Source organism: Variovorax sp. 05N34 (genome assembly GCF_056397405.1).
In genome coordinates, this window is sequence record NZ_JBFTNI010000007.1 from 337,924 (window position 1) to 423,919 (window position 85,996).

Here is an 85,996-nt window from a genome sequence, read left to right on the forward strand (position 1 = left end):
GTCGCTTCTCCATGGCCCTCGAATGACCCCGCTGGATCTTTTCAATCACGTTCTCAACTTCGCCGCTCCGGCTTTTGCGGTCGGCTTTTTGTGTGCGCTTCTCGGCCGGTTCGCCATGCGTCGGTCAGGCAAGCCTCTCGCCTTGTGGGTCCAGGGCGGGATCAATTTCGTCGTTGGGTTCGCAGTCCTCCTGGCCGGACTGATCGTCTTCGGCCAGGACGGCAGGATGGCGACCTATGCCGCATTGGTGGTTGCGTGCGGCACCAGCCAGTGGCTCGTCTCCGGAGCTTGGCGGCGCTAGGTCGCAGTGCCGGGCAGCACGCTAGGCGGCGGAGGCGGCACCGCTGCCATCGGGGAGGGGGGTGCCGGCATCCCTGACGGTACCCCGGGGTAGRCGGCCATCGGCATGCCCGCTGCGCGAAGGCCATCCAGGATCGCGAAGAGCACGTCGCTGCGCGCGCCGCCCGCAAGACGCGGGCTCTGCACATAGGCCACCGCCTGGAAGATCATGAAGCCCACCTCGATGCCTTCGAGCGTGACACTCGGTGCCGGGGTGGCGAGCACTGCGGGATGGTTCGCGAACGCGGCCAACATCACTTCGCGTGCGCGGGACGCATCCGTGGTCAGGGGCATCGGAAGACGAATCAGCACCCGGCCTTCGGCGTTCGAGAGCGTCATGTTGCGCACGGTCTTGGTGATGAATTCGGAATTCGGAACGATCATCGTCGAGCGGTCGCCCAGCTGGATTTCCGTCGCACGCACGTTGATGCGGCGGATGTCTCCCTCGGCGTTGCCCAGGACCACCCAGTCGCCGACCTTGACCGGGCGTTCGGCGAGCAGGATCAATCCCGAAATGAAGTTCTGCACGATTGCCTGCAAACCAAAGCCGATACCCACCGACAGTGCGCTGGCCACCCACGCAATGCGCTCGATTCCGACGCCGAGCGCCGACATCGCGAAGGCGATCACGATGATCCCGCCCACGTACCCCAATAGCGTGGTAATCGAGCTCTGCATGCCGGGCTCGAGCGCGGTGGTCGGCAGGAATCGTTTGTCGAGCCAGTTCTTGACAATGCGCAAGGCGATGAAGCCGGCGACGAGCACCGCAACGGCGGCGAAGATGGCGCCGGGCACCAACTGGATTTCGCCAACCTTGACGCCAGTGCCGTACTTGCCGCTGCGTTGGAACACCTCGCCGGGGCTCGTGCCCAAGGGCGTGGCCAGCGCGATGATCATGTAGAAGAACAGCGCGACGCGGCTCAGGCCCGATAGTGCGACCGCGGCTTGATCCAGAGTGCTCGGAGCCAGCCCGAAGCTCAGGTGCAGCCGTTGGCCGAAGCTGCTGCGCGACGACACAACGGCCATGAAGAAGTCGTCCGCGAACTTGAAGAGCACATAAAAGGCCGCCACCACGATGCCCGACCAGTTGAGCTGGCTGGCCAGAAAGCTCGCCATTGCGACATAGCCGATTGCCACCAGAACCCAGATCACGACCAGGATCAGCGTGACCATCCCCAAGAGCACACCGACCCAGAGCGGCCGCTCCAGCGCGTCCGTTGAGGGCGAAGGAGGGGCGTGAGGCTCCTGAGGTGCCGGACCGGGGGCGGCCGTGTCCCCAAGCGCTTCGGAGGCCGGCGCCACCTCGCGCGGGCCGCGCAGCCGCAACAGCATCGCCCCGATGATCCCGGTGAGCGCCAGGGCCGTGACGACGTGCGCGGCCACCACGGCGGCAAAACTGGCTTCGACCAAGGCGTTGATCTGCGTCGGCAACCACACCAATACGGCCACCAGCGCCATCAGCCAGGGGAAAGGCGCGAGGCGAGACGCCATCGCATTGGGGATGGGCGGCAGCCGCCACGAGGGCCGGCCGTTGGCCAGCAAAGCCCGCCCCAGACCCACGACAAAGGCGATGAATACGCTCGACTGCACCATCGCCTGGCCCAGCTTGCGCGTCTTCTCGCCCCATATCTGGTGCAGCTCGAGGGTAGTGAAGACTCCATGCGCCGCCACGCCAACCAGAACGACGTTGGCGGTGACGATCGCGATCACGAGCAGCGAGCGTCGCAGCCTTCCGGCAGGAAGAACGCGCGCGGCAATCCGCGTGAGCACGGTCTCCGCGAGCCAGTTGCCGGGCAGCGCAAGGAGCAGCGCAAGAATCAAGCTCACGAGCACGGCCGAGGCATGGGCGGGCTGTTTCGCAACCTCCACGCCTTGTTCAATCTCGCTTCCGAGTTCGCGCAGCCGGTCGACGTCGCCGGACCACGCCTCGGACATGTCGCCCCAGAATTCCCTTCCGAGCGGAGAAGGAGCGCGTTCGGTCAACTGGGCTTCGAACATGGCCCTGCGCTTGGCGAGAAGGTCGCTGGCGCGTTGCTGGGCGTCAACGGTCACGAGCCGTGCCAAGCGGATGTCGGCGTCCAGCGCGTTGCGTTCCTTGGTCAAGGTGGCGCGGCGACGGGTGATGTCGGGGTTCTCCGCTGGCGCTCCGGCGGGCGGCGGGTTGCCAAGTTCGCCGAGACGCGCGTTCAGATCGTTCAGGTCGCCGGTTCGCGAGGAGATGACTTTCTCCGCGGCGGCGCTGATTCCATTGAGCTCGGTGATGATGCTGGCGACATCTTCAGAGTGCTCGACATCTCCCGGCAGACTGTCGAGCCGGGCGCGGAGGGCCGCGACGCTCGGGGCGACTTCAGTGGCGTCGTTGTCCTGCGCAAGTGCCGCACTTGCCGCCATTGCCGTGCAGCAAAGCATGGCGGCAAGCAAAAGGGCCGCGAGACGTGAGAGCCAGCTCATGTCTTCATCATAGAAGGCGCACAGCCGGCGGACCCGACGAGTTGCGACCCGAGGGTCAGTCTGCCGGGCTGAACCTGTCGATCCGATCGGTGATGATTCCGTCGGTGTCCAGTGCGATCAAACGCTGGGCCGCCCATTCGTCATTGACCGTGTAGCTCAACGCGCGCATACCCGCCGCGTGAACCTGCGCCACCGTCGTCGCGTCCCACAGCGCATAGTTGCAGACGATAGCGGAGCAGCGCAGTTGCAAGGCCGCGTCGAGCCAGCCTTCCGACAGGGTGCCCAGCAGCAGACCGCGCGGGAGCTCGGGACGCGTCGTCAGGGCTCCCCGAAGTGCATCGGGCTGAAATGACGTGAGGAAGGGCGGGGCAAGAGTCGCGTCGGTCCACAGCGCGGCCGCGTGCCGCGCCACGGCTTCGCCAGTGGGCCGCTCCAGGCCGGGAGTCGGCTTGATTTCGATGTTGAGCGCATGCCGGTTCGCCACGCAAAAACGGATCAGCCCCTCGAGGCTGGCCAGCGGTTCGCCAGCGTAGCGGCGCGAATGCCATGCCCCGGCATCCAGTTGGGACAGTGCCGACCAGGGCTGGTCGCCCGCAATGCCCTGGCCGTTGCTCGTGCGTTCGAGCGTGCTGTCGTGCAGGAGGAAGGGCACACCATCAGCACTGAGCTTGGCGTCGCATTCGAACATGCGAAATCCGTATTCGGCGCCCAGCCGGAACGCGGCCATCGTGTTCTCGGGCGCGAGCTTGCCTGCGCCGCGGTGCGCGATCCAGCGCGGATAGGGCCAGCGTTTCATGCTTGGCGCTGCGCTCATCCTGCGCGCTTTCCGGAGCCGGCGTCGAACCAATGAAGCTTGTCCTGTCGGGCGGCAATCTTCACGGTGTCGCCCGCGGCGGGTGGGGTCTGGCTTTCGTCGGCCCGCATGACCAGCTGTTCTTCGCCGAGCCGGCCGTAGATCAGACGTTCGGCGCCGAGCATTTCCACGTACTCGACCTGCACCGACCATCCGCTTGCGTCGAGCGTCAGGTGCTCCGGCCGAATGCCGAGGATCATGCCGGTTCGCACGCCGGGTGCGTCCTTCAGCAAGTTCATCGGAGGTGAGCCCATGAAGCTTGCGACGAAAGTCGTGGCGGGTCGCGAGTAGACGTCCTCGGGCGTGCCGAACTGATCCATCACGCCGCCGTTCATCACGATGATCCGCTGGGCGAGCGTCATGGCCTCGACCTGGTCGTGGGTCACGAAAAGAGAAGTGATGCCGAGTTCGCGATGCAGCTTCTGGATTTCCAGGCGGGTCTGCGCGCGCAGTTTGGCGTCAAGGTTCGACAGCGGCTCGTCGAACAGAAACACGCGTGGCTGCCGAACGATCGCGCGCCCCATGGCAACGCGTTGACGCTGCCCCCCGGACAGCTCGCGCGGCTTGCGCGCCAGAAGATGCCCCAGTTCCAGGATCTTGGCGGCCTTGTCAACGCGCGTCTTGATCTCGGGCACCGGCACCTTGGCGATCTTCAGGCCGTAGGCCATGTTGTCGAACACTGACATGTGCGGATAGAGCGCGTAGTTCTGGAACACCATCGCGATGTCGCGCTCGGCCGGTTCGAGATTGTTCACCACCTTGTCGCCGATGCGGATCTCGCCGGCGCTGACCTCCTCCAGCCCTGCGACCATGCGCAGCAGCGTGGACTTGCCACAGCCCGAAGGCCCGACGATGACGATGAATTCGTGGTCTGCGACTTCGGCACTGACGCCGTGGATGACCTGGTTCGCCTTGGGCCCATGCCCATAGCGCTTGATAACGTTGCGAAACGAGAGAGCTGCCATGTTCTGTTCTTGTCTTTTCGGTCTTTCCGATTACTTCTCGGTATCCACGAGGCCCTTGACGAACCACTTCTGCATGAGCACGACAACGAGGGCGGGCGGCACCATCGCGAGGATGGCCGTTGCCATCACAACGTTCCACTCGTTCTGCGAATCGCCGCCGGCGATCAGGCGCTTGATGCCGACGACCACCGGGTACATGTCTTCACCAGTGGTCGCAAGCAGGGGCCAGAGATACTGGTTCCAGCCGTAGATGAACTGGATCACGAACAGCGCGGCAATGGACGTCTTCGACAGCGGCAGCAGCACGTCCCAGAAAAAGCGCATTGGGCTGGCGCCGTCCATGCGCGACGCCTCGGTGAGTTCGTCCGGCACCGTCATGAAAAACTGGCGGAAGAGAAACGTCGCCGTGGCCGACGCGATCAGCGGAACAGTCAACCCGGCATAGGTGTTGAGCATGTGCAGATCCGATAGCACCTGATAAGTGGGCAGGATGCGCACCTCCACCGGCAGCATCAGCGTCACGAAGATCATCCAGAAGCAGAACCGCCGAAACGGAAACTTGAAGTAGACGATCGCAAAGGCCGACAGCAGCGAGATCGTGATCTTTCCGATCGCGATGACCAGTGCGGTAACGAGGCTGACCCACATCATGTGCGCGACAGGCGCATTGGAGCCGGCACTGGTCTCGCGTCCGAAGAGCGCCGATTTGTAGCTTTCCAGCATGTGGCTTCCAGGCAGAAGCGGCATGGGAGCCTGCACGATTTCCTGCGCCGTGTGCGTCGAGGCCACGAACGCCAGGTAAATCGGAAAGGCGATGATGAAGACGCCGAGCACCATCACCACTTGGGCAAGGATGCCGTGAGTACCACGTTTTTCGACCATGGTCAGTACTGCACTTTCTTTTCGACGTAGCGAAACTGGATGACGGTCAGCACGACCACGATCAGCATCAGGATCACCGATTGCGCGGCCGACCCGCCGAGGTCCATGGCCTTGAAGCCGTCGTAGTAGACCTTGTAGACGAGGATCGCCGTGTCCCGGCCCGGGCCGCCCTGGGTCGCCGTATCGACGATGGCGAAGGTGTCGAAGAAGGCATAGACGACGTTGATCACCAGCAGGAAGAAGGTCGTCGGGGACAGCAGCGGAAACTGCACGGTCCAAAAGCGGCGCCAAGGACGCGCACCGTCGATAGCGGCCGCCTCGATGAGCGATTTGGGAATCGACTGAAGGCCCGCCAGGAAGAACAGGAAGTTGTACGAAATCTGCTTCCAGACTGACGCGAGAACAATCAGCGCCATTGCATGGCCCGAGTTGAGCAGATGGTTCCAGTCGAACCCAATCTTCCCGAGCGCATAAGAGACCACGCCCAGTGACGGCGAGAACATGAAAACCCACACCACCGCCGCAACCGACGGCGCGACAGCGTAAGGCAGGATCAGCATGGTCTTGTAGAACATGCCGCCGTGAATGATGCGGTCCGCAAAGACGGCCAGCGCGAGCGACAGGCTCAGCCCGATGCCCGCGACCAGCACCGAGAACACGGCCGTGGTCTTGAACGACTCGACGTAGCTCGGATCGGCAAACAGGTGGCGAAAGTTGTCGAAGCCGACGAACTCTATGGATGTCCCGAATGCATCCTGCTGCTGGAGCGACTGCATGATCGCCTGTGCCGCCGGCCAAAAAAAGAATACGAGGATCACTACCATCTGCGGTGCCATCAGCAGCCACGGCAGCCATCGGGATCGGAAAACAACCCGTTTTTCCATGCAACCTCAAAAAAGAAAAACCCGCCGACTCGGATGAAGCGGGCGGGGCGGAGTCTACTTCGCCATCGGCCGGTGGCCGGCGCCCCCCGCGCCAGGCGGGGAGCGGGGCTTCAGCTCTTGTTGGCCTTCTGGAAGCGTTCGATCTGCTCGTTGCCGCGCTTGACGATCTCGTCCAGCGCTTCCTTGGCAGTCTTCTTGCCGTTCCAGACCTGTTCGAGTTCCTCGTCCTCGATGGCGCGCACCTGCACATAGTTGCCCAGGCGAATGCCGCGGCTCTTGTCCGTCACCTTGCGGATCATCTGCGTCACGGCAACGTCCGTGCCCGGGTTTTCCTTGTAGAAGCCTGACTTCTCGGTGAGTTGGTAGGCGGCCGTCGTGATCGGAAGATAGCCCGTGCGCTTGTGGCTGGCGGACTGCACTTCAGGCTGCGAGATGAAGGTGAAGAACTTCGCGACGCCCTTGTATTCGGCGGGCTTCTTGCCCGACATCACCCAGAGGCTGGCGCCGCCGATCACGGTGTTCTGCGGTGCGCCCGGAACGTCCGGGTAATAGGGCAGCGGGGCCAACCCATAGGCGAACTTGGCGTTCTTGGCGACGTTGCCGTAGAAGCCCGACGACGTGTTGATCATGGCGCACTCGCCCGACACGAAGCTCGCCTCGGGCACGTTGCCGCGTCCCTTGTAGACGAAGAGGCCCTGCTTGGCCATATTGGCGAGGTTCTCGATGTGGCGCACGTGCAGCGGCGAGTCGATCTTCATGCGCGCGTCGAGACCGGCGAGCCCGTTGCTCTTGGTCGCGAACTCGACGTTGTGCCAGGCCGAGAAGCTCTCGAGCTGCGTCCAGCCTTGCCATGCCGTGGTGAAAGGGCACTTGTGGCCTGCTGCCTTCAGCTTGGCGGCCGCGGCGATGACTTCGGGCCACGTGGCGGGGGCCTTGTCGGTCGGGAGGCCGGCTGCCTTGAAGGCATCCTTGTTCCAGTAGAAGATGGTGGTCGAACTGTTGAACGGGAAGCTCAGCATCTGTCCGTTGGGCGCCGTGTAATAGCCGGCGACCGCGGAGATGTAGCCGCTCGGGTCGAACTTCTCGCCCGCATCTTTCATGACTTGCCCGACGGGAATGATGGCGCCCTTGCTGGCCATCATCGTCGCGGTGCCCACTTCGAACACCTGCAGGATGTGCGGCGCATTGCCGGCCCGGAAGGCGGCGATCGACGCGGTCATCGATTCATCGTAGGTGCCCTTGAACACCGGCACCACTTTGTATTCCTTCTGGCTCTCGTTGAATTGCTTGGCCAGATCATTGACCCATTCGTTGTTGACGGCGGTCATGGAATGCCACCATTGGATTTCGGTTTGCGCGAACGCGGGTGTGAACAGCGTTGCGGCAAGCGCCGAGGCCAAGGCGAGCGTTTTGAATCGCATGAAGACTCCTGAGGGAAACTGAAAGAAATGAACGCGCGAATGCTAGATCGCGCGTATGACACGACAAGGTCACATATTTTTCGTGCGCCGGGAGTGTGCCTCAACGGGGGAAACCCTTTTGGTGCGCCGCGACCCCGACGCCTGCGTGTTGCAGCGCACCATGCTAGGATCGTTTTCCCATTTTTCGGCTCCGCTCTCTGACTCGCCGACTCGCGCTGACTGACTCGCGGTTTCCCCATGAGCAAGACCTCCCTGGACAAAAGCAAGATCAAGTTCCTCCTGCTCGAAGGCATCCATCCTTCGGCGGTTGAAGTGCTTCACGCGGCGGGCTACACCAATGTCGAAACAGTGTCCGGCGCATTGCCCGACGCCGAACTCAAGGCCCGCGTTGCCGACGTGCACTTTCTCGGTATCCGATCGCGCACCCAATTGACGGCCGAAGTATTTGCCCAGGCGCACAAGCTGGTCGCGGTCGGCTGCTTCTGCATCGGGACCAATCAAGTCGATCTCGATGCGGCGCGCGAACACGGCGTGGCTGTTTTCAACGCTCCCTTCTCGAACACGCGCTCGGTTGCCGAACTGGTTCTGGCGGAAGCCATCCTTTTGCTGCGGGGCGTGCCCGAGAAAAGCGCCGTCGCGCACCGTGGCGGCTGGCTCAAGTCGGCTGAGAACGCTTTCGAGATTCGTGGCAAGACGCTCGGCATCGTGGGTTACGGCTCCATCGGCGCTCAACTTTCGGTTCTCGCCGAAGCGTTGGGAATGAACGTCGCCTTCTTCGACGTCGTGACAAAGCTGCCCCTCGGCAATGCGCGCCAGGTGCGTGAACTGAAGGACCTGCTCGCGCAAAGCGACATCGTCAGCCTTCACGTGCCGGAAACGCAGGCCACCCAATGGATGATCGGCGCCGCCGAAATCGCAGCGATGAAGCCTGGCGCCATCCTGATCAATGCCTCACGAGGCACAGTGGTCCAGATCGATGCGCTGGCTGCTGCCCTGACGGACAAGAAGCTGCTGGGCGCGGCCATCGATGTGTTCCCGGTCGAGCCGCGAAGCAACAAGGACGAGTTCCAGTCGCCGCTTCGTGGCCTCGATAACGTGATCCTTACGCCTCACATCGGCGGGTCGACCATGGAAGCACAGGCCAACATCGGCCTCGAAGTGGCTGAAAAGCTCGTCAAGTACAGCGACAACGGCACTTCCACTTCGTCCGTGAATTTTCCCGAGGTGGCGCTGCCTGCGCATCTCGGCAAGCATCGCCTGCTGCACATCCACCGCAACGTGCCGGGGGTGCTGTCCGAGATCAACCGGATTTTTTCCGAGAACAACATCAACATCGCGTCGCAGTTCCTGCAAACGAACGAGAAGGTCGGCTACGTGGTGACCGACATCGACGCGGCTTCGTCCGATCTTGCACTCGAAAAACTCGCGAAGGTTCCCGGCACGATCCGGAGCCGGGTGCTCTTCTGACATGTCTGCGAGCCCTTCGGGGCTGCCTTAAAATTCACGCCCCTGGTTCATGGGGCGCGCGGCGCCCGACCGAGGCCACTCCCCGATGAATGCTCCGACCGCGTTGACGGCGTTGTTGTCGCAGGCCGCAGAGCCCGCGCGATTGCGTGAGATCCCCTACAACTACACCAGCTTCTCCGACAGGGAGATCGTGATTCGCCTGCTCGGCGAAAGAGGTTGGGAACTGCTGCAAACCCTTCGATCCGAGCGACGCACCGGCCGGTCGGCCCGTATGCTCTATGAGGTGCTCGGCGACATATGGGTCGTCCAGCGCAATCCCTACTTGGTCGATGACCTGCTGGACAACCCGCGCCGACGCGGCCAGCTGGTGGACGCGCTCAATCATCGGCTCGCCGAAGTCCAGAAGCGGCGCACGCCCGACGCCGATGCACAGCGCGACTCGCTGGTAGGCGAATTGACCGCTCTGGTCGCCAAGGCGATCTCGGCGTTCGACACCATGTTCCGCGATGTCGCCGCGCTGCGGCGCAAGGCGACGCGCACGCTTCGCCGGCTCACTGCCAAGGACAACATCAAGTTCGACGGGCTGTCTCGCGTTTCGCACGTGACCGACGCCACCGACTGGCGCGTCGAATATCCCTTCGTCGTGCTCACGCCTGACACCGAAGCCGAAATGGCGGCCCTGGTCAAGGGCTGCATCGAGCTTGGCCTGACCATCATTCCGCGCGGAGGCGGCACCGGCTATACGGGCGGCGCGATTCCGCTGACCTGGAACAGCGTCGTCATCAACACCGAGAAGCTCGAGGCGATGACCGAGGTCGAGATGGCCTCGCTGCCGGGGCTGGATGCGCCGGTTCCGACCATCTGGACCGAAGCTGGCGTCGTCACGCAGCGCGTGGCCGATGCGGCCGAGCGCGCGGGCTTCGTGTTCGCGGTCGACCCCACTTCTGCCGAAGCGTCGTGCGTCGGCGGCAATGTCGCGATGAATGCAGGCGGCAAAAAGGCCGTGCTCTGGGGCACGGCGCTGGACAATCTCGCCTCGTGGCGCATGGTGACGCCGCAGGCCGAATGGCTCGAAGTCACGCGTGTCGGCCATAACCTCGGCAAGATTCACGATGCCGAAAGCGCAGTCTTCGAACTGCAGTACTTTGCGGCCGACGGAAAGACAGCGCTGCGCGCCGAGCGCCTCGAAATCGCCGGCAAGACCTTCCGCAAGGAAGGCCTCGGCAAGGACGTGACCGACAAATTTCTTTCGGGTCTGCCGGGCATTCAGAAAGAGGGCTGCGATGGCCTGATCACCAGCTGCCGCTGGATCGTGCATCGCATGCCGGCGCACACCCGGACGGTATGCCTCGAGTTCTTTGGCAACGCCAAGGACGCGGTGCCCAGCATCGTCGAGATCAAGGACTTCATGTTCGCGGAACAGAAACGCTCCGGCGTGCTGTTGGCGGGCCTGGAGCATCTGGACGACCGCTATCTGAAGGCAGTGGGCTATGCCACCAAATCGAAGCGCCACGGCGGACTGCCGAAGATGGTGCTGTTTGGCGACATCGCCGGCGACGACGCCGATGCGGTGGCACGCGTGACGTCCGAAGTGGTGCGCATCGCCAATTCGCGCAGCGGCGAAGGCTTCATTGCCATCAGCCCGGAGGCCCGCAAGAAGTTCTGGCTCGACCGCAAGCGCACCGCCGCGATCAGCCGTCACACCAACGCCTTCAAGATCAATGAAGACGTCGTCATCCCGCTGCCGCGCATGGCCGAATACACCGACGGCATCGAGCGCATCAACATCGAGTTGTCGCTGCGAAACAAGATTTCGTTGGCCGATGAGCTCGAAGCCTTCCTGGCGCGCGGCAATCTTCCGTTGGGCAAGAGCGACGACGCCAACGACATCCCCTCGGCCGAGATGCTCGAAGACCGGGTGGCCCAGGCATTGGCGCTCGTGCGCGAAGTCCGGGCGCTTTGGCAGCAGTGGCTCGACGACGTCGAACCGCTCTTCCCCCAATTGCAGGACCACTCGCTGCGCGCGAGTTGGAAGACGCAATTGCGTGCGCCGCTCGCAGAGATCTTCGCCGGCGGCGAGTTCGCGCCGATCCTCGCGGAGTGCAGTGCGATCCACAAGCGCGTGCTCAAGGGGCGTGTCTGGGTTGCGCTTCACATGCATGCGGGCGACGGCAATGTGCACACCAACATCCCCGTCAACAGCGACAACTACGAGATGCTGCAGACGGCGCACCAGGCGGTCGCGCGGATCATGGTGCTGGCGCGCAGCCTCGACGGCGTGATCTCGGGCGAGCATGGAATCGGCATCACCAAGCTTGAATTCCTGAGCGAAGACGAGCTTCAGCCTTTTGCCGACTACAAGCGCAGGGTCGATCCCGAAGGCCGCTTCAACAAGGGCAAGCTGCTGCGCGACAACGCGAATTTCGCGCAAGGCGGTCGCTCATTGCCGGCCGATTTGACCAATGCCTATACGCCGAGCTTCGGTCTCATGGGGCATGAGTCGATCATCATGCAGCAGAGCGACATTGGCGCCATCGCCGACAGCGTCAAGGATTGCCTCCGCTGCGGCAAGTGCAAGCCGGTGTGCGCGACCCACGTACCGCGTGCCAACCTGCTGTATTCGCCGCGCAACAAAATCCTCGCCACATCACTGCTGGTCGAAGCATTCCTGTACGAGGAGCAAACCCGACGCGGCGTGAGCATCAAGCATTGGGAAGAGTTCGAGGACGTGGCCGACCATTGCACGGTCTGCCACAAGTGCCTCACGCCTTGTCCGGTGAAGATCGACTTCGGCGACGTGTCGATGAACATGCGCAATCTCTTGCGCAAGATGGGCCAGAAGTCGTTCCGGCCCGGCAATGCGGCGGCGATGTTCTTCCTCAACGCGACCAATCCGCAGACCATCAAGATGATGCGCACGGGCATGGTCGACATCGGCTTCAAGGTGCAACGCCTGGCCAACGACCTGCTGCGCGGGCTGGCGAAGAAGCAGACGGCCGCACCGCCCGCCTCGCTGGGAGCGGCACCGGCCAAGGAGCAGGTGATCCATTTCATCAACAAGAAGATGCCGGGTGGATTGCCCAAGAAGACGGCGCGTGCCTTGCTCGACATTGAAGATGCCGAGTACGTCCCGATCATTCGCAACCCGAGTGCGACCACGCCGGAAACCGAGGCGGTGTTCTACTTTCCGGGTTGCGGATCCGAGCGGCTCTTCTCGCAGGTGGGGCTGGCGACGCAAGCGATGCTGTGGCATGCGGGCGTGCAGACGGTTCTGCCGCCAGGCTATCTCTGCTGTGGCTATCCGCAGCGCGGCAGCGGCCAGTTCGACAAGGCCGAGAAGATGATCACGGACAACCGCGTTCTCTTTCACCGTGTCGCCAACACGCTGAACTACCTCGACATCAAGACCGTGGTTGTGAGTTGCGGCACCTGCTATGACCAGTTGCAGGGCTACCAGTTCGACAAGATCTTCCCGGGGTGCCGCATCGTCGACATCCATGAGTACTTGCTTGAAAAGGGCATCACTCTGGGAGACGCTGGCGGGGGCGGCTATCTCTATCACGACCCCTGCCATACGCCGATGAAGCTGCAGGACCCAATGAAGACCGTGAAGGCACTCGTCGGCAACAACGTGCTCAAGAACGACCGCTGCTGTGGCGAGTCCGGCACGCTGGGCGTATCGCGGCCGGACATCTCGACGCAAATCCGTTTCCGCAAGGAAGAAGAGCTCAAGAAGGGCGAGGCCGAGTTGCGCGACTCGGGCAAGGTCGCGCCGCAAGGCAACGTCAAGATCCTGACGAGTTGCCCGAGCTGCCTCCAGGGCCTGAGCCGCTACGGCAATGACCTGAACAACGGCTTGCTCGAAGCCGACTACATCGTGGTCGAGATGGCGAACAAGATCCTGGGCGAACACTGGATGCCCGACTACGTGGCCGCGGCCAACCAGGGCGGCATCGAGCGCGTGCTGGTGTGACGGCGATCCGGGTCAAGGGCTGCCCCCTGTGCGATGAGTCCGGCGGACGGCTGGTCTTCGATGCACCGCTATTTCGGGTGATCCATGCGATCGAAGAGGGCTTTCCGGCTTTCTATCGTGTCGTGTGGAAGGATCATGTGGCTGAATTGTCCGATCTGTCGGCTGCCGATCGCGCGCACTGCATGGAGGCCGTTGCCATCGTCGAGCAAAGCCTGCGCAGCGCACTGGCACCGGCCAAGATCAATCTCGCGGCGCTCGGCAACATGGTGCCGCACCTTCATTGGCATGTGATCGCGCGTTTCGACTGGGACAGCCGCTTTCCAGCGCCGATGTGGGCACAGGCACAAAGAGCGCGCGACTTGCACCAAGAGGCCGACGTCAAGGCTCGCTTGCCGGCAGCCGAGCGCGACATGATCGAGCGTCTCTCAAAAAGGAGTTTCTGATGGCAGGTTTGCAGGCAGTCGCACCCACACCGGAATCGATCACCGTGCACAACCGGTCGCACGTGCTGGAAATCGGCTTCTCCGACGGCAAGCTCTTCAAGATCCCGTTTGAGCTGATGCGGATCTATTCGCCGTCGGCCGAAGTGCAAGGCCACGGTCCGGGCCAGGAGATCCTCCAGACCGGCAAGCGCAACGTCGACCTGCTGGATCTGCAGCCGGTCGGCAACTACGCGGTACAGCCGACGTTCAGCGACGGCCACAGCACCGGCATCTTCACCTGGGACCTGCTGTACGAACTCGGTGCACGCCAGCAAGAGAGGTGGGCCGAGTACGAGCGTCGCTTGGCAGCGGCGGGTGTCGATCGCGATGCGCCCATGCCCGACAAGGGCGGCCACGCCTGCGGCAGCCATTGAGTCATTCAGTGACGAATGCCCGGTGGCCCTGCGGGGTCGTCGCCTCGGTACTAACGCTTCCGTCTTAACATCGCGTGCATGAGCTCGCACGAAGTGCGCAGCACGAAGGTTTTCAATGAGCACCACCCATTTCGGATTCGAATCGATCGACGAGAGCGACAAGGCACGCCGCGTGCGCGGTGTGTTCGACTCTGTCGCCTCGCGCTACGACCTCATGAACGACCTCATGTCCATGGGGCTTCATCGAGCCTGGAAGGCCTACACGATCATGGTCGCGAACGTGGGCGAGGGCTCCAAGGTGCTCGACATCGCAGGCGGTACCGGAGACCTCGCACTCGCCTTCGCCAAGAAGGTTGGCGTCACCGGCGAAGTGGTCCACACCGACATCAACGAAGCCATGCTGCGCACCGGACGCGATCGGTTGCTCGATGCGGGCGTCGCGTTGCCGACGATGGTTTGCGATGCCGAGAAGCTGCCCTTTGCAGACGACCATTTCGATGTGGTGACCGTGGCCTTCGGCTTGCGCAACATGACGCACAAGGACCTCGCCATCAAGGAAATGAACCGCGTGCTGAAGCCTCGCGGCAAGTTGCTGGTGCTTGAATTCTCCAAGGTCGCGAAGCCGCTGCAGAAGGCCTACGACTGGTATTCGTTCAGCGTGCTGCCCCTGCTTGGCAAGGTTGTAGCCGGTGATGACGCCAGCTATCGCTATCTGGCCGAGTCCATCCGCATGCATCCCGGCCAGGACGAACTCAAGACCCTCATGAAGGAGGGCGGTTTCGGGCATGTGGACTATCACAACATGACTGGCGGTGTTGTGGCCCTGCATGTTGGAATCAAGTGTTGAAGCTGTTTGCCTAGAGGAGACGTTATGAAGAAATTTTGGTCCGTCATGTTCGTGTGCGCACTGGCCATCGTGAGCATCGATGCCGACGCGGCACGCATGGGCGGCGGAAAGTCGTTCGGCAGACAGTCGAACAACGTCACCCAGCGCCAGGCGACACCGCCGGCAGCGCCGGTCACACCGGGCGCGCCGGCACAGAGCGCGAACAACGCCGCGGCCAAGCCCGCAGCCGCGGCACCTGCCGCTGCACCCAAGCGTCCCTGGGCGGGCATGCTCGGCGGACTGGCTGCAGGCCTGGGCCTCGCTTGGCTTGCGCATTCGTTGGGGCTCGGCGCCGCGTTCGGCAACATCCTGCTGATCGGTCTTCTTGTGCTGGCTGCCGTGGTTGTGTGGCGCATCTTTTCCGCGCGTTCGCGCACGGCGCCCGCATCGCGCACCGGCGGCTTCGCTTTCCAGGGCGCAGGCAGTCCGGCCGATGCGACCGCACCGGCGCAGTACAGCCCCAACAACGTGGGCAACGATGCTTCTGCGCGTCCTTGGGAGCGCAACCAGGCGGCCTTCGACGCTTCTCCGGCGCAGCTCGATCACTCGGCAGAGCGCAGCGGCGGGTCGTCGATGGCTGGCGCTGYGGCGGCAGGCGGCAGCATGATCGGCTCTGCTCTCGCCGGCTCGCAGACCTGGGGTGTTCCCGCAGGCTTCGATGCTGACGGTTTCCTCAACGCTGCCAAGCGCAATTTCGTGACGCTGCAGGACGCATGGGACCGTGCCGACATTACCATGCTGCGCTCGATGATGACCGACGGCATGGTGGGCGAAATCCGCCAGCAATTGGCCGAACGCGAAGCGCATACGGGCGGGCAGCCGAACAAGACCGAAGTCGTGATGCTCGATGCCAAGCTGCTGGGCATCGAGGAACTGCCCGACGCCTACCTGGCCAGCGTCGAGTTCTCCGGAATGATCCGCGAGGACATGTCCTCGGGCCCGAGCCCGTTCCGCGAAGTCTGGAACATGACCAAGCCAACGAGCGGCACAAGCGGCTGGCTGGTCGCTGGCGTTCAGGCATTGCAGTAGCCTCGGGCAGGCCCGTTCGCGAAACACGGGGCGAGCAAAAGAACACCGCGGAACCGGCTTAGCCGGGCTGCTGGTGTTGCCCCCGGTAGGGGGTGGGCGGCTACATGAAGTGAGCAAGCCTGGGGGCGAGCCGATAATACCGACATGGTTACACCATCGTCCCCATTTTCATTTGTCGAGGATCTTTTCAATCGCGTGGGCGAGCGGTTGCAACCGCCCGCTTGGGCGGTCCATGAGATCCAGCACCGAACGGTGCTGTTCCTGAACCACGTCCTGCAGCAGGAGCCCGAAGCCCAGCAGCGGCTGACGCGTCAGCAGGGGCGCGTGGCGCTTTTCGAGTGGCGCTTCGTGACGATGAAGTTCGTTGTCACCCCGGCCGGTCTGCTCGACCTTGCGCCCGAAGAAGCCGCGCCCGAACTCACGCTGACCATGACGGAAGAGTCTCCTTTCGGCCTTGCCCAGGCTGCTTTCCGCGGTGAGAAGCCCGCCGTTCGCATCGAGGGCGACGTGCAGTTGGCCGCTGAGGTCAATTGGCTGGTTGATCATGTGCGCTGGGACGTGGAGGACGATCTTGCGCGCGTCATCGGCGACGTGCCGGCGCACACGATAGCGTCCAGCGCTCGTCGCGTGGTTGAAGGCTTGCGGCGCTTTGTCGGCGAACGCTCCGGCAAGGCCGGCGGCCCCGCAGGCGCCGAATGAGGCGTTTTTATCGCGGCATCTTTATCGTCTGGGTCGCACTTCGCTACGGCCTGGACGAACTTGTCCTGACGAGCTTCCAGAAGCCCTGGCTTCGCGTGGTAGCCCGGGTTATGTCGGTCGGCCGGAACCTCGAAGCGCCGCGCGGCCAGCGCCTGCGCGAGGCGTTGGAACGGCTGGGGCCGATCTTCGTCAAGTTCGGCCAGGTCCTTTCGACGCGGCGCGACCTGCTGCCTCCCGACATTGCGGACGAGCTTGCGTGGCTTCAGGATCGAGTACCGCCGTTTCCGTCGAAGGTGGCCATTGCAACGATCGAGCGCGCGTTCCGCCGACCTGTGGGCGACATCTTCGTGGAGTTCGACGAGACACCAGTGGCGAGCGCGTCCATTGCCCAGGTGCACTTCGCGACCGTTCGTGCCACCAACGGAGACGTGCGCGAAGCGGCCGTGAAGGTGCTGCGCCCCGGCATGCGCGACGTCATCGAAAAGGACCTCGCGCTGATGGCCATGATGGCCGGTTGGGTCGAGGGACTCTCCGCGGACGGAAAACGCCTGAAGCCTCGCGAGGTGGTCGCGGAGTTCGACAAGTACCTGCACGACGAGCTCGATCTTGTGCGCGAAGCGGCCAATGCGGCCCAACTGCGCCGCAACATGGAGAAGCTGAAACTGGTGCTGATCCCGGAGATGTTCTGGGATTTCTGCCATCCCGAAGTGATCGTGATGGAACGCATGAAGGGTGTTCCGATTGCGCAGCTCGACCGCTTGCGCGTCGCCGGAGTCGATATCCCCAAGCTGGCCCGCGACGGTGTGACGATCTTCTTCACACAGGTCTTTCGCGACGGCTTCTTCCACGCCGACATGCACCCGGGCAACATCCAGGTGAGCCTGGAGCCGGCGACCTTCGGGCGCTACATATCGCTCGACTTCGGCATCATCGGAACACTGACGGAGTCCGACAAGGAATACCTTGCACAGAACTTCGTTGCGTTTTTCCGCCGCGACTACAAGCGTGTCGCTGAACTCCATCTGGAAAGCGGCTGGGTTCCCGTGGGCACGCGCATCGACGAGCTCGAAGCGGCCATTCGCACGGTGTGCGAGCCTTACTTCGACCGGCCGCTCAAGGAAATCTCCCTTGGCATGGTGCTGATGCGCCTCTTTCAGACCTCGCGCCGCTTCCACGTCGAAATCCAGCCCCAGCTCGTTCTGCTGCAAAAAACGCTGCTCAACATCGAAGGCTTGGGCCGGCAGCTCGACCCCGAACTCGATCTCTGGAACACAGCCAAGCCATTCCTCGAGAAATGGATGAGCGAGCAGATCGGCCCTCGCAAGCTCTTCGAGCAGTTGCGCGCCGAGGCCCCGCGGTACGCTAAATTACTGCCCCAGTTGCCTCGGTTGATGCACGATTTCCTGGAAAATCGCCCCCCAGACCACCGCCGCGAACTGCTGGAACTGCTGGCCGCCCAGAAGCGCACCAATCGGTTGCTGCAGGCCATCATCTATGGCGGCATAGGTTTTGTATTGGGTTTGATCGCGATGCAGGTGCTGGTGCGCGTGCGTCTTTTCTGACGGGAGAAATGTGCCGTGCTGTTGACCTTGGTCATCGTCTATCTGTTGATCACGATCGCGATCGGGCTCTATGCAGCCAAGCGCGTCAAGAACACCACTGACTTCGCGATTGCAGGGCGGCATCTGCCGCTCTACATGATCGTGACCACGACCTTTGCGACCTGGTTCGGCTCGGAGACCGTGCTTGGCATCCCTGCGAAGTTCATCGAGGGTGGATTGAACGGCGTAATCGAAGACCCGTTCGGAGCCGGTACTTGCCTCATCCTTGTCGGGCTCTTCTTCGCCGGCAAGCTCTACCGCATGACGCTGCTCACCATCAGCGACTACTACCGCGAACGCTATGGCCGCGTCGTCGAGGTTGCCTGTTCGCTGATCATCATGCTGAGCTACCTGGGGTGGGTGTCCGCGCAGGTCACGGCGTTGGGGCTGGTGTTCAACGTGCTGTCCGCCGGCGCGATCCCCGTTGCGCTCGGCATGGTGATCGGTGTGGTTTCGATCCTGGCCTATACGCTCTTCGGCGGCATGTGGTCGGTCGCGGTGACAGACTTCATCCAGATGATCATCCTGGTCCTGGGGCTTGCGGTGATCGCGATGTTCGCGGGCCACATGGCCGGGGGCGCAGACAAGGTGGTCGAGTTTGCAGTCAGCAAGGACCTCTTCAAGTTCTGGCCCGAACCGAATCTGAAGGACATGATCTTCTTCTTTGCCGCGGCCGTCACCATGATGCTGGGCTCGATCCCGCAGCAGGACGTGTTCCAGCGCGTCATGTCGGCCAACAGCGTCAAGTCCGCAACACGCGGGCCTGTGATCGGCGGCGTGGCGTACATCCTTTTTGCATTTGTCCCGATGTTCCTCGTGGCAAGCGCTCTCCTCATCATGCCGGAGGAGACCGCCACGCTTTTGAAGCAAGACCCACAGAAGGTGCTGCCGACGCTTGTGCTCGAGAAGATGCCTTTCGTGATGCAGGTGCTGTTCTTCGGCGCCTTGCTCTCGGCCATCAAGTCCACTGCTTCGGCGACGCTGCTCGCGCCGAGCGTGACGTTCACCGAAAACATCTGGCGTCAGTTCCGGCCCGCGGGCAGCGATCGATCCAACCTCATGACGATGCGGATCACCGTGCTGATATTCAGCGCGGCCGTGTTGCTCTATGCAATCCGCATGCAGGGAACGCCCATCTATGAACTGGTCTCCGGCGCCTACCAGGTGCCGCTGGTCGGGGCCTTCGTTCCGCTGGTGTGCGGCCTCTACTGGCAGCGCGCGACCACTCAAGGGGCCGTGGCTTCAGTAGTGCTGGGGATTGGCGTCTGGCTGGTGTTCCTGGCCATGCCATGGGGCCAGGAATTCCCGGCCCAGTTGGCGGGCCTGCTTGCTTCTTTCGGCGGCATGGTCGTGGGCTCGCTGGCGCCGCAGTGGGTGTCCAATAGCCGGACGCCCCACCGCCCGCTTGCCACCGGACCCGCCTGATACGCGCGCGGTCCGGGGGGAGGGCGGCCCCTATAATCGTGGGCTTTGCGAGCGGCCGCCGGTCGCTCTTTTCGTCTCTATCCATGCCTATCTACGCCTACAAGTGCAGCGCCTGCGGCTTTGCCAAGGACGTGCTGCAGAAAATGTCCGATGCGCCTCTCTCGGAGTGTCCGGCTTGCGGTGCGAGCGCGTTCAGCAAGCAACTGACTGCCGCTGGCTTCCAGCTCAAGGGCTCGGGCTGGTATGTGACCGACTTCCGCGACGGCGGCAAGAAGGCGGGGGGCGACAAAGGCTCCGACAAGAGCAGCGACAAGAGTGCCGAAAAGGGCACTGACGCCGGTTCACCCGCCGATACCAGCGCCAAGCCGGCCGATGCGCCGGCAGCGGCCACCGCTCCTTCGCCTGTTGCGGCGCCAGCGCCTGCGGCTTCACCCGCGCCCAAAGCAGACTGACCGCCACGCCATGCTCGCGCTGCGCAAATGGTTGCTGTCCGGCTTGCTGGTCATCGTTCCGCTGGCCATCACGCTCGGCGTGCTGAACTGGATCATCGGCACGCTCGACCAGACGCTGTGGCTGCTGCCTGAAGATTGGCAAAAGTATCTCAACGACCACAAGGTCCGCGGCCTGGGCGTTCTGCTCACGCTCGGCATCCTCTTGTCCGTTGGCGCGATCGCGAGCAATTTCGTCGGCAAGCGGCTGCTCGGCTGGGGCGATGCGGTGGTCCGCCGAATCCCTGTGGTGCGGTCGATCTATTCCAGCGTCAAGCAGGTTTCGGACACGTTGTTTTCTGAAAACGGCAATGCGTTTCGCACCGCCGTCCTCATCCAATGGCCACGTCCGGACGTGTGGACGATCGCGTTCGTCACAGGCACTCCCGGACAGGAAGTCGTCGGCCATCTCGGCGGCGGTGACTACCTGGGCGTGTACGTGCCAACGACGCCCAACCCGACGGGCGGCTATTTCGTGATGCTCAAGCGCAGCGACTGCATCGAACTCAGGATGAGCGTGGACGACGCGCTCAAGTACATCGTGTCGATGGGGGTTGTCGTTCCTGGCGGCCCCGCGGCGATTGCGATCAAATAAAACGCGCCACCGGCGCCGGGAATCATCTATGGCCATGCGTACAACCTATTGCGGTCTCGTGACCGAAGCCCTGCTGGGCCAAACCGTCACCCTTTGCGGCTGGGTCAATCGCCGACGTGACCATGGTGGCGTAATCTTCATCGATTTGCGCGACCGTGAAGGGTATGTTCAAGTGGTCTGCGACCCGGACCGCGCCGCCACCTTCGCGGCCGCCGAAGGTTCGCGCAACGAGTTCTGCCTTCAGATCACCGGCTTGGTGCGCGCTCGCCCTGCGGGCACCACCAACGACAATCTCAAGAGCGGCAAGATCGAGGTGCTGTGCCAAGACCTGAAGGTGCTGAATCCTTCCGTGACGCCGCCGTTCCTGCTGGACGATGACAACCTTTCCGAGACGACGCGCCTTACGCACCGGGTGCTGGATTTGCGTCGCCCGGTGATGCAGCGCAACATGATGCTGCGTTACAAAGTGACCATGGAGGCGCGCAAGTTCCTCGACGCCAATGGCTTCATCGACATCGAAACGCCCATGCTGGGCAAGTCCACGCCGGAAGGCGCGCGCGACTACCTCGTTCCAAGCCGGGTGCATGACGGCAGCTTCTTCGCCTTGCCGCAATCGCCCCAACTCTTCAAGCAATTGCTGATGGTTGCGGGCTACGACCGCTACTACCAGATCGTCAAGTGCTTCCGCGACGAAGATCTTCGCGCCGATCGCCAGCCCGAATTCACGCAGATCGACATCGAGACCTCGTTCATGGCCGAGGAAGAAATCCGCGAGATGTTCGAGGGCATGATCCGCAAGGTGTTCCGTGCCGCGGCCGAGGTCGAACTCCCACCATTCCCGGTCATGAGCTATGGCGACGCCATGTTCAAGTACGGCTCCGACAAGCCCGACCTTCGCGTCAAGCTCGAGTTCACCGAACTCACCGACGTGATGCGCAATGTCGACTTCAAAGTCTTTTCGCAGGCGGCCAGCATGGTCGGCGGACGGGTGGTGGCGCTGCGCGTTCCGGGCGGCGGCGGCGAGGGCGGTCTTTCGCGCGGCGACATCGACGCGTATACCGAGTTCGTCAAGATCTACGGTGCCAAGGGCTTGGCCTACATCAAGGTCAACGATGCAGGGCAAGGCCGCGAGGGCCTGCAGAGCCCGATCGTAAAAAACCTCGACGACGCTTCCTTGACGGAGATCGTTGCCCGCACGGGTGCTCGCAGCGGCGATATCCTTTTCTTCGGTGCCGACAAGGCCAAGGTCGTCAACGACTCCATCGGCGCATTGCGGGTCAAGATCGGCCACAGCGCTTTCGGCAAGAAAAACGGTCTCTTCGATGATCGCTGGGCGCCGCTCTGGGTGGTCGACTTTCCGATGTTCGAGTTCGACGAGGAAGGCCAGCGCTGGTCGGCCGTGCATCATCCGTTCACGGCACCGAAGGACGGTCATGAGGACCTCATGGACACCGCGCCCGAGAAGTGCATTGCCAAGGCCTACGACATGGTGCTCAACGGTATCGAGATGGGCGGTGGTTCGGTGCGTATCCATCGCGAGGAAGTGCAGAGCAAGGTGTTCCGTGCGCTCAAGATCAGCGCCGAAGACGCACAGAACAAGTTCGGATTCCTGCTGGATGCGCTCCAGTACGGTGCGCCTCCTCATGGCGGGATCGCGATCGGGCTGGACCGCCTCGTCATGCTGTTGAGCGGCGCCGAGTCGATCCGCGATGTCATCGCGTTCCCCAAGACCCAACGCGCGCAGGACTTGCTCACGCAGGCGCCGAGCCCGGTGGACGAAAAGCAGCTTCGCGAGTTGCACATCAGGCTGCGCAACACCCAGCCTGCGGCCTGAGGGGGCCGACGACGGAGGGGCGCGGTATGAGCGAGCCTCCCTGGAAAATTCCGGAGTCGGTGCTGGTCGTGATCCATACGCCGGCACTCGATGTCCTCTTGATCCGCCGTGCCGACGCCAATGACTTCTGGCAGTCGGTCACGGGCAGCAAGGACTCCCAGGACGAAGCTCTGGCGCTCACGGCCGCGCGCGAGGTCGAGGAAGAAACCGGTATCGCATGCGGCCCCGGCACCGATCTGGCCGACCGGCTGATCGACTGGAATCTGCAGAACATCTACGAGATCTACCCGCGTTGGCGCTCGCGCTATGCGCCCGAGATCACGCACAACACCGAGCATCTTTTTGGCTTGTGCGTGCCTGATCGCATGACGCCGAAGCTCGACCCTCGCGAACATACCGCTTGGCGCTGGCTGCCATACCGGGAGGCGGCGGACGCCTGTTTTTCACCGTCGAACGCCGAAGCGATACTGCTCCTGCCACAATTTGTGCGATGAATTCGCCGGTCAACCAGCTCCGAGTGGCTACCTACAACATCCACAAGGGTGTTCAGGGGATCGGCCCCGCCAGCCGCCTCGAGATCCACAACCTCGGTCACGCGATCGAGCAGCTCGATGCGGACATCGTGTGCCTCCAGGAGGTCCGCAAAATGAACCGCCAGGCAGCCATGCGGTTCAGGCATTGGCCGGAGCTGCCGCAGGCCGACTTTCTGGCGCCCGAGGGCTATACCGCCATTTACGAGACCAATGCCGTGACACGGCACGGCGAGCACGGCAATGCGTTGCTCACGCGCTGGCCCGTGCTTCGCAAGACACACCAGGACATCTCGGACCACCGTTTCGAGCAGCGCGGATTGCTGCATGTAGCCATCGAGGTCGACGGGCAGCCCGTCCATGCCATCGTCGTCCATCTGGGGCTCATCAAGGGAAGCCGCGTTCGCCAAGTTGCGCGCCTGCGCGAATTCATCGAGCGCGAGATTCCGGCCAAAGAGCCGCTGGTGGTCGCAGGCGATTTCAACGACTGGGGCGCGCGCATGCGCTACGCGATGAACGCGATGGGCATGCGCGATTCGAATGATCTGCGCGGCCCGCGCCCGCTGACCTACCCGTCGCGCCTGCCCGTGACCCAACTCGACTTCATCTATGGAAGGCAGCTCGAACTCCTCGCCTGCAGCGTGCCGCGTGGGCCGATCTGGGCTCGGATGTCCGATCACCTGCCTCTGGTGACGGATTTTTTGCTATCAAAACAGTAGCTGCCGAGGCAGGCGGCAAGGGGCGTGTGGGCACAGTAGGGCTAATGGCGCCAAGTCCATTCGCTGGTAGGATGCTCGGATGCTAAGGACCATCGACGCCGCACGGCGCCCCGACGAAGGGGCTGAAGACGAAGGCACACCCGTGTCCGTCAAGATCCGGGAGCGCCTTCAGGCCGCCCGGAGACGATTCAACGCCAACGACAACATCGCCGAGTTCATCCAGCCGGGCGAACTCGAGGGTCTGCTCGACGAGGTCGAAATCAAGATGAAGGGCGTGCTCGAAAGCCTCGTGATCGACCTCGAGAACGATCACAACACCGGCAATACGGCCCGCCGCGTCGCAAAGATGTACGTCAACGAGGTGTTCAGGGGCCGTTACGTGGCGCCTCCATCACTGACTGAATTCCCGAACGCGGAGCATCTCAACGAACTGATGATCGTCGGCCCCATTACCGTTCGCAGCGCGTGTTCGCACCATTTCTGCCCGATCATCGGCAAGCTGTGGATCGGCGTCATGCCCAACGAGAAGACCAATGTGATCGGTTTGTCGAAGTACGCGCGGCTCGCCGAGTGGGTGATGGGGCGCCCGCAGATCCAGGAAGAKGCCGTGGTTCAACTCGCCGACCTGATCCAGGAAAAGACGCAACCTGATGGTCTCGCGCTCGTGATGGAGGCAGAGCACTTCTGCATGCAATGGCGTGGCGTCAAGGAAATGGACAGCAAGATGATCAATTCCGTGATGCGCGGCGTGTTTCTCAAAGACCCGAACCTCCGCCGCGAATTTCTGTCCCTTATTCCACGCAAGCGCTGAACGCCATGCTCGTACGCCTTCTCTATGCAAGCCGCGCTGTGGACACGAGCCAGAGCGCCATCGACGAAATCCTCGCGCAATCCCGTTTGCACAACCCCGCTTGCGGTGTGACCGGCATCCTTTGCTATGGGGGCGGCGTTTTCCTGCAGGCGATCGAAGGCGGGCGCACGGCCATCAGCGAGTTGTATGGTCACATCCAGCGAGATGCTCGCCACAAGGACGTGGTGCTGCTCCACTATGAAGAGATTTCGGAGCGTCGTTTCGGCGGATGGACCATGGGACAGGTCAATCTGTCGAAGCTCAACGCCTCGACCTTGCTCAAGTACTCCGAAACGGCCGAACTCAATCCTTATCTGGTGTCCGGCAACGTGTCGTTGGCGCTGCTGGAAGAGTTAATGGCGACTGCCGCCATCGTCGGGCGGCACTGAGTCTTCCATCAGTGCGGATCCCTGCGGACTTTGCGGCGGACTGAGCCGTCCATGCTGCTGCTCGGGTGCGATTTTTCAAGCTCGCCGAACGCGCGCAAGCCGATCGTCGTTGCGCTGGGTCTGGTGCAAGACAAATGCGTCCAACTCACCGGCTTCGAATGCTTTGCATCGCTGACCGCCTGGGGCCAATGGCTGGCCGAAACCCCCGAATGGATCGGCGCATTCGATTTTCCGTTCGGCTTGCCGCGCGAGTTGGTTGTTCATCTGGGATGGCCCTTGGAATGGCCGCGGCTCATCGACCACTACGCTGCGCTCCGGCGGTCCGAAATCCGGGAGACTTTCGCGTCCTTTTGCGCGTCGCGACCCGTGGGCGGGAAGTTTGCGCACCGCGCGACCGATGTCCCGGCAGGTTCGAGCTCGTCAATGAAGTGGGTCAATCCGCCGGTCGCCTTCATGTTGCATGCGGGCGTGCCCTGCTTGATCCGGGCGGGCGCCGATTTCCCGGCGGTGCATAGGTCGCAAGGCGACAGCGGAAGGCGCATCGCTTTGGAGGGCTACCCGGGGCTGCTGGCGCGGGAGTTGATCGGCCGGCGCAGCTACAAGAGCGACGATTCAGCATCCCAGACGCCCGAACGCCGTCTGGCCCGCGGCGAACTCGTGGCGGCGGTGCAGGAAGGTTCAACGCGCCTCGGACTGAAGCTGGCAGTGCCCGCACCGCTGCACCAACGACTGCTGGAAGATACCAAGGGCGACTTCATCGATGCAGCGCTTTGTCTGGTGCAAGCGGCTTGGGGTGCATCGCGCAAAACGAGCGCAGGGCCCGGATATGGCCTCCCCGAGACGCTCGATCCGCTGGAGGGCTGGATCGTGACGGCCTGATTTTCTGGCCTGATTTCCCCATGTCCTACAGGAGTTCGCGCTCACAGGCCACGCACCTCGCATCGCTGCTGACTAGATTGATCGAGATGGTTCAGTTGGACCATTCAACCATCCATCAAGGAGTTCTGTATGAACAAGGATCAAGTGGCAGGCCGTGTCGAGGAAGCCAAGGGCAAGCTCAAGGAAGGTGCCGGCAAGGTCGTCGGAAGTGAAAAGATGCAGACTGAAGGCGCTGTCGACCAGGCCGCAGGCAAGGTGCAGAAGACCTATGGCGATACCAAGGAACAAGTGAAGGACGCTGTGCGTCAAGATCCGGACAAGATCTGAGTCGATCCGGACGCCCTGTCGACCATCGAAAGACCATCAAAAACCCGGCAGCTGCCGGGTTTTTTGATGGTCGGAAGAAAGCCCCATGTTCAGCGGTCGAGCCAATCCCTCAGCTCATCGGCGTGCTCTTCCTCGTCCGAGAGGATTTCTTCGAGCATGCGGCGGGTCGTTGGGTCCTTGTCGCCGATGAGCACGATCATCTGGCGATAGGTCTCCACGGCGATTCGCTCGGCAACGAGGTTGGCGCGCACCATCGCCTGCAGGTCCAGCGCTTCATCGTATTGGGCATGGCTGCGCTCGAGCAATGAACGGGGGTTGAAGTCCGGCTCTCCGCCAAGTTGCACGATGCGCTCGGCGATCCTGTCTGCGTGCGCCGACTCTTCGTTGGCGTGAACGAGGAACTCGTCCGCGATCGGCGGCGATGCTTCACCCGTGGCAGTGAAATAGTGGCGCTTGTAACGCAGCACACAGACCAACTCCGTCGCCAGAGCGTCGTTCAAGAGCTTGACGATATCGTCGCGCCATGGCCCGTAGCTGGGCGTGACGGCGCCATCATCGAGGCTCTGGGAGGCCGCCGCGTCGATGGCCGATTGGTCGAGCACCAGGCGATTCGGGCGTTCTTCGACAGCAGTGTTCATGGTGCATCCTTTCGTGGGTTCGTGGTTTTCTTCATGAGCGTAGTGACCAGGTCGGCCACGTCCGATGTCTTGAGGACGGCCGCCAGCACGGCGGTGATGGAGAGCAGCCGCCAAGGCTTGACGAGCACCACCAGTGCCCCCGTGGCGGCTGCTGCAGCGACCAGCTTTGCCGGCTCTTCGCGGGCATAGCGTTCGAGCAAGGGCAATGCGAGCTGACCGGCCGCGTTCGCCGGGTGCCTGCGCCACCATCGCCGAACCACGTTGCCAGCCACTGCCGCCCAGCTGAAAGGCTGGCTCCTGCTTTCATCATCGCTGTGACTGAGCTGCGGCACGGCGCCCACATCCATTTCGTCCGGGTACGGCTGTTCGCCCTGCAGTTGCGCCATCAGCGCGCGACGCGATAGCGCCAGGCGTTGCTGGGGCGTGAGTTGGTCCCGCTCAGTGCCCATAGCGCTAGTACTCATGGCGCTCTCCTGCCAGATGGAGCGCATGCAGGTCGGCATCGACTTGCGCCCGCAGATCCGAAAACGCATGGAATTCGCGGGGTCGCGCGGCGACGACCGCCAGCACGATGGCAATCAGCACCGCAACGCCGGGCACGACGGCGAGCACCCAGTGAAAGCTGCCGTGCAAGAACCCCAGCATGACGGCGATGCCGATCAGGCCCAGGGCCAGCATGGCGCTCACAGCGGCCAGCACGCCCGCAACCGTTCGGGTGATCAGGTCTCGGCTCGCTTCCTCGGTCTCTTGCCGAAGCAGGGCGCCGTAGTTTGCAAGGTGATCAGCGATCAACTCCGGATGCCCTAGCACCGTGGAATAAATGGGATGAAGCATGGCGCCAGGCGGGTTGAAGGGCTCGCTGAGAGCCGATGAAGAAACGGCTCAGGTCAGTAGTCGTCCCGGCGGCGGCTTGCCAACACGATCAACGCCGTGATTGCGGCGCCTGCTGCGGCAGCCACGAGTACGGAGCGAACGGGTTGGTCTGCGATGTATTTGCCGGTGACGTCAGCGGCTTCTTCGAGTCGCCGCTGCGCGCGAGCGCTCGTGGTCGAAGCTGCGTCGAGCCCACGCTGGACTGCCTGCTGCACGCGCGCGGCAAGTTGTTCGACCGCTGGCTCCGCGTCGCGCCGCAGGTCACGAACCTTCTCCCCGGCGGCGTTCACGGCGTTTTGTGCATAGGCGCGCGTCGAGTCGACGGCGTCGCTCGCAGTCTGGCGAGCATCCTCTGCCAGTTGACCGGGTGACTTCACGTTCGTGTTCATGAAAATATTCCTTCCAGAAGAGTTATTGCGAGAGCCCGCTCATCGTAACGACGCTACCCGCGTCGTATCAAGCCTGCGATGAAACTTGCGAGGGCGAGGATCAGGAAGATCACGAAGAGAATCTTCGCGATACCCACGGCGCTTGCCGCGATGCCGCCGAACCCGAAGAGGGCGGCAATCAATGCAATGACGAGGAACACGACTGCGTAATGCAACATGCTGAACTCCTTCCGAGAACGGTCTCGTTGATGTGGATTCAACGTTAAGTGGCCGCTGACCTCACCCCTGTCAGCAGCCACGGCTGAGGGGCGTAGGAGAGGGTCGAATGAAAAAGCGCGCTGCAATGGCGCGCCTGGCTAACGGGCCGGAGCCGACGGAAGCACCGCGCTCAGGCGCGTTCCCTCGCCCGGTTTGGAGGTGACGGTGAGCTTGCCCTTGGCAGCTTCCACCCTGTGCCGCATGCCTTGAAGGCCATGACTCGTCGGGCCGTTGCGCTGCGGATCGAAGCCCTTGCCGTTATCGGTGACCTCGACCACGACATGATTGCCGTAGTTCTTCATCACGATGCTGGCCTCGCTCGCCTGCGCGTACTTGCCGATATTGGTGAGGCTTTCCTGCACCATCCGATACACCGTGAGCTCGTTCGCTTCGTCCAGGGTGGCGGGTTCGAGCACCATCTCGATCTCCATGTTCGAGCGTTCCGCGAACTCCCGTCCGAGAATCTCGAGCGATGCGACCAGACCGAGGTTGGCCAGCGATGAAGGCCTCAGGTCTTCAATGATCCGGCGCTTGAGCGCGATGCCGCTGTTGAGCAGGTCGTTCAGATGCTGTAGGCGCTGTGTGGCATCGGGAGAATCGGCAAGCCTGGATTTCAGGCGGGCGACATCGAGCTTGGCAGCCGTCAGCAGCGAACCCAGCTCGTCGTGCAGTTCGCGCGCCAGATAGCCGCGCTCGGTCTCGCGCACCTGCTGCAAATGGGTGGCGAGCTCCGCGAGGGTCGCGGTGCGCTCGCGGACCTCTCCCTCCAATGCGTTGCGTTCGCGTTCGAGCGCCAATTGCTGGAGCTCGCCGACAGAGCGCAGCGCATGCGTCTGCCTCAGGTACAGATAAAAGGCGATGAGCCCTGCGAGCGCGACGATGCCAATGCCGATGCGTGCGAATCGCAAGGAGCTTGCGATCTGGAGCTGCCCGCGCGCAAGCTCGTCGCTGCTGACCGCAACGAGCTGGCGGACCTGGTTGCGGATGGCGTCCATTTCCTCGCGGCCTACATCGGTGGTGATCACGAATTTCCATGCATCTTCGTTGCCGCTTTCCCGCAGGCGGACGCTCATGTCCATTTCAGCGAGCTTTCGCGAAACGTGCTTGGCGAGCTGGCCCAGCTGTGCGAGTTGAACCGGCCGCCGGGCATAAAGGCTCTGCAGCGTGGCCAGGTGGCCGTCAACTTGCTTGACTGCCTGGTCGTAAGGCTCGCGATAGCGCGCCTCGCCGGTCAACAAATAGCCCCGCTGGCCCGTTTCTGCATCGAGGATGTTCTGTAGCATCAGGTTGAGCACCATGCGCGCGCGCTGCGCATCGCCCACTTCGACGAGCGCCCGGTGGGATTGGCGATAGCTCGCCTCGTTGATGCTGACCAGCGCAAGCGCCGCCAGCGTGGCGAGCGTCAGGCTCAGGGCCATCTTCGGGAAAGCTAACCAGCGCATGAGGTCTCCGACAGATGCCTACGTCCCAAATTCGGGAATAATTGAAGTCGACAAGGGGTCGACAGGTTGCGGCGCAGAAAAGGCCGTCATACAACGGCGAAGGTAACAGATGATCAAGATCGGAATTGTGGACGACCATGCCATCGTGCGGTCCGGCTTGCGGCAGTTCTTTTCCGAGCACGTCGACCTGCGTGTGGTGGGGGAAGCAGCCAGTGGCCGCGAGGCTATCGAACTCGTGCGCACGACAGAGTTGGACGTGCTCGTGATGGACCTGTCGATGCCAGGTCAAAGCGGCATCGATGCGCTGGCGATGATTCGCGCCAAGGCGCCCGACGTGGGCATCCTCATCCTGAGCGGGTACCCCGAAGAACACTATGCGATGAATCTCATCCGTCAGGGTGCGAGCGGTTATCTCAACAAGGAGTGCGATCCGATCGAGATCGTGAACGCGATTCGCACCATTTCGCTGGGCCGCCGTTACATCACGCCGGCCGTGGCCGAATTGCTGGCGCGCCAACTCGATCGCAAGGACGACGCTGCGCCTCATGAGCAACTCTCGGAGCGCGAATTCCAGGTGTTCCTGAAGCTTGCCAAGGGCGAGACAGCGGGCGACATCGCCAAGACGCTGTCGTTGTCGGTCAAGACAGTGAGTACGTACCGAACCCGTTTGATGGAGAAGATGAACCTGTCTTCGAACAGCGATCTCACGTATTACGCTTTGAAGAACAAGCTCATTGATTGAGCTCGCCCCCAGGCTGCGCGCACTTCGTGTCGCTTCGCCTACCCCCTACCGGGGGCAACACCCGCGGCCCGGCTAAGCCGGTTCCGCGGTGTTCCTGTTGCTCGCCCCCCAGGCTTCGCGCACTTCGTGTCGCTTCGCCTACCCCCTGCCGGGGGCAACACCGGCGGCCCGGCTAAGCCGGTTCCGCGGTGTTTCTGGCGCTCGCCCTCGCACTCGGAGGGACTTCCGTTTAGTTGGGGCTGATCTTTGTGGATTGACGGGGGCGGGAGGCGGCTTGTTCTACGCAGAAATCGATGAGGGCGTCGATTTCGTTGGACTTGTCGAAGACTGCATCTACTCCGAACTGGGCGCAGCGTTTTCGGATATCAGGAGTTGCGTAGTTGCTGAGCACTACGACTCGTTGGTGCGGGCGGCGGGACATGCATGTCTGCAGGACTCCCAGACCGCTTCCCTGCTTGAGAAAAAGATCGACGATCGCCAGTTCCCATGCGTCGGGGTTCTGACTCAGCCATTGACTCGCGTCAGCCTCGGTTTCCGCGAAGCCGATGGCCGAAATGCACGTGAGTTCCTCCAGAGTGCCGACAAGATTCTCTCGGATGGTGACGTTGTCTTCGACGATATAGGTTTTCAATCTTGGGTCCATGAGAACCACTTGCTCCCTTGGCGAGCCATGCGACGCAATGCTTGCCCCCAAGGAAAGCCGTCCGCCAAATGTTATCTTTTTTGTTGGCGGCGATGATGCAGGGTTACGCGGCCTGCATGTGTAGGCCTGTTCTTACGCGGCGGCGGCCGTCTTGACGCCAAGCCAGTTCGGCGGTTGGGCAGCTAGGGAGTCAAGTGCTCGCCCGGTGACCGCATACCGTGCAGCCCGGATCGCGTACAACGCGAAGCGTGTCAAAGCTCGACCGGCGGCCATCGAACATCAGCAGGCTGCCGGCAAGCGAAGGACCGATACCGGCAAGCAGTTTCAGCGCCTCACTGGCTTGCAAGGTGCCGATGGTGCCCACGACCGGCGCAAAGACACCCAGCACGGCGCAACGCGTTTCCTCGAATTCGGCGTCTGGCGGAAACAGGCATGCATAGCATGGAGAGGCCGGGTCGCGCGTGTCATAAACGCTGAGCTGCCCATCGAAGCGGATGGCCGCGCCAGCGACCAGGGGCCTTCCGTGCGTCACGCAGGCGCGATTGACCGCGTGGCGAGTGCTGAAGTTGTCGCTGCAATCGATCACGACATCGGCCGTCGGAACCCATTGCGCCAGGAGTTCGTCGTCTGCGCGCAGCTTGTGTGTGTCGATAGAGATGTCGGGATTGATGGCGCGCATCGCTTCAGCGGCTGAATCGACCTTGGGCACGCCGACCCGCGCGGTGGTATGGGCGACCTGGCGCTGCAGATTCGTCAGGTCGAGGTCGTCATCGTCGACCAGCGTGATACGACCGACTCCCGCCGCCGCCAAATAGAGAAGGGCCGGAGAGCCGAGCCCCCCGGCCCCAATGACCAGCGCGTGCGACGCACTGACGCGCGCTTGGCCGTCAATGCCGAATTCTTCAAGCAGGATGTGGCGCGAATAGCGCAGGAGGTCGTGGTCTTCCATGCGCTTCTCGGATCGCCGCGGCAAAGGCTCCTTGGCGGAGCCCGCCGTGGGGATCAGTTTTCCTTCTTCTCTTCCTTGTTTTCGACGATCACCTGGGTTTTGCTCGCGACCACAGGCTGACCCTTGAGGCGATTGAACGCCTGGATCAACGGGAAGTCCTTGTCCGAGCCGAACTCAGGCACCTTGCGATCCTGCGGCGGCTTCTTGGCCTCTTCCTCGAGACGCTTGCGAGCCTCGTCCCGAGCCTTCTCGCGCTCGGGGTCCTTGGCCTCGGGTCCCTGGCCGCTCGCCAGATGCTTCTCGAGGTCGGCCTCACGCATGCGCAACGCGGCGTAGGGGCTGCCTTCCGCGCTTTCGTCGATGAGCACGTTCGGCACGATGCCTTTCGCCTGGATAGAGGTGCCGCTCGGCGTGTAATAGCGAGCCGTCGTGATCTTCAGGCCGGTGTCCGGACCGAGCGGCCGCACGGTTTGCACCGATCCTTTGCCGAAAGTCTGGCTGCCCATGACTGTCGCACGCTTGTGGTCCTGCAAAGCACCCGCAACGATTTCGCTGGCGGACGCCGAGCCTTCGTTGACGAGCACCACGAGCGGCACGGTCTTCAGTCCTGCCGGAAGTCCGCGCAGTGGGTCGCTGCCTGCACGACGCTGGTAGAACTCGGGCGCCGCCTTGTAAACGGCCTTGCTTTCAGCCAGCTGGCCATCGGTGGAGACAACGGTGACGTTCTCAGGCAGAAAGGCGCTGGAAATGGCGACTGCGGCATCGAGGAGCCCACCTGGATCGTTGCGCAAGTCGAGCACCATGCCCTTGAGATTGGGCTCCTGCTTGTAGATTTCCTCGATCTTCTTGACGAAATCGTCGACCGTGCGCTCCTGGAACTGCGACAAGCGGATCCACGCGTAGCCGGGCTCCATCACCTTGCCTCGCACCGATTGCGTGCGGATTTCTTCGCGCGTAATCGTCACGGGGAAGGTGCGGTTCTCGTCCTTTCGGAAGATCGTGAGCAGAACCTTGGTGTTGGCCTCGCCACGCATGCGCTTGACGGCATCGTTGAGCGACAGCCCGCGCACGGCGGTGTCGTCGATCTTGGTGATCAGGTCATTCGGCTTGAGGCCGGCCCGGAAAGCCGGTGAACCCTCGATCGGAGAGACGACCTTGATCAGGCCGTCTTCCTGTGAAATCTCGATACCGACACCGACGAATCGGCCCGTGGTGCCTTCGCGAAATTCCTTGAAAGACTTCTTGTCGAAGTATTGGGAGTGCGGATCGAGCCCCGCCACCATCCCTGAAATCGCATCCGAAATGAGCTTCTTTTCGTCGACCGGCTCGACGTAATCGCTCTTGACCATTCCGAAGACAGCAGCGAGCTGCTGCAGTTCTTCCAGTGGCAGGGGAGCCAGGGAGCCGCGTGCAACGGTTTGCAACGAGACCGTGGTCAGCGCGCCGGCAAAGGCGCCCGCGGCAACCCAGCCGGTGATTTTCAATTTCTGGCCCATGTGTAAGAGTCCTTGTCGCCTGTCAAACCAATATACACAGCTTGGAAGCTGGTTGTGTGCCGGGGTTCCGTGAATCCCTTCAATCTATTTTCGGACTTTGTCAGCCCTTGCCTTGCGCGGCCACAGCTGCAACGGCTTTCTCGGCCGCCTCGGGATCGCCGAGATAGTAGTGGCGCATCGGCTTGAGTTCGTCGTTCAGCTCGTACACAAGTGGAATCCCGTTCGGAATGTTGAGCCCGACGATCGCGTCGTCGGAGATCCCGTCGAGGTATTTGACCAACGCCCGGATGGAATTGCCGTGCGCCGCAACGACAAGCCGCCGTCCGGCGCGAATTGCAGGCGCCATGGATTCGTTCCAGAAGGGGAGCACTCGAGCGACGGTGTCTTTCAGGCATTCGGTCAGTGGGATTTGCTCGGGGGCCAGTTTTGCATAGCGCACGTCGCTGCGTTCGCTGCGTGGATCGTTCGGGTCGAGCGGCGGCGGGGGGGTGCTGTAGCTCCGGCGCCAGACCAGGACCTGTTCGTCACCATACTTCTTGGCCGTTTCCGCCTTGTTCAGGCCTTGCAGTCCGCCGTAGTGGCGTTCGTTGAGGCGCCACGAATGCACCACCGGCAGCCAGGTCCGGTCCAGCTCATCCAACGTGTGCCAGAGCGTGCGCGTGGCGCGCTTGAGAACGCTGGTGTAGGCCACGTCGAAGTCATAGCCTTCCGCCTTGAGCAGCCGACCGGCCAGCTTGGCCTGTTCGATGCCGGTGGGCGTGAGGTCGACGTCGGTCCAGCCGGTGAAGCGGTTTTCGAGATTCCAGGTCGATTCGCCGTGGCGGATCAGTACCAGTTTGTGCATGGGGGAGGCCTTTGGGAACACGTGCGGAAACCCGACATTCTAAAATCCGGGGTTTGCCACTCAAGGAACATCGTGAAATTCATCGTCGACAACTGGATGTTGATCCTGATTGCGCTCAGCTCGGGCGGCATGCTCGCCTGGCCGATGGTGCGCGGCGCCAATGCCGGCTCGCTGACGGCACAGGGCGCAGTCCAGCTTATCAACCGCGAGCGTGCAGTGGTGGTCGACGTTCGCGAGCCGGAGGAGTTCGCGGCTGGCCATGTCACTGGCGCAAAGAACGTGCCTCTGGGCCAGCTGGAGCAAAAGCTTCAGTCAGCGGTCAAGAACAAATCATTGCCGTTGTTGCTCGTGTGCGCAACGGGCGCCCGCGCTCAGCGCGCAGTGGCAACCGCCAAGAAGCTGGGTTATGAGCAGGCCCAAGCAGTGGCGGGCGGACTCAAGTCCTGGAAAGACGCTAATCTGCCGCTTGAAAAGGCCTGATTACTCCAGAGATATTTCCGATGCAAGCCGTAAAGATGTACACCACCGCCGTATGCCCCTACTGCATCCGAGCGAAGCAAATCCTCAAATCCAAGGGCGTGGAGCAGATCGAAGAGATCCGCATCGACAGCGATCCACAAGCGCGCGCCACGATGCTGGACATCACGCAGCGCCGCACCGTGCCGCAGATTTTCATCGGCGACACCCACGTCGGCGGGTGCGATGATCTCATCGCGCTCGATGGCCGCGGCGGTCTGATCCCCCTGCTTCAGGGCGCCTGAATTCGCATCGCGCGCGGGCGATAATCCCCGGCTACATCCAGAAGCCCGCTCCGGGAGATTCCCGAGGCGGGCGTTGTTTTGACCCTAGAAAGTTCAGCCATGGCCGACCAGCAAGCCCAAGACCCCGTTTTTCAGATCCAGCGCGTCTACCTGAAAGACGTGTCGCTCGAACAACCCAACTCGCCGGCCATCCTGCTCGAACAGCAGCAACCCACCGTCGACATCCAGCTCGGGATCGACGCGCAGCCCGTGGCTGACGGCATTTTCGAGATCGTCGTGTCGGCAACCGTGCAGACCAAGATCGGCGAGAAGACGGTGTTCCTGGTCGAGGCCAAGCAGGCCGGCATCTTCGAGATCCGCAATCTGCCTGAAGACCAGATGGGCCCGATCCTCGGCATTGCCTGCCCGCAAATCGTCTACCCCTATCTGCGCGGCAACGTCGCAGACATCATCCAGCGCGGCGGCTTCCCGCCCGTGCACCTCGCCGAAGTCAACTTCCAGGCGATGTTCGAACAGCAGCAAGCCCAGGCAGCCGCCCAGGGCGCGCCCACTCTCGCGCAGTAATCCGGGCAGCGCCCGTCGCCGCCGATGAAAATCTGCGTGCTCGGAGCCGGTGCCTGGGGTACGGCGCTGGCGGTCAATGCATCCGGTCGGCATGCGGTCACTCTGTGGGGCCGTGATGACGCACAGGTGCAGTCCATGGTGGCAACGCGTGAAAACGCGCGATACCTGCCGGGCATTGCGCTTTCTCCATCCCTCGCGATCCATGCGGGGGATCCGCTCGCAGCGGTCAAGGGATCGGACCTTGTCATCGTCGCTACCCCCATGGCTGCGTTGCGCGAGCAGCTTCACATGTTGCGCGCACTCGCCTCTCCGGTCGCATGGCTGTCCAAAGGCGTCGAACCCGCCGTGGCGGATTCCGGCGAGGAAGGCCTTCTCGCCCACGAAATACAGGCCAGAGTCGCGCCTGGACTGGTTGCGGGCGTCCTGAGCGGTCCGAGCTTTGCAATGGAAGTGGCGGAAGGCAGGCCCACCGCCCTGGTCGCCGCCAGCACGCATGCGCAACTGCGCGATGCGCTGGTCGATGCTTTTCACGGCCCTTCATTGCGTGTCTACGCGAATGACGACATCGTCGGCGTCGAAGTCGGAGGCGCCGTCAAGAACGTGCTGGCCATCGCGACCGGCCTTGCTGATGGTCTCGCTCTTGGCCTGAACGCGCGCGCCGCGCTCATCACGCGGGGACTTGCGGAAATGACGCGCTTCGGCATCGCGCTGGGCGCGCGGCTCGATACATTCATGGGTCTCTCAGGTCTTGGCGATCTTGTCCTCACGGCGACCGGCGACCTCTCGCGCAATCGCAAGGTCGGCCTGTTGCTTGCACAGGGGCGGTCATTGGAAGAGGCCGTCGATTCGCTTGGGCATGTGGCCGAGGGCGTCTATTGCGCTCGCACGGTCGTGCAACGTGCGCGGCATCTGGGCTTGGAGATGCCCATTTCAGACAGCGTCGTCGCGGTGCTCGACGGGCTCGTCCGGCCGGCCGAAGCGGTTGCTGAACTCATGGGTCGCGAGCCCGGCGTCGAATCCGCCTGAGCTCACGAGCGATCAGGTCGGAGAGTAGGCGAGCCGCACGTAAATAGGCGCAAAGGCTTCGGCCTGGGTGATCTCGATGAGCATTTCCTTGGCCAACTCGAGCATCGCGATGAAGGTCACGACCAGCACCGAAGTGCCACGCGTGACGTCAAACAAGGTTTCGAATTCGACGAACTTGCGCCCTTGCAGATGGCGCAGCACGATGCTCATGTGCTCGCGAACGCTCAGTTCTTCGCGCGAAATCTTGTGGTGCTGCACCAGCTTTGCGCGCTTGAGGATGTCGGCCCAGGCTTCGCGGAGGTCGACGACGTTCACGTCGGGAAATCGTGGTTTGAGCGATTGCTCGATGTAGACCTGCGCTTTCCAGAAGTCGCGCCCGGCTTGCGGCATTGCGCTGAGCGAGGCCGCCTGGAGCTTGGTCTGTTCGTATTCGAGCAGGCGGCGAACCAGTTCGGCGCGTGGGTCCTCGGCTTCTTCGCCGTCCGCGCTCTTCTTGGGCGGCAGCAGCATGCGTGACTTGATCTCGATCAGCATCGCTGCCATGAGCAGGTATTCGGCAGCGAGTTCGAGATTGGTCTGGCGGATTTCGTCGACGTAGCTGAGGTACTGACGCGTCAGCCCCGCCATGGGGATGTCGAGAATGTTGAAGTTCTGCTTGCGAATGAGATAGAGCAGCAGATCGAGCGGGCCTTCGAAGGCTTCGAGGAAGACCTGCAGGGCCTCGGGCGGGATGTAGAGGTCGTTCGGGAGGGCAAACAGCGGTTCGCCGTAAAGCCGGGCGAGCGCTACCTGGTCGACCACCTCCGGCATCGATGCCACGGTGGCGGCACCGTCGTCGGCAATGATTTCGTCCTGCCCCGAGCCGACAGTGCTGTCCGCTTCGGAGCCATCACCTTGCCGGCGGGCGCCGGAGCCCGGAATGGCCCGAATGGTCACTTACTTGACTTGCGTCTGATAGACGTAGGGCTGTTGCGGAACGTTGGCTTCGCTGTATTGCTCGAGCAGGCCGCGGTCGAGGTGCTTGTCCCAGAGAAGGGCGCGGCCGGCGCGCTGTTCGGCCTCCAGCGTCGGCTTCTTTTCCTTCATCTGGTCGATGAAGTTGGTGATTTCGGACGTGTAGTGGGGGCGGGCGAAGATGGACATGGCAATAAGGACCTTTGGGCGCGGATTTTACTGGCTGGGGCCGGACATGCTTTGGAAACCGGGTGGATTCCGCATTGAACGCGCAAGCCGCGTGCGCTAGCGTGGCGGCTCCATCCACCCAAGGAGACTGCCGATGAAGCGCCGTTACTCGATGATCCTCGCCACGACTGCCGCCGCCGCACTGCTGGTGGCCTGCAGCACGAGCGGGCCCGCAACGCCGCAGAGCAAGATGAGCTTCTTCGTCACCAGCGTGAACCCGGGAAAGGGTGGTGATTTCGGCGGACTCGCGGGCGCCGACCGCTACTGCCAGAGCCTCGCCGCTGGCGTCGGTGCAGGGGGCCGCACGTGGCGGGCTTATCTGAGCACGATCGCAACGCCCGGCAGTCCCGCCGTGAATGCGCGCGACCGCATCGGCAACGGCCCGTGGGTCAACGCGAAGGGAGAGACAGTTGCCAACAACCTCGACGAGTTGCACAGCGTGAACAAAATCAGCAAGCAGACGGCTCTGACAGAAAAGGGCCAGATGATCAGCGGCCGCGGCGACGCCGTGAACCTGCACGACATGCTGACTGGCTCGTCGCCCGACGGTCGCGCCATCAACGATGCCAAAGACACGACATGCGGCAACTGGACCAAGAGCGGTGACGGCTCGGCCATCGTCGGCCACCACGACCGCATGGGCCTCAACGAGAGCCCTCCAATGAAGTCCTGGAACTCGTCGCATCCCACTCAGGGTTGCAGCCTCGAGGCGTTGCAGAAGACCGGCGGGGGCGGTCTGCTTTATTGCTTCGCGGCGAACTGAGCACGGGGCCGGCGGATAGACTGGCCGCTTCGATCTGAAGTCCCGAGGAGGGTATGGAGCAACAAGTCATCCGCCCCGCATTGGCCGTGCTGCTGCTGGGTGCCGCGCTGTGGCTGATCGGCTGTGATTCGAAGCGCATCAGCGAGCTGGAGGAGGGCGTGTCCAGCGAAGCCGACGTGCGCGCTCGTTTCGGCCAGCCCGAGAACATCTGGGACACGCCCCAGGGGAAAGTGTTCGAATACAACCGCCAGCCGCAGGGACAGAAGAACTACATGATCACCATCGGGCCCGATGGCAAGATGAGCGCCTTGCGCCAGGTGCTCACGCCGGAAAACTTCTCCAAGGTGCGGCCCGGCATGCCGATGGAAGACCTGCGCAAATTGCTGGGCAAGCCTGCCAAGCGCACGCCCTATCCGCTCAAGAATCAGACCGAATGGGAATGGCGCTGGGTTCAGCTCCCGAATTCGCCCATGGTGTTCACTGCCACGCTCAATGACGACCAGCGAGTGGTGAGCGCGGGCTCATCGCCCGACCGCACGACCGAGGCGAACTAGGCTCGCAGAGCCCTTGTTCCTTTATTTGGAGTCGTCGGGCAACACCGCATCGGCTGCGGCGCCGACCGCTTTGCCCGCGATGTGGGCCGTCCCGATCGCAGCATCGGCCGCGAGTCCCACGGCGCCGGCGCCGACGCTCACGGCGGTGCTGGTGACGCTGACTGCGGCACCTGCGACCGCGCAGCCTTGGAGTACGAGCGCGCAGGCCATCGCAGCGGCCAGTAGCGAAATTCGAGAGGCATCGCGGAGCCGGCCTCGCGGAGCTGCTTGCGTGGAGGTTTGCATCATCTGACTCGCATTCCTGGTGTTGCTCCCGGCCATGGTTCGAGCACGTAGATGCCGGCAGACGCTTTCTCGTTCGCGTGGCTGGCCGCCAGCACCATGCCTTCGGAAATGCCGAACTTCATCTTGCGCGGTGCGAGATTAGCGACCAGCACGGTGAGCTTGCCGACGAGTTGCTCCGGCTCGTAGGCCGACGCAATGCCCGAGAAGACATTGCGCGTCGTGCCTTCGCCAGCGTCGAGCGTCAGGTGCAACAGCTTGGTCGATCCCTCTACCTTCTGGCAGGCCACGATCTTCGCGATGCGCAGATCTATCTTGGCAAAGTCGTCGATGGTGATGGTCGGTGCAATGCCTTCACCGCCCGGCAGCTCGGTGGCTTCGGCACCGGCTTCGGCGACGGGTTCCGGCGGCTCGAAGAGCTGGTCGAGCTGCTTTGCGTCGACCCGTTGCATGAGGTGCTTGTAGTCGTTGATGGCGTGTCCCGAACCCAGCAACGTGGCGGCGTCGGCGGACAGCAACGGCGCCGTGCCCAGGAAAGCCTCGACCTGCGCCGCGAGCGTCGGCAGCACCGGCTTCAGATAAATCGTGAGCAGGCGGAACGCCTCGATGCATGTCGTGCACACATCGTGCAGGCGGGCATCCATGCCTTCTTTCTTGGCGAGCTCCCACGGCTTGTTCTGATCGACGTATTCGTTGACCTTGTCAGCCAGCAGCATGATCTCGCGCAGGGCTCGCGCGTAATCGCGACCGTCGTAAAGCGCCTGCATCTGCGTGGAAGCCGACTGCAGTGCCGACAGAAGCGCCGCACCGTCCGCCGAAATCGCACCCAGCTTGCCACCGAATCGCTTGGTGATGAAGCCGGCTGCCCGGCTCGCGATGTTGATGTACTTGCCGATCAGATCTGCGTTGACGCGAGCCATGAAATCGTCGGGGTTGAAGTCGACGTCTTCCACTTTGGCGTTGAGCTTGGCCGCGATGTAGTAGCGAAGCCATTCGGGGTTCATGCCGATCGAGAGGTACTTGAGCGGATCGATGCCTGTGCCGCGGCTCTTGCTCATCTTCTCTCCGGACACGGTGATGAAGCCATGCACGTTGACTTGGCTCGGCGTCTTGCGGCCGCTGAACTGCAGCATCGCGGGCCAGAACAAAGTATGAAAGTACACGATGTCCTTGCCGATGAAATGCACCTGTTCCACCGCTGGATCGGCCACGAAGTCGTCGAAGCTCAGCAGGGTGCGCGAGGGTTCATGCCAGTGGTTGGCGGACTGGCCTTTGTCGAAGTGGTTCTTGAGACTGGCGAGATAGCCGACCGGCGCATCGAGCCACACGTAGAAGTACTTGCCCGGCGCGTCGGGAATCTCGATGCCGAAGTAGGGTGCTTCGCGCGAGATGTCCCAGTCGGCCATACCGGCCTCGAACCATTCACCGGCCTTGCGCGCCATTTCAGGCTGCAGCTTGCCGTCCTGTGTCCAGGTCTCGAGGAAGTCGACGACTTTCGGGTCTGAAAGCTTGAAGAAGAAGTGCTCTGAGCTGCGCAGCTCGGGCGTCGCGCCAGTCAGGGTCGAGTACGGATTGATCAGCTCTGTCGGTGAATAGACGCTGCTGCAAACCTCGCAGGCGTCGCCGTACTGGTCCTTGGCATGGCAGACGGGGCATTCGCCCTTGATGTAGCGGTCGGGCAGGAACATGCCCTTGACCGGATCGTAGAACTGCTCGATGGTGCGGGTGGCGATCATGCCGCCCGCCTTCAGCTTCCTGTAGATGCCTTGGGCGAGTTCGGTGTTCTCGGTGCTGTCGGTGGAGTGCCAGTTGTCGAAGCGGATGTGGAAGCCGTCAAGGTATTCCTTGCGCCCGGCGGCAATCTCGCCGACGAACTCCTGAGGCGTCTTGCCGGCCTTCTCGGCCGCGATCATGATGGGCGCGCCGTGCGCATCGTCGGCACCCACGAAGTGCACCATGTGCCCCTGCATGCGCTGGAAGCGCACCCAGATGTCGGCCTGGATGTATTCCATGATGTGGCCGACGTGGAACTTGCCATTGGCATACGGCAGGGCGGTGGTGACGAAGAGTTTGCGCTGAGACATCGCGGGGGCGCTTTCGGGACGAGGGAGAGAGGACCGGGCATTTTAGGTGGCGGGGCTATAGTCTTCCCCGCAAAACCCGGCCAGAAGCAGTTCCAGTGATTGCCGCCTACGAAATCACCCTCGCCCACGCGTCCGACGCTTCGGACATCGCCGCGTTGTCGCGCGACGCGATCGAACGCGGCCTTTCGTGGCGCTGGACACACCGGCGCGTGCTGCGCGCCATTCGCGATCCGGCGACCAACGTGGTGGTGGCCCGGCGTGGCGGGGTCCTGCTCGGCTTCGCGATCATGCAATATGGCGACGACGACGCGCACATCGTGCTCTTCGCGGTCGAAGGTTCGCAGCGCCGCGCCGGCTTGGGCAGCGCATTGCTGAGCTGGCTCGAAGCGACCGCGGCCATTGCGGGCATCCACACGATCCGCCTCGAAGCCAGGGCCGGCAACGCCGCCGCGAAATCGTTCTATCGTCGGCACGGATTCACGGAGTACGGATCCAGCCCCGGCTATTACGAGGATGTGGAGGACGCGGTGCGCATGGTCAAGCGGCTTGGTCCTGAGCCAGCGCCTTGAGCAAACGATCGGACAAACGGTCGAGCAAACGATGCTGCTTCGTGCACTACGCGGCGCGGCCCCATCCCATGAAAGCCCGCACCGCGTCACGCTGCTCGAGCGTGTCCTTGCGCCCGAGCGCCATCAGTTCCCGCGTAAAAGCCGATTCGAAGAGCAGGTAGCTGGCAAGTGCCGAGCCCTTGAGATCCGTTGTCGCGGCCGGCACCGCGGGTTGGCCGAGCAGGCTGCGCACCGAGGCGGGCAGTGCATGGGCATGCTTCGCAGCAATAAGGTCGACGCGCTGCGACGGGGCGATCAACAGCAGTTCGACCGGCTGGAGTGCCGTGCCGCGACGCGCTTCGGGCGGGATCAGCGCAAGGGTCGCATTGATGCGTCGAAGGCGCTCCACGTCGGCGGTGAGCGAGTCGAGAAAGATGCTCGAAAGCGCGTGGCCGGCGATTTGTGCCAGTGACGGATAACCGGTCAGCGCATTGGGCGCCAGCACGTGGTCGGGTTCCTGCATCCGGCCGGCGCCGACGGCGAGGATGCGCCGTGCGCCCAGATGAATGGCTGCGGCCAGCGGTGCGGACTGCCGCATGGAGCCATCGCCGAAATACTCGACGTGCCGTCCGGCTTGCAAGGCCGTTGCCGGAAACAGGAACGGGATTGCCGACGAGGCCAGCAGATGTTCGTGCGTGATCTGCGCCGGTACCGCTTGCCGCTTGGACCGGACCCAGGGCAACTGGTGCGGGCCCGCCTGGTAGAAGGTCACGTGCTCGCCCGAGCTGTAGCTGGACGCCGTGACCGCCAGCGCGTCAAGATTTCCCTGCGACATCAGCTCAGGCAGTCTGTCGAGCGAGACGAGTTGCTCCAGGAGCTCCCGCAGCGGCGCGTTGTCGAGCAGCGAGCGCAGGCCGCTGCGTCGCCAGCGTGCGATCAGCCAGCCTGCCGAAAGCAACCGCGCCCAAGGTGCATCGCTGCGCAAGCCCGTAAGGGCGTCCGTCCGGTAGATCTGTGCCGGCTTGAGCCTGGCCCACACGTGTGCGATCTTGTGCACCGTGGCGTCGAAGTCGTCGGCGCCCGAAGCCAGTGCGGCCGCGTTGATCGCGCCTGCGGACGTGCCAGTGATGATCGGAAAGGGGTTCGCCCTCCCAGGTACAGCGGCATTTCGACGAAGCTTCACCAAGGCCTGAAGCACGCCGACCTGATAGGCGGCGCGCGCGCCGCCGCCGGTCAGCACGAGGCCGGTGACGGGCGGAGAACGGGAGGGAGATGCGGTCCGGACAGATGGCATTTGACGCGCCCGAGCGTACCCGGCCTTTGCCTCGGGCGTAGGGTCAAGCGATTTGCCGCGGATCGCCGGCTCAGCACCGCACTAGACTAGCTGCCATTCAGGAGTTATCCATGGCAGTTACACAAGAGGCGGTCACGAACGCGCTCAGGTCCGTCCTCGATCCCAATACGGGCAAGGATTTCGTCAGCGGCAAGGGCTTGAAGAACCTTCAGCTCAACGGCGGAGACGTCGCCTTCGACATCGAACTGGGTTATCCGGCAAAGAGTCAGATACCGGACTTGCGCAAATCCTTCATCGCGGCTGCGAAGACGGTCCCGGGCGTGGAGAACGTGTCCGTCAACATCACCACCAACGTCGTCAGTCACGCAGTGCAGCGCGGTGTGCAGCTGATGCCCAATGTGAAGAACATCGTCGCGGTGGCGTCAGGCAAGGGCGGCGTCGGCAAGAGCACCACGGCGGCCAATCTGGCGCTCGCGCTGGCGGCCGAAGGTGCGAAGGTCGGTCTGCTCGATGCCGACATCTACGGACCGAGTCAACCCATGATGCTCGGCATCGATCGCCGGCCTGACAGCGCGGACGGCAAGACCATGGAGCCGCTCGAAAACCATGGCGTGCAGGTCATGTCGATCGGCTTTCTCGTCGATCAGGACCAAGCCATGATCTGGCGCGGGCCGATGGCCACACAGGCACTGGAGCAACTGCTTCGGCAGACAAACTGGAAGGACCTCGACTACCTCATCGTCGACATGCCGCCCGGTACCGGCGACATCCAGCTCACGCTTTCGCAGCGCGTGCCGATGACGGGTGCGGTGATCGTCACCACGCCGCAGGACATCGCGCTGCTCGACGCGAAAAAGGGCATCAAGATGTTCGAGAAGGTCGGCGTGCCGATCCTCGGCATCGTCGAAAACATGGCTGTGCACGTGTGTTCCAACTGTGGTCACGTGGAGCACATCTTCGGCGCAGAGGGCGGCCGGAAGATGGCGGAGGAGTACAAGATGGACTACCTGGGCGCGCTGCCACTGGACATCAACATCCGCCTGCAGGCCGACAGCGGAAAGCCGACCGTCGTGGCCGACCCGGACGGCGAAGTGGCCGGTATCTATAAGGCCGTCGCCCGTCGAGTAGCGGTAGGCATCGCCGAAAAGGCAAAGGATTTCTCGGCCAAGTTCCCGACGATCACGGTCAGCAAGGACACTTGATTCGGCGCTGCGGGGACGGAAGTTGTTTTTTTGACATGTAGGACAACACCTATTTGACGTCTTGTAACAATAGCTCAAACTCCGGCAGCTCCCTTGCGGGCGCTCCCACATAACAGGAGAAGAGTTAAATGGCAGCTTCCAACGCGGGCGTCTTYGACGGAGACGCAATCACTGGCAATCCCGGCGCGCGGCCGGGAATTCTCGACAAGGAACGAATCATCGCGGGGGCCGGCTTCAACCGCTGGCTCGTCCCGCCCGCGGCATTGGCCATCCACCTCTGCATCGGCATGGCCTATGGCTTTTCGGTGTTCTGGCTGCCGCTGTCGAAGGCGCTGTCGGCCGCGGGCACGGGCGCCCAGTCCTGTCCCAAGGACATGAGCTTCTTTGCCGAGCTGTTCGCCACCGGCTGTGACTGGCGCATTGCCACCCTGGGCTGGATGTACACGCTCTTCTTCGTCTTCCTGGGCTGCTCGGCAGCGCTGTGGGGCGGCTGGCTCGAGCGCGCGGGTCCGCGCAAGGCAGGGGTCGTGTCGGCAGTTTGCTGGTGCGGCGGCATGCTCCTGTCCGCCCTTGGCATCTACCTGCACCAGTTCTGGCTGATGATCATCGGCTCGGGCGTGATCGGCGGTATCGGCCTTGGGCTCGGCTACATCTCACCGGTGAGCACGCTCATCAAGTGGTTCCCCGACCGCCGCGGCATGGCGACGGGCATGGCGATCATGGGTTTCGGCGGTGGCGCGATGATCGGTTCGCCGCTGGCTGTGGACCTGATGAAGAATTTCTCCAGCCCGACCGACGTCGGCGTGATGCAGGCCTTCGTCGTCATGGCGATCGTGTATTTCGTCTTCATGATGGGCGGCGCATTCGGCTACCGAGTGCCGCCGACCGGCTGGAAGCCCAAAGGCTGGACCCCGCCGGTGGCGCGTGCCGAGAACGCGATGATCACGCAGCGCCACGTCCACGTGAAGAAGGTGTGGGGTATCCCGCAGTTCTGGCTCGTGTGGATGGTGCTGACGATGAACGTGAGCGCGGGCATCGGCGTGATCGGCATGGCCAGCCCGATGCTGCAGGAAGTGTTCGGCGGCCACCTGATCGGCGTCGCCAAAAGATTCGGCGAGCTCGACAAGACCCAACTCGCGGCGATTGCCGCGGTCGCGGGCGGATTTGCGGCGCTGCTGTCGCTCTTCAACATTGGCGGCCGCTTCTTTTGGGCCAGTCTTTCGGACAAGCTCGGCCGCAAGCTGACCTACACCGTGTTCTTCGTGCTCGGTGGGGTGCTCTACTGGAGCATTCCGTCCTCTGCCAACCATGGCAGCATGCTGTTGTTCGTCGGCGCCTGCTGCATCATCGTCTCGATGTACGGCGGCGGCTTCTCGACGGTGCCCGCTTACCTCGCCGATCTTTTCGGCACGCAGATGGTCGGTGCCATCCACGGTCGCCTGCTGACTGCCTGGGCCACGGCCGGCATCCTGGGCCCGGTGGTCGTGAACTACATGCGCGAATACCAGTTGGGGCTCGGCATCCCGCGCGAGCAGGTCTACAACCAGACCATGTACATCCTCGTGGGGATGCTCGTGATCGGGCTGATCTGCAATCTGCTGGTGCGGCCGGTGGCCGACAAGTACTTTATGAGCGAAGAAGAACTCGCGCACGAAAAGAAGCTCGCGCATGAAAAGGCGCTTGCCGCCGAGGTGGGATCTGCAGCCAATGGGCGCAGCAACGACGCCGTCACCCCGATGGTGGTGTGGCTGGCCTGGCTGGCGGTGGGTATTCCGCTGGCCTGGGGCGTGTACCGCACGCTGCTGGCCGCGGCGAAGTTCTTCGCCTGACGCTGGCGGAGCGGCGCCCGCGCCAACAGCGGGCGCCCGAGGTGAAGAAGGCGCAGGGCGAGGGAGCGCACAGGTTACGGAACAGGCGCAACAAGTGACAATGTTCCCCAGACATGGACAGCCTCGACCTGATCAGGACCTTTCGCGAAGTCGCTTCCCATGGGAGCTTCTCGCGCGCCGCCGCCAAGCTGGACGTCTCGAAAGCCACGGTCAGCAAATACATCGCCGAGCTGGAGTCCCGGCTCGGGGTGCGGCTTCTCAACCGTTCGACACGCGCCGTGAGCCTGACGGATGCCGGCTCCCTGCTGCTCGAACGCAGCAAGCCGATGATGGAGATGTTCGAACTCACGCAAGCCGAGGTGCAGGAGCACGCGAGCCATCCCACCGGTCGGTTGCGGATCTCGGCACCTCTGGGGGCGGGACAGGGCGACCTGCCCAAGTTGCTCGGTGAGTTCATGGGGCACTACCCCGACGTCAACATCAGCCTGCACCTGACGAACCGTGCCCTCGACATGGCCGAGCAAGGCATCGACATCGCACTCCACTTCGGGCCGATCGAGGACGAGAACCTCATCGTTCGCAAGCTCGCGCGCCGAAACCTCGTGGCCTGTGCGTCGCCGGTGTACTGGAAGAAGCATGGCAAGCCGACGCATCCGAGCGATCTCTCCCGGCACGATGCGTTGACTTTGTCGCGCCTCGGGCTGCATCCCGAGTGGCGTTTCGAGGTCGACGGCAAGCCCTTCGACGTGCCCGTGAAGAGCCGCATGGACGCCACGGAAGCTGCGCCGCTCATCCAGGTCGCCTTGCAGGGCTTCGGTGTGATCTATCTCGCCGAGATGCTGGTGCAGCCTCACGTGGACCAAGGTGAACTCGTGCCGGTGCTGCACGACTACGTTCGCAGCGATATGTGGCTGTCGGCTGCGTATTTGCAGCGGCGCCACAACAGCGCGGCCTTGCGCGCGCTGCTCGATTTTCTCGAATCGCGCTTCAGGGGGCGGACCAAGGCCAAGAGTTGACGGGCCGGGGCCGCGTCGGATCACAACAAGGAGACAACATGCGACCCTGCTTTCGACCTTTGAATCTTCTCGCGGTGTTCTCGCTGGCAGCGACGCTGGCCGGATGTGGGGGCATAACGACCGCACCGCCCCAGCGCCAGCTCATGCTGGTCGCGAATGACGAAAAGCAATCCTGGGACGACGCAGGCGCTGTCAAGCTGGGCGCACCTGGGCGCGACACGCTGCAGATCCTGGACATCGGCACCGATCCGCTGGCGCCCCGGTCGATCGGAACACTCCCGCTGGACAACACCATCGCCGGCCCGCCGACCAACCTGGCGATCACGGCCGACGAAAGGCTGGCGCTGGTTGCCAATTCGGTCAACGTGGTCGAGGAAAACGGCGTTCGCCGCCAAGTGCCCGACAACCGCCTGTTCGTGATCGACCTCACTGCGACGCCGCCCAAGCTGATCGACACGATCACCGTCGGCAAGCAGCCATCCGGGCTCTCGATCAACAGGGCGGGCACGCTCGCGCTGGTCGCGAACCGCGCCGACAACTCCGTCAGCGTGCTTCGCATCGCGGGGCAGAAGGTCACGCTCATCGACACGGTGCCGATGGGCGAATCGGTATCGCACGTGCGCTTCACGCCCGATGGGCGGCGTGCGCTCGCGGCCAAGTTTCCCAATCACAAGATTGCGCTGCTCGACGTCGACGGCGAAAAGGTCACCTACAACAAGGTCGATCTCGCGGTCGGGCTCTGGCCCTACAACGTCGACGTCACGCCAGACGGCAAGCTCGCATTGAGCGCCGACAACGGCAATTCGGGCGCCTCGGATGGTCAGGTCGACACCGTGAGCGTGATCGACCTGGAAGCCAGGCCGCCACGGGTGATCGACAAGGTGGTGGTCGGCGACGGCCCCGAAGGATTGGCCGTCAGCCCGACCGGCAAGCTGGCGGTGGCGGTCATCCTGCGCGGCAGCAATGCGGCCAAGAACGCCTACTTCTACAACCGCAACGGCTCCGTCGTGGCGATGAAGATCGACGGCAAGAAGGTTACGCGCGTCAACGAGGTCGAGGTGCGCGGGCTGCCTGAAGGCGCGGTCTTCAGCGCGGACGGCAGATATCTCTACGTGGGCAACTTCCTTGACCAGGACATCACGATCCTGCGCGTAGACGGCGACACGCTGGTCAACACGGGCAAATCGTTTGGGCTCGCGGGACATCCGGCTTCGATGCGGGGCCGGCTCACGCATTGACCCATTGATGCATCGGCCCGATGGCAGCGCTCAAATTTGCCTGCTTGAAACGAACAGGAAGGGATTAATCCTTCTGTTTCGGTCTTTCGGAAACGACCTGCCCGCCTAAGCTTCCTGCAGTCCATCAAAAACAGGAAGAGGTATGGCAAGACTGATCATCCTGGCCCGGCGCAACAGCGTGCGGCAGGTCAACATCGCGACTCAGATCACCACCATCGGGCGATCCGGCTCCAACAACGTGTGCATCGACAGCGAGAGGGTGAGCCGGCATCACGCGGCGATCCAGTGGACGGGCGACGGATTCCTGCTGACCGACATGGGCAGCCGCAACGGCACCTTCGTCAACAACCAGAAGGTGAGGGCGCGTGCATTGAGCAATGGCGACGCCATCGTGATCGGCGATTGCCAACTACGGTTCTTGTACAGCAGCACGGAAGTGTCGGCCGCCGAAGCATTGCGGCTGCTGACGACACCTGACGATCTCCTGCAGCCCGCCTCGATACGGTGAGCCGCCGGCCCTTCAGGAGGCCATCAGCGCCTCGGCGTTGCGCTGAGGCATCGGTGCGGGCGCGCTCGGGCGGCGTTCGTTGACCAGGCGGGCGGCGAGCTGCGCCGCCATTTCCAGCTTCTTGAGGTCGCGCGCTTCGACGGCTGGATCGGTGCTGAAGCTGAACGAATAGAGGCTGCCGTAGGTGTTCCCGTTGGCCAGCAGTACCGGCGCGCTGAGATAGCAACCGGCGGGCACCCGGGCATGCAGCACCTGCTTGCAGAAGGCCAGTTCCAGCGGTTCGGCCTGTTCGTCGATGAACTGAGCGCCGTGGGTAGGTTGCGAACGGTGCGACACGCGCCTGCCATCGATCACCTCGCAGGCGAAAGCGGCTTCCATCCCGTGCTGCTCACGCAGGAGCTTGAGAACCTGGTGGATTCCGTTGTCGACAAGCGGGTCGCAAAGGTCCGAGGTGGCGATGAGCAAATCCGACACGGTGACCTCCAGGGCATCGTGGGCGTAGTCGCGATCGTTGTAGTAGCTCATGCGGTGACCTCGTTTCTGATGGCTTGATTGGAGCGCACAAACCGCATCTCGCCCAAAAATGAGAACTATGGTTTCGTATTTTTGGAGACGTTTGTCACAAAAGTACTACAACCATCATTCGGTGGTTTCACACGCGCTTCTCTGCCTCGGCGTGAAAGAATGGCCGCCCACATGAACGACCCTCAACCGCCCTTCGTTCAAGGGCAACTCCTCGCACTGCCATGATCGCCTCCCTCCGCCTTGGCTGGCGAACGCTCTGGCGCGACCTTCGCGCGGGCGAACTTCGCCTTCTGATCGTCGCCGTGCTGCTCGCGGTGGCGGCGCTCACCGCCGTGGGCTTCTTCGCCGACCGGCTCAAGGGCGGGCTGCAGCGCGATGCGCGCCAACTCCTGGGGGGCGATGCAGTCCTGGCCAGCGACAACCCGACGCCGCCGGCCTTCATCGAACGTGCGCGGGCGCTGGGCTTGCAGGGCGCGATCACCTACGGGTTCCCGACCATGGCGCGGGCTGGCGATGCGCAGGGCGGCGCGAGCAAGCTGGTAGCGCTCAAGGCGGTGTCGGCCGGGTATCCGCTGCGCGGCAACCTGCAGGTCAGCCAGAACCCGGCTGCGGCCGGCGAGGCGACCCGTGAGGTTCCGGCGCCGGGCGACGCATGGGTCGATGCCTCGTTGCTCGATTCGCTGGGGCTGAAGGTGGGCGACACGCTGCTTCTTGGCGACGCAGGGCTTCGTATTGCGCGCGTGATCACTCTCGAACCCGACCGGGGCGCCGGTTTCATGAGCTTTGCGCCGCGGGTCATGCTCAATCAGGCCGATGTGCCGCGCACGGGACTGGTGCAGCCGGCGAGCCGGGTGAGCTATCGCTTCGCGGTGGCGGGTGAAGCTGGCGCGGTGAAGCAGTTCAGCGATTGGGCCGATGAGACGATCAAGAAGGCGGAGGTGCGCGGGGCGCGGCTCGAATCCTTCGAAAGCGGTCGCCCMGAGATGCGCCAGACGCTCGACCGCGCGGAGAAGTTTCTGAATCTGGTCGCGCTCCTCGCAGCCTTGCTGTCGGCGGTGGCGGTCGCCCTGGCGGCGCGCGGATTTGCGGCCCGCCACCTCGACGATTGCGCCATGTTGCGGGTGCTCGGGCAGAGCCAGCGCACCATTGCCGGGGCTTACGCGTTCGAATTCGCGGTCATTGGCGTGATTGCCAGTGCGCTCGGCGTCGCCATCGGATTTGCCGTGCATTACGCATTCGTGCTGCTGCTGGCCGGGCTGGTCGAGAGCGCTCTGCCCGCGCCGACGCTTTGGCCGGTCGCATTCGGCATGGGCGTGGGCCTGACGTTGCTGTTCGCATTTGGCCTCCCTCCAGTGCTGCAACTGGCGCGCGTGCCGCCGCTGCGGGTGATCCGCCGCGACATCGGCGGTCTCAAGCCCACATCGATTGCGGTGCTGGGCCTGGGAGTGCTTGGGTTTGCCGCGTTGCTGGTGGCGGCCAGCAGCGACCTGAAGCTGGGGCTGATCGCGGTGGGCGGCTTTGCCGGCGCAGTGGCCGTGTTTGCATTGCTGAGCTGGATTGCCGTGCTGCTGCTGCGGCGCAGCGTCAACGAAACCACGGCGCCGCGCTGGCTGGTTCTGGCGACGCGCCAGATTTCGGCCCGGCCCGTCTATGCGGTGGTGCAGGTCAGCGCCTTGGCGGTCGGCTTGCTTGCCTTGATCCTGCTCGTGCTTCTGCGCACCGATCTGGTCTCGAGCTGGCGCAAGGCCACTCCGCCGGACGCGCCGAACCGCTTCGTGATCAACGTGATGCCCGACCAGAGCGCGGACTTCCAGAAGACATTGCGCGACAGCGGCGTGAGCAAGTTCGACTGGTATCCGATGATCCGCGGCCGACTGGTCTCCATCAACGGCAAACCGGTGTCTCCGGACGACTATGCGGACGACCGCGCCAAGCGGCTCGTGGACCGCGAGTTCAACCTCAGCAATAGCGCCGATGCGCCTCCCCATAACATCATCACAGCCGGCGCGTGGAAGCCCGGTGCTCCGGGCGAGGTAAGCGTCGAGGCGGGCCTCGCCGAAACGCTCGGACTGAAGCTCGGCGATACCTTGCGCTTCGACATCGGCGGCATGCAGAACGAGGCGCGCATCACCTCGCTGCGCAAGGTCGACTGGGGATCGATGCATGCGAACTTCTTCGTCATGTACACCGTCGCCGACATGGCCGATGTGCCGGTGACCTACATGGGCGCGTTCAGGGCGCCCGACGTGAAGGGATTCGACAACGCGCTCGTGCGGACCTACCCGAACGTCACCAATGTCGATATGAGCGCCACGATCAATCAGGTCCAGCGCGTGCTCGATCAGGTCATTCGTGCCGTCGAGTTTCTCTTCGGATTCACGCTTGCGGCGGGCTTGGTGGTGCTTTTCGCGTCGGTCACCGCCACGCGCGAAGAACGGGCTCGCGAATTCGCCGTGATGCGCGCGGTGGGTGCACGGGGCAGCCTTCTGCGCCAGGTCCAGCGCGCCGAGTTGGCCGGCGTCGGCCTGTTGGCGGGCTTTCTCGCGAGCATCGTCGCCTCGGTGATCGGCTGGGCGCTGGCGCGCTACGTGTTCGACTTCACCTGGACCGCATCGCCCTTCGTGCCGATCGCGGGAGCGCTCGCTGGCGCGGTGCTGGCGTGGGCAGCCGGCTGGTGGGGGCTGCGCGAAGTGCTGCGGCGGCCAGTGGTCGCGACGCTGCGGCAGGCTTCGGAATAGAAGCGATGAAGGGGATGGAACCGAACAGAGCCGCTAGGGGTGCTTCAGCACCTCGTCGCGCAACTGCGGGAACACTTTCGATACCTTCGCCAGCAGATAGTCGCCGTACCTGCCGTTGAACGCATGCACGTTGGCACGGTCCCAGCGGGCGGCGCTGTCGTCTTGCGCCTCGGCGCCCGCGAGACCTTCGATACGCTGCACGCGCGCTTCGAAGTTCGGGTCGAAGAAAAGCGGGAACGAAAGCCTGTCGCGGCCCGATGTGTTGCGCGTCACGCGATGCGGGGTCGACTTGTAGAGCCCGCCCGTCATTCGGTCGAGCATGTCCCCGATGTTGCAGACGAACGAGCCCGGTACGGGCGGCGCGTCGATCCAGCCTTCCGGCGTGCGCACCTGCAGACCGCCGACGTCGTCCTGATGCAGCATCGTGAGCAAGCCATAGTCGGTGTGTTCGCCCACGCCCCAGAGCACATCCATCCCTTCCGGCACGGGCTGGGTCGGGTAGTTGAAGATGCGAAAGAGGATCAGCGGATCGGCGGTATAGCGCTCGGCAAAATATGCGGGCGGCAGGCCGAGGCTCACGGCGATGGCTTGCATCAGGCGATGGCCGAGCTTCGTCACCTGATTGATATAGGCGAGCACCGTCTCGCGAAAGCCTTCGATGTCGGGAAACAGATTGGGCCCGTGCACCGGCGTGCCCGCCTGCACCAGCGGATGGGTCTCGGGCATCTCGGTGCCGAAGTAGATGCCTTCCTTCCAGTCGGGCCGACCCGAGGTGAGTTCGCCGGCGAGCGGGAAATAGCCCCGCCAAGCCCGGCCGCCGAGCGCCATGCGCCAACGCATCTTGGCCGACTCCTCGAGCGCGAAGAAGCGGCGGCTGAGATCTTCCAGGCGCCGGACGAGCGATGGGTCTACGCCGTGGCCGGTCACGTAGAAAAAGCCGTGCGCGCGGCAGGCGGCTCCGATTCGCGATGCGGCCTCGGCAAGTGCGCCGGCTTCGTCGCCAAGCGCCGAAAGGTCGATGACCGGCAGGGCGCCGCCAGCGGTGGAAAGGGGCAAATCAGGCATCCCCGGATGTTGCCCCAACTCTTGGGGACAATGTCGGCCATGCAAATTCAGGACAAGCCGCCATTCGATACGCCCTTCGAATGGATCGGCGGCGAAACCAAGGTTCATGCGCTGGTCGAGCGCTTCTACGACCTCATGGACCTCGAGCCCGCCTATGCGCAACTGCGGGCGGTGCACGGCACGACGCTCGACAATGCGCGCCAGCGTCTTTTCTGGTTCCTTTGCGGATGGCTGGGCGGCCCGCAGCACTACACCGATCGCTTCGGACATCCGATGCTTCGCGCCCGGCATTTGCCGCAGAGCATCGGCGGCCATTCGATCGGTATCAAGGAACGCGACCAGTGGCTGGCGTGCATGGACCAGGCAATGGGCGAAACGGGCGTGCCGGAGGACCTTCGTAAGCGCCTTCGCACGTCGTTCTTTCAAACGGCCGACTGGATGCGCAACAGGGGCGAGTAGGCGACGCGGTTCAGCGAGGGGTTCAGCGCCGCGAAGGCGCCAGCAGCACCACCAGCGCACCGGCGCCGCCTTCCGCCGGCTTGGCTTGCACGAAGGCCAGCGTTTCGTTCTTCTGGATCAGCCAGCGCTGCACCTTGGCCTTGAGCACGGGTTGCTTGCCCGGCGAACCCAGCCCCTTGCCATGAACCACGCGCACACAGCGTATGCCCTGCTTGTGCGCATCGCGCACGAAGGCGCCGAGCGCGTCGCGGGCCTCGTCGCTTCGCATGCCGTGCAGGTCGATCTCGCGCTGAATCGACCATTCGCCCGCACGCAGCTTGCGCGTCACATCGGTGTTGATGCCGGGCCGGCGAAAGCTCATCGCGTCGTCGGCATCGAGCAACGTGGTGACGTCGAATTCGTCGGACAGGGATTCGCGCAGCACGCGTTGCTCGTCCAACTGCTGCTGCACGGGGATGGGCGCCGGTGGTTCGGGCGCAAGAGGGACGGCCGCTTTCCGCCGCAACGGTTTGGTCGCGCCTATGGCACGCGCGAACAGGTCTTGCTCGGCCGCGCGCTTCTTGTGCGCCGCCGCTCGGATGGCCGCCTCAGCGGCTTCCCTTTCGCGCCGTTCGGCCAGTGATTGTTGAACGTGCTTGAGGTCGGCGAGGCTCTTGAGGTTCTTGGGCTTGGAAGGCATGCGTGGCAGACGGAATTCGGCGGGTTCAGGCGGCGACAACCATTGTCCACATTTGCAATTCAGGAAAGCCGTGGCGTCAGACCAGCCCGCGCTCGGCCATCGAAAGGCTGGAACCCCTGGAGACGATCACGTGGTCGAGCACGCGCACATCGATGAGCGCCAGCGCGGTCTGGAGCGTTCGCGTCAGCATCTCGTCCGCGCGGGAGGGCTCCACGCAGCCGCTTGGATGGTTGTGTGCCAACACCACGGCGGCGGCGTGGTGGTGCAGGGCGCGGGTGGCCACCTCGCGCGGGTAGACGCTGGTCTGCGTGAGAGTGCCGCGAAACAGTTCTTCCATGGCAATCAGCCGGTGCCGCGCGTCCAAAAAGAGAGCGGCGAACACCTCGTGCGGACGTGCCCCGAGATGAAGCTGCAAGTAGTGCCTCACGGCCTCGGGCGAATCGAAAACCGCTCTTTCCTTGAGTTGCTCGGCGAGCGCGCGGCGGGCGAGCTCGAGCACGGCGGTGAGTTCGGCGCGCTTGGCGATGCCACCGAGACCCTTGACGCGCTTCAGGTCGTCGAGCCCTGCGTTGAGCAGCCCCGCGAGTCCTCCGAACTGATCGAGAAGTTCCTGTGACAGTTGGAGGACATTCTTGCCGGCGACTCCTGTGCGCAAAAGCAGGGCGATCAGTTCGGCGTCGCCCAGTGCGGCAGGGCCGAGTCCGATGAGCTTTTCGCGCGGGCGCGATTCTTCGATCAGTTCCTTGAAAGACATGTGTTCTACGGGGTTCGAGCCCCACTCCCTAAAATGTGGGCCCCAGTCTAAAGCGACGTCTCACCTTGTCTTCGACCACTCGCCCCGCCGTCGTCACCGCCGGTTCCTTCCTCACCCTGCACTACCGGCTCGCCGGCCCCGCGGGCGACATCATCAACACCTTCCAGGACAAGCCCGCGACGCTGTCGCTCGGCACCGGCGAACTCTCGCCCGCCATGGAGCAGCGCCTGATCGGCATGGAAGAGGGCACGCACGCCACTTACGAGCTGCCGGCCGGCGACGCCTTCGGCGAACGCAATCCCGAGATGCAGCAGTGGGTGGCGCGCAAGCTGCTCGCGCAGATGGGCGATCCCGACGAGCAATACGCCGTCGGCGACGTGGTGCAGTTCCCGACCCCCGACGGCACCGGCAGCTATGCGGGCGCTGTGATCGAGTCGAGCGACTCGGCCGTCCGCTTCGACTTCAACCATCCTCTCGCGGGTCAGCCGGTGACCTTCGAGGTCAAGCTGATTGGCGTGCTGTGAGCGGCGTCGAAGAAGTCATCCTTGCCGAGCCGCGCGGCTTCTGCGCGGGCGTGGACCGCGCCATCGAGATCGTCGAGCGCGCCATCGCGAAGTTCGGCGCTCCCATCTACGTGCGCCACGAGATCGTGCACAACACCTTCGTGGTGAACGAGCTCAAGGCGAAGGGCGCGGTCTTCATCGAAGACCTTGCGGAAGTGCCCCCCGGTTCGACGCTGGTCTTCAGCGCCCATGGCGTCAGCAAGGCCGTGCAGGCTGAAGCGCGGGAGCGTGGCTTCTACATATTCGATGCCACCTGTCCGCTCGTGACCAAGGTCCACGTCGAAGTCGCCAAGCTCGCGAAGGAAGGCTATGAGTTCATCATGATCGGCCACAAGGGCCATCCTGAAGTCGAGGGCACGATGGGTCAGCTTTCCAGCGGCATCCATCTTGTCGAGGACGTGGCGGATGTGGCGAGCGTCTCACCGGCACAAACGGAAAAGCTCGCGGTGGTGACGCAGACCACGCTTTCGGTCGACGACGCGGCCGAGATTTCCGCCGCCGTGCGCGCGCGCTTTCCGAGCGTGCGCGAGCCCAAGCAGCAGGACATCTGCTACGCCACACAGAACCGCCAGGACGCCGTGAAGATGCTGAGCCCTCAGGTCGATCTGGTGATCGTGGTCGGCAGCCCGACCAGTTCCAACAGCAATCGCCTGCGCGAGCTGGCGCAGCGCCTGGGCACCGAAAGTTACATGGTCGACTCGGCCGCCGAACTCAAGCCTGAATGGTTTGACGGCAAGATCCGGGTCGGCTTGACCGCAGGCGCCTCGGCCCCCGAGGTGCTGGTGCGCGACGTGATCGACCGCATCAAGGCGCTCGGCGCCGTGTCGGTGCGCAAGATGGACGGCATACAGGAAACCCTCAAGTTCCCGCTGCCGAAGGGCCTGAAGCTCGACGACATTCCTGCGCCGGGGCATATTTCGTGAGYGGCGTCAAGACGGGCTGGCGCGCCGAGATCGAAGCCGCCGCCGCGCGCATGCAAGACCGCGTGCCAGGCTTTCTGCGCGAAACGCCGCTTTGGAAGCTCGATGGCTCCGCTCTGGGTATGAGCGTGAAAGGCGTGGAGATCTGGCTGAAGCTCGAACATCTGCAGACCAGCGGGAGCTTCAAGGCGCGCGGCATGATGAACCGGCTGTTGGCCAACGACATACCGGCGAGCGGGGTCATCGTTGCCTCGGGCGGCAATGCGGGTATTGCGACGGCCGCCGCGGCACAGGCACTCGGCGTGCATTGCGAAGTCTTCCTTCCGATGGTTTCGCCCGAAGCCAAGCGCGCGAAACTGCGCTCACTCGGCGCTGAGGTGGTGGTCGGCGGCGAAGCGTATGCGAACGCGCTCGCTGCCTGTCTGGAGCGCCAAGGCGCCACAGGCGCATTGCTCACCCACGCCTACGATCAACCCGAAGTGGTGGCCGGCGCAGGCACGCTGGGGCGTGAGATCGAGCGCCAGGGTGGTCTGCCCGACTCAGTGCTCGTCAGCGTCGGCGGAGGTGGCCTGATCGGTGGACTCGCGGCATGGTTCGAGAAACGTGCGCGCGTCGTCGCACTCGAACCTGAGCGTGCGCCGACGCTGTTCCGTGCTCGCGAGGCTGGCCAGCCGGTCGACGTCGAGGTCGGCGGTATCGCAGCCGATTCGCTCGGCGCAAAGCGCATCGGCGCGATCGCGTGGGACGTCACGCAAGGCCATGTGCGCGATGCGCTGCTGCTGTCGGACGACGCGATCCGGGCGGCGCAGTCGTGGCTTTGGAAGGAACTGAAACTTGCCGTCGAACCCGCCGCTGCCTTGCCGTTGGCCGCATTGCAATGCGGCGCCTACGCGCCGCGAGAAGGCGAGAAGATTTGCCTGATCGTTTGCGGTGCCAACGTCGATCCAGCTACTCTGGGCTGAGAGCTCAGCCCTGCGCTGGTGCCTGCTGGCAGTTCACCATCCAGGGCACGCCAAACTTGTCTTCGAGCATCCCGAAGCCGGCTGACCAGAAAGTGGCGCCGTAGGGCATCGTCACCTTGCCGCCTTCGGACAGTGCCTTGAAGAGCTGTTCGCCTTCCTTCACGTCCTTGGCTTGGACCGAAAGCGAAAAGCCTTTGAAGCCTTCGAAGTTGTACCCCGGTGGTGCATCGGACGCCATGATCTGCTGACCGCGCGCGTGCAGCGTGGCATGCATGATCTTGTTCTTGAAGTCCGCCGGCATCTCCGCACCCATGGGGCTTTCTCCGAAGGTCATGCTGAATGCAATGTTGCCGCCGAGGCACTTGGCGTAAAACGCGAATGCTTCGGCCGTGTTGCCGTTGAATGTCAGATAGGCTTCCATGCGATCTCCTTGAGCTGAAGTGGTCGGGGGGAACGATGCTACGCGCACCTAAAATCGCGCAATGCTCGATATCACTCTGTTACGCAAGGACCTCGCTTCGGTGGTCGCGCGCCTCGAAACGCGCAAGAAGAACCAGCCCTACCTCGACGTGGCAAGGTTCAGCGCACTCGAAGCCGAGCGCAAGACCTTGCAGACCCGCACCGAGGAATTGCAAGCCCGCCGTAACGCCCTCAACAAGCAAATCGGCCCGTTGAAGGCCAAGGGCGAATCGGTCGATGCGCTGATGACGGAGGTCAACGCACTCAAGGCGGAGCAGGAATCCTCGGCCACGCGTCTCGACGAACTCCAGCCTGAACTGCATGCATTGCTGTTGGCCGTGCCGAACCTTCCGCACGCCAGCGTGCCGGTCGGCGAGGACGAAGCGGCCAACGTCGAAGTCCGCCGATGGAGCCCGAAGAGCGGCGCCGGCGGTTCCGCAGCGCCGCTGCCATTCGCAGCCAAGGATCACGTCGATCTCGGCACGCCGCTCGGGCTCGATTTCGAGACCGGCGCCAAGCTTTCCGGCTCGCGCTTCTCCGTGATGAAGGGCCCGATCGCTCGCCTGCATCGTGCGCTCGCGCAGTTCATGCTGGACATCCAGACACAGCAGCACGGCTACACCGAGTGCTATGTGCCGTACATCGTCAACGCCGACACGCTGCGCGGCACCGGTCAGTTGCCCAAGTTCGAAGGCGATCTGTTTGCTGCGAAGAAAGGCGGTCAGGACGGTGAACCGGCACCTGATCATTCGGCGCTTTACCTCATCCCGACGAGCGAGGTCCCGCTGACCAACTTCGTGCGCGACGAAGTGGTGGCGGAGGCCCAGTTGCCGATCAAGCTCACCGCTCACACGCCATGCTTTCGGTCGGAAGCGGGCAGTGCCGGCCGCGACACCCGCGGAATGATTCGCCAGCATCAGTTCGACAAKGTCGAGATGGTGCAGATCACCCATCCCGAGAAGAGCTACGAGGCGCTCGAAGCGATGGTGGGCCACGCCGAGGCCGTGCTCCAGGCGTTGGAACTGCCGTACCGCGTCGTGCTGCTGAGCACAGGGGACATGGGTTTTGGTTCGACCAAGACGTACGACCTGGAAGTGTGGCTGCCGGCGCAGGACACTTATCGCGAAATCAGTTCGGTCTCCAATTGCGAAGCCTTCCAGGCGCGTCGACTGCAGGCTCGCTTCAAGAATGCACAGGGAAAGAACGAACTCGTGCACACGCTCAACGGCTCGGGTCTGGCGGTGGGGCGCACGCTGGTTGCGGTTCTGGAGAACCATCAAAAGGAAGACGGTTCGGTCAATGTGCCGGCTGCATTGCGGCCCTATCTGGGCGGCCTCGAAGTGCTGCGCGGCTGAGAAAACGCGCTTTTTGGTCTGCTAGAATCGCGGGCTCGACAGACACCGGAGAGGTGGCAGAGTGGTCGAATGTACCTGACTCGAAATCAGGCGTACGTGCGAACGTACCGAGGGTTCGAATCCCTCCCTCTCCTCCAAACAAAAGCCCCGACAGCGAAAGCTGCCGGGGCTTCTTGTTTTGGGCCGCGCGGAGAAAAGCGCCCGCTCAGGCCGCCGTCATATCCGCGCTTTCAATACGTCGGGCGTACGCAGCAAGCACGATCCGTTCGGAGTGCACCAGATAGTCGCCAAGCTCGTTCGAAGCCTTGGCAAATTCCCCCGCTTCGGCCAGTTCCAGGATCTTCATGTTCATGTCGACGTACGGCGCGTGCAGGAATTCAGGGTCCTGCAGCAGCCCGAACGCGAGCCGCAGTTCGGCCAGCACCTGCGCGAACATCAGGTTGAGGCGCTCACTGTCGGCCAGCTGGACGATCGACATGTGAAAAGCCATGTTCGCTGTGCCGACGCCCAGCCAGTCCGATGCAGTGCGGCTGCGCATTCCCGCTTCGACCGCTTCTCGCATGCGTGCCTTGGCGGGGTGGCGCGGGTACGCCTGCCGGAGGGCCTGGCATTCGATGAGCCGGCGTACACGGTAGATGTCGATGATGGACGCGATGCTCGGGATCGCTACGAACACACCTCGGTTGGGCGCGTGCTTGAGCAAGCCGTCCTTGGTCAGAACCCGGAACACCTCTCGCAATGTGTTGCGGGAGATTTGGAGCCTTTCGCTCAGGGCTTGCTCCGACAGGCGTTGGCCCGGTGAAAACTCACCCTGGGTAATCATCCCGCGAAGCTGCTCGGCCACGCGCTCGCCGAGGGTCAGGAGAGTCGATGGCACCGGCGCGATTTGTGTCATTGATGGCATGGAGAAGTTGCCAGCGGTTGTAGCAGATCAGTGAGTCACGCACGCATCTCCCGCAACCCTAGCGCGGGTTTGCACCAATGATTTGCGACGAATGATGGATCAACAATCAATGTATTGTTCAACAATGTCATAGATTTAAACCAGTCAATGAGAATTCTGGTTGATCGAATGGCACGCATTTTGCGACGGCTGGAGCAGGTCCTGTTCTTTTCCTGCCTCATTTAAGGAGCGATCCCATGGCGAGCGACATTCATCTTTGGCCCCTCATCGGCGTGGCCGTGATCATTGCGGGCTTCATCCTGCGCTTCAATCCGATGCTGGTCGTGATCGTGACCGCGGTCGTGACGGCCTTCGCTGCCGGTTTTCCGATCGAAAAAATCCTCGCGACGATCGGTACCGGCTTTGTGAAGACACGCAACCTGCCGCTGATCATCCTGTTGCCGTTGACGGTGATCGGCTTGCTGGAGCGACATGGGCTTCGCCAGCACGCACAAGACTGGATCAGCCGCATCAAATCGGCCACCGCCGGGCGGCTGCTCATCGTCTATCTGGCCGCGCGGCAGCTGACGTCGGCCGTCGGATTGACGAGCCTCGGCGGCCATCCGCAGATGGTCCGGCCGCTGCTCGCGCCCATGGCCGAGGGCGCCACCGAAGCGCGCTATGGCAAGCTGCCCGAAACCGTGCGCCACAAACTGCGCGCGTACGCCGCTGCGACTGACAACGTCGGTCTGTTCTTCGGCGAAGACATGTTCGTGGCCTTTGGCGCGATCGTGCTGATGACCACTTTCCTGCACGAAGCGGGCATCGACGTCGAACCCATCCACGTGGCCTTGTGGGGCATCCCGACCGCGATTTCGGCATTTGTGATCCACGCGTGGCGATTGCGCAGGCTCGACAAATCGCTGGCCGCCGAACTGGCAAAGAACCCTGCCGGTTCGGAGTCCGAAGTGGCGCCAGCCGCCATCAGCAAGCAGGGAGTCTGATCATGCTGTCCATCGTTCACCTCTACTACCTGGTCGGCGCGATCCTGGCGCTCACGGCGATGATGACGCTGGCCGACCGCCGGCATCCCAAGCGCTACTCCAGCGCATTGTTCTGGGGCCTGTATTCGCTTGTGTTCCTGGTCGGCGACCAATTGCCGCCGGTGTGGGTTGGCGTGGGTGCCATCGTGATGGCGCTGATCGCCGGATTCGGCGGGGTCGGCATGGGCCATCATGTGACCCGCTCGGCCGCCGAGTATGCCGCCAGTGCCAAGCGGCTGGGCAACAAGCTCTTCGTGCCGGCGCTGGCGATTCCGTTGCTGACCATGGCTGGAACGCTCTCCGCGAGCCACCTTGTCGTCGGCGGCGTGCCCTTGCTGGACCCGAAGAACACGACGCTGGTGAGCCTGGGTGTGGGGTGCATCGTCGCGCTCGGCCTGGCCTGCTGGCTGACCCGCGAGACGCCTGCGCAGGCGATCCGCGAATCGCGCCGGCTTACCGATGCGCTCGGCTGGGCGCTGGTGCTGCCTCAAATGCTGGGCATGCTGGGGCTGGTGTTCTCGGACGCGGGCGTGGGCAAGGCGGTGGCATACCTCACGACCAGCTACATCAACATGGATGTGCGCTTCGTTGCCGTGGCCGTCTTCGTGATCGGCATGGCGCTGTTCACCGTCATCATGGGCAACGGCTTTGCGGCGTTTCCGGTGATGACCGGCGGCGTGGGCGTGCCGATTCTCGTGGGCGTGTATCACGGCAATCCGGCGGTGATGGCCGCGATCGGCATGCTGTCGGGCTATTGCGGGACGCTCCTGACGCCGATGGCCGCCAACTTCAACATCGTGCCGGCCGCGCTGCTCGAACTGCCCGACAAGAACGCGGTGATCCGTGTGCAGGTGCCCACGGCGCTGATGCTGCTCACCGTCAACGTTTTCCTGCTCTACTTCCTCATGTTCCGCTGAGGGCCATGCCATGAAACACCTACCCGAATCGGAGCGCCGCGTCCTGGTGACGGGCTTCGAGCCCTTCGAGCGCGATTCCGTCAATCCTTCCTGGGAAGTGGCCAGGGCACTGGACGGCTGGGTCTGCGAAGGCGCTCAAGTCAGGGCGGCACAGTTGCCGTGCGTCTTCGGAAAAGCCATCGAACGGCTCGACGATGCCTTAGCCGAGCACCGGCCGACACTGGTCGTGGCACTGGGGCTCGCGGGCGCCCGCATCGATGTTTCGCCTGAGCGCCTGGCGATCAATGTCGACGATGCCCGCATCCCCGACAACGCGGGGCACCAGCCCATCGACGTGCCGGTGGTGCCGGGTGCGCCGGCGGCCTACTTTTCGACCTTGCCGATCAAAGCCATCGTGCGCGACATCCGTGCGGGAGGCGTTCCGGCATCCGTGTCCAACACCGCGGGCACCTTCGTCTGCAACCATGTCTTCTACGCACTGATGCATCGGCTGACCACGCGGCCGGAACTTGCCGGCGCACGCGGTGGCTTCGTCCATCTGCCTTGCCTTCCGGAGCAGGCGGCCCGCATCGCGGGAGCGCCCAGCATGGCGCTCGCGACGCAGATCGAAGGCGTGCGCACACTGGTGCGAACGGCACTCACCGTGCATGAGGATGTGCGGGAGACCGGCGGCCAGCTTCATTGACCATTCAGGGGCTACGAATGAACATCGACTTGAACAGCGACCTCGGCGAGAGCCTGGGCGCGTGGCGCATGGGCGACGACGACGCCATGCTCGACATCGTGAGCAGCGCGAACGTGGCTTGCGGCTTCCATGCCGGCGATCCGGCCGGCATTCTGCAGACCGTGCGGCGGGCGAAGGCAAAGGGAGTCGTGGTGGGCGCGCATGTGTCCTATCCCGACCTCGTCGGCTTCGGGCGCCGTGCGATGGATGTGGCGAGCGCCGATCTGCAAGCCGACGTGATCTACCAGATCGGCGCCCTCCAAGGTCTCGCCGCAGCGGCCGGCACCCGGGTGCGCTACGTCAAGCCGCACGGCGCGCTGTACAACACCATCGCGCATGACCAGCGGCAGGCCAACGACGTCATCGCCGCGATCCGCGAAGTCGATGCCGGACTGACCCTCGTCGCACTGGCTGGTTCGCCGTTGCTCGACTGGGCGCGCGCCCAGGGCCTGCACGTGGTGGCTGAAGCTTTCGCCGACCGGGCCTACATGCCCGACGGCTCGCTGGTGTCGCGCCGCCAGGCCGGCTCGGTGTTGCACGACCCGAAGGAAGTCGCCGAGCGCATGCTGCGCCTCGCGCAGGAAGGCGTGGTCACGGCCATCGACGGCAGCACGGTGCGCATCCAGGCCGATTCGGTTTGCGTTCACGGCGACAGCCCTGGCGCGGTGGAGATGGCGCGACAGGTGCGCCGGCTTCTCGAAGGCGCCGGCATCGTCGTTCGCTCTTTCGCCGGCGTCGCGGACTCGAACCAGGGGGCGTGATGCGCTTCCTCCTCGTCAACCTCGACGCTGTGCTCGTCGAGCTGGAAGACCTGTCGCAGACGCTGGCGTTGCTGGCTTCATTGCAGGCTGAGCCGATCGCGGGCGTCGACGACATCGTGCCTGCGGCTCGCACGCTGTTGGTGACCTTCCGGCCCGCCGCTGTCTCGCTTGCGGAGCTCATCGAGCGCATCGGTGTTCGCCGCCTGGACGCGCGCGTCGAAGCCATGGGCGAACGCATCGAGATTCCCGTCACATACAACGGCGAAGACCTGGAAGAGGTCGCCGGCTTGCTCGGCATCTCGCCGCAAGAGGTCGTGCGGCGCCACACCGGCAGCGACTACACCGTGGCGTTCACCGGCTTCGCGCCGGGCTTCGCTTATCTGAGCGGTGGCGATGCGAGCTTGAATGTGCCCCGTCGCGCAACACCGCGCACGCGGATTCCGGCGGGGGCGGTGGGCTTGGCGGGCAGTTTCAGCGGTGTCTATCCGCAGGCGAGTCCGGGCGGCTGGCAAATCATCGGCGTGACGGCAACGCCCATGTGGGATCTCTCGCGTGAGCGACCCGCGCTGTTGCAACCCGGCCAGCGCGTGCGTTTCGTCGATGCGGGGCCGCAGACAAGCGCGTCGACAGCGCCCGCTGTGCCAAAGGTAGCGAGGAGCGAGCCGCTGTCCACTGCTTCGATTGGCGGCAGTGCGCTGGAAGTCCGGCAGAGCGGGCTGCAGGCGCTCTTTCAAGACCTGGGCCGTCACGGCCAAGCGGGGCAGGGCGTTTCGACTTCGGGTGCGATGGACCGTGCTTCGCTGCGTGCAGCCAATCGACTGGTGGGCAATCGCTCCGATGCAGCCTGCGTGGAGGCCGTCTACGGCGGCTTGCAACTCGTTTGTCGCGGCGATGCGGTCGTGGCCGTCGCGGGCGCGCAAGGTCCACTTGAACTGCTCGCCAGCAATGGATCGGGGTGGCCCGTGCCGCGGCATGCGCCCATCGCGCTGTCCAACGGCGACGCCCTGCTGATCGGCGAGCCGAGCGCTGGCATTCGCTCGTATGTGGCGGTGCGCGGTGGCTTTGCCGTGGCGCCGGTACTCGGCAGTTGCGCAACCGACACGCTGGCGAACATCGGCCCCCGGCCGCTTGCGGCCGGCGACCTGCTGCCGATAAAGCTGCCTGCGGCCGGCGCTGTGGTGGGATCGCCCGAACCAGTGCCGGCCGATCTGCCGATGCTTGGCGAAGTCGTGACGCTCGATGTCGTGATGGGTCCGCGCACCGGCTGGTTTACGCCGGAGTCCCTCGAGCTTCTGGGCACGCAGATCTGGACCGTCACGCCGCAATCCAACCGCGTCGGCGTACGCCTCTCGGGCGAACAACCGCTCGCGCGCACCGCGGCGATGCAAGGCGCCGAACTGCCCAGCGAAGGGACGGCCCTTGGTGCGCTCCAGGTGCCGCCCAACGGGCAGCCCGTGCTGTTCATGGCCGACCATCCGCTGACCGGCGGCTATCCCGTCATTGCGTCCGTCGCCAGCTATGACATCGATCGTGCGGGCCAGTTGCCGATCGGCGCCCGCGTTCGCCTTCGCTCGATTCCGCCCGATTTCGCTCGTCAACTCTTAACGCCATGAAAAAAGTCCTCATTGCCAATCGCGGTGAAATCGCCGTGCGCATCGTGCGCGCCTGTGCCGACTACGGCGTGCAATCGGTCGCCGTCTATGCAGACGCCGACATCGATGCGCTGCACGCCCGCATGGCCGACGAGGCACACGGGCTGGGCGGCGACAGCCCGGCCGACACCTACCTGAGCATCGACAAGCTGCTGGCAGTCGCTGCGCGATCCGGTGCGGACGCGGTGCATCCCGGCTACGGCTTCCTCTCGGAGAGCGCGGCCTTCGCGCAGGCGGTGATCGATGCCGGCCTGACATGGATCGGCCCGCCGCCGACCGCGATCGCGCTGCTCGGCGACAAGGTGCAGGCGCGGAAGATCGCGCTGCAGGTCGGCGCGCCGCTGGTTGCCGGCACGGCCGATCCGGTGAGCGGCGCGCAGGAAGTGCTCGCCTTCGCTGAAAAGCATGGTCTGCCGATCGCGATCAAGGCGGCTTTCGGCGGCGGTGGCCGCGGGCTCAAGGTGGCCTGGCGCATGGATGAAGTGGCCGATCTTTTTGATTCCGCAGTGCGCGAAGCAGTCACGGCGTTCGGCCGGGGCGAGTGCTTCGTCGAACAGTTCCTCGACCGGCCGCGCCACATCGAGGCGCAAGTGATTGCAGACACGCACGGCCATGTGGTCGTGCTCGGCACGCGCGATTGTTCCCTGCAGCGGCGCAACCAGAAGCTGGTGGAAGAGGCGCCCGCCCCCTTCCTCGACGAAGCGCAACGCCAGCGCATTCACGAGGCCGCGCGCGATGTCTGCTCGAAAGCGGGCTACGTGGGCGCAGGCACGGTCGAGTTCCTGCTCAGTGCTTCGGGCGCTGTGTCCTTCCTCGAAGTCAACACGCGGCTGCAAGTCGAGCATCCGGTGACGGAGGAAACCTGCGGAATCGATCTGGTGGTGGAGCAACTGCGGATTGCCGATGGACATCCGCTGTCAGTCACCCAGACGCCCACGCCGCGCGGCCACGCGATCGAATTCCGCATCAATGCCGAAGACGTGGGGCGCGGTTTTCTGCCTTCGCCGGGCCTTGTGGTCGCCTTCGAGGCGCCGACAGGACCGGGCGTCCGCCTGGACACCGGCGTGGTGTCCGGCTCGACCGTGCCCGGCACCTTCGATTCGCTCATGGCGAAGTTGATCGTCACTGGCGCCACTCGCGCGCAGGCCATCGCCCGCGCGCGGCGCGCCTTGGCGGAGTTCCGCATCGAAGGCGTGGCATCGGTGTTGCCGTTTCATCGCGCGGTCGTGGCTCACGCGGACTTCACCGGGAGCGATGGCTTCAAGGTGCATACGCGCTGGATAGAGACAGACTTTGCTGCCGAACTGGCTGCAGCGGCGCGTCCGGAGCCTTTGCCCGCGACGGCGCTGTATCGCACGGCCATGGAAATCGACGGCCGCCGCGTGGCGCTGGGCTTGCCCGCCGAATTGCTGCGCGGGCTTCAGTCTGCCGGCGCCGCCGATGCCTCCTCCGGGCCCGCACCGGAATCCTCACCGCAAACCGATCCGTCCAGCGTCACCGCTCCCGTTTCAGGAACCCTGCGCGCGTGGAAGAGCGAGGAGGGCGCCGAGGTTGCCCAAGGCGAAGTGATTGGCGTCATGGAGGCAATGAAGATGGAAATGCAGGTCTGCGCACACCGTGCCGGTCGGCTCGTGCGCACCATGCAGGCCGGCGCATACGTGAACGTCGGCGCGGTCATCGCGCGGATCACGTGACGGTCGATGCGACCTTCTGGCGCGACGCCCCTGGCATGGCCATGTCCTCTGGCGTTGCGAGCGCAAAGATCGCGCGGGCGACGGACTTGTGTTCCATCACGCGCAGTTCGAGCTCGTGAAGGATGCGCGCAAGCTCGACCTGCGTGGGCTCGCCTGCGATCACGACCCGTGCGGCGACGAGCAGACGGTCCGGCCCGACGAATTCCGCGAAGAAGTACGTCACCCGTTCCACGCGAGGATCCTTCTCGATCGCTTGCACCGCCATTGCGCTTCGTTCGTCCGACAGCGGCACGCCGGCCAGGTAGCGGCGGTTCTGGTTGATGAGGAACAGGCCTGCGACGCCCATCAAGAGCCCGATCAGGATCGATCCCATCGCGTCGTAGACCGCCTTGCCGGTGAGCTGATGCAAGGCCATGCCCAGGCCGGCCACGACGAGCCCGACGAGCGAGATGAAGTCGCCGATCACGACTGCGCGCAACTGGGAATCCGAGGTGTCGAACACGTGCTTGAAGATGCCCGAGTTTCTCTCGGCGGCGCGCGCTCGCACGAAGCGGACGGCCCGCAAGAACGACACCTGCTGGAGCACGAAGGACACGCCGATGACCGCATAGCCGAATCGATAGTCGTTCGGCGTCTCGGCGCTGCCGAGCTGGGTGATGCCGCGCCAGATGGCGATCTGCGCCCCGACGACGAACATGACGATGGACGCGAACAGCGACCACACGAAGGACTCGCGGCCATATCCCAGCGGGTGTTCGGAATCAGCAGGGCGGCGGGCGGCCAGGTAGCCGACCACCAGAAAGATCTCGGAGACCGTGCCGATCCACGAATGCACGGCTTCTGCCAGCATCGAGACCGAGCCGGTGGACGCGGCCGCCGCCGTCTTGCATGCAGCAACGAATGCACTGCCGGCGAAAGCGATAGCGATCGTGACTCTGAGTTGGCGCACCTGAACGTCCGTGCCCAGGCGGCGGTGGAAGCGGCTGAACTCCCTCATGGTGGATCCAGGATTGATGGTCGCCAACTTTAAGCGCACCGGCCGAATGCTTGCCGGCCTGACCACTGGCTGACATACCCCGCCGGCACGCGGGGCCTCCTTCGCGCCCGTCATGGAGGTGAAACAGGGTTGCCGCAAGATGGGCGCGTAGACAGTCGATCGGCGCTGGTAGGGGATGCTGCGGCGACCATTCGGATCCGGATGGTTCCCCGATGCCATCGACTGTCGTTGTTATCCTATGGCTTATGCCCGACTCATTACTTGCGCCAGACCTTCCGGTCGGCTGGACCTGCAGGATCGACCTGAATTCCACACCCGAAGGCACGTACTCCGGCAAGGCCGAACTGAGATTCGAGGGCGAGCAGCGCTGTGTCCTCGTCATCGCCCAGCAACCGAGCCGCGAAGCGGCGTTGCATCGCGTCAAGATCCGCGCTGAATTCTTCGTGTCCGAATGGACGTCCCGGTCACACACGGGCAATACCGGCTTCAGCGAATTGGACATCTGACGGCCGACGCCTTGACGGCCACGGCCCGCGTTGTGCGAACGCGACGCTTTCGGGAAGGTCTGCGTCAAAGACACCAGTGCGGGCAATTAAGATCGAGCACGTGGCATGCCGCTCCGTTGAGTGGGTGGTCTGCGACTGGATGCAGGGCCCCTCGCGAGGGGCCTTTTTTGCGCCTGACTGATTGGGGGGCAGTAATGCCATGATGGGAAATTCGTCGTTCGCAGGTCTGGGCAATTCATCCTTTGCGAGTCTCACGCCGGCGCCTGCTTCCGCCGACGAAGCCGAACCGTGGGTTCGCGGCGAGTTGATTCGCAGCCTGATGCGGGCATCGCGCGGCTCATACCTGCTGGCCGCGGCGTTGATGCCCGCCATGGTGGGCTTGAGCTGGGGCTATGTACCGAGTTGGCAACTGATCGCGTGGCTGTGCATCGGCATTGCCGCCACCGGTTGCCGCATCTGGGGCGAGCAGATCTACGCGCGCCACTACGCCGATCGCGATTCCGCCGCGCAGCAGTATTTCGTCGACCACTATCGCTTTCTCTGGAGCACCAGCTCGTTCGCCTGGGGCTTGTCGATCCTGATCTTCTTCGAGCGCACGCCGCTCGTGAATCAGTTCATGAGCTGGCTGATCGTGGCCGGCGTGGCGACCTTTCCGCTCAACGGGCTCGCGCTGCATCCACCACTGCTCAAGCGCTACGTCAATACGCTGTTCTTCACGATGCTGGCCGCGATCATCCTTCGGATGATCGAGCTCAACTTCGAGCGGCCGCATTTTCATTACGGCTTCCTGATGTTGCCGGGCCTGCATTGGTGGCTGCTGCTGAGGGCCGGGCGGCGCATCCACGAGACTGCGCGCAACAGCTTCGAACTGCTGTTCCACAACCACATCCTGATCAACTCGCTGACCCAGCAGCGTCAGGCCGCCGTATCTGCAGTGGCAATGAAAAACCGCTTTCTCGCCAGCGCGGCGCACGACATGCGGCAACCCGTGCTGGCGCTCTCGCTCTACGCCGACTGGCTGCGCAACGAGCCCGAACTGGTGGCGGAGATCGCGCCCAAGATCGTTCGCGCGACGCATGCCGTGAATGCGCTCTTCGATTCGCTGTTCGACCTTGCGCGCATCGATTCGGGGCAAGTGAGGCTGCATATCGAGCGCGTCGATGTTGCGCAGCTGCTGCATGACCTGGAGCTGCAATACCGCCCCGTCGCCGAAGCCAAGGGCCTGACTTTCAGAATCCACGTGACGCCCGGGACGGTGCTGACCGATCCGATCCGCGTGCGCCGGATGATCGGCAACCTGCTGGCCAACGCCATCAAGTACACGGCCGAAGGCGGCGTCCTGCTGGCGTCGAGACAAACGCGTGACGGCCTGCGGGTGGAGGTTTGGGACACGGGTATCGGCATCGCGCGGGAGCACTTGCGCGACGTGTTCCTGGAGTTCTACAAGGTGGCCGACCATGCCGGTACTTCCGACGGCTTTGGTCTCGGCCTAGCCATCGTGGCCCGGCTCTCGCATGCCCTGGGCCATCCGGTCAGCGTTCGGTCTCGGCTGGGCCGTGGCAGCGTTTTCCGCGTCGCATTGCACGACGCTGATGAATCGCAAGCCCAGACGAGGATTTCAGGCGCCGTCGGCTGACATTGCCGCTGGCGCGGGTGTTGGGCGTTGCCCCGTGTCAGGGGCAAGCCTGGGTCAACTGGACGAGGACAGCAGTCCGTTGGTGCGCGCGTGGTGCAGGGCCTGGGTCCGGCTTTTCACGCCGAGCCGACGGAACAGGCGCCACAGGTGCACCTTCACGGTGTGCTCGCTGATGTCGAGCTCGGTGGCAATGTCGCGGTTGCTCATGCCTTGGTCGAGCATCGCAATCAGCTGGGTCTGGCGCTTCGACAGCTTGCTGTTGGTCGCCGCCACCGGCTCTTCGGCATCCGAATCGGCCATCAGGAGGCCGCGCAGCGCGGCGGTGAGTTCGGCCGAACTGGCGGATTTCTCGATGTAGGTGTCGGCACCGGCTTCGATGCAAGCTTCTTCCATATCGGCCGAGGGCGATGCGGAGTAGACCGCGATCGGCACGTCCGGGTAGACCTGCTTCACCGCGACCACACCGGAGACTCCGGTCGTGTCGGGCAGTTTCAGGTCCAGGCAGAACAGCCCTGGAGCGCCATGCTGCTTGACCGCGCCAGCGAGCTTGTCGAGGCGTTCGAGCTCGACGATGTTTTCGGCAGGTCGAAGGCGCCGAAGCACCATCACGATGGCGTCGCGCATCAGGGGGTGGTCATCGATGACGTAGATACTCATGGTTTTCTCACTGTGTCCGCGGGCCGGTGGACTGAATTCCGGCGCCGCTCAATTGCTGTCACTTTAATTCAACCTTCGCTCGCTGCGTCGGCAGCCAACGCCTCCAGCGCGGCCGATGCCGCACCCATTTTCTCGTTGTCGATCGGTTCAAGTTGTTCGGCCAGCTGCGCCAGCGCCGCGCCCCGTTGTTCCTTCAGCGAGGCGATCGCGCGGCCCGCCTCCTGCGGCGACGCGAATCCACGGCTTTGTACCAGCTGTGCGCCGCTTGCGTCGAGGAACTTGAAATAGAAAAGACCGTCGCGCTCCCGGTATTGCTTGAAACTGGGTCGCGAGACTTTGGCCGCCTTGGGCGCGGCGGCGCTCTTGCCGCTGGCGGCAAGATTGCGCAGCCCGACGGCCTGGCGCAACTCGGCAATGAACGGACGCGACAGTGCGCGTGCCTTTTCGGCGCCGGCGCGCAGGATCTTCTCGATTTGCGCCGGGTCGTTGATGAGGTCGTCGTAGTGCTTGCGCATCGGCGCGATTTCGCGGTCGATGCGTTCGAACAGGATCTGCTTTGCGTCACCCCATGCAATGCCGTCGGCGTAGGCCTTGCGCAGCGATTCGGTTTCTTCGTTGTCCGCAAAGGCCTGGTAGATCTGGAAGAGCGCCGAGCCCTCGGTGTCCTTGGGCTCGCCGGGCGCGCGGGAATCGGTCACGATGCCGGCGATCAGCTTCTGCAACTGAGCGCGCGGCGTGAAGAGCGGGATCGTGTTGTCGTAGCTCTTGCTCATCTTGCGGCCATCGAGGCCCGGCAGCGTGGCCACGGCTTCGTCGATCTCGGCCTCCGGCAGGGTGAAATGCTCGCCGTAGAGGTGATTGAAGTGCTGCGCCATGTCGCGCGCCATCTCGATGTGCTGGACTTGGTCGCGGCCCACCGGCACCTTGTGCGCGTTGAACATGAGAATGTCGGCGCCCATGAGCACCGGATACATGAAGAGTCCCGCCGTCACGTCGGCATCGGGGTCTTCACCCTTGGCGACGTTCTTGTCGACCGATGCCTTGTAGGCATGGGCCCGGTTCAGCAGGCCCTTGCCCGTCACGCAGGTGAGCAACCATGTCAGCTCCGGGATTTCGGGGATGTCGGATTGCCGGTAGAACGTGACGCGTTCTGGATCGAGGCCGCAGGCGAGCCAGGTGGCGGCGATCTCGAGCGTCGAACGCTGGATGCGCGCAGGCTCGTCGACCTTGATGAGCGCGTGGTAATCCGCGAGAAAGTAGAAGCTCTGCACGTCTGCACGGCGGCTGAAGCGCACGGAATGGCGCACCGAGCCGACGTAGTTGCCCAGGTGCGGCGTGCCGCTGGTGGTGATGCCCGTGAGAAAGCGAATGGGATCGGGATTCGAAGAGGAGGCCATGGAGAAGACTCAGCGGATCAGGGCGACGACGGGTGTGAGCAGCAGGTTCACGGCCTCATAGCCGAGGGCCATCAATGGACGCAGCCAGTAGTTGCTCAGGACGCCGGCGAGGACCAGTCCCATCACGATGAAAAAACCATAGGGCTCGATGCGAGCCAGGAAGTTCTGCGCGGCTCCGCGAGGCAGCAGCCCCGCGAGCACGCGACCACCGTCGAGCGGTGGCAGCGGAAACAGATTGAAGGCCCACATCACCAGATTGACCAGGACGCCTCCCTGCGCCATCTTGACGAAAAAGGTTTCATTGATGCCCGCGCCGACGAGCCCGACGAGGAACAGCCCCCACAAGATCGCCTGGATGAAATTCGATGCGGGGCCGGCCAGCGCCACCCAGACCATGTCCCGCTTCGGATTGCGCAGCCGCCCGAAATTGACGGGGACCGGCTTCGCATAGCCGAACAGGAACGAGCCCGATGTCGCGAAATAAAGCAGGAGCGGCATCAGGATGGTGCCGACCGGATCGATGTGCTTGAAAGGGTTGAGCGTGACGCGCCCGAGCACATAGGCCGTGTTGTCGCCCAGGTAGCGGGCAACGTAGCCGTGCGCGGCTTCGTGCACGGTGATGGCGAAGATCACGGGCAACGCGTAGATGAGTACGGTTTGAATGAGATTGGATATATCCACCGGCGGATTGTCTCAGACGCCCGGAATGCCCCTCGGGCGACTCAAAGGCCGAGCACCGCGAGCGATCCGCGGCCCTGCCGCACCAGCAACGGATCGCCGCCCGTGCCCATCGGCGTGAGGTCGACGACAGTCGTCGGCTCCGAAGGGCAGGCGCCGGAATCGATGACCGCGCCGATCTGCTTTTCGAAGCGCTCGCGGATCAGCGCGGCGTCATTCAGTGCCTCGGTTTCGCCGGGCGGGATGAGCGTGGTGGCCAGCAGGGGCTCGCCGTGCAGCGAGAGCAATTCGCAGAGCACCTTGTGGTCGGGCATGCGCAGGCCGATGGTCTTGCGCTGCGGATGACTCACGCGGCGGGGCACTTCCTTGGTGGCTTCGAGGATGAAGGTGTAGGGGCCGGGCGTGGCCGCCTTCAGCAGCCGGTACTGCTTGTTGTCGACCCGCGCATAGTTGGCCAGTTCGCTCAGGTCGCGGCAGATCAAGGTCAGGTGATGCTTCTCGTCCACCTGGCGGATGCGCCGCAACTGGTCGACCGCATCCTTGTCATCAAGGTGGCAGACGAGCGCATAGCTGGAGTCCGTCGGCACGGCGACGATTTCACCGCGCGCGAGCAGTGACGCCGCTTGCTTGAGCAGCCGCTGCTGCGGATTGTCAGGATGAACTTCGAAGAATTGGGCCATGGGACCGGGGGCGAGAGCGGGGACGGGTAAGAGGGCGACATTCTGCCGCGAGAACGGCGATCACGATTCCGCCGGCTCGATCGGCACCCGGCGCTCGCGCACGGTGAGCCACGCGCCGGCCGCCCCGCAGACGGCGATCATCGCCATGCCGGAAAGCGAAAGATGGTCCGGAACGTGCGAGAACATCACCCATCCGCCGATCATCGCGAAGGCGATTTGCGCATAGAGATAGGGCGTGAGCGTCGATGCCGGCGCGCGCTGGTAGGCGAGGATGAGGATGAAATGGCCGACCGTCCCCATGAAACCCATGAGGCAAAGCAGTGCCCACCAGTGCCATGACGGCAGCGCAGTCCACGCAAAAGGCACCGCGAACGACGCCAGCAGCGTGCCGACCCAGCCGGTATAGAAATGCATCGTGAGCGGGTTTTCCGTCTGTGCGAGCTTGCTGGTCAGCACCTGGAACCACGCGTTGGTCAGTACCAGGCCAATGGGCAGCAGCATCGCCCAACTGAAAGCGTCTCCGCCCGGCCGCAGGATCACGAGCGTGCCCGTGAAGCCGCCCATCACCAGACCCCAGCGCAGCGGCGAGACGTGTTCTTTCAGGGTGGTCGCGGCCAGCAGCGTGATCACCAGCGGCGCGATCAGCACGATGGAAGTGAACTCTGCCAGCGGCATGTAGCGCAGGCTGAAGAAGGCCAGCGTGCTCGATACCAGCAGCAATGCGCCGCGAAGCAATTGATAGCGTGGATGACGTGTGCGCAAAAGCGCTGTGCCGTGCGTGGGAAGCAACACCAGCGTGGTCGCGATCGCCTGGAAGGCATAGCGGACCCAGACGCCCATCAGGATCGGGACTGCCGCGGTCGACAGCTTGGTGGCGGTGTCCAGCGTCGCGAAACAGGCAACTGCGAGCAAGACAAGTCCGATGCCGGCAAGGATGCGCTCGGATTCGATGTCGCGGGTGCTCTTTTGTGCGACGGTGGCGCCGCTGTCTAACGCGCTCACTGGATACGGCTCTCCAGCAACTCCCAGACGGGCGTGAGTTTTCCAGGCAGCCAGGGCAGCTTGCCCAGGTCGCAATGGCTTTCGCCCGGGCTGTGGAAGTCGCTGCCGCGCGAGGCGGCGAAGTCGAATTCCAGCGCCTTGTCGGCGTATTCGACGTATTCGGCGGGGGTGTGGCTGCCGGTCACGACTTCGATCGCGCGGCCTCCGTGGGCCTTGAACTCGACGAACAAGGCGTATTCCTCGTTCGCGGTGAACTTGTAGCGGCCGGGATGGGCGATCACGGCCAGGCCATTGGCCCCCGTGATCCAGTGAACCGCATCCTTGAGGGATGCCCAACGGTGCGGCACGTAGCCTGGCTTTCCTTCGGTGAGGAATTTGCGAAACACCTCCGAGGTGTCACGGCAGTGGCCGGTCTCCACCAGAAAGCGGGCGAAGTGGGTGCGTGAGATCAGTTCGGGATTGCCGACGAACTTGAGCGCGCCTTCGTAAGCGCCATGGATGCCGACCTTTGCCAAGCCTTCAGACATCTCCTGGGCGCGCTTTCCTCGGCCGCCCCGGGTGTCGTAGAGGCCCTCGGTCATTGCCGCGTCCTCGGGGTCGAAGCCCAATCCGACGATATGCACGGTTTCGCCGGCAAAGGTGACAGAGATCTCCGTTCCGGTGAGGTACTTCATGCCGTGTGCGCGGGCTGCGGCTGCGGCGCGGTGCTGGCCGCCGATCTCGTCGTGATCGGTCAGCGCCCAGAGTTCGACGCCGTTGGCGGCCGCCCGCGCTGCGAGTTCCTCGGGGGTCAGCGTGCCGTCGGAAACGACGGAATGGCAATGCAGGTCGGCGTTCAGGATGGAAGTCACGCCGCGATCTTATTCCTTCTCGATATTGCCTGCAGGGCGCGTGGCGTCTGAGGCAGGTGCTATTGAATGCATAGCAGTGAATGCCGATGGCTCAGCGCTTCTTGCGAAACGCCAGCCAGGCCGCGGCTGCCGTGAAGGTGACGACGATGCCGACCACGATCCAGAAGCCGTGCTTGTGGTCGGCCAGCGGTATCCCGCCGACGTTCATGCCGAACAGTCCGGCCAGGATGTTGATGGGCAACGCCAGCACTGTCACCACAGTCAAGACGAAGAGGCTGCGGTTGTTGTCCTCGTTCACGTTGTCGGCGATTTCTTCCTGCAGGAGCTTGATGCGCTCCTGCAGCGCAGCCATGTCACGCAGCACCACCGAGAACTCTTCGGTCGCGCCGCTGAGCTCCTGCGCGTCGGCCGCATCGATCCAGGCGGGCGGATTCTGGAGCAGGCGAAAAAGAGCAGCCGGCTCCGGCGCGAGCAAGCGCTGCAGCCGTACCAGCACCCGGCGCAGCATGCCCAGCTGGGCGCGCTTGTGGACCAGCCGGCCGGTGAGCAGTTCGTCCTCGATCGCGTCTACGCGCGTCGTCACGCCGCGAACGACCTTGACTAGCACGTCGGCCTGCGCGCGAAGCAGATGTTCAAGCAATTCGGTGCTGGACCGCGGCGCGTCGCCGGCCTTGACGGCCGTTCGCAACGCATCGACCGATCGCAGCGGCTGGGCGCGCGCCGTGACCACCAGTCGTGGGCCCACGCTGATCCAGAGCGTCGAGATGTCCGATGGCTCGAAGCTGAAATCGAAATGCACGTCGTTGATGACCGCGATCAGCGAATCGTCGGCGCGCTCGATGCGGGTCGAATGCAGCCCTTCCTTCAGCGTCTCGAAGAACACATCCGACAGGCCGGCATGTCTCGCCAGCCAGCGTTCCGACTGCGCATGGCTGAGATTGAAGTGCAGCCACATGTAGGCGCCGTCCGTGCCTGCATCGCCTGCGGCTCGATCCGCAAGCCATCGGGCCGCTTGTGCCGAGCTGACTGCGCAAGCCGGCGTGGTCGCGGCCTGGCCGAACAAGTAGCCGTAGATCAGACCGGCTTCATCGCTGCCGTAGGCGCCGGTCGGCCAATCCTGAAGAAGTGCCAAGGTCGAGGGTCAGAACAGATGGGTGTGACGGGTGTGACGGGTGTGGGGCCAGTCATGGTCCTCCTGCGACATGTCAGTCTCGTGACTGAGACCGCAATCGCTCACTTTCTGTCACAGGACCGTCATTCGATGGCCGCAGGATGAGGTTTTCCCTGCCCGAGAGACTGCGAGCCGACCATGACGCTTCCCGACCTGAACGACCACGAAGACCTGATGCAGCGCATCGCGCGCGATCTCGTGGACAGCTACGACGAGGAAATCGAACTCGAACTGGAAGACCGCAGCATTGAGGAGCTCGAAACGGGTCGTATCACCGACAAGGCGGCGCGGCAGGCCTACTTCAAGGAGCTGTTCCGCCTGCAGGGCGAACTCGTGAAGCTGCAGGACTGGGTCCAGCACAGCAAGCAGAAGGTCGTGATCCTGTTCGAAGGCCGCGATGCAGCGGGCAAGGGCGGCGTGATCAAGCGCATCACGCAGCGGCTCAATCCGCGCGTGGCTCGGGTCGCGGCGCTGCCGGCACCCAATGACCGCGAGCGCACCCAGTGGTACTTCCAGCGCTACGTGGCGCATCTACCTGCGGCGGGCGAGATGGTGCTGTTCGACCRCAGTTGGTACAACCGCGCCGGCGTTGAGCGCGTGATGGGCTTCTGCACCGACGATGAGTACGAGGAGTTCTTCCGTACCGTCCCTGACTTCGAGCGGATGCTCGTTCGCTCGGGCATCCAGTTGATCAAGTACTGGTTCTCCATCACGGACGAAGAGCAGCACATGCGCTTTCTCGGCCGCATTCACGATCCGCTCAAGCAGTGGAAGCTGAGCCCGATGGACCTGGAATCGCGCCGCCGCTGGGAGGAATACACCAAGGCCAAGGAAACGATGCTGGAGCGCACGCACATTGCGGAGGCGCCCTGGTGGGTCGTTCAGGCGGTCGACAAGAAGAAGGCGCGCCTGAACTGCATCAGCCACCTGCTGGGCCAGCTGCCCTACCACGATGTCGAGCATGCGCCGGTGACGCTGCCCGCGCGGGTGCGCAACGCGGACTACTTGCGCCATCCCGTGCCGCCCAGCATGTACGTGCCCGAGGTGTACTGACGCGCCGCGGCGGGCGTGTCAAGGGCGTCGTCCGATGGATGGGAGCGCTCGAAGCTGCTACCGTGTTCGACTGCTCCCCGCACATCGATGCCACGCCGCTTACTTTCCCCGCTCACTCGTGCCTACCAGCGCAACCTGAAGGCGCTGACCAAGGCGACGCTCAGCAGCAGCAAGCGCATTGCCAACCAGGTCCAGCGTGCGGCCGTCAAGCAACTCAAGCCGCCTCCGGGGCGCGGTGACTGGCTGCCGGGGGTGGCGATGGGCCCGGCGGGCGCGCGGCGCTATCACCTCTATCGTCCGCCCAGCCTTCCGTTGGGGGAGAAGGTGCCGCTGATGGTCATGCTGCATGGTTGCGGCCAGACGGGGCGCGACTTTGCCATCAGCACGCGCATGAACCAACTGGCCGCCCGCGAGCGCTTCATGGTGCTCTATCCAGAGCAGGACAGGCTTGCGAATCCGCAGGGATGCTGGAACTGGTACGACCGCCGTTCCGGAAAGGCCGACGCCGAGGCCGCGACACTGATGGTGGCCGTGGATCAGGTCCAAATGCTCTACCCCATAGACCGGGAGCGCGTGGCTGTCGCGGGCCTGTCGGCGGGCGCGAGCATGGCCGCGTTGCTTGCGACACGCTATCCGGCGCGGTTCAAGGCCGTCGCCATGCATTCGGGCGTTGCGCCGGGCGCCGCAAAATCGCCGGCGACCGCACTGGGCGCAATGCGGGGGCAGCACGTGCCGCCGATGCCTGCCACGGCGGTCGGCAAGGCCATGGGCGCCGCGGCTGCATTCACCACATTGCCGGCGCTGCTCGTGCTGCACGGCGATGGCGACAAAGTGGTGTCCGCCAGCAATGCCGGCAGCAGCGCCGCCGTCTGGGCCGTCGCGAACGGAGCCAAGCCCGGCGTGACCCGCGTGCGGCAGCGCGGCAAGCGCCATGCGATGCGTGTCACCAACTACGTGCGTCGCGGGCGAACTGTCGTCACGCTCTGCGAGATCGCGAGCCTCGGGCATGCATGGAGCGGTGGCGTGTCGAGCATGCTCTTCACCGATCCTGCAGGCCCGGACGCGACCAAGCTGGTCTGGGCCTTCGCCGCCCGCCAGTTTCGGCTGAGCGCTGTTCGGCTGCCGATCTGAACCGGAGGCATCGGATGTCTGCAATTGCCTATGACGCCAGCCGAACGGCCCTTTACGCTCCGGAGCGGCAGGAGACGCTCTTCGAACGCGGCCGCGCATACACGCCGGTGCAGTGGGCGGTCGAAGCCGCGCGGCTCACCTACTACCGGGTCGAGCAGGGGCAGTCCGAAGTGCAGCGTCTGGCCGACGCGCTGGCGCAAGCTGGCTTTGGCAATCCGCAGCTCTTTCGCGACGCCGCCACCTACGCATTCGGAGCGCTGCATACCGGAGACGGCAGTGCGCTTGTCGCGTTTCGCGGCACGCAGCCCGACGACATCCGCCATCTCGCGACCAATCTCCAGGCGCAGCAGCTCGAGTGGAAAGAAAGCGGAGGGCGTGCCCACGCCGGCTTCGCGAAAGCGGCCCGAGGTGTGCTGCCGCAAGTGCTCGATTGGCTGGCGGGCGAGGGCAGTCGGCGCAGCCGCCTTGTGCTGGCCGGACACAGCCTCGGTGCGGCGCTTGCCACATTGAGCGCAACGGTTCTGAGGCCCGAGTTGCTCGTGACGCTCGGCTCCCCCCGCGTCGGCGATGCGGATTTCGTCGGTGCGCTGGCGGACATCGACATCATGCGTCTGGTCGATGGCTGCGACGTCGTCACGCAATTGCCGCCCGCGTTGTCCTTCTATGCGCACGCCGGTGTGGTGACCTACATCACCTGTGTCGACGGCCATTGCGTCGAAGCTCCCTCGCCCACCATGATCGAAGCGGACCGGGCCGAAGGACGCGCACGGTATGCGTCGGACCATGCGTGGAAGTCCGGCTCCGTGTTGTTGCGCGAGTTGGCGGACCACGCACCCATCAACTATGCGCGAGGGTTCTTTTAGCTCGCCCCCAGGTTGGGCTCACTGCGTGTAGCCCGCCCACCCCCTACCGGGGGCGCAGCCAGCGGCCCGGCAAAGCCGGCTCCGCGGCAGCTCGCGTGAAGAGGGGTCTCGCGAAGCTGTGCTCATGCCCGCGAAGCCGGGCCCCACGGTGAACACCGCGGAACTGGCTTTGCCAGGCCGCTGGTGTTGCCCCCGGTAGGGGGTGGGCGGGCTACACGCAGTGAGCCCAACCTGGGGGCGAGCAACATGCCGTACGCCACCCGGCGTATTTCCGCAATGCGGGCCCGTCCGCAGACTCCCTCCCATCGTTCACACACCAGGAGAAGGAGTCCACATGCAACGTCGTTTCACCCTCAAGGCGCTCACTGCCGCCGTCGCTCTGGCGAGTTTGTCCGCCGTTCCCGCGTTCGCGCAGGACACCATCAAGGTCGGCGTGCTGCACTCGCTGTCCGGCACGATGGCAATCTCCGAAACCGTGTTGAAAGACACGGTGCTCATGGCCATCGACGACATCAACGCCAAGGGTGGCGTGCTCGGCAAGAAGCTCGAGCCTGTGGTGGTCGATCCGGCTTCCAACTGGCCGCTCTTCGCAGAGAAGACCAAGCAGCTGCTCGGGCAGGACAAGGTCGCCGTGATCTTCGGCTGCTGGACCTCCGTGTCGCGCAAGTCGGTGCTGCCCGTTGTGGAGGAAATGAACGGCCTGCTGTTCTACCCCGTGCAGTACGAAGGTGAAGAGCTCAGCAAGAACGTGTTCTACACGGGTGCCGCGCCAAACCAGCAAGCCATTCCGGCGGTCGACTACCTGATGAGCAAGGAAGGCGGCGGCGCCAAGCGCTGGGTGCTGCTGGGGACCGACTACGTGTATCCGCGCACGACCAACAAGATCCTGCGGGCCTATCTGAAAAGCAAGGGCGTTGCAGACAAGGACATCGATGAGAAGTACACGCCTTTCGGCCATAGCGACTACCAGACCATCGTTGCCGACATCAAGAAGTTCTCGGCCGGCGGCAAGACGGCCGTGGTGTCGACGATCAACGGCGACTCGAACGTGCCGTTCTACAAGGAACTCGGCAACGCAGGCCTGAAGGCCAAGGACGTTCCGGTGGTCGCCTTCTCCGTGGGCGAAGAAGAACTGCGCGGTGTGGATACCAAGCCGCTGGTGGGCAACCTGGCTGCATGGAACTACTTCATGAGCATCAAGAATCCGACGAACACCGCGTTCATCAAGCAGTGGAGCGAGTACGCCAAGGCGCACAACATCCCCGGCCACAAGGACAAGCCACTGACCAATGATCCGATGGAAGCCACGTGGATCGGCATCCACATGTGGAAGCAGGCTGTCGAGAAGGCCAAGAGCACCGACACCGACAAGGTGATCGCAGCGATGGCCGGCCAGACCTTTACCGCTCCGTCCGGCATCGTCTCGCAGATGGACGAGAAGAACCACCACCTGCACAAGAGCGTGTTCATCGGCGAGATCAAGGCCGATGGCCAGTTCAACGTGGTGTGGAAGACGCCGGGTCCGGTGAAGGCCAAGCCATGGAGCCCGTACATCGAGGGCAACGACAAGAAGCCTGACTACCCCGCCGGAAAGTCGCTCTAACCCCCAGCCTCGCCCACTTCGTGTGGCTCGGGCACCCCCTTTCAGGGGGCAACACCAGCGGACCGGCGGAGCCGGACCCGCGGTGTTTCTGGAAATGGGAATGCTGTGTGCTCTTTTATTCGCTCTGTTTATTTTTTCTTGGTGGCGGTCCTTCTGAGCGCTGCTTTGCCGGGGTACGCGCTGACTGGTGACGAGGCCAAGGCGATTGCGTCAGGGGATACCGAAGCGCGAATTTCTGCGCTGAATCAAGCGGTCATTGCTGCTGATGAGAAGACTGCGGCGTTCATTCAGGCGATGTCGGATGACGCTGTGAAATTCACTGAGAACCAGGTCTTTGTCGTCAAGGATGACAAGGGCTATGACCCCGTGACCGGGGCGGAAGTGAAGCTGCCGGACGATGCGGAGGACGTGGTCAACAACAACCTGATGCGCGGTGCGCTCGATGCGGCGCAAGCGGCGCTCAAGCTCAGCAGCAAGGACGATGCGGCACGGGCCGAGGCTGCGCAGGCACTGTTCAAGGAACCCGACGAGTCTCGTCTTCCGATGGTGGAGAAGGCGCTCGCGGCGGAGACGAATCCGAAGATCAAGGTGCAGCTCGAACTGGTGCGCGCCGCGAGCATGTTGAACAGCAGCGACAAGAGCAAGCGCCTGGTTGCGGCAAGGGATCTTGGCGAGAGTCGCAGTCCGGATACCAAGCTATTGTTGAATCAGCGCCTGGCCGACGAGACGGAAGCTGACGTCAAGGCGGCCATCCTGGCTTCGATCCGCAGTATTGACGGCTCGCTCGTCTGGGGTGACCGCATCAATGCGGTCTTCAGCGGGATCAGCTTGGGGTCGGTGCTGTTGCTGGCGGCGCTGGGGCTGGCGATCACCTACGGGCTGATGGGCGTGATCAACATGGCTCACGGCGAGCTGATGATGATCGGTGCCTACGCAACTTATGTGATGCAAGGCATCTTTCAGCGCTATCTGCCTGAGGCGGCATTTGGGTGGTATCTGGTTGCGGCGATTCCTGTGGCCTTCATGGCTTCGGCGTTGGTGGGTGCCGTGCTCGAACGCGGCGTGATCCGCTTCCTTTATGGCCGGCCACTGGAGACGCTGCTCGCCACGTGGGGGATCAGCCTGATGCTGCAGCAACTGGTGCGATCGATCTTCGGTGCGCAGAACGTCGGCGTTGAAAACCCGGCCTGGATGAGCGGCGGCTTCACGATGCTGAGCAATGTCACGCTGCCATGGAACCGCATCTGCATCATCATCTTCGCGGGGCTCGTGCTCTTGGCGATGGGGTGGCTCATTGGTCGTACGAGGCTCGGTCTCTTCGTTCGCGGCGTGACACAGAACCGCCCGATCGCCTCCTGCATGGGCGTGAACACGGCTCGCATCGACACCTACGCGTTTGCACTCGGTTCCGGCATCGCCGGGTTGGCGGGATGCGCGCTCTCGCAGATCGGCAATGTCGGGCCTGACCTCGGGCAGAGCTACATCGTCGATTCGTTCATGGTGGTCGTGATGGGCGGTGTCGGCCAGCTCGCTGGTACGGTGTACGCGGCAATGGGCCTTGGGATCCTCAACAAGTTCATCGAAGGCTGGGCCGGCGCTGTGCTCGCCAAGATTGCGGTGCTGGTCTTCATCATCATCTTCATTCAAAAACGGCCCCAGGGGATTTTCGCCATGAAGGGTCGGAGCGCAGAAGTATGAACACCCCCAGCCTCGCCCACTTCGTGTGGCTCTGCACCCCCTCCAGGGGGCAACACCAGCGGCCCGGCGGAGCCGGTTCCGCGGTGTTCCTGGCTGGGGCGGTCTTTGCGCCTGAATGGTTGTCTCGATGAAATCTGCCGTGATTCCTGTTCTTCCTTCCAAGGGCCCGCTGCTCAGCGGCAAGGGCTGGACTGTCTTCTTTGTCGCGCTGATCGCTGTCTGTGCGCTGGCTCCGGTGCTCAACATCGTTGTGCCCACCGACAGTGCGCTGCACATGAGCGACTACGCCGTGGCGCTGGTCGGGAAGATCATGTGCTACGCGATCTGTGCGCTGGCGATGGACCTTATCTGGGGTTACACCGGCATCCTGTCGCTCGGCCACGGCATGTTCTTCGCGCTGGGAGGCTACATGATGGGCATGTACCTCATGCGGCAGATTGGCCGCGACGGCAACTACAAGAGCGACCTGCCGGACTTCATGGTGTTCCTCGACTGGAAGACGCTGCCCTGGCATTGGACCTTCAGCGGAAGCTTCGTCGCCACGCTGATCATGATCGTCGCGGTGCCCGGCCTGATCGCGTTCGTGTTCGGCTTCTTCGCGTTTCGCTCGCGCATCAAGGGTGTGTATTTCTCGATCATCACGCAGGCGATGACCTTCGCGGCGATGCTGCTCTTCTTTCGCAACGAGACCGGCTTCGGCGGTAACAACGGCTTCACGGACTTCAAGCGCATTCTCGGCATCCCGATGGCGACACAAGAGATGCGCATGACGCTGTTCGCACTGACCGGTCTCACCTTGCTCGGCTTCTTCCTGTTCTCGAAATGGTTGATCGGCAGCAAGTTCGGCCGTGTGCTGCAGGCCATTCGCGATGCGGAGTCGCGCGTGATGTTCTCGGGCTACAACCCGCTCGGCTACAAGCTCACGATCTGGGTGATCTCCGCCATGATGTGTGGCGTTGCAGGCGCGTTGTATGTGCCGCAAGTCGGCATCATCAACCCCGGCGAGATGAGCCCCGCGAATTCGATCGAGATTGCGGTGTGGGCGGCAGTCGGCGGGCGCGCGACGCTGATCGGCCCGATCATCGGCGCATTCATCGTCAATGGTGCGAAGAGTTGGCTCACCGTTGCCTATCCCGAATATTGGCTGTACTTCCTCGGCGCTCTGTTCATTGCCGTCACGCTGTTCTTGCCGAACGGCATCGTCGGCCTGGTGAAGAAGTGGGCCTCGCGGGAAAAGGCGCCGCACGAAGAAGCGGCACCGAGTGAAGGCCGCCGCGAGGCGCAGCGCGCTCTGGCCGCCGAGCACGGCGTCGAGCCCTCGGCGCTGACACCGCCGCTCGCGGTCGAACCGAAGGGAGCAAGCGCATGACCCCCGATCTCATGGACGCCGGCGCCGAGCGCGTCGCCAGGCATATCGCCTTCGACCACGCATTGCAGACCGAGTCGGGCGGACGCTCGGCCGGCTATGGCCGGCACTTGACCGCCGGTGAAGTCGACGTCACGCACGGCCGCATTCTTTATCTCGAAGATGTGAGCGTGAGCTTCGACGGATTCAAGGCGATCAACAAGCTGTCGCTGGACATCGCACCGGGTGAGCTGCGCTGCATCATCGGACCGAACGGTGCGGGCAAGACGACGATGATGGACATCATCACTGGCAAGACGCGTCCCGATGAGGGGACGGTGTTCTTTGGCAGCACGATCGATCTGCTGCGGCACAAGGAAGCGGAGATTGCGCAACTCGGCATTGGGCGCAAGTTTCAGAAGCCGACTGTGTTCGAGCATCTGACCGTCTTCGAGAACCTCGAACTGGCGCTGAAGACTGACAGGGGTGTGAAGGCTTCGATGCTGTTCAGGCTGGATTCGGAGCAATGCGATCGGCTGGCGGAGGTGCTGCACACGATTCATCTTGATGGGAGTGTGTTGCGGCTGGCGGGGAATCTGAGTCATGGGCAGAAGCAGTGGCTGGAGATTGGGATGCTGCTGATGCAGGACCCGAAGTTGCTGCTTCTCGATGAACCTGTTGCGGGGATGACGGATGAGGAGACTGCTCGGACTGCGGAGTTGTTTCTTTCTTTGAAGGGGAAGCATTCGTTGATGGTTGTCGAGCATGACATGAGCTTTATTCGGGCTATCTCGGAAATCGTTACTGTTCTTTGTGATGGGGCTGTGTTGGCTCAGGGGACGTTGGATGAGGTTCAGGGGGATGAGCGGGTTATTGAGGTTTATCTTGGGCGGTGATGTGGGTCTTTTGGAGGTTGTCGGCCGGGACTCGCCCCGGCGGGCGACTTACTTTTCTTTGGKTCGCCAAAGAAAAGTAAGCAAAAGAAAGGCGACCCCACTGTGCGCGTCCCTGCGCTTCGCTTCGGGCAACCTGCGGTGCTCGCTTCAGGCGGGGTCCGCGCGAAACTCGCTKCGCTCAAACACGCGCAGCCCTCGTCCGCCTGAAGCTG

General features: G+C 63.6%; 88 protein-coding genes and 1 tRNA gene. 54 read left to right on the forward strand and 35 right to left on the reverse strand.

Annotation, left to right across the window (positions count from 1 at the left end):
- Positions 1 to 22 precede the first annotated feature (22 nt).
- Complete coding sequence (locus tag AC1DMA_RS20660; RefSeq protein ID WP_478145352.1) at positions 23 to 301, forward strand: hypothetical protein; 279 nt, start codon at positions 23 to 25, stop codon at positions 299 to 301.
- Here the strand turns inward: AC1DMA_RS20660 and AC1DMA_RS20665 are convergent.
- The 6 genes from AC1DMA_RS20665 to ugpB form a co-directional block, all read right to left on the reverse strand.
- Positions 298 to 2,790 carry a DUF3772 domain-containing protein gene (locus tag AC1DMA_RS20665; RefSeq protein ID WP_478145353.1) on the reverse strand — a complete coding sequence of 831 codons (2,493 nt, stop codon included), beginning with the start codon at positions 2,788 to 2,790 and terminating at the stop codon, positions 298 to 300. The two genes, AC1DMA_RS20660 and AC1DMA_RS20665, sit on opposite strands and share 4 nt — an antisense overlap.
- A 55-nt stretch (positions 2,791 to 2,845) precedes the next feature.
- Complete coding sequence (gene ugpQ / locus AC1DMA_RS20670) at positions 2,846 to 3,586, reverse strand: glycerophosphodiester phosphodiesterase (RefSeq protein WP_478145354.1); 741 nt, start codon at positions 3,584 to 3,586, stop codon at positions 2,846 to 2,848.
- 14 nt (positions 3,587 to 3,600) lie between these two features.
- Positions 3,601 to 4,608, reverse strand: a complete 1,008-nt coding sequence (gene ugpC / locus AC1DMA_RS20675; RefSeq protein WP_478125533.1) for a sn-glycerol-3-phosphate ABC transporter ATP-binding protein UgpC — start codon at positions 4,606 to 4,608, stop codon at positions 3,601 to 3,603.
- Between the two features lie 30 nt (positions 4,609 to 4,638).
- Positions 4,639 to 5,490 (reverse strand): sn-glycerol-3-phosphate ABC transporter permease UgpE, encoded by an 852-nt coding sequence (gene ugpE / locus AC1DMA_RS20680; protein ID WP_478125534.1) that lies wholly within the window; start codon positions 5,488 to 5,490, stop codon positions 4,639 to 4,641.
- Between the two features lie 2 nt (positions 5,491 to 5,492).
- Positions 5,493 to 6,374, reverse strand: a complete 882-nt coding sequence (gene ugpA, locus AC1DMA_RS20685; RefSeq protein ID WP_478125535.1) for a sn-glycerol-3-phosphate ABC transporter permease UgpA — start codon at positions 6,372 to 6,374, stop codon at positions 5,493 to 5,495.
- Positions 6,375 to 6,484: 110 nt separating this feature from the next.
- Positions 6,485 to 7,795, reverse strand: coding sequence for a sn-glycerol-3-phosphate ABC transporter substrate-binding protein UgpB (gene ugpB / locus AC1DMA_RS20690; RefSeq protein WP_478125536.1), 1,311 nt, complete (start codon positions 7,793 to 7,795; stop codon positions 6,485 to 6,487).
- Between the two features lie 237 nt (positions 7,796 to 8,032).
- Between ugpB and serA the strand changes: the two genes are divergently transcribed.
- The 18 genes from serA (at position 8,033) to AC1DMA_RS20780 (ending at position 26,342) form a co-directional block, all read left to right on the forward strand.
- Positions 8,033 to 9,262, forward strand: a complete 1,230-nt coding sequence (gene serA, locus AC1DMA_RS20695) for a phosphoglycerate dehydrogenase (protein ID WP_478145355.1) — start codon at positions 8,033 to 8,035, stop codon at positions 9,260 to 9,262.
- A gap of 85 nt (positions 9,263 to 9,347) precedes the next feature.
- A complete protein-coding gene (locus tag AC1DMA_RS20700) occupies positions 9,348 to 13,235 on the forward strand; it encodes a DUF3683 domain-containing protein (protein WP_478145356.1) in 3,888 nt (1,295 codons plus the stop codon).
- A gap of 5 nt (positions 13,236 to 13,240) precedes the next feature.
- A complete protein-coding gene (locus AC1DMA_RS20705) occupies positions 13,241 to 13,678 on the forward strand; it encodes an HIT family protein (RefSeq protein WP_478145404.1) in 438 nt (145 codons plus the stop codon).
- On the forward strand, positions 13,678 to 14,091 hold the full coding sequence (locus AC1DMA_RS20710) for a gamma-butyrobetaine hydroxylase family protein (RefSeq protein ID WP_478145357.1): 414 nt from the start codon (positions 13,678 to 13,680) through the stop codon (positions 14,089 to 14,091). Before AC1DMA_RS20705 ends, AC1DMA_RS20710 begins: the two co-directional genes overlap by 1 nt.
- Positions 14,092 to 14,206: 115 nt before the next feature.
- On the forward strand, positions 14,207 to 14,938 hold the full coding sequence (ubiE, locus tag AC1DMA_RS20715; RefSeq protein ID WP_478145358.1) for a bifunctional demethylmenaquinone methyltransferase/2-methoxy-6-polyprenyl-1,4-benzoquinol methylase UbiE: 732 nt from the start codon (positions 14,207 to 14,209) through the stop codon (positions 14,936 to 14,938).
- A gap of 24 nt (positions 14,939 to 14,962) precedes the next feature.
- On the forward strand, positions 14,963 to 16,006 hold the full coding sequence (locus tag AC1DMA_RS20720; RefSeq protein WP_478145359.1) for a Tim44 domain-containing protein: 1,044 nt from the start codon (positions 14,963 to 14,965) through the stop codon (positions 16,004 to 16,006).
- A 144-nt stretch (positions 16,007 to 16,150) separates the two neighbouring features.
- Complete coding sequence (locus AC1DMA_RS20725; RefSeq protein WP_478145360.1) at positions 16,151 to 16,705, forward strand: ubiquinone biosynthesis accessory factor UbiJ; 555 nt, start codon at positions 16,151 to 16,153, stop codon at positions 16,703 to 16,705.
- Positions 16,702 to 18,267: a ubiquinone biosynthesis regulatory protein kinase UbiB gene (ubiB, locus tag AC1DMA_RS20730; RefSeq protein WP_478125543.1), complete on the forward strand. Its 1,566-nt coding sequence runs from the start codon at positions 16,702 to 16,704 to the stop codon at positions 18,265 to 18,267. Before AC1DMA_RS20725 ends, ubiB begins: the two co-directional genes overlap by 4 nt.
- Positions 18,268 to 18,282: 15 nt before the next feature.
- Positions 18,283 to 19,731 carry a high affinity choline transporter 1 gene (locus tag AC1DMA_RS20735; RefSeq protein ID WP_478125544.1) on the forward strand — a complete coding sequence of 483 codons (1,449 nt, stop codon included), beginning with the start codon at positions 18,283 to 18,285 and terminating at the stop codon, positions 19,729 to 19,731.
- Between the two features lie 83 nt (positions 19,732 to 19,814).
- Positions 19,815 to 20,183 carry an FmdB family zinc ribbon protein gene (locus tag AC1DMA_RS20740; protein ID WP_478145361.1) on the forward strand — a complete coding sequence of 123 codons (369 nt, stop codon included), beginning with the start codon at positions 19,815 to 19,817 and terminating at the stop codon, positions 20,181 to 20,183.
- Between the two features lie 10 nt (positions 20,184 to 20,193).
- Complete coding sequence (locus tag AC1DMA_RS20745; RefSeq protein ID WP_478125546.1) at positions 20,194 to 20,814, forward strand: DUF502 domain-containing protein; 621 nt, start codon at positions 20,194 to 20,196, stop codon at positions 20,812 to 20,814.
- Positions 20,815 to 20,842: 28 nt separating this feature from the next.
- A complete protein-coding gene (gene aspS / locus AC1DMA_RS20750) occupies positions 20,843 to 22,648 on the forward strand; it encodes an aspartate--tRNA ligase (RefSeq protein ID WP_478125547.1) in 1,806 nt (601 codons plus the stop codon).
- 26 nt (positions 22,649 to 22,674) lie between these two features.
- The gene (gene nudB, locus AC1DMA_RS20755) at positions 22,675 to 23,142 is read left to right on the forward strand and encodes a dihydroneopterin triphosphate diphosphatase (protein ID WP_478145362.1); all 468 of its coding nucleotides are present in this window, start codon (positions 22,675 to 22,677) and stop codon (positions 23,140 to 23,142) included.
- Positions 23,139 to 23,897 carry an endonuclease/exonuclease/phosphatase family protein gene (locus tag AC1DMA_RS20760; RefSeq protein ID WP_478145363.1) on the forward strand — a complete coding sequence of 253 codons (759 nt, stop codon included), beginning with the start codon at positions 23,139 to 23,141 and terminating at the stop codon, positions 23,895 to 23,897. The genes nudB and AC1DMA_RS20760 overlap by 4 nt, the downstream gene beginning before the upstream one ends.
- Before the next feature lie 79 nt (positions 23,898 to 23,976).
- Complete coding sequence (gene folE, locus AC1DMA_RS20765) at positions 23,977 to 24,708, forward strand: GTP cyclohydrolase I (RefSeq protein WP_478145364.1); 732 nt, start codon at positions 23,977 to 23,979, stop codon at positions 24,706 to 24,708.
- Positions 24,709 to 24,713: 5 nt separating this feature from the next.
- Positions 24,714 to 25,136 (forward strand): BLUF domain-containing protein, encoded by a 423-nt coding sequence (locus tag AC1DMA_RS20770; protein ID WP_478125551.1) that lies wholly within the window; start codon positions 24,714 to 24,716, stop codon positions 25,134 to 25,136.
- A gap of 51 nt (positions 25,137 to 25,187) precedes the next feature.
- Positions 25,188 to 26,015, forward strand: coding sequence for a DUF429 domain-containing protein (locus AC1DMA_RS20775; protein WP_478125552.1), 828 nt, complete (start codon positions 25,188 to 25,190; stop codon positions 26,013 to 26,015).
- Between the two features lie 129 nt (positions 26,016 to 26,144).
- Positions 26,145 to 26,342 carry a CsbD family protein gene (locus tag AC1DMA_RS20780; RefSeq protein WP_478125553.1) on the forward strand — a complete coding sequence of 66 codons (198 nt, stop codon included), beginning with the start codon at positions 26,145 to 26,147 and terminating at the stop codon, positions 26,340 to 26,342.
- A gap of 89 nt (positions 26,343 to 26,431) precedes the next feature.
- Here the strand turns inward: AC1DMA_RS20780 and AC1DMA_RS20785 are convergent, their stop codons facing one another.
- The 6 genes from AC1DMA_RS20785 to AC1DMA_RS20810 form a co-directional block, all read right to left on the reverse strand.
- Positions 26,432 to 26,980 (reverse strand): ferritin-like domain-containing protein, encoded by a 549-nt coding sequence (locus AC1DMA_RS20785; RefSeq protein WP_478125554.1) that lies wholly within the window; start codon positions 26,978 to 26,980, stop codon positions 26,432 to 26,434.
- Positions 26,977 to 27,444, reverse strand: coding sequence for a hypothetical protein (locus tag AC1DMA_RS20790; protein WP_478145365.1), 468 nt, complete (start codon positions 27,442 to 27,444; stop codon positions 26,977 to 26,979). The genes AC1DMA_RS20785 and AC1DMA_RS20790 overlap by 4 nt, the downstream gene beginning before the upstream one ends.
- On the reverse strand, positions 27,434 to 27,814 hold the full coding sequence (locus AC1DMA_RS20795) for a hypothetical protein (RefSeq protein ID WP_478145366.1): 381 nt from the start codon (positions 27,812 to 27,814) through the stop codon (positions 27,434 to 27,436). The genes AC1DMA_RS20790 and AC1DMA_RS20795 overlap by 11 nt, the downstream gene beginning before the upstream one ends.
- Positions 27,815 to 27,867: 53 nt before the next feature.
- Positions 27,868 to 28,242 (reverse strand): hypothetical protein, encoded by a 375-nt coding sequence (locus tag AC1DMA_RS20800; protein WP_478125557.1) that lies wholly within the window; start codon positions 28,240 to 28,242, stop codon positions 27,868 to 27,870.
- A 53-nt stretch (positions 28,243 to 28,295) separates the two neighbouring features.
- The gene (locus tag AC1DMA_RS20805; RefSeq protein ID WP_286602063.1) at positions 28,296 to 28,460 is read right to left on the reverse strand and encodes a DUF1328 domain-containing protein; all 165 of its coding nucleotides are present in this window, start codon (positions 28,458 to 28,460) and stop codon (positions 28,296 to 28,298) included.
- A gap of 138 nt (positions 28,461 to 28,598) precedes the next feature.
- A complete protein-coding gene (locus tag AC1DMA_RS20810; protein ID WP_478125558.1) occupies positions 28,599 to 29,942 on the reverse strand; it encodes a CHASE3 domain-containing protein in 1,344 nt (447 codons plus the stop codon).
- Positions 29,943 to 30,051: 109 nt separating this feature from the next.
- Here AC1DMA_RS20810 and AC1DMA_RS20815 point away from each other — a divergent pair, with 109 nt between their 5' ends.
- Complete coding sequence (locus AC1DMA_RS20815) at positions 30,052 to 30,684, forward strand: response regulator (protein WP_028249172.1); 633 nt, start codon at positions 30,052 to 30,054, stop codon at positions 30,682 to 30,684.
- Between the two features lie 229 nt (positions 30,685 to 30,913).
- Here the strand turns inward: AC1DMA_RS20815 and AC1DMA_RS20820 are convergent, their stop codons facing one another.
- From AC1DMA_RS20820 to gpmA, 4 genes are all read right to left on the reverse strand, one after another.
- The gene (locus tag AC1DMA_RS20820; protein WP_478125559.1) at positions 30,914 to 31,327 is read right to left on the reverse strand and encodes a response regulator; all 414 of its coding nucleotides are present in this window, start codon (positions 31,325 to 31,327) and stop codon (positions 30,914 to 30,916) included.
- 190 nt (positions 31,328 to 31,517) lie between these two features.
- A complete protein-coding gene (locus AC1DMA_RS20825) occupies positions 31,518 to 32,276 on the reverse strand; it encodes a HesA/MoeB/ThiF family protein (RefSeq protein WP_478125560.1) in 759 nt (252 codons plus the stop codon).
- A gap of 53 nt (positions 32,277 to 32,329) precedes the next feature.
- The gene (locus AC1DMA_RS20830) at positions 32,330 to 33,772 is read right to left on the reverse strand and encodes a S41 family peptidase (protein WP_478125561.1); all 1,443 of its coding nucleotides are present in this window, start codon (positions 33,770 to 33,772) and stop codon (positions 32,330 to 32,332) included.
- Between the two features lie 100 nt (positions 33,773 to 33,872).
- Positions 33,873 to 34,616 carry a 2,3-diphosphoglycerate-dependent phosphoglycerate mutase gene (gpmA, locus tag AC1DMA_RS20835; protein WP_478145367.1) on the reverse strand — a complete coding sequence of 248 codons (744 nt, stop codon included), beginning with the start codon at positions 34,614 to 34,616 and terminating at the stop codon, positions 33,873 to 33,875.
- Between the two features lie 72 nt (positions 34,617 to 34,688).
- Between gpmA and AC1DMA_RS20840 the strand changes: the two genes are divergently transcribed.
- The 4 genes from AC1DMA_RS20840 to AC1DMA_RS20855 all read left to right on the forward strand — a co-directional run bounded on the left by AC1DMA_RS20840 (position 34,689) and on the right by AC1DMA_RS20855 (position 36,967).
- Entirely contained in the window at positions 34,689 to 35,096 is a 408-nt protein-coding gene (locus AC1DMA_RS20840; protein WP_478125563.1) for a rhodanese-like domain-containing protein, read from the forward strand.
- A gap of 20 nt (positions 35,097 to 35,116) precedes the next feature.
- On the forward strand, positions 35,117 to 35,377 hold the full coding sequence (gene grxC, locus AC1DMA_RS20845; protein ID WP_478125564.1) for a glutaredoxin 3: 261 nt from the start codon (positions 35,117 to 35,119) through the stop codon (positions 35,375 to 35,377).
- 99 nt (positions 35,378 to 35,476) lie between these two features.
- A complete protein-coding gene (gene secB / locus AC1DMA_RS20850; RefSeq protein WP_478125565.1) occupies positions 35,477 to 35,941 on the forward strand; it encodes a protein-export chaperone SecB in 465 nt (154 codons plus the stop codon).
- Between the two features lie 24 nt (positions 35,942 to 35,965).
- Positions 35,966 to 36,967 (forward strand): NAD(P)H-dependent glycerol-3-phosphate dehydrogenase, encoded by a 1,002-nt coding sequence (locus AC1DMA_RS20855; protein WP_478145368.1) that lies wholly within the window; start codon positions 35,966 to 35,968, stop codon positions 36,965 to 36,967.
- Positions 36,968 to 36,979: 12 nt separating this feature from the next.
- Here the strand turns inward: AC1DMA_RS20855 and AC1DMA_RS20860 are convergent, their stop codons facing one another.
- Together AC1DMA_RS20860 and AC1DMA_RS20865 are read right to left on the reverse strand one after the other, a co-directional pair.
- Positions 36,980 to 37,777 carry a segregation and condensation protein A gene (locus AC1DMA_RS20860; protein ID WP_478145405.1) on the reverse strand — a complete coding sequence of 266 codons (798 nt, stop codon included), beginning with the start codon at positions 37,775 to 37,777 and terminating at the stop codon, positions 36,980 to 36,982.
- 126 nt (positions 37,778 to 37,903) lie between these two features.
- Positions 37,904 to 38,110, reverse strand: coding sequence for a DUF3460 family protein (locus AC1DMA_RS20865; RefSeq protein WP_478145369.1), 207 nt, complete (start codon positions 38,108 to 38,110; stop codon positions 37,904 to 37,906).
- A 133-nt stretch (positions 38,111 to 38,243) separates the two neighbouring features.
- Here AC1DMA_RS20865 and AC1DMA_RS20870 point away from each other — a divergent pair, with 133 nt between their 5' ends.
- Together AC1DMA_RS20870 and AC1DMA_RS20875 are read left to right on the forward strand one after the other, a co-directional pair.
- Complete coding sequence (locus AC1DMA_RS20870; RefSeq protein WP_478145370.1) at positions 38,244 to 38,912, forward strand: hypothetical protein; 669 nt, start codon at positions 38,244 to 38,246, stop codon at positions 38,910 to 38,912.
- Positions 38,913 to 38,965: 53 nt separating this feature from the next.
- Positions 38,966 to 39,466 carry an outer membrane protein assembly factor BamE gene (locus AC1DMA_RS20875; protein ID WP_478145371.1) on the forward strand — a complete coding sequence of 167 codons (501 nt, stop codon included), beginning with the start codon at positions 38,966 to 38,968 and terminating at the stop codon, positions 39,464 to 39,466.
- Positions 39,467 to 39,487: 21 nt separating this feature from the next.
- Here the strand turns inward: AC1DMA_RS20875 and AC1DMA_RS20880 are convergent, their stop codons facing one another.
- Together AC1DMA_RS20880 and metG are read right to left on the reverse strand one after the other, a co-directional pair.
- Positions 39,488 to 39,676, reverse strand: coding sequence for a hypothetical protein (locus AC1DMA_RS20880; RefSeq protein WP_478125841.1), 189 nt, complete (start codon positions 39,674 to 39,676; stop codon positions 39,488 to 39,490).
- A 74-nt stretch (positions 39,677 to 39,750) separates the two neighbouring features.
- Positions 39,751 to 41,832, reverse strand: a complete 2,082-nt coding sequence (metG, locus tag AC1DMA_RS20885; protein ID WP_478145372.1) for a methionine--tRNA ligase — start codon at positions 41,830 to 41,832, stop codon at positions 39,751 to 39,753.
- A 95-nt stretch (positions 41,833 to 41,927) separates the two neighbouring features.
- Between metG and AC1DMA_RS20890 the strand changes: the two genes are divergently transcribed.
- The gene (locus AC1DMA_RS20890; RefSeq protein ID WP_478145373.1) at positions 41,928 to 42,401 is read left to right on the forward strand and encodes a GNAT family N-acetyltransferase; all 474 of its coding nucleotides are present in this window, start codon (positions 41,928 to 41,930) and stop codon (positions 42,399 to 42,401) included.
- A 46-nt stretch (positions 42,402 to 42,447) separates the two neighbouring features.
- Here AC1DMA_RS20890 and AC1DMA_RS20895 read toward each other — a convergent pair whose 3' ends face one another.
- Positions 42,448 to 43,674, reverse strand: coding sequence for a patatin-like phospholipase family protein (locus AC1DMA_RS20895; protein WP_478145374.1), 1,227 nt, complete (start codon positions 43,672 to 43,674; stop codon positions 42,448 to 42,450).
- 110 nt (positions 43,675 to 43,784) lie between these two features.
- On the opposite strand from AC1DMA_RS20895, the gene apbC reads away from it, so the two are divergent.
- From apbC to AC1DMA_RS20920, 5 genes are all read left to right on the forward strand, one after another.
- A complete protein-coding gene (apbC, locus tag AC1DMA_RS20900; protein ID WP_478125573.1) occupies positions 43,785 to 44,876 on the forward strand; it encodes an iron-sulfur cluster carrier protein ApbC in 1,092 nt (363 codons plus the stop codon).
- A gap of 128 nt (positions 44,877 to 45,004) precedes the next feature.
- Positions 45,005 to 46,705, forward strand: coding sequence for an OFA family MFS transporter (locus tag AC1DMA_RS20905; RefSeq protein WP_478125574.1), 1,701 nt, complete (start codon positions 45,005 to 45,007; stop codon positions 46,703 to 46,705).
- A gap of 113 nt (positions 46,706 to 46,818) precedes the next feature.
- The gene (locus AC1DMA_RS20910; RefSeq protein ID WP_478145375.1) at positions 46,819 to 47,721 is read left to right on the forward strand and encodes a LysR family transcriptional regulator; all 903 of its coding nucleotides are present in this window, start codon (positions 46,819 to 46,821) and stop codon (positions 47,719 to 47,721) included.
- Between the two features lie 38 nt (positions 47,722 to 47,759).
- Positions 47,760 to 48,959 carry a YncE family protein gene (locus AC1DMA_RS20915; protein WP_478145376.1) on the forward strand — a complete coding sequence of 400 codons (1,200 nt, stop codon included), beginning with the start codon at positions 47,760 to 47,762 and terminating at the stop codon, positions 48,957 to 48,959.
- Positions 48,960 to 49,101: 142 nt separating this feature from the next.
- Positions 49,102 to 49,467, forward strand: a complete 366-nt coding sequence (locus AC1DMA_RS20920) for an FHA domain-containing protein (protein ID WP_478145377.1) — start codon at positions 49,102 to 49,104, stop codon at positions 49,465 to 49,467.
- 12 nt (positions 49,468 to 49,479) lie between these two features.
- Here AC1DMA_RS20920 and AC1DMA_RS20925 read toward each other — a convergent pair whose 3' ends face one another.
- A complete protein-coding gene (locus tag AC1DMA_RS20925) occupies positions 49,480 to 49,992 on the reverse strand; it encodes a hypothetical protein (RefSeq protein ID WP_478145378.1) in 513 nt (170 codons plus the stop codon).
- A gap of 221 nt (positions 49,993 to 50,213) precedes the next feature.
- Here AC1DMA_RS20925 and AC1DMA_RS20930 point away from each other — a divergent pair, with 221 nt between their 5' ends.
- Positions 50,214 to 52,730 (forward strand): ABC transporter permease, encoded by a 2,517-nt coding sequence (locus AC1DMA_RS20930; RefSeq protein WP_478145379.1) that lies wholly within the window; start codon positions 50,214 to 50,216, stop codon positions 52,728 to 52,730.
- A 33-nt stretch (positions 52,731 to 52,763) separates the two neighbouring features.
- Here AC1DMA_RS20930 and AC1DMA_RS20935 read toward each other — a convergent pair whose 3' ends face one another.
- Positions 52,764 to 53,795 carry an isopenicillin N synthase family dioxygenase gene (locus tag AC1DMA_RS20935; RefSeq protein WP_478145380.1) on the reverse strand — a complete coding sequence of 344 codons (1,032 nt, stop codon included), beginning with the start codon at positions 53,793 to 53,795 and terminating at the stop codon, positions 52,764 to 52,766.
- Positions 53,796 to 53,834: 39 nt separating this feature from the next.
- On the opposite strand from AC1DMA_RS20935, the gene AC1DMA_RS20940 reads away from it, so the two are divergent.
- The gene (locus AC1DMA_RS20940) at positions 53,835 to 54,254 is read left to right on the forward strand and encodes a group II truncated hemoglobin (protein ID WP_478125581.1); all 420 of its coding nucleotides are present in this window, start codon (positions 53,835 to 53,837) and stop codon (positions 54,252 to 54,254) included.
- Positions 54,255 to 54,276: 22 nt separating this feature from the next.
- On the opposite strand, the gene AC1DMA_RS20945 is transcribed toward AC1DMA_RS20940, so the two are convergent.
- Together AC1DMA_RS20945 and radC are read right to left on the reverse strand one after the other, a co-directional pair.
- Positions 54,277 to 54,933 (reverse strand): Smr/MutS family protein, encoded by a 657-nt coding sequence (locus tag AC1DMA_RS20945; protein WP_478145381.1) that lies wholly within the window; start codon positions 54,931 to 54,933, stop codon positions 54,277 to 54,279.
- Between the two features lie 76 nt (positions 54,934 to 55,009).
- Positions 55,010 to 55,687: a RadC family protein gene (gene radC / locus AC1DMA_RS20950; protein WP_478125583.1), complete on the reverse strand. Its 678-nt coding sequence runs from the start codon at positions 55,685 to 55,687 to the stop codon at positions 55,010 to 55,012.
- Between the two features lie 65 nt (positions 55,688 to 55,752).
- On the opposite strand from radC, the gene AC1DMA_RS20955 reads away from it, so the two are divergent.
- From AC1DMA_RS20955 to AC1DMA_RS20965, 3 genes are read left to right on the forward strand one after another with little or no spacing between them, the layout of a single operon-like run.
- Complete coding sequence (locus tag AC1DMA_RS20955; RefSeq protein ID WP_478125584.1) at positions 55,753 to 56,211, forward strand: FKBP-type peptidyl-prolyl cis-trans isomerase; 459 nt, start codon at positions 55,753 to 55,755, stop codon at positions 56,209 to 56,211.
- Complete coding sequence (gene ispH / locus AC1DMA_RS20960) at positions 56,208 to 57,173, forward strand: 4-hydroxy-3-methylbut-2-enyl diphosphate reductase (RefSeq protein WP_478145382.1); 966 nt, start codon at positions 56,208 to 56,210, stop codon at positions 57,171 to 57,173. Before AC1DMA_RS20955 ends, ispH begins: the two co-directional genes overlap by 4 nt.
- Positions 57,174 to 57,202: 29 nt before the next feature.
- A complete protein-coding gene (locus AC1DMA_RS20965) occupies positions 57,203 to 58,132 on the forward strand; it encodes a threonine/serine dehydratase (RefSeq protein WP_478145406.1) in 930 nt (309 codons plus the stop codon).
- Between the two features lie 4 nt (positions 58,133 to 58,136).
- Here AC1DMA_RS20965 and AC1DMA_RS20970 read toward each other — a convergent pair whose 3' ends face one another.
- Positions 58,137 to 58,553 (reverse strand): VOC family protein, encoded by a 417-nt coding sequence (locus AC1DMA_RS20970; protein WP_478125586.1) that lies wholly within the window; start codon positions 58,551 to 58,553, stop codon positions 58,137 to 58,139.
- Positions 58,554 to 58,614: 61 nt separating this feature from the next.
- On the opposite strand from AC1DMA_RS20970, the gene serS reads away from it, so the two are divergent.
- On the forward strand, positions 58,615 to 59,946 hold the full coding sequence (gene serS / locus AC1DMA_RS20975) for a serine--tRNA ligase (RefSeq protein ID WP_478145383.1): 1,332 nt from the start codon (positions 58,615 to 58,617) through the stop codon (positions 59,944 to 59,946).
- 47 nt (positions 59,947 to 59,993) lie between these two features.
- Positions 59,994 to 60,083, forward strand: a tRNA-Ser gene (locus AC1DMA_RS20980).
- A gap of 68 nt (positions 60,084 to 60,151) precedes the next feature.
- Here AC1DMA_RS20980 and AC1DMA_RS20985 read toward each other — a convergent pair.
- Positions 60,152 to 60,841, reverse strand: a complete 690-nt coding sequence (locus AC1DMA_RS20985; protein WP_478145407.1) for a GntR family transcriptional regulator — start codon at positions 60,839 to 60,841, stop codon at positions 60,152 to 60,154.
- A 245-nt stretch (positions 60,842 to 61,086) separates the two neighbouring features.
- Between AC1DMA_RS20985 and AC1DMA_RS20990 the strand changes: the two genes are divergently transcribed.
- From AC1DMA_RS20990 to AC1DMA_RS21015, 6 genes are read left to right on the forward strand one after another with little or no spacing between them, the layout of a single operon-like run.
- The gene (locus AC1DMA_RS20990; protein ID WP_478125588.1) at positions 61,087 to 61,833 is read left to right on the forward strand and encodes a DUF969 domain-containing protein; all 747 of its coding nucleotides are present in this window, start codon (positions 61,087 to 61,089) and stop codon (positions 61,831 to 61,833) included.
- The gene (locus AC1DMA_RS20995; protein ID WP_478125844.1) at positions 61,833 to 62,789 is read left to right on the forward strand and encodes a DUF979 domain-containing protein; all 957 of its coding nucleotides are present in this window, start codon (positions 61,833 to 61,835) and stop codon (positions 62,787 to 62,789) included. The genes AC1DMA_RS20990 and AC1DMA_RS20995 overlap by 1 nt, the downstream gene beginning before the upstream one ends.
- Positions 62,790 to 62,799: 10 nt before the next feature.
- Positions 62,800 to 63,474: a pyroglutamyl-peptidase I gene (gene pcp / locus AC1DMA_RS21000; protein WP_478125589.1), complete on the forward strand. Its 675-nt coding sequence runs from the start codon at positions 62,800 to 62,802 to the stop codon at positions 63,472 to 63,474.
- Between the two features lie 17 nt (positions 63,475 to 63,491).
- Entirely contained in the window at positions 63,492 to 64,274 is a 783-nt protein-coding gene (locus AC1DMA_RS21005; protein WP_478125590.1) for a LamB/YcsF family protein, read from the forward strand.
- Positions 64,274 to 65,887: a 5-oxoprolinase subunit PxpB gene (gene pxpB, locus AC1DMA_RS21010; RefSeq protein ID WP_478145384.1), complete on the forward strand. Its 1,614-nt coding sequence runs from the start codon at positions 64,274 to 64,276 to the stop codon at positions 65,885 to 65,887. Before AC1DMA_RS21005 ends, pxpB begins: the two co-directional genes overlap by 1 nt.
- Complete coding sequence (locus AC1DMA_RS21015; RefSeq protein WP_478145385.1) at positions 65,884 to 67,620, forward strand: acetyl/propionyl/methylcrotonyl-CoA carboxylase subunit alpha; 1,737 nt, start codon at positions 65,884 to 65,886, stop codon at positions 67,618 to 67,620. Before pxpB ends, AC1DMA_RS21015 begins: the two co-directional genes overlap by 4 nt.
- On the opposite strand, the gene AC1DMA_RS21020 is transcribed toward AC1DMA_RS21015, so the two are convergent.
- Positions 67,613 to 68,617: a cation diffusion facilitator family transporter gene (locus AC1DMA_RS21020; protein ID WP_478125592.1), complete on the reverse strand. Its 1,005-nt coding sequence runs from the start codon at positions 68,615 to 68,617 to the stop codon at positions 67,613 to 67,615. The genes AC1DMA_RS21015 and AC1DMA_RS21020 overlap by 8 nt on opposite strands.
- A 245-nt stretch (positions 68,618 to 68,862) precedes the next feature.
- On the opposite strand from AC1DMA_RS21020, the gene AC1DMA_RS21025 reads away from it, so the two are divergent.
- On the forward strand, positions 68,863 to 69,123 hold the full coding sequence (locus AC1DMA_RS21025) for a hypothetical protein (protein WP_478125593.1): 261 nt from the start codon (positions 68,863 to 68,865) through the stop codon (positions 69,121 to 69,123).
- Between the two features lie 199 nt (positions 69,124 to 69,322).
- Positions 69,323 to 70,759, forward strand: a complete 1,437-nt coding sequence (gene shkS / locus AC1DMA_RS21030) for a surface-behavior sensor histidine kinase ShkS (RefSeq protein ID WP_478125594.1) — start codon at positions 69,323 to 69,325, stop codon at positions 70,757 to 70,759.
- Between the two features lie 54 nt (positions 70,760 to 70,813).
- Here shkS and AC1DMA_RS21035 read toward each other — a convergent pair whose 3' ends face one another.
- The 7 genes from AC1DMA_RS21035 to AC1DMA_RS21065 all read right to left on the reverse strand — a co-directional run bounded on the left by AC1DMA_RS21035 (position 70,814) and on the right by AC1DMA_RS21065 (position 77,156).
- Positions 70,814 to 71,416: a LuxR C-terminal-related transcriptional regulator gene (locus AC1DMA_RS21035; RefSeq protein WP_478125595.1), complete on the reverse strand. Its 603-nt coding sequence runs from the start codon at positions 71,414 to 71,416 to the stop codon at positions 70,814 to 70,816.
- A gap of 68 nt (positions 71,417 to 71,484) precedes the next feature.
- Positions 71,485 to 72,813 carry a tryptophan--tRNA ligase gene (locus tag AC1DMA_RS21040; RefSeq protein ID WP_478125596.1) on the reverse strand — a complete coding sequence of 443 codons (1,329 nt, stop codon included), beginning with the start codon at positions 72,811 to 72,813 and terminating at the stop codon, positions 71,485 to 71,487.
- Positions 72,814 to 72,822: 9 nt separating this feature from the next.
- Positions 72,823 to 73,494 (reverse strand): site-2 protease family protein, encoded by a 672-nt coding sequence (locus tag AC1DMA_RS21045; protein ID WP_478145386.1) that lies wholly within the window; start codon positions 73,492 to 73,494, stop codon positions 72,823 to 72,825.
- Between the two features lie 41 nt (positions 73,495 to 73,535).
- Complete coding sequence (locus AC1DMA_RS21050) at positions 73,536 to 74,171, reverse strand: L-threonylcarbamoyladenylate synthase (RefSeq protein ID WP_478125598.1); 636 nt, start codon at positions 74,169 to 74,171, stop codon at positions 73,536 to 73,538.
- 60 nt (positions 74,172 to 74,231) lie between these two features.
- Positions 74,232 to 75,173, reverse strand: coding sequence for a DMT family transporter (locus tag AC1DMA_RS21055; RefSeq protein WP_478145387.1), 942 nt, complete (start codon positions 75,171 to 75,173; stop codon positions 74,232 to 74,234).
- Positions 75,170 to 76,024: a 3',5'-nucleoside bisphosphate phosphatase gene (locus AC1DMA_RS21060; RefSeq protein ID WP_478125600.1), complete on the reverse strand. Its 855-nt coding sequence runs from the start codon at positions 76,022 to 76,024 to the stop codon at positions 75,170 to 75,172. The genes AC1DMA_RS21055 and AC1DMA_RS21060 overlap by 4 nt, the downstream gene beginning before the upstream one ends.
- 91 nt (positions 76,025 to 76,115) lie before the next feature.
- Positions 76,116 to 77,156, reverse strand: coding sequence for a transporter (locus AC1DMA_RS21065; protein WP_478145388.1), 1,041 nt, complete (start codon positions 77,154 to 77,156; stop codon positions 76,116 to 76,118).
- Between the two features lie 177 nt (positions 77,157 to 77,333).
- On the opposite strand from AC1DMA_RS21065, the gene ppk2 reads away from it, so the two are divergent.
- The 7 genes from ppk2 (at position 77,334) to urtD (ending at position 85,784) form a co-directional block, all read left to right on the forward strand.
- The gene (ppk2, locus tag AC1DMA_RS21070; RefSeq protein WP_478145389.1) at positions 77,334 to 78,248 is read left to right on the forward strand and encodes a polyphosphate kinase 2; all 915 of its coding nucleotides are present in this window, start codon (positions 77,334 to 77,336) and stop codon (positions 78,246 to 78,248) included.
- An 87-nt stretch (positions 78,249 to 78,335) separates the two neighbouring features.
- Complete coding sequence (locus AC1DMA_RS21075) at positions 78,336 to 79,379, forward strand: extracellular catalytic domain type 1 short-chain-length polyhydroxyalkanoate depolymerase (RefSeq protein ID WP_478145390.1); 1,044 nt, start codon at positions 78,336 to 78,338, stop codon at positions 79,377 to 79,379.
- A 14-nt stretch (positions 79,380 to 79,393) separates the two neighbouring features.
- Positions 79,394 to 80,242, forward strand: a complete 849-nt coding sequence (locus tag AC1DMA_RS21080; RefSeq protein WP_478145391.1) for a lipase family protein — start codon at positions 79,394 to 79,396, stop codon at positions 80,240 to 80,242.
- 334 nt (positions 80,243 to 80,576) lie between these two features.
- Entirely contained in the window at positions 80,577 to 81,845 is a 1,269-nt protein-coding gene (gene urtA, locus AC1DMA_RS21085) for an urea ABC transporter substrate-binding protein (RefSeq protein WP_478125605.1), read from the forward strand.
- Positions 81,846 to 82,154: 309 nt separating this feature from the next.
- On the forward strand, positions 82,155 to 83,543 hold the full coding sequence (gene urtB, locus AC1DMA_RS21090; RefSeq protein ID WP_478145392.1) for an urea ABC transporter permease subunit UrtB: 1,389 nt from the start codon (positions 82,155 to 82,157) through the stop codon (positions 83,541 to 83,543).
- A gap of 127 nt (positions 83,544 to 83,670) precedes the next feature.
- Complete coding sequence (urtC, locus tag AC1DMA_RS21095) at positions 83,671 to 84,912, forward strand: urea ABC transporter permease subunit UrtC (protein WP_478125606.1); 1,242 nt, start codon at positions 83,671 to 83,673, stop codon at positions 84,910 to 84,912.
- Complete coding sequence (urtD, locus tag AC1DMA_RS21100) at positions 84,909 to 85,784, forward strand: urea ABC transporter ATP-binding protein UrtD (protein ID WP_478145393.1); 876 nt, start codon at positions 84,909 to 84,911, stop codon at positions 85,782 to 85,784. Before urtC ends, urtD begins: the two co-directional genes overlap by 4 nt.
- Positions 85,785 to 85,996 lie beyond the last annotated feature (212 nt).

Coding starts and splice junctions, on each gene's coding strand:
- AC1DMA_RS20800 (WP_478125557.1), bottom strand. CDS start 28,242: ATGAACACGAACGTGAAGTCACCCGGTCAACTGGCAGAGGATGCTCGC.
- grxC (WP_478125564.1), top strand. CDS start 35,117: ATGCAAGCCGTAAAGATGTACACCACCGCCGTATGCCCCTACTGCATC.
- AC1DMA_RS20820 (WP_478125559.1), bottom strand. CDS start 31,327: ATGGACCCAAGATTGAAAACCTATATCGTCGAAGACAACGTCACCATC.
- secB (WP_478125565.1), top strand. CDS start 35,477: ATGGCCGACCAGCAAGCCCAAGACCCCGTTTTTCAGATCCAGCGCGTC.
- AC1DMA_RS21015 (WP_478145385.1), top strand. CDS start 65,884: ATGAAAAAAGTCCTCATTGCCAATCGCGGTGAAATCGCCGTGCGCATC.
- AC1DMA_RS20805 (WP_286602063.1), bottom strand. CDS start 28,460: ATGTTGCATTACGCAGTCGTGTTCCTCGTCATTGCATTGATTGCCGCC.
- AC1DMA_RS20915 (WP_478145376.1), top strand. CDS start 47,760: ATGCGACCCTGCTTTCGACCTTTGAATCTTCTCGCGGTGTTCTCGCTG.
- serA (WP_478145355.1), top strand. CDS start 8,033: ATGAGCAAGACCTCCCTGGACAAAAGCAAGATCAAGTTCCTCCTGCTC.
- AC1DMA_RS21075 (WP_478145390.1), top strand. CDS start 78,336: ATGCCACGCCGCTTACTTTCCCCGCTCACTCGTGCCTACCAGCGCAAC.
- AC1DMA_RS20745 (WP_478125546.1), top strand. CDS start 20,194: ATGCTCGCGCTGCGCAAATGGTTGCTGTCCGGCTTGCTGGTCATCGTT.
- AC1DMA_RS20985 (WP_478145407.1), bottom strand. CDS start 60,841: ATGACACAAATCGCGCCGGTGCCATCGACTCTCCTGACCCTCGGCGAG.
- AC1DMA_RS20870 (WP_478145370.1), top strand. CDS start 38,244: ATGAAGCGCCGTTACTCGATGATCCTCGCCACGACTGCCGCCGCCGCA.
- AC1DMA_RS20830 (WP_478125561.1), bottom strand. CDS start 33,772: ATGGGCCAGAAATTGAAAATCACCGGCTGGGTTGCCGCGGGCGCCTTT.
- AC1DMA_RS20810 (WP_478125558.1), bottom strand. CDS start 29,942: ATGCGCTGGTTAGCTTTCCCGAAGATGGCCCTGAGCCTGACGCTCGCC.
- AC1DMA_RS20815 (WP_028249172.1), top strand. CDS start 30,052: ATGATCAAGATCGGAATTGTGGACGACCATGCCATCGTGCGGTCCGGC.
- AC1DMA_RS21050 (WP_478125598.1), bottom strand. CDS start 74,171: ATGGCCCAATTCTTCGAAGTTCATCCTGACAATCCGCAGCAGCGGCTG.
- AC1DMA_RS20740 (WP_478145361.1), top strand. CDS start 19,815: ATGCCTATCTACGCCTACAAGTGCAGCGCCTGCGGCTTTGCCAAGGAC.
- ugpQ (WP_478145354.1), bottom strand. CDS start 3,586: ATGAAACGCTGGCCCTATCCGCGCTGGATCGCGCACCGCGGCGCAGGC.
- nudB (WP_478145362.1), top strand. CDS start 22,675: ATGAGCGAGCCTCCCTGGAAAATTCCGGAGTCGGTGCTGGTCGTGATC.
- metG (WP_478145372.1), bottom strand. CDS start 41,832: ATGTCTCAGCGCAAACTCTTCGTCACCACCGCCCTGCCGTATGCCAAT.
- urtA (WP_478125605.1), top strand. CDS start 80,577: ATGCAACGTCGTTTCACCCTCAAGGCGCTCACTGCCGCCGTCGCTCTG.
- shkS (WP_478125594.1), top strand. CDS start 69,323: ATGATGGGAAATTCGTCGTTCGCAGGTCTGGGCAATTCATCCTTTGCG.
- AC1DMA_RS21040 (WP_478125596.1), bottom strand. CDS start 72,813: ATGGCCTCCTCTTCGAATCCCGATCCCATTCGCTTTCTCACGGGCATC.
- ugpB (WP_478125536.1), bottom strand. CDS start 7,795: ATGCGATTCAAAACGCTCGCCTTGGCCTCGGCGCTTGCCGCAACGCTG.
- AC1DMA_RS20920 (WP_478145377.1), top strand. CDS start 49,102: ATGGCAAGACTGATCATCCTGGCCCGGCGCAACAGCGTGCGGCAGGTC.
- AC1DMA_RS21020 (WP_478125592.1), bottom strand. CDS start 68,617: ATGAGGGAGTTCAGCCGCTTCCACCGCCGCCTGGGCACGGACGTTCAG.
- AC1DMA_RS20865 (WP_478145369.1), bottom strand. CDS start 38,110: ATGTCCATCTTCGCCCGCCCCCACTACACGTCCGAAATCACCAACTTC.
- AC1DMA_RS21035 (WP_478125595.1), bottom strand. CDS start 71,416: ATGAGTATCTACGTCATCGATGACCACCCCCTGATGCGCGACGCCATC.
- AC1DMA_RS20775 (WP_478125552.1), top strand. CDS start 25,188: ATGCTGCTGCTCGGGTGCGATTTTTCAAGCTCGCCGAACGCGCGCAAG.
- AC1DMA_RS20895 (WP_478145374.1), bottom strand. CDS start 43,674: ATGCCATCTGTCCGGACCGCATCTCCCTCCCGTTCTCCGCCCGTCACC.
- AC1DMA_RS21080 (WP_478145391.1), top strand. CDS start 79,394: ATGTCTGCAATTGCCTATGACGCCAGCCGAACGGCCCTTTACGCTCCG.
- AC1DMA_RS20795 (WP_478145366.1), bottom strand. CDS start 27,814: ATGCTTCATCCCATTTATTCCACGGTGCTAGGGCATCCGGAGTTGATC.
- urtD (WP_478145393.1), top strand. CDS start 84,909: ATGACCCCCGATCTCATGGACGCCGGCGCCGAGCGCGTCGCCAGGCAT.
- pxpB (WP_478145384.1), top strand. CDS start 64,274: ATGCGCTTCCTCCTCGTCAACCTCGACGCTGTGCTCGTCGAGCTGGAA.
- AC1DMA_RS20875 (WP_478145371.1), top strand. CDS start 38,966: ATGGAGCAACAAGTCATCCGCCCCGCATTGGCCGTGCTGCTGCTGGGT.
- pcp (WP_478125589.1), top strand. CDS start 62,800: ATGAAACACCTACCCGAATCGGAGCGCCGCGTCCTGGTGACGGGCTTC.
- ugpC (WP_478125533.1), bottom strand. CDS start 4,608: ATGGCAGCTCTCTCGTTTCGCAACGTTATCAAGCGCTATGGGCATGGG.
- urtC (WP_478125606.1), top strand. CDS start 83,671: ATGAAATCTGCCGTGATTCCTGTTCTTCCTTCCAAGGGCCCGCTGCTC.
- AC1DMA_RS20700 (WP_478145356.1), top strand. CDS start 9,348: ATGAATGCTCCGACCGCGTTGACGGCGTTGTTGTCGCAGGCCGCAGAG.
- AC1DMA_RS20910 (WP_478145375.1), top strand. CDS start 46,819: ATGGACAGCCTCGACCTGATCAGGACCTTTCGCGAAGTCGCTTCCCAT.
- ubiE (WP_478145358.1), top strand. CDS start 14,207: ATGAGCACCACCCATTTCGGATTCGAATCGATCGACGAGAGCGACAAG.
- AC1DMA_RS20790 (WP_478145365.1), bottom strand. CDS start 27,444: ATGAGTACTAGCGCTATGGGCACTGAGCGGGACCAACTCACGCCCCAG.
- radC (WP_478125583.1), bottom strand. CDS start 55,687: ATGTCTTTCAAGGAACTGATCGAAGAATCGCGCCCGCGCGAAAAGCTC.
- AC1DMA_RS20785 (WP_478125554.1), bottom strand. CDS start 26,980: ATGAACACTGCTGTCGAAGAACGCCCGAATCGCCTGGTGCTCGACCAA.
- AC1DMA_RS20780 (WP_478125553.1), top strand. CDS start 26,145: ATGAACAAGGATCAAGTGGCAGGCCGTGTCGAGGAAGCCAAGGGCAAG.
- AC1DMA_RS20725 (WP_478145360.1), top strand. CDS start 16,151: ATGGTTACACCATCGTCCCCATTTTCATTTGTCGAGGATCTTTTCAAT.
- AC1DMA_RS20990 (WP_478125588.1), top strand. CDS start 61,087: ATGGCGAGCGACATTCATCTTTGGCCCCTCATCGGCGTGGCCGTGATC.
- aspS (WP_478125547.1), top strand. CDS start 20,843: ATGGCCATGCGTACAACCTATTGCGGTCTCGTGACCGAAGCCCTGCTG.
- apbC (WP_478125573.1), top strand. CDS start 43,785: ATGGCAGTTACACAAGAGGCGGTCACGAACGCGCTCAGGTCCGTCCTC.
- AC1DMA_RS20825 (WP_478125560.1), bottom strand. CDS start 32,276: ATGGAAGACCACGACCTCCTGCGCTATTCGCGCCACATCCTGCTTGAA.
- ubiB (WP_478125543.1), top strand. CDS start 16,702: ATGAGGCGTTTTTATCGCGGCATCTTTATCGTCTGGGTCGCACTTCGC.
- AC1DMA_RS20710 (WP_478145357.1), top strand. CDS start 13,678: ATGGCAGGTTTGCAGGCAGTCGCACCCACACCGGAATCGATCACCGTG.
- AC1DMA_RS20760 (WP_478145363.1), top strand. CDS start 23,139: ATGAATTCGCCGGTCAACCAGCTCCGAGTGGCTACCTACAACATCCAC.
- AC1DMA_RS20770 (WP_478125551.1), top strand. CDS start 24,714: ATGCTCGTACGCCTTCTCTATGCAAGCCGCGCTGTGGACACGAGCCAG.
- AC1DMA_RS20945 (WP_478145381.1), bottom strand. CDS start 54,933: ATGCCTTCCAAGCCCAAGAACCTCAAGAGCCTCGCCGACCTCAAGCAC.
- AC1DMA_RS20660 (WP_478145352.1), top strand. CDS start 23: ATGACCCCGCTGGATCTTTTCAATCACGTTCTCAACTTCGCCGCTCCG.
- AC1DMA_RS20855 (WP_478145368.1), top strand. CDS start 35,966: ATGAAAATCTGCGTGCTCGGAGCCGGTGCCTGGGGTACGGCGCTGGCG.
- AC1DMA_RS20925 (WP_478145378.1), bottom strand. CDS start 49,992: ATGAGCTACTACAACGATCGCGACTACGCCCACGATGCCCTGGAGGTC.
- AC1DMA_RS20970 (WP_478125586.1), bottom strand. CDS start 58,553: ATGGAAGCCTATCTGACATTCAACGGCAACACGGCCGAAGCATTCGCG.
- AC1DMA_RS20880 (WP_478125841.1), bottom strand. CDS start 39,676: ATGGCCTGCGCGCTCGTACTCCAAGGCTGCGCGGTCGCAGGTGCCGCA.
- AC1DMA_RS20935 (WP_478145380.1), bottom strand. CDS start 53,795: ATGCCTGATTTGCCCCTTTCCACCGCTGGCGGCGCCCTGCCGGTCATC.
- AC1DMA_RS21005 (WP_478125590.1), top strand. CDS start 63,492: ATGAACATCGACTTGAACAGCGACCTCGGCGAGAGCCTGGGCGCGTGG.
- gpmA (WP_478145367.1), bottom strand. CDS start 34,616: ATGCACAAACTGGTACTGATCCGCCACGGCGAATCGACCTGGAATCTC.
- AC1DMA_RS20860 (WP_478145405.1), bottom strand. CDS start 37,777: ATGCCGGAGGTGGTCGACCAGGTAGCGCTCGCCCGGCTTTACGGCGAA.
- ugpA (WP_478125535.1), bottom strand. CDS start 6,374: ATGGAAAAACGGGTTGTTTTCCGATCCCGATGGCTGCCGTGGCTGCTG.
- ugpE (WP_478125534.1), bottom strand. CDS start 5,490: ATGGTCGAAAAACGTGGTACTCACGGCATCCTTGCCCAAGTGGTGATG.
- AC1DMA_RS20940 (WP_478125581.1), top strand. CDS start 53,835: ATGCAAATTCAGGACAAGCCGCCATTCGATACGCCCTTCGAATGGATC.
- AC1DMA_RS21025 (WP_478125593.1), top strand. CDS start 68,863: ATGCCCGACTCATTACTTGCGCCAGACCTTCCGGTCGGCTGGACCTGC.